Source organism: Sphingopyxis panaciterrulae, from assembly GCF_014199295.1.
GTDB classification, from domain to species: domain Bacteria; phylum Pseudomonadota; class Alphaproteobacteria; order Sphingomonadales; family Sphingomonadaceae; genus Sphingopyxis; species Sphingopyxis panaciterrulae.
On record NZ_JACIJH010000002.1, the window covers coordinates 113,397 to 200,000 of the forward strand.

The 86,604-nt window shown below is 67.6% G+C and carries 80 protein-coding genes, 1 tRNA gene and 1 pseudogene (1 of these 82 cut by a window edge); 39 read left to right on the plus strand and 43 right to left on the minus strand.

The genetic code is table 11. The features are described 5' to 3' along the window. Positions 1-72 precede the first annotated feature (72 nt). From FHR21_RS04565 to FHR21_RS04575, 3 genes are all read right to left on the minus strand, one after another. Positions 73-489, minus strand: coding sequence for a DUF2497 domain-containing protein (locus FHR21_RS04565; RefSeq protein ID WP_184095802.1), 417 nt, complete (start codon positions 487-489; stop codon positions 73-75). Positions 490-580: 91 nt separating this feature from the next. Then, positions 581-2,095 (minus strand): TolC family outer membrane protein, encoded by a 1,515-nt coding sequence (locus FHR21_RS04570; protein WP_184095803.1) that lies wholly within the window; start codon positions 2,093-2,095, stop codon positions 581-583. Positions 2,096-2,131: 36 nt separating this feature from the next. Further along, positions 2,132-2,782, minus strand: a complete 651-nt coding sequence (locus FHR21_RS04575) for a protein-L-isoaspartate O-methyltransferase family protein (protein ID WP_246427061.1) — start codon at positions 2,780-2,782, stop codon at positions 2,132-2,134. A 268-nt stretch (positions 2,783-3,050) separates the two neighbouring features. Here FHR21_RS04575 and FHR21_RS04580 point away from each other — a divergent pair. Beyond that, a tRNA-Cys gene (locus tag FHR21_RS04580) sits at positions 3,051-3,124 on the plus strand. A gap of 715 nt (positions 3,125-3,839) precedes the next feature. Then, positions 3,840-4,142, plus strand: a complete 303-nt coding sequence (locus FHR21_RS04585; RefSeq protein ID WP_184095807.1) for a hypothetical protein — start codon at positions 3,840-3,842, stop codon at positions 4,140-4,142. 398 nt (positions 4,143-4,540) lie between these two features. Here FHR21_RS04585 and FHR21_RS21035 read toward each other — a convergent pair whose 3' ends face one another. Then, complete coding sequence (locus tag FHR21_RS21035) at positions 4,541-4,663, minus strand: hypothetical protein (protein WP_276569249.1); 123 nt, start codon at positions 4,661-4,663, stop codon at positions 4,541-4,543. Between the two features lie 359 nt (positions 4,664-5,022). Between FHR21_RS21035 and FHR21_RS04600 the strand changes: the two genes are divergently transcribed. Continuing rightward, positions 5,023-5,985: a patatin-like phospholipase family protein gene (locus FHR21_RS04600; protein ID WP_184095809.1), complete on the plus strand. Its 963-nt coding sequence runs from the start codon at positions 5,023-5,025 to the stop codon at positions 5,983-5,985. A gap of 95 nt (positions 5,986-6,080) precedes the next feature. Here the strand turns inward: FHR21_RS04600 and FHR21_RS04605 are convergent, their stop codons facing one another. From FHR21_RS04605 to alr, 3 genes are read right to left on the minus strand one after another with little or no spacing between them, the layout of a single operon-like run. Further along, positions 6,081-6,428 (minus strand): RidA family protein, encoded by a 348-nt coding sequence (locus tag FHR21_RS04605; RefSeq protein WP_184095811.1) that lies wholly within the window; start codon positions 6,426-6,428, stop codon positions 6,081-6,083. 20 nt (positions 6,429-6,448) lie between these two features. Then, positions 6,449-7,708: a D-amino acid dehydrogenase gene (locus FHR21_RS04610; RefSeq protein WP_184095813.1), complete on the minus strand. Its 1,260-nt coding sequence runs from the start codon at positions 7,706-7,708 to the stop codon at positions 6,449-6,451. Beyond that, positions 7,705-8,850: an alanine racemase gene (gene alr / locus FHR21_RS04615; protein ID WP_184095815.1), complete on the minus strand. Its 1,146-nt coding sequence runs from the start codon at positions 8,848-8,850 to the stop codon at positions 7,705-7,707. The genes FHR21_RS04610 and alr overlap by 4 nt, the downstream gene beginning before the upstream one ends. 120 nt (positions 8,851-8,970) lie before the next feature. Between alr and FHR21_RS04620 the strand changes: the two genes are divergently transcribed. Beyond that, a complete protein-coding gene (locus tag FHR21_RS04620) occupies positions 8,971-9,417 on the plus strand; it encodes an Lrp/AsnC family transcriptional regulator (RefSeq protein WP_184095817.1) in 447 nt (148 codons plus the stop codon). 23 nt (positions 9,418-9,440) lie between these two features. On the opposite strand, the gene mnhG is transcribed toward FHR21_RS04620, so the two are convergent. The 12 genes from mnhG to FHR21_RS04680 form a co-directional block, all read right to left on the minus strand. Beyond that, on the minus strand, positions 9,441-9,803 hold the full coding sequence (gene mnhG, locus FHR21_RS04625) for a monovalent cation/H(+) antiporter subunit G (protein WP_184095819.1): 363 nt from the start codon (positions 9,801-9,803) through the stop codon (positions 9,441-9,443). Continuing rightward, positions 9,800-10,081, minus strand: a complete 282-nt coding sequence (locus FHR21_RS04630) for a K+/H+ antiporter subunit F (protein WP_184095821.1) — start codon at positions 10,079-10,081, stop codon at positions 9,800-9,802. Before FHR21_RS04630 ends, mnhG begins: the two co-directional genes overlap by 4 nt. After that, positions 10,078-10,560, minus strand: a complete 483-nt coding sequence (locus tag FHR21_RS04635) for a Na+/H+ antiporter subunit E (protein WP_184095823.1) — start codon at positions 10,558-10,560, stop codon at positions 10,078-10,080. Before FHR21_RS04635 ends, FHR21_RS04630 begins: the two co-directional genes overlap by 4 nt. Continuing rightward, on the minus strand, positions 10,557-12,170 hold the full coding sequence (locus FHR21_RS04640) for a monovalent cation/H+ antiporter subunit D (protein ID WP_184095825.1): 1,614 nt from the start codon (positions 12,168-12,170) through the stop codon (positions 10,557-10,559). The genes FHR21_RS04635 and FHR21_RS04640 overlap by 4 nt, the downstream gene beginning before the upstream one ends. A 265-nt stretch (positions 12,171-12,435) precedes the next feature. Further along, complete coding sequence (locus FHR21_RS04645; protein ID WP_184095827.1) at positions 12,436-12,783, minus strand: Na+/H+ antiporter subunit C; 348 nt, start codon at positions 12,781-12,783, stop codon at positions 12,436-12,438. Next, the gene (locus tag FHR21_RS04650; protein WP_184095829.1) at positions 12,783-15,707 is read right to left on the minus strand and encodes a monovalent cation/H+ antiporter subunit A; all 2,925 of its coding nucleotides are present in this window, start codon (positions 15,705-15,707) and stop codon (positions 12,783-12,785) included. Before FHR21_RS04650 ends, FHR21_RS04645 begins: the two co-directional genes overlap by 1 nt. 113 nt (positions 15,708-15,820) lie before the next feature. After that, a complete protein-coding gene (locus FHR21_RS04655) occupies positions 15,821-18,847 on the minus strand; it encodes a DUF2339 domain-containing protein (RefSeq protein WP_184095831.1) in 3,027 nt (1,008 codons plus the stop codon). Positions 18,848-18,963: 116 nt separating this feature from the next. Continuing rightward, entirely contained in the window at positions 18,964-20,367 is a 1,404-nt protein-coding gene (locus tag FHR21_RS04660) for an efflux transporter outer membrane subunit (protein ID WP_184095833.1), read from the minus strand. A gap of 12 nt (positions 20,368-20,379) precedes the next feature. After that, positions 20,380-23,559: an efflux RND transporter permease subunit gene (locus FHR21_RS04665; RefSeq protein ID WP_184095835.1), complete on the minus strand. Its 3,180-nt coding sequence runs from the start codon at positions 23,557-23,559 to the stop codon at positions 20,380-20,382. A 92-nt stretch (positions 23,560-23,651) separates the two neighbouring features. Further along, positions 23,652-24,932, minus strand: coding sequence for an efflux RND transporter periplasmic adaptor subunit (locus FHR21_RS04670; protein WP_184095837.1), 1,281 nt, complete (start codon positions 24,930-24,932; stop codon positions 23,652-23,654). 7 nt (positions 24,933-24,939) lie between these two features. Beyond that, the gene (locus FHR21_RS04675) at positions 24,940-25,341 is read right to left on the minus strand and encodes a hypothetical protein (RefSeq protein ID WP_184095839.1); all 402 of its coding nucleotides are present in this window, start codon (positions 25,339-25,341) and stop codon (positions 24,940-24,942) included. Positions 25,342-25,645: 304 nt separating this feature from the next. After that, positions 25,646-26,257, minus strand: a complete 612-nt coding sequence (locus FHR21_RS04680; protein WP_184095841.1) for a TetR/AcrR family transcriptional regulator — start codon at positions 26,255-26,257, stop codon at positions 25,646-25,648. Between the two features lie 386 nt (positions 26,258-26,643). Here FHR21_RS04680 and FHR21_RS04685 point away from each other — a divergent pair, with 386 nt between their 5' ends. The 4 genes from FHR21_RS04685 (at position 26,644) to FHR21_RS04700 (ending at position 27,974) form a co-directional block, all read left to right on the plus strand. Next, complete coding sequence (locus FHR21_RS04685; protein WP_184095843.1) at positions 26,644-27,219, plus strand: hypothetical protein; 576 nt, start codon at positions 26,644-26,646, stop codon at positions 27,217-27,219. Further along, entirely contained in the window at positions 27,216-27,356 is a 141-nt protein-coding gene (locus tag FHR21_RS04690; protein ID WP_184095845.1) for a hypothetical protein, read from the plus strand. Before FHR21_RS04685 ends, FHR21_RS04690 begins: the two co-directional genes overlap by 4 nt. Before the next feature lie 64 nt (positions 27,357-27,420). Further along, positions 27,421-27,591 carry a hypothetical protein gene (locus FHR21_RS04695; RefSeq protein WP_184095847.1) on the plus strand — a complete coding sequence of 57 codons (171 nt, stop codon included), beginning with the start codon at positions 27,421-27,423 and terminating at the stop codon, positions 27,589-27,591. An 80-nt stretch (positions 27,592-27,671) separates the two neighbouring features. Beyond that, complete coding sequence (locus tag FHR21_RS04700) at positions 27,672-27,974, plus strand: hypothetical protein (protein ID WP_184095849.1); 303 nt, start codon at positions 27,672-27,674, stop codon at positions 27,972-27,974. A gap of 63 nt (positions 27,975-28,037) precedes the next feature. On the opposite strand, the gene FHR21_RS04705 is transcribed toward FHR21_RS04700, so the two are convergent. Genes FHR21_RS04705 through FHR21_RS04715 form a run of 3 tightly spaced genes read right to left on the minus strand, consistent with a single transcriptional unit; the run spans position 28,038 to position 31,842 of the window. Then, complete coding sequence (locus FHR21_RS04705) at positions 28,038-28,658, minus strand: TetR/AcrR family transcriptional regulator (protein WP_184095851.1); 621 nt, start codon at positions 28,656-28,658, stop codon at positions 28,038-28,040. 47 nt (positions 28,659-28,705) lie between these two features. Further along, positions 28,706-30,934 (minus strand): TonB-dependent receptor, encoded by a 2,229-nt coding sequence (locus FHR21_RS04710; protein ID WP_184095853.1) that lies wholly within the window; start codon positions 30,932-30,934, stop codon positions 28,706-28,708. Between the two features lie 35 nt (positions 30,935-30,969). After that, complete coding sequence (locus tag FHR21_RS04715) at positions 30,970-31,842, minus strand: alpha/beta hydrolase (RefSeq protein ID WP_184095855.1); 873 nt, start codon at positions 31,840-31,842, stop codon at positions 30,970-30,972. Between the two features lie 222 nt (positions 31,843-32,064). Between FHR21_RS04715 and FHR21_RS04720 the strand changes: the two genes are divergently transcribed. Beyond that, positions 32,065-33,405: an MFS transporter gene (locus FHR21_RS04720; protein ID WP_184095857.1), complete on the plus strand. Its 1,341-nt coding sequence runs from the start codon at positions 32,065-32,067 to the stop codon at positions 33,403-33,405. Next, positions 33,402-34,826, plus strand: a complete 1,425-nt coding sequence (locus tag FHR21_RS04725; RefSeq protein ID WP_184095859.1) for an amidase family protein — start codon at positions 33,402-33,404, stop codon at positions 34,824-34,826. Before FHR21_RS04720 ends, FHR21_RS04725 begins: the two co-directional genes overlap by 4 nt. A gap of 9 nt (positions 34,827-34,835) precedes the next feature. On the opposite strand, the gene FHR21_RS04730 is transcribed toward FHR21_RS04725, so the two are convergent. Beyond that, on the minus strand, positions 34,836-35,093 hold the full coding sequence (locus tag FHR21_RS04730) for a hypothetical protein (RefSeq protein ID WP_184095861.1): 258 nt from the start codon (positions 35,091-35,093) through the stop codon (positions 34,836-34,838). Positions 35,094-35,233: 140 nt separating this feature from the next. On the opposite strand from FHR21_RS04730, the gene FHR21_RS04735 reads away from it, so the two are divergent. The 4 genes from FHR21_RS04735 (at position 35,234) to FHR21_RS04750 (ending at position 37,412) form a co-directional block, all read left to right on the plus strand. Further along, positions 35,234-35,779 (plus strand): pseudouridine synthase, encoded by a 546-nt coding sequence (locus FHR21_RS04735; RefSeq protein WP_184095863.1) that lies wholly within the window; start codon positions 35,234-35,236, stop codon positions 35,777-35,779. A gap of 205 nt (positions 35,780-35,984) precedes the next feature. Then, positions 35,985-36,572, plus strand: a complete 588-nt coding sequence (locus FHR21_RS04740; RefSeq protein ID WP_184095865.1) for a hypothetical protein — start codon at positions 35,985-35,987, stop codon at positions 36,570-36,572. Beyond that, entirely contained in the window at positions 36,508-37,092 is a 585-nt protein-coding gene (locus FHR21_RS04745; RefSeq protein ID WP_276569245.1) for an RNA polymerase sigma factor, read from the plus strand. Before FHR21_RS04740 ends, FHR21_RS04745 begins: the two co-directional genes overlap by 65 nt. Beyond that, positions 37,089-37,412: a hypothetical protein gene (locus FHR21_RS04750; protein WP_184095869.1), complete on the plus strand. Its 324-nt coding sequence runs from the start codon at positions 37,089-37,091 to the stop codon at positions 37,410-37,412. The genes FHR21_RS04745 and FHR21_RS04750 overlap by 4 nt, the downstream gene beginning before the upstream one ends. Here the strand turns inward: FHR21_RS04750 and FHR21_RS04755 are convergent, their stop codons facing one another. Both FHR21_RS04755 and FHR21_RS04760 read right to left on the minus strand, forming a co-directional pair. Continuing rightward, entirely contained in the window at positions 37,413-38,147 is a 735-nt protein-coding gene (locus FHR21_RS04755; RefSeq protein ID WP_246427062.1) for a hypothetical protein, read from the minus strand. Positions 38,148-38,160: 13 nt separating this feature from the next. Then, positions 38,161-39,372 (minus strand): toxic anion resistance protein, encoded by a 1,212-nt coding sequence (locus tag FHR21_RS04760; RefSeq protein ID WP_184095874.1) that lies wholly within the window; start codon positions 39,370-39,372, stop codon positions 38,161-38,163. A 186-nt stretch (positions 39,373-39,558) separates the two neighbouring features. Here FHR21_RS04760 and FHR21_RS04765 point away from each other — a divergent pair, with 186 nt between their 5' ends. Both FHR21_RS04765 and typA read left to right on the plus strand, forming a co-directional pair. Then, complete coding sequence (locus FHR21_RS04765) at positions 39,559-40,254, plus strand: 5'-methylthioadenosine/S-adenosylhomocysteine nucleosidase family protein (RefSeq protein WP_184095876.1); 696 nt, start codon at positions 39,559-39,561, stop codon at positions 40,252-40,254. 54 nt (positions 40,255-40,308) lie between these two features. After that, on the plus strand, positions 40,309-42,141 hold the full coding sequence (gene typA / locus FHR21_RS04770; protein WP_184095878.1) for a translational GTPase TypA: 1,833 nt from the start codon (positions 40,309-40,311) through the stop codon (positions 42,139-42,141). A gap of 21 nt (positions 42,142-42,162) precedes the next feature. Here typA and FHR21_RS04775 read toward each other — a convergent pair whose 3' ends face one another. Then, the gene (locus FHR21_RS04775; RefSeq protein WP_221235007.1) at positions 42,163-43,176 is read right to left on the minus strand and encodes a pyridoxamine 5'-phosphate oxidase family protein; all 1,014 of its coding nucleotides are present in this window, start codon (positions 43,174-43,176) and stop codon (positions 42,163-42,165) included. 113 nt (positions 43,177-43,289) lie between these two features. Between FHR21_RS04775 and FHR21_RS04780 the strand changes: the two genes are divergently transcribed. Then, complete coding sequence (locus FHR21_RS04780; RefSeq protein WP_184095880.1) at positions 43,290-43,778, plus strand: hypothetical protein; 489 nt, start codon at positions 43,290-43,292, stop codon at positions 43,776-43,778. Continuing rightward, complete coding sequence (locus FHR21_RS04785) at positions 43,775-44,590, plus strand: ferredoxin--NADP reductase (protein ID WP_184095883.1); 816 nt, start codon at positions 43,775-43,777, stop codon at positions 44,588-44,590. The genes FHR21_RS04780 and FHR21_RS04785 overlap by 4 nt, the downstream gene beginning before the upstream one ends. A gap of 51 nt (positions 44,591-44,641) precedes the next feature. On the opposite strand, the gene FHR21_RS04790 is transcribed toward FHR21_RS04785, so the two are convergent. From FHR21_RS04790 to ku, 3 genes are all read right to left on the minus strand, one after another. After that, positions 44,642-47,296, minus strand: a complete 2,655-nt coding sequence (locus FHR21_RS04790; protein ID WP_184095884.1) for a TonB-dependent receptor — start codon at positions 47,294-47,296, stop codon at positions 44,642-44,644. A gap of 202 nt (positions 47,297-47,498) precedes the next feature. Continuing rightward, positions 47,499-50,018: a DNA ligase D gene (gene ligD, locus FHR21_RS04795; RefSeq protein ID WP_184095886.1), complete on the minus strand. Its 2,520-nt coding sequence runs from the start codon at positions 50,016-50,018 to the stop codon at positions 47,499-47,501. 1 nt (position 50,019) lies between these two features. Beyond that, complete coding sequence (gene ku / locus FHR21_RS04800; protein WP_184095888.1) at positions 50,020-50,892, minus strand: non-homologous end joining protein Ku; 873 nt, start codon at positions 50,890-50,892, stop codon at positions 50,020-50,022. Positions 50,893-51,060: 168 nt separating this feature from the next. Here ku and FHR21_RS04805 point away from each other — a divergent pair, with 168 nt between their 5' ends. Both FHR21_RS04805 and FHR21_RS04810 read left to right on the plus strand, forming a co-directional pair. Then, positions 51,061-51,531 (plus strand): hemerythrin domain-containing protein, encoded by a 471-nt coding sequence (locus tag FHR21_RS04805; protein ID WP_184095890.1) that lies wholly within the window; start codon positions 51,061-51,063, stop codon positions 51,529-51,531. A gap of 51 nt (positions 51,532-51,582) precedes the next feature. After that, entirely contained in the window at positions 51,583-51,855 is a 273-nt protein-coding gene (locus tag FHR21_RS04810; protein ID WP_184095892.1) for a DUF3297 family protein, read from the plus strand. A 10-nt stretch (positions 51,856-51,865) separates the two neighbouring features. On the opposite strand, the gene FHR21_RS04815 is transcribed toward FHR21_RS04810, so the two are convergent. The 3 genes from FHR21_RS04815 to FHR21_RS04825 all read right to left on the minus strand — a co-directional run bounded on the left by FHR21_RS04815 (position 51,866) and on the right by FHR21_RS04825 (position 56,936). Beyond that, positions 51,866-52,435, minus strand: coding sequence for a CHAP domain-containing protein (locus tag FHR21_RS04815; protein ID WP_184095894.1), 570 nt, complete (start codon positions 52,433-52,435; stop codon positions 51,866-51,868). Between the two features lie 169 nt (positions 52,436-52,604). Beyond that, positions 52,605-54,917 carry a putative bifunctional diguanylate cyclase/phosphodiesterase gene (locus FHR21_RS04820; protein WP_338113065.1) on the minus strand — a complete coding sequence of 771 codons (2,313 nt, stop codon included), beginning with the start codon at positions 54,915-54,917 and terminating at the stop codon, positions 52,605-52,607. A 267-nt stretch (positions 54,918-55,184) separates the two neighbouring features. Further along, positions 55,185-56,936: a fatty acyl-AMP ligase gene (locus FHR21_RS04825; RefSeq protein WP_184095899.1), complete on the minus strand. Its 1,752-nt coding sequence runs from the start codon at positions 56,934-56,936 to the stop codon at positions 55,185-55,187. 181 nt (positions 56,937-57,117) lie between these two features. Here FHR21_RS04825 and FHR21_RS04830 point away from each other — a divergent pair, with 181 nt between their 5' ends. The 4 genes and pseudogenes from FHR21_RS04830 to FHR21_RS20810 form a co-directional block, all read left to right on the plus strand. Beyond that, positions 57,118-57,681 carry a regulatory protein RecX gene (locus FHR21_RS04830; RefSeq protein WP_184095901.1) on the plus strand — a complete coding sequence of 188 codons (564 nt, stop codon included), beginning with the start codon at positions 57,118-57,120 and terminating at the stop codon, positions 57,679-57,681. 203 nt (positions 57,682-57,884) lie between these two features. Then, positions 57,885-58,325, plus strand: coding sequence for a DUF192 domain-containing protein (locus FHR21_RS04835; protein WP_246427063.1), 441 nt, complete (start codon positions 57,885-57,887; stop codon positions 58,323-58,325). A gap of 158 nt (positions 58,326-58,483) precedes the next feature. Beyond that, the gene (locus FHR21_RS04840) at positions 58,484-58,870 is read left to right on the plus strand and encodes an NADH:ubiquinone oxidoreductase subunit NDUFA12 (protein ID WP_184095904.1); all 387 of its coding nucleotides are present in this window, start codon (positions 58,484-58,486) and stop codon (positions 58,868-58,870) included. Between the two features lie 236 nt (positions 58,871-59,106). Continuing rightward, positions 59,107-59,277: pseudogene (locus tag FHR21_RS20810) on the plus strand (DUF2155 domain-containing protein); the annotation flags it as partial. A 35-nt stretch (positions 59,278-59,312) separates the two neighbouring features. Here the strand turns inward: FHR21_RS20810 and aat are convergent. Both aat and FHR21_RS04855 read right to left on the minus strand, forming a co-directional pair. After that, the gene (aat, locus tag FHR21_RS04850; RefSeq protein ID WP_338113084.1) at positions 59,313-60,101 is read right to left on the minus strand and encodes a leucyl/phenylalanyl-tRNA--protein transferase; all 789 of its coding nucleotides are present in this window, start codon (positions 60,099-60,101) and stop codon (positions 59,313-59,315) included. A 5-nt stretch (positions 60,102-60,106) separates the two neighbouring features. Beyond that, positions 60,107-60,934: a class I SAM-dependent methyltransferase gene (locus FHR21_RS04855; RefSeq protein WP_184095906.1), complete on the minus strand. Its 828-nt coding sequence runs from the start codon at positions 60,932-60,934 to the stop codon at positions 60,107-60,109. Between the two features lie 70 nt (positions 60,935-61,004). Here FHR21_RS04855 and FHR21_RS04860 point away from each other — a divergent pair, with 70 nt between their 5' ends. Further along, entirely contained in the window at positions 61,005-61,193 is a 189-nt protein-coding gene (locus FHR21_RS04860) for a hypothetical protein (protein ID WP_184095908.1), read from the plus strand. Between the two features lie 67 nt (positions 61,194-61,260). On the opposite strand, the gene FHR21_RS04865 is transcribed toward FHR21_RS04860, so the two are convergent. Continuing rightward, entirely contained in the window at positions 61,261-63,954 is a 2,694-nt protein-coding gene (locus tag FHR21_RS04865; RefSeq protein ID WP_184095910.1) for a M1 family metallopeptidase, read from the minus strand. Between the two features lie 137 nt (positions 63,955-64,091). Here FHR21_RS04865 and FHR21_RS04870 point away from each other — a divergent pair, with 137 nt between their 5' ends. Beyond that, entirely contained in the window at positions 64,092-65,378 is a 1,287-nt protein-coding gene (locus tag FHR21_RS04870) for a cytochrome P450 (RefSeq protein ID WP_184095912.1), read from the plus strand. A 17-nt stretch (positions 65,379-65,395) separates the two neighbouring features. Then, positions 65,396-65,848, plus strand: a complete 453-nt coding sequence (locus FHR21_RS04875) for a GFA family protein (protein WP_184095914.1) — start codon at positions 65,396-65,398, stop codon at positions 65,846-65,848. A 327-nt stretch (positions 65,849-66,175) separates the two neighbouring features. On the opposite strand, the gene FHR21_RS04880 is transcribed toward FHR21_RS04875, so the two are convergent. After that, positions 66,176-66,586: an acyl-CoA thioesterase gene (locus FHR21_RS04880; protein WP_184095916.1), complete on the minus strand. Its 411-nt coding sequence runs from the start codon at positions 66,584-66,586 to the stop codon at positions 66,176-66,178. A gap of 159 nt (positions 66,587-66,745) precedes the next feature. Next, positions 66,746-67,216 (minus strand): preQ(1) synthase, encoded by a 471-nt coding sequence (gene queF / locus FHR21_RS04885; protein WP_184095918.1) that lies wholly within the window; start codon positions 67,214-67,216, stop codon positions 66,746-66,748. 88 nt (positions 67,217-67,304) lie between these two features. Between queF and FHR21_RS04890 the strand changes: the two genes are divergently transcribed. The 4 genes from FHR21_RS04890 to FHR21_RS04905 all read left to right on the plus strand — a co-directional run bounded on the left by FHR21_RS04890 (position 67,305) and on the right by FHR21_RS04905 (position 71,882). After that, positions 67,305-68,642: a hypothetical protein gene (locus FHR21_RS04890; RefSeq protein WP_184095920.1), complete on the plus strand. Its 1,338-nt coding sequence runs from the start codon at positions 67,305-67,307 to the stop codon at positions 68,640-68,642. Positions 68,643-68,826: 184 nt separating this feature from the next. Then, positions 68,827-69,669, plus strand: a complete 843-nt coding sequence (gene sseA, locus FHR21_RS04895; protein WP_184095922.1) for a 3-mercaptopyruvate sulfurtransferase — start codon at positions 68,827-68,829, stop codon at positions 69,667-69,669. A gap of 48 nt (positions 69,670-69,717) precedes the next feature. After that, a complete protein-coding gene (gene metC / locus FHR21_RS04900) occupies positions 69,718-70,923 on the plus strand; it encodes a cystathionine beta-lyase (RefSeq protein WP_184095924.1) in 1,206 nt (401 codons plus the stop codon). Then, on the plus strand, positions 70,920-71,882 hold the full coding sequence (locus FHR21_RS04905; RefSeq protein ID WP_184095926.1) for a mechanosensitive ion channel family protein: 963 nt from the start codon (positions 70,920-70,922) through the stop codon (positions 71,880-71,882). The genes metC and FHR21_RS04905 overlap by 4 nt, the downstream gene beginning before the upstream one ends. A gap of 440 nt (positions 71,883-72,322) precedes the next feature. On the opposite strand, the gene ppa is transcribed toward FHR21_RS04905, so the two are convergent. Beyond that, complete coding sequence (ppa, locus tag FHR21_RS04910; RefSeq protein WP_184095928.1) at positions 72,323-72,859, minus strand: inorganic diphosphatase; 537 nt, start codon at positions 72,857-72,859, stop codon at positions 72,323-72,325. A gap of 223 nt (positions 72,860-73,082) precedes the next feature. Continuing rightward, complete coding sequence (locus tag FHR21_RS04915; protein WP_184095930.1) at positions 73,083-75,023, minus strand: M61 family metallopeptidase; 1,941 nt, start codon at positions 75,021-75,023, stop codon at positions 73,083-73,085. Between the two features lie 94 nt (positions 75,024-75,117). Here FHR21_RS04915 and hisS point away from each other — a divergent pair, with 94 nt between their 5' ends. The 6 genes from hisS (at position 75,118) to FHR21_RS04945 (ending at position 82,834) form a co-directional block, all read left to right on the plus strand. After that, positions 75,118-76,449, plus strand: a complete 1,332-nt coding sequence (gene hisS / locus FHR21_RS04920; protein WP_184095932.1) for a histidine--tRNA ligase — start codon at positions 75,118-75,120, stop codon at positions 76,447-76,449. Positions 76,450-76,582: 133 nt separating this feature from the next. Continuing rightward, a complete protein-coding gene (gene prfA / locus FHR21_RS04925) occupies positions 76,583-77,650 on the plus strand; it encodes a peptide chain release factor 1 (RefSeq protein ID WP_184096471.1) in 1,068 nt (355 codons plus the stop codon). Between the two features lie 47 nt (positions 77,651-77,697). After that, positions 77,698-78,519, plus strand: a complete 822-nt coding sequence (prmC, locus tag FHR21_RS04930; RefSeq protein ID WP_184095934.1) for a peptide chain release factor N(5)-glutamine methyltransferase — start codon at positions 77,698-77,700, stop codon at positions 78,517-78,519. Between the two features lie 265 nt (positions 78,520-78,784). Further along, positions 78,785-79,579: a DUF4167 domain-containing protein gene (locus FHR21_RS04935; RefSeq protein ID WP_246427064.1), complete on the plus strand. Its 795-nt coding sequence runs from the start codon at positions 78,785-78,787 to the stop codon at positions 79,577-79,579. A 341-nt stretch (positions 79,580-79,920) separates the two neighbouring features. Further along, positions 79,921-81,258, plus strand: coding sequence for a DUF4139 domain-containing protein (locus tag FHR21_RS04940; protein WP_184096473.1), 1,338 nt, complete (start codon positions 79,921-79,923; stop codon positions 81,256-81,258). 37 nt (positions 81,259-81,295) lie between these two features. Further along, positions 81,296-82,834 carry a DUF4139 domain-containing protein gene (locus FHR21_RS04945; RefSeq protein ID WP_184096475.1) on the plus strand — a complete coding sequence of 513 codons (1,539 nt, stop codon included), beginning with the start codon at positions 81,296-81,298 and terminating at the stop codon, positions 82,832-82,834. 151 nt (positions 82,835-82,985) lie between these two features. On the opposite strand, the gene FHR21_RS04950 is transcribed toward FHR21_RS04945, so the two are convergent. Together FHR21_RS04950 and FHR21_RS04955 are read right to left on the minus strand one after the other, a co-directional pair. Beyond that, the gene (locus FHR21_RS04950; RefSeq protein WP_338113067.1) at positions 82,986-83,381 is read right to left on the minus strand and encodes an acyl-CoA thioesterase; all 396 of its coding nucleotides are present in this window, start codon (positions 83,379-83,381) and stop codon (positions 82,986-82,988) included. Further along, positions 83,378-83,680: a hypothetical protein gene (locus FHR21_RS04955; RefSeq protein ID WP_184095938.1), complete on the minus strand. Its 303-nt coding sequence runs from the start codon at positions 83,678-83,680 to the stop codon at positions 83,378-83,380. The genes FHR21_RS04950 and FHR21_RS04955 overlap by 4 nt, the downstream gene beginning before the upstream one ends. Positions 83,681-83,751: 71 nt before the next feature. Between FHR21_RS04955 and FHR21_RS04960 the strand changes: the two genes are divergently transcribed. Beyond that, positions 83,752-84,081 carry a hypothetical protein gene (locus tag FHR21_RS04960; protein ID WP_184095940.1) on the plus strand — a complete coding sequence of 110 codons (330 nt, stop codon included), beginning with the start codon at positions 83,752-83,754 and terminating at the stop codon, positions 84,079-84,081. Continuing rightward, positions 84,078-84,503, plus strand: a complete 426-nt coding sequence (locus FHR21_RS04965; RefSeq protein WP_184095942.1) for a CBS domain-containing protein — start codon at positions 84,078-84,080, stop codon at positions 84,501-84,503. The genes FHR21_RS04960 and FHR21_RS04965 overlap by 4 nt, the downstream gene beginning before the upstream one ends. Positions 84,504-84,590: 87 nt before the next feature. On the opposite strand, the gene FHR21_RS04970 is transcribed toward FHR21_RS04965, so the two are convergent. Both FHR21_RS04970 and FHR21_RS04975 read right to left on the minus strand, forming a co-directional pair. Next, the gene (locus FHR21_RS04970) at positions 84,591-85,214 is read right to left on the minus strand and encodes a nucleoside deaminase (RefSeq protein WP_338113070.1); all 624 of its coding nucleotides are present in this window, start codon (positions 85,212-85,214) and stop codon (positions 84,591-84,593) included. Beyond that, positions 85,211-86,604: the 3' portion of a lipopolysaccharide biosynthesis protein gene (locus tag FHR21_RS04975; RefSeq protein WP_184095944.1), read on the minus strand. 118 nt of this gene lie beyond the right edge of the window; the window shows 1,394 of its 1,512 coding nt (coding positions 119-1,512); its start codon lies off the right edge, out of view; it ends in the stop codon at positions 85,211-85,213. The genes FHR21_RS04970 and FHR21_RS04975 overlap by 4 nt, the downstream gene beginning before the upstream one ends.

The window sequence follows — 86,604 nt, forward strand, 5'->3', positions numbered from 1 at the left end:
TGAAACGCTCGCGGCTCCCACCGCAGCTTCGCGGCGATCCCTCTCCCTATCGCTGCGCGACAGGGCGAATCGCTACAGCCGCCGTCCCGTAATCCGGCTGATTTCCTTCGCGACCATCGCCTCGACCATGTCGGGCAAATGCGTGTCGAGCCAGTCCTTCAGCATCGGGCGCAAGGCTTCCATCACTACCTCTTCCATCGTGCGGCCGCCCGCGGCGGGCGGTGCAGAGGCGGTGGATGCGGGGGTGATGGCGGCGCTCAGCGCTTCGAGGGATTGGCGCGCGGCGTCGGCGCTGCGGGTCGACACCAGTTCCTCGCCTTCGGCGGGTTCGGCAGCGTCGGCTTCCGGTGCCTGTTCGGCCTGCAGGTCGAGAATATCATCGCCGTCGGGCAGCTCGCGGGCGCTGCCCGGCGCTTCGTCGCGCGCTATCACGCGCCGGATCGACGACAAGATATCTTCCATCGACGGCTCTCGCGACAAGTCGCCCATGCAGGCCCCCTTCGGTGCGCCCGGGGGTGGGCGCGGTTAACCATCTTCTACCGGCGGGAGGCGGCGCTTGCCAAGTCCTATTGTCCGCGCCCTATTGTGCGGGTTCCGGATCGACCGGGCCGATCAGGGGATTGTCGCCCGTCACGCTCGCGTCGGCGGCGGCGACGTTTCGGGTCGAGGTCGTCTGCTGCTGCGGCGCCGGATCGTCGGCCCAATCCCAGATCTGGCCCTTCACCCGCTCGTAATTGGCGGCGGGATCATAGAGCGGCCCGCCTTCGATGCCGAGATCGCGCGCCTCGGCCTTGCCCATCGCGGCGAGCACCGAGAAGGCGGCGACATAGGAGTTGCGCTTCGCCGAAACGAGCTGGACCTGCGCGTTCAGATATTCCTGCTCGGCGTTCAATATGTCGAGGATCGAGCGGGTGCCGACGCTGTTCTCGGCGCGCACGCCTTCGAGCGACAGCGCATTGGCGCCGACCGCCTGCTGGGTCGCGGCGATGATCTGTTCGTTTGCGCGCCACGCGGCATAGGCGCCGCGCGTCTGGGCGATGACGTCGCGTTCGACCGCGACATAATTTTCGATTGCCTGGCTGGTCAGCGCCTGCGCTTGGCGCACCTGCGCCGAGGGGCGGCCGCCCTGGAAGAGCGGCAAGGTCAGGGTGAGGCCGGCGGCGGCGCTCTTCGTCGTCTGCGACACGCCGACGCCGGGAACCTCGCTCGACAGCGAGCCGAGGAAATTGGTGTAGCTGCCGCTGACCGTACCGTCGAGCTTGGGCATACGTGCGGAGCGGGCGGTGCCGATGTCGGCGCGCGCGGCGCCGAGCCGCTGGTCGGCGGCCTCGATATCGGGATTGTCGGTCAGCGCGATCGCGACCGCATCCTCGGTGCTCGCCGGCAGATTGGGGAGTTGCGGCGGCGGCTGCAGATCGACCGGCGCCTCGCCGACGAGGCGGATATAGGATTCGCGGCTGGCGATCAGGCCGGCTTCGGCGGTGCGCAGGTCACCCTCGGCCAGCGCGAGCCGCGCCTCCGACTGGGCGACGTCGGTGCGGGTCAGGTCGCCGATCTCGAACCGGTCGCTGGTCGCCTGCAGATTGGTCCGCAGTACCGAGACATTCTTCTGGTTCAATTGGACGATCGCCTGATCGCGGATCACGTCCATATAGGCGCCGACGACCTGCGCGAAGATGCTCGCCTCGGTCGCGCGCAGATCGGCCTGTCCCGCCTCGACGCGGAATTTCGCGGCCTTTACCGCGTTGCGCACCGCGCCGCCCTGATAGATGGGGACCGAAAATTGCCCGCCGGCGCTGATCAGCCGCGTCGGCGAGGAAAAGCTGTTGCCCGGCTTGACCAGATTTTCCGTATAGTCGCCCTGCGCGCCGAGCGACGGCAGGCCATAGCTTTTCTGGATCGGGACATTCTCGTCGTTCGCGCGCTGTCCGGCGCGCGCCGCGGTCAGCGTCGGGTTGTTCTCATAGGCCTTGGCGAGCGCTCCCTGCAGCGTTTCGGCCAGCCCGGCGGACGGCAGTGCCAACGCGCCCAGCGCCAGCCCGGCGAGCCAGCGATGGCGGCGAAGAAGGAGCGGGGTCTTCCGGGAAGTCGTCATGTGCGGGTCAGCCTGAAACGGAGGGGAGAGGCGCCGTCAGAAGCGAAAGCCCGGCGGCGCGGCGAAGCCGGGGAGCGGCGGGACGTCCATGTCGGCGAAGGGGCGTAGCGCGACGGTGCCGCCGGCCTTCACCCCCTGGACGAGGCGCGAGACCGCGCCGTCGCGGCGCGCGGCGACGAGCCGGCCGCCCTCGACGAGCTGGTCGACGATCGCCTGTGGAAGCTGCTCGATCGCGCCCTCGATCAGGATGCGGTCGAAGGGCGCGGCCTGCGGCGCGCCTTCGGCGAACGAACCCTCGACCCAAGTGACGGCGCCGTCGGGGCCGGCCTGCCGCGCTGCCGCGATCAGGTCGCTGCGTTCCTCGAGAGCGACCACCGCGGCGCCGAGGCGCGCGAGCAGCGCGGCGGTATAGCCGGTGGCGGCGCCGATCAGCAGCACGCGCGCGCCGGGGCGGACCGCCGCGGCGACGAGCAGGCGGCCGGTGACGAGCGGCGGGCTGAGCCAGCGGCCGCCGCCGAGGTCGATCGCGCGGTCCATATAGGCGACGCTCGCGAGCGCCGCGGGCACATGCGCCTCGCGCGGCTCGGCGCCCATTGCGGCCACCACCGCGGGGTCGATCACGTCATTGGTGCGAAGCTGGCTGTCGATCATCGCCGCGCGCATTTCGGCCGCGCTGATTTCATTCATTCGGGTTGCCATGGATGCCATCCGGTTCCTGGAGTTTCGTGCCTCGCGGGGGCTGTCTAGCCGAAGCGATGCTGTATTGCAATAATAATACAGCATCGCTTTCCCGCCGCCGCAGCGCATAGCGGCGCGACCGCGCGCCGCCAACCCCGCATCGCGCGATAGTCGGCAGCGTTCCGGCGAATCCTTGACAAGGCCGCCAAAGCCCTTCACTAGCCGCGCCTCGCACCGACCCGCCCGCCGCCTTCGCTCGGCCGGAGCGGGGACCTGAGGCCCGATGGCGGAGTGGTGACGCAGCGGACTGCAAATCCGTATACGCCGGTTCGATTCCGGCTCGGGCCTCCAACCATATTCATCGAACCCCGAATAGATGGATTCGCTTGCGAAACGCGCAATTAAGCGCGATCGCGAATTAGATGGAAAAGCGCCTATAACCGGCTTGCGGGCGTTGCGCGAAGGGCTTGATTAAAAAGCCATCTGTGCCACATTGATCATGGCGGGCAAGGCGACGGTCGCAATACCCTCTATCGACGAGCCAGCACGACGCAGAGCGCGTGCTCCGTGAGGATACCCCGCCACCATATCCCAGCCTGGGCGACGTTACCCGGACAGTTATGATCCTGGCACTCTTTCGGCGGGGACGGGGCGCGGCGGCGAACGCTGAGCGGACGAACCGGAGCAATCCGACTCCGCGTCGAAAGCCGGTATTTGCGAACCGACCCGCGCAACGAGTGTTCGCTTTGCTTCCTCGAAGATCTAGCGGCCTAAGTAGCTGTCCGCATCGCACAATGTCTATCCAAGGACTTGAAAATAATTCCTGCGTTGCCATCTATAGTGCGTCATGTCTGATTATGCCCATTTCTGGAACGGTGGACGACTGCTGATCGGCGTCTAGCCGGACGCGCGCCTGCCAGGCTGCGTCCGGAGCAAGGCATCCTGGAATGAATCGCCGCTCACGATGGCCGCGTTCGGTCGATCCCCGATGCAAGGCAAATCCCTACCCTACCCGGACCGGTCCGTATTCGTGCGGTCCCGGTTGCTGGACAATGGAGTTTTAGCAATGGCAACCCAAACCTATTCCCGTATCCGCGGCGCGTCGCAACAGACACAGGAAGCGGAACGTCTGCTCGCTCGCTATCCCCGGCTTGCCCCATCGGAATTGGCGCGGCTTATCGAGATTTTCCCGACCGTTCCACTGATCGACAAGGCCATAATAATAGCCGACGACCAATTGTCGAAACATCTGGCAGCTTTCCATCACGACCACGGTGACAAGCCCAACGTGTCGAGCGCGGCGCTGTCGCTTTTCCCGATTCTTCCGATCGTCACAGCGAGTGCCGCGCTCTTGTGGTTTTTCGGCTGACTTCCCCCGCATGTCCTTATTGTCATCAAAATGCGTGGCGCCGCCGCGCCCTACTTGCATGCCGATATACCTGTCGTCTTGAAAGAAAGAGAATATGTCTATCTCTGTTGCGTCCCTCGATCGTGACCTTGCCGTTGACGAAAGCCCGTTCGCCAGGGCGCCCACCGCTGATACATTCCCAACCGCGGTGGCGAGGTCGGCCACCATTCTCCTGCAGGAGGAAAGCATTGCAAGGGCCGGCGAAGACATTTCCTCGCTCCTGGTTCTCATCCCCGTCGGTCTGCTAGCGCTGATGACATTCGGAACTATGCTTACGCCGTTCTGATCTCGTCCTCGCGAACTCAGTAGGGCTGCTTTGGCTCAGCCTTGCGGTGAGCCATTTGCGCAGGCTGTCCGCATCATAGGCTTTGTCGGCGAGCAGGCGCTTTGGCGGCGCCACCGAGCCGAGCAGCGGGATAGCGCGGGATAGCGATGCGGATGTCGGCGATATTACCCGGCGTGAACGGTTCGATCATCATCATCATCATCGAAAATTGTCTCACGCGATTGGCCGAACGACAGCATCATGAAGGCCGATTGCTCCTCTTGGACGAGCGGTCGCACGAGGTATTCGGAGCCTCGCGCGAGATGATCAGGCCGACTATCCACGGACAGGCGATCGTCTTCCTCGTGTTCGTACCGCTGCTCATTTTCACCGGGTCGAGGGGAGAAGCTTCTCCGCGATGGCAATCACGGTGCTGCTGGCCTTGGTAGGCGCGTTCGTTGCCTCGCTCACGTTCGCCCCGGCGATGGTCGCGCTGCCCCTTCGCGGCAGACCGAACGAACCAGACTCGGCGACCGATCTCCTGTAGACTGTCCTTTGTTCCGAAGGAGAGCCGACATGGCAGGTGGTCTCGCGATCGTGTTGAGCGGTGGCGGCGCAAAGGGCGCCTTCCAGGTCGGTGCCGTCCATGAACTGATCGTCAACCGCGGGGTTTCCGTCGATATCGTCGCGGGCGTCTCGACCGGCGCGATCCAGGCGCTGGGCGTGGCGCAAGACGATGTGCCCGGCCTGCTCGACGCGTGGCTCGGGATCAAGGGCAATGGCTCGATCTACAAGGAGCGGCCGCTGGGCGTCATCGGTGGCCTCCTCGGCGAGGATGCGATCTATGACGCCGCGCCGCTGAAGCGCTTGCTCAAAGGCTTCGCCGATGCGGAGAAGCTGGCGGCGAGCGGCCGCAAGCTGTTGCTTGGCGTCGTCAACCTCGGCACCGGTACCTATCGCAGCATCGACGAAAGCGTGCCCGGCATCCACAATTGGGTCTATGCAAGCTGCGCGATGCCGCTCTTCTTCGATCCCCTGAAGACCCGCGCGCGCGATGGGACTGAGGAGCAATGGGTGGACGGCGGGGTGCGCGACGTGACGCCGCTCAGCGCTGCGCTCGAGATGAACCCGCGCGGCGTGATCGCGGTGCGCGCTTCGCCGGCGCCGAGACCCGGACGGGTCCGAACCTATGGCAATCTCATCGAGATCGGGCTGCGCGCGGTCGATATCCTGCAATCCGAGGTGTCGGCAAACGATCTGGCCGGCGCAGCGCTGATCAACGACCTGATCGCAGCGCGAGAGGCGCAGCTTCGCACGCTGCAGGCCGAAGGCATCGGCGCGGCGCAGGCCGCGCGCATCCTCCGTCCGCTCGATATCCAGATCGCACGCTATCGCTTCGCGCCGATCCGGATCATCGAGCCCGAGGAGGAATATAGCGAGACGCTCGAATTCGATCCCGCGAAGATTCGCGCGGCGATCGACGCGGGTCGCCGCGCGGTCGAGCGCGAATGGGAGGCTCTCGAACCGTTGCTGAGTTGAAGCGCTGTTCCGGCTGGGCAGGCAGGGCGATGACCCCGGCCGACACCGAAGCGGGAAGCCCCTTTCCTAGCTCGACAGCGGTTGCGGGGTGCGCGTCAGGTCAGGGCCGCGGTGACGATCACCTCGACCTTGTAATCCGGGGTCGCGAGGCGGACTTCGCCGGTCGCGCGGGTCGGGGCGTTGGCGCCGCCGATCCACTCTTCCCACACCGCGTTCATCGCTCCGAAATCGGCCATGTCGGCGAGCCAGATCGTCGCGGTCAGCAGGCGCGACTTGTCGGTCCCGGCCTCGGCGAGCAGGCTGTCGACCTGTGCCAGCACTGAGCGCGTCTGCGCGGTCGCGTCCTCGCCCGGCGCCCCGACCTGGCCGGCGAGGTGGACGATGCCGTTGTGGATCACGGCCTGGCTCATGCGCGGGCCCGAATGAAGGCGCTCGATACTCATGTCAGTCTCTCCTTGGTGGTTCAGTGCGAATAGCGGTCCGGGCCCAGACCCTCGGGGTCGATCGGCGGCGCCTCCCCGCCGATGAGGCTGGCGATCAGGCGGCCGGAGCCGCATGCCATCGTCCAGCCCAAAGTGCCATGCCCCGCGTTGAGGAACAGGTTGGAAATCGGCGTCGCCCCGACGATCGGCGTGCTGTCTGGCGTCATTGGACGCAATCCGCTCCAGAAATTCGAGGGCGCCTCATTGTCGGCGGCGCCGGGAAACAGGTCGTTCAGCGAATGGCGCAACGTGCCCTCGCGCCGTGTCGGGAGCGCGCGGTTGAATCCCGACAATTCCGCCATGCCGCCGACGCGGATGCGGTCGCCGAGCCGGGTGATCGCGATCTTGTAGCTTTCGTCGAGCAGCGTCGAAACCGGCGCCCGGCCCGCGTCGGCGACAGGCAGCGTGATCGAATAGCCCTTCACCGGATAGATGGGGAGGCGCAGCCCCAACGGCCGCAGCAGCGCGGGCGAATAGCTGCCGAGCGCGACCAGATAGGCATCGCCGCGCAGCGCGCCCGCGTCGGTTTGGACCGCGGCGATGCGGTCGCCCTCCATCTCGAACCCGTCGACCCGCGTATCGTAGCGCAGCTTAACCCCCTTTGGGGGCAACAGCGCGGCGAGCTTGTTGGTGAAGATATGGCAGTCGCCGGTCTCGTCGTGCGGCAGGCGCAGCCCGCCGAGGAAGCGGTCGCGCGTGGCGGCGAGGCCGGGCTCGGCGCCGACGCAGCCGTCGCGGTCGAGCAGTTCATAGGGCACGCCATAATCGCGCAGCACCGCGATGTCGCTCGCGCTCGCATCGAGCTGTTTCTGGGTACGGAAGAGCTGCAGCGTGCCCTGCGAGCGTTGGTCATAGTCGAGACCGAGCTGGCCGCGCAGCGCGATCAGCTCGTCGCGGCTATATTCGGCGAGCCGCACCATGCGGCTCTTGTTGAGCGCATAGCGCGCCGCGGTACAGTTGCGCAGCATCGCGAGCGTCCAGCGCAGCATCGCCATGTCGGGCCGCGGTTCGATGATCAGCGGCGCATGCTTCATGAACAGCCAGCGCAGCGCCTTCGTCGGGATGCCGGGCGCCGCCCAGGGCGAGGCATAGCCCGGCGAGATCTCGCCCGCATTGGCGAAGCTGGTTTCGAGCGCCGGCCCCGGCTGGCGATCGACCAGCACGACTTCGTGCCCCGCCTCGGCGAGATACCAGGCCGAGGTGACGCCGACGACGCCGGCGCCCAGAACGATGACCTTCATGGATTTTCCCCCGGCAGGACGGCGTCGGCGATGCCGTTCTCGACATGGATGCGCGCATGTCGCGCGCCGAGCCGCGTCAATATTTCATAGGCGATGGTGCCGGCATCGCGCGCGACGCCGGCGAGCGATTGCGACGGACCGAGCAGTTCGACGAAATCGCCCTCGGCGAGATCATTTTCGGCCAGCGCACCGATGTCGACGGTCAGGCTGTCCATCGATACGCGCCCGACGATCGGCAACCGTGCGCCGCGATGCCAGGCGGCCCCGCCGCCGCCCAGGCAGCGTGGCCAGCCGTCGGCATAGCCGAGCGCGATCGTCGCAAGCCGTTGCGGCGCAGGCGCGATATGATCGAGGCCATAACCGACCCCCGTCCCCGCCTCGATGGTGCGGATCTGGAGCACGCGGGCGTCGAGCCGGACAACGGGGCATAATCCTTGCGCATTGGGTCCCGGATCGACCCCGAACAACGCGACGCCGGGACGAGCGAGATCGGCGTGGAAATCGGCCGGCAGGAAGACGCCGCCGCTGTTGGCGATCGAGGCGGGCACGTCCGGAAAATGCGCGGCGACCGCACGAAACGCCGCAAGCTGATCGCCGTTTGCGGCGCGCCCGGGTTCGTCGGCGCAGGCGAGATGGGTCATCAGCAGCCGAAGGTCGAGCTCGCGGGGCAATACGGGGTCGGCGGCGAGCGCGACGGCATCGCCCGGCGGCAGACCGAGGCGCGACATGCCGCTGTCGACCTGCAGGGCAGCGGGAAGCGGACGACCGAGCGCGCGCGCATGGGCGCGCCAGCGCGCGACCTGCAATAGCGAATTCAGTACCGGGATGGCGCCGACAGCGGCGCACACCGCCTCGCTTTCGGGATCGAGGCCGTTGAGAATGACGATCGCGGCATCGGAACCGACGACCCGCGCCAGTGGCCCCACCTCGCAGAGCTGGGCGACGAAGAAATCGCGGCAGCCTTCGCGATAGAGTGCGGCGCCGACCCGCGCCACGCCGAGGCCATAAGCATTGGCCTTGACGACCGCGCCGCAACGCGCCGGTGCGACGCGCTCGGCGATCGCCCGGTAGTTGGCACGCAGGGCATCGAGGTCGATGCCGAGTCGGCTCGAACAGGCTGCGACGCGAAGTGACGGCTCCATATCTCTCTCCGAGGCGAGAGATAGCGAATATTATCCTCAATATTTCGCCATTTTGATATATGGACCGTGCTATTATCGCGCAATTTTAGATATAATCTGCGAAAGATTGGAATTTTGTGCATGCAAGCGCTCGACGATGCCGACCGGCGAATCCTGACTCGCCTTCGCCTCCACGCGCGGATCACCAACAGCGCGCTCGCCGCCGAGGTCGGCCTGTCGCCGTCGGCCTGCCTGCGGCGCGTGCGCCTTCTCGAACAATCGGGCGTGATTCGCGGTTATACCGCGATCGTCTCGGGCGCCGCACCCGACGAGGGGACGATCGCGATCGTCCAGATCGAACTGGAGCGGCAGACCGAGGAATATCTCGTCCGTTTCGAGGCCGCGCTGCGCCGCCATCCCGAAATCCAGGAATGGTATCTGATGACCGGCGACGGCGACTATATCCTGCGCGTCCAGATCGCCGGGATCGACGACTACGGCGCGTTCCACCGCGACATCCTCTCGCGCCTGCCCGGCGTCTCGCGCATCACCTCCAGCTTCGCGATGCGCAGTCACCGGCGGATGTAGGCGATCCATGAACTGACTGGATCCTAACCCTCCGCCTTTGCGCCCTGCGCGTCCGGAACCTGCGCCGCATTTTCGCTCCGGTCGCGATAAATGGCGGCGCGGGCGAGCAGGATGAGCGTGACCGGCGTCGTCAGCGTAACGAACAGCGCGATCAGGATTTCATGGACCACGGGCCGGGTCTGGAGGACCGAGAAGCACAGCATGGAGGCGAGGAGGATCGCCGCCATGCCGGCGGTCGCGCCGAGCGTCGTGGCGTGGACGCGGGCATAGAAGGTCGGCAGACGGATCAGACCGAGCGCGCCCACCAGCGTCAGGATGCTGCCGCCCAGCACCAGAAGGGCGATGATGATCGCGGCCCAGGTCGGCAGGTCGGGGGCCTGGATCATTCGATGACCTCCCCCCGCATCAGGAATTTGCCGAGCGCGACGGTGCCGACGAAGCCCAGCAGCGCGATGACCAGCGCCGCCTCGAAATAGAGGGTGCGCCCGGTCTGGATGCCATAGGTCAGGAGCAGTAGCATGGCCGTCAGATAGAGGGTGTCGAGCCCCAGCACCCGGTCCTGCGCACGCGGGCCGCGGAGCATCCGGAAGGCGGCGCATGCCATCGCCAGGCCGAGCAATATCTGCGAGGCGGTGATCGCCAGCGCCAGCATCAGCGACGTCATTCGAATATCTCCATCAGCAGCCGTTCATAGCGGTCCCGGATCAGTTCGGTCCATTCCGCTTCGTCGACGAGATCGAGGACATGGATCAGGATGACGTGGCGGTTCGCGTCATGCTGAACCCACAGCGACCCCGGCGTCGCGGTGATGATGAGGGCGAGCACGGCGAGCGCATAGGGGCTGCGCAATTGTGTCGGCAACTCGATGAAATCCGAATGGCGGTCGGGCGGATTGACGAGGATGATCTTGGCCACCGCGATGTTCGAGCGGACGATGTCGGCCAGAACGATACCGGAAAGTCGGACCACGGCCCAGCCGATCCGGACGCGCGGCGGCTCCACTTGCAGCGACAGCATCGACCGCGACACGATGAGGGCGACGAGCGCGCCGAGCAGGACGTGTCCGGGCGAAAAGCCGGTCAGCAATATCCACATCGCGAACAGCGCCAGCGCGAGCAGCGGGAAAGGAACGAAGCGCTTCACGGCTGCGCCCCCGCGGCCGCATTGCCCACAGCGGCGACATAACCGGCCGGATCGTGCAGCGCCGCCGATGCCGCCTCGAGATAGGCCATCACCGGCCCCGCCCCCAGCATCAGCGCTAGGCAGACCGCCAGCAGCAGCCCGATCGGCGCGACCTCGACGAGGCTGAGGCGCGCCGGCGCGTCCTCCGCCGGCGTCCACAACAGGTCGATGCCGGCGCGCGTCATCACGATCATCGTCGCGAGGCCGGAGACGATGATCAGCCCGATCAGCGTCCAGTTCATCGGCCCGACGCCGCCCGCGCGCAGCAGCGCGTCGATGATCGCGAATTTGGCGATGAAGCCCGACAGCGGCGGCAGTCCTGCGAGCAGCAGCGCGCAGAAGATGAAGCCGCCGCCGAGGATCGCGATCGTGCCCGGAATGACGACGCCCGTTTCATCCTCCTCTTCCTCGATCGCGCCGACATATTCGTCGTCGAACACGGGTTCGGCGATACCGGCGATCATATCCTCCTCGTCGGCGTTGCGCTCGACCGGCTCGATGATCAGGTAGAGCGCGCCGATCGCGAGGGTCGAGCTGACCAGATAGAAAAGCAGCGCAGCGACGAGCGGCTGGCCGCCGATGCCGAGCCCGGCGAGCAGTGTCCCCGACGAGACCAGCACATAATGGCCTGCCACGCGTGTGAGCTGGCGCGCGGACAGGATGCCGATGATGCCGAACGCCATGGTGGCGAGGCCGGCATAGAGCAGCCCGTCGTTGGCGAAGCCCGCAGCGTCGCCCGACGCCTCGCCGAACAGCAGGAAGGAGAGGCGGAGGATGACGTAGATGCCGACTTTGGTCATGATCGCGAACAGGGCGGCGACCGGCGGGGCCGCTGCGGCATAGGTGCGCGGGAGCCAGAAGCTGAGCGGCCAGACCCCTGCCTTGACCAGAAAGGCGACCCCCAGGATCGCCGCGCCCGCCTCCAGCAGCGCGAGGTCGCCCGACGGAGTGTCCGCGATGCGGGTCGCGAGGTCGGCCATGTTGAGCGTGCCGGTGACCGAATAGATCAGCGCCACGCCGATCAGGAACAGCAGCGAGGCGGCAATGTTGATCGTGATGTAATGCAGGCTGGCGCTGGTTCGCTCGGTCCCCGATCCGTGCAGGATCAGGCCGTAGGATGCCGCGAGCAGCACCTCGAAAAAGACGAAGAGGTTGAAGATGTCGCCGGTCAGGAAAGCGCCGTTCACCCCCATCAGCAACAGCAGGAACAGCGCGTGAAAGCGCGGCCCCGACCGGTCCCAGCGCGCCAGCGCATAAAAGAGCCCGGTGAAACCGAGCACGTTGGTGAGCAGCAGCATCGTGGCCGACAGGCGGTCGACCACCAGTACGATCCCGAACGGCGCCGGCCAGTTGCCGAGCAGATAGACATGGGGGCCCGTCGCGCCCGCGCTGCCCGCGTCGCTGGTGAACCACAGCAGCGCCGCAGCGTTGAGGATGAGCAGCGCCGACGCCCCCAGGCTGAGCCAGCGTTTCAGCACGCGCCGCCGCTCGTCGAAGGCGAGCATCAGCGCGCTGGCCAGCAGCGGCAGCAGGATCGGCGCGATGATCAGGTGATGGAGCCAACCGGTCATGAGCGTTTTTCGACCATTTTGGGTTGCCTTGACGGAGCCGATTTTGGCCCAGTGCGAGGCGCGAGGAGGGAGCGATGCCGAGGCATCGTGACCGACGAGCAACGCGGCAATGGGCCAAAATCGGCCCGCCGCGGAGCGGTTGGGCCAGGAAGCCCGCTGGCCGCGTTGCGTTGCTTGCAGGGGCTCACTAGCCCCTGCCACGCGCCGCGTCTCGCCAGCGGGCTTCCTGGCCCAATCAAGGCGACCCAAAATGGTCGAAAAACGCTCATGCTTCGCCGTCCTCGCCGTCGACATGGTCGGTGCCGGTCAGTCCGCGCGAGGCGAGCAGCACGACCAGCAGCAGCGCGGTGGTCGCGAAGGAGATGACGATCGCCGTCAGCACCAGCGCCTGCGGCAGCGGGTCGGCATAGAGCGCCGGGTCGGCGGACGCCGTATCCTTGCCGATGATCGGCGGGGCGTCGCTGCGCAGACGTCCTGCCGCCACGATGAACAGATTGACCGCATAGGACAGGAGCGACAGGCCGAGGATGACCTGGAAGGTGCGCGGCCGGAACAGCAGCCACAGCCCCGACGCCGTGAGCACCCCGATCGCGAGCGAAAGCAGCAATTCCATCAGTAACCTCCCTCGCCGCCGGGTTCGGGCGGCGCGGCGGGCTTGCGCGCGCGCGGTGAACGGATCGACTGGTGCGCGATGGCGATCAACATCAGCAGCGTCGTTCCGACGACCACCGCAAAGACGCCGATATCGAACAGCAGTGCGCTCGCCAGCGGGATATCGCCGATCAGGGGCAGGGTGAGATAGCGCGAATGGCTGGTCAGGAAGGGATAACCGAATAGCCAGGCGGCAAGGCCGGTCGCCACCGCGCAGACCAGCCCGACGGCGATCCAGCGCACCGGCTGGACGCTCAGGCTCGCCTCGACCAGCCGCGTGCCGTTCGCCATGTAAAGGAGCAGGAAGGCGATCGACGTCGCGATCCCTGCCGTGAAGCCGCCGCCGGGCAGGTCATGGCCGCGCATCAGCAGATAGAGGGCGAAGGTCAGAACCACCGGGAACAGCCATTGCATGATGATGCGCGGGACGAAGAGATAGTGGACGAGCGTGTCGCCCATCGCATGGTCCTCGCTCGCCTCGTCGAACGCATTCTGCCGCCGCTGCTGGTCGGGCAGCTCGATGCTTTCGGGCGCTGGGCGGAAACGGCGCAACAGGGTGAAGACGGTCAGCGCGACGATCGACAGCACGGTGATCTCCCCCAGCGTGTCGAAGCCGCGGAAATCGACGAGGATGACGTTGACGACATTGGTGCCCCCGCCGCCCGAATAGGCGTTCTCGACAAAATAGCGCGAGATGCTGTCGGGCAGCGGCCGCGTCATCATCGCATAGGCAAGCGCAGCCATTCCCGCCCCGCCGGCGACCGCGACGACCAGATCCCAGCCGCGCCGGACCCGGACCGTCAGCGGCTTTCGCCCTTCGGGCCAGATATCGGGCTGGCGCTGCGGCAGCCAGCGCAGGCACAGCAGCAGCAGGACGAGGGTGACGATCTCGACCAGGAGCTGCGTCAGCCCGAGGTCGGGCGCCGACAGCCAGACGAAGCTGATGCAGGTCGCGAGCCCGGCGGCGCCGACCAGGACGAGTGCGACCAGCCGGTGGAATTTCGCCTGCCATGCCGCGGCGATCGCGCACGCGCCGCCGATCAGCCACAGGATGGCGAAGACCGGCTCGATCAGCGTCTCGACGAGCGGACCCCGGCTGTAGCCGAGGCGGAGGAATGGCAGGGTGCCGACGAGCAGCGCGGTCGCGATCAGCAGCCGCAACTGCACCTGGAGGCGCCGGGTTCCGAGCAGGCCGTGAAGACCGCGCGCCGCGTCGACGATCGCCCCCAGTACCGCCTCGAACGTCCGGCGCCCCTTGAGCCGGCCGATCAGCGGCGATCGCTCGGCGGCGTTCAGCCGGTCGCGGAAGATCATGTAGAGCGCGGTGCCGCCGACCAGCGCGATCAGGCTCATCAGCAGCGGCAGGGTGAAGCCGTGCCAGACGACCAGGCTGTAGGTCGGCGTGCGGTCGCCCAGCACCGACTGGACCGCGCTGGCGAGCAGCGGCCCGATGGTGAGCGCCGGCACGATGCCGACGAGCAGGCAGGCCAGCACCAATATCTCGATCGGCAGGCGCATCCAGGGCGGGGCCTCGGCCGGCTGGTGCGGCAAGTCCTCCGGCGGCGGGCCGAAGAAGGTCTGGTGGATGAAGCGCACCGAATAGAAGACGCTGAACGCGCTGGCGAGCGTCGCGAGATAGGGCAGAGCCACGTCGATGACCGTTCCGCTGTGCGCTTCGAGCGCTTCGGCGAGGAACATCTCCTTCGACAGAAAGCCGTTGAGCAGCGGCACTCCCGCCATCGCGGCGGCGGCGACCATGGCGAGCGTTGCGGTGATCGGCATGTAGCGGGCCAGCCCGCTCAGCCGGCGCAGGTCGCGCGTCCCCGTTTCATGGTCGATGATCCCGGTCGCCATGAACAGCGACGCCTTGAAGGTCGCATGATTGACCGTGTGAAAGATCGCCGCGACCGCCGCAAGCGGACTGCCGAGGCCGAGCAGCAGAGTGATGAGGCCCAGATGGCTGATCGTCGAATAGGCGAGCAGTCCCTTCAGGTCCTGCTGAAAGATCGCCACCCACGCGCCGACCAGCAGGGTCGCAAGGCCGGTGGTGGTCACGATCAGATACCAGCTATCGGTACCGGCCAGGACCGGCCAGAGCAGGGTCAGCAGAAAGATGCCCGCCTTCACCATCGTCGCCGAATGCAGATAGGCCGACACCGGCGTCGGCGCCGCCATCGCGTGCGGCAGCCAGAAATGGAACGGCACCTGCGCGCTCTTGGTGAAGGCGCCGATCAGGATCAGGATCAGCGCGGGCAGATAGGCCGGATCGGCCTGAATGGCGTCGCGTGCCGCCAGCACCGCATCGACGTCGTAGCTCCCCGCCATCCGTCCTAGCAGTAGCAATCCGACGAGTAGGCACACGCCGCCCGCACCGGTGACGATCAGCGCCATGCGCGCGCCGTCGCGCGCGCTCTGATTATGATGCCAGTACCCGATCAGCAGGAAGGAAAAGAGGCTGGTCAATTCCCAGAAGAAGGCGATCTGGATCAGGTTGCCCGACACGACGATGCCGAGCATCGCCCCCATGAAGGCCTGAAGGAAGGCGAAGAAGCGCGGGACCGGGTCCTCCGCCGACATGTAATAGCGCGCATAGAGGATGACGAGCGCCCCGATGCCGAGGACGAGCGTGGCGAAGAGCCAGGTGAAGCCGTCGAGCCGAAGCGTGAGGTTGAGCCCGAGCGTCGGCAACCAAGGCAACTCGTATCGCAGGACCGCGCCGTCGGCGACATGCGGATAATAAGCGATCAGGATCGCGCAGCCGGCGAGCGCGACCACCCCCGCCAGCGTCGACGCGAGGTCGCGGCTCCGCGTCGGCAGAAACGCCGCGATCAGGCTTCCGGCAAAGGGAAGGAGCAGGATGGCGAGAAGGCAGCGGGGATCGGCCATGGGATTAGGGGGTCGTCTCCATCGTCTGATATGGCCCGAAGGCTCCACCCCTTATGGTGGCCCTCCGCATGGTCGAGCAAGCGCCGAGTCGTTTCTTTTTTCGATCGCTGCGGTCAGCCGGCCCTGCGCGGGTCCGGCCGTTCCGTCCCGTTCGGGTTTTCTTCCATGGCGGGAACCTGATCGCTGACGGCCGCCGGGGAAGCGAGCTGCCGGCTATAGAGCCAGCCGATCCCGATCAGGCTGAACCCCAGCGCGACGAACGAGCCGATGCGGAGCAGGCCCTCGAGGCCCGATGCGTCGAACAGGAACACCTTGCCGACCGCCGCGAGCATCAGGACGAGCGACGCGATGCGCCAGTCCTGCCGGCCCACACGAATGCCCCAGAGCAGGAAGCCGATCGCGAGCAGCAACAGGAGGAGCGAGCGCAGGATATTCTCGGCCGGCGCCACTCCCGGCTCGACGAGCAGGCTGCCGTGAAAAGCCTGACGCAGCGTCGCCCAGACGAAGAGCGTGACCAGCGCCATGGCGACGAGCTGGGCGGTGCGATCGAGGCTCTTCGGCACCGGGGTGAAAAGCGTCGCGATCAGCCGCACGCCGACCCATGGTATCAGGACCAGCGGCAGCAGCAGGTTGACGAGCGGCCAGGCGCCGACCGCCTGTTCGGCCCACAGCGGGTTGTGGAGGATGAGGCCATAATAGAGCGCGTGGGCCGTCCCCGCGATCGCGAATGCCCGTGCCCCGCCGCGAAGGCCGCGGCGCCAGAGCAGCCAACCGAAGCCGATGAGCAGCCCTTCCCAAACCAGGCGCTGTGTCATTCCGGTCGCGACGAAATCGCCGCCGACAACCGCCGCGAAGCCATGGCGATAGAGGATGTGGAGCGCGACCATTCCGATCGCCCCTGCAACGCCGAGCCCGCCGACCCACGGCCAGTGGGGAAGCCGGCCGCGAAGACGCCAAAGCGGTACGCCGAAAAGCAGCGCCGGCACGATCATGCGGCGGATCGCATCGGCCGCGGCCAGCGCCGGGCCCTCGATCCGCATCGGCGCGCCGCTGAGCGAGAGTAGCGCTTCCGCCGTCCAGATCGTGGCGGGCATCGCGGCCCAGTCAAGGCTGATCGTGGCGAGCACCGCGGCGCCGGCATCGATCCGCGCTGGGTCGATGCGCCGTGCGGCGTACAGCAGGGCTGCGCCGCCGACCGCCGGAACGAATAACAGCAACACGGGGGGAAGCAGTTGCGCGGCGGCGCCATAGGCGAGCGCGGCCGCAAAGCCCTGACCCAATCGGCGGACGAGCGGCCGATCCGCCCGCAGCGCAAAGCAGAGCGCGGTGAGCGCCAGTGCTGCCCAGCGCAGACCGGCCTGACCGGCGGCGGCGGTCGCCCCGTCGGCAAGGCGCGGTATCTCGCCGAGCGCGCCGGGCGTGGCGACCAGCGCGGCGAGCGCGGCGCCGAAGACGCCCGTCGCCAACCATTCGACTCGGCGATCTGCGGCCGCCTTGCCGAACGGCAGCAGCGCCGCGGCAACGCCCGCCGTCGCAACCGGGACGAGCCAGACGGGCACGAGCAGGCCCAGCGCGAGCGCCGCGAGCGCCGCGGCGGTTCCGGTGAGCCAGGCGAAACGGGTATCCGCCGTGCGGCCTTCGGCGTTCCAGCCGCGGGCGATACCGATCGCCGGAACCAGCGCGGCCGCGGCGACGACAAGCGCGAGCGCGCCATCGGACAGCGCCACCATCTGCCACTTGGTCAGCGCGGGGATCGCGAGCGCTAGCAGACAAAGCTCGAGCGTCCGGCGCGGATGGGGCGGCGTCCACAGGCGGGCGAGCAGCGGCAGCGCGTGGATCGCCGCCAGCGCGATGCCGACCACGGCGAACCAGGACGCCAGGGCGTCGGGCCACAGGGCAAGAAGCAGAATCGACAGCGCGAGGCTTGTCGTCGGAACGACGGCAAGGCTGCGCTCGCGCCAGGCGAGCCATTGTCCGGCGGCCGCGAGCAGCGCGAAAAGACCCCAATGGAGCGGCGTGAAGCCCGCATAGGCAAGAAGGAGAGCGAGTTGGAGAGCGCCGACGACGGCCGCCGCCGCCCGAAGCAGCGCGGCGCGGGGCCCTTGATAGGCGAGCAGGGGAACGGCGACGCCAAGCAGAAGGATATAGCCGCCGATCGACAGCGAGCCGAGCGTATCGAGCGCGCCGCCGATGGCGATCATCCACAGGCTCCAGCCCGCCCCGCCCGCAAGCGCGGCGATCGCAAGCCACGGCCATCGGCGCATCCGTGCGACGCCGGTCATCGCCGCGATCGTCAGCGCCAGATAGAGGGCGAGCAGTGGCACGTTCGGCGCGAGCGTTCCGACCAGCGCCGGCGCGGCCAGACCGCCCGCCAGCCCCAGCAGCGCGCTCGGCGGCCCGAACCGGAGCGACAGGCCGAGCGCGGTCGCGGTCACCAGCGCCAGCAGGGCGAAGGCGAACAGCGGTCCGATCAGCCCGTAGACATTTGCCGCGATCATGATCGCGGCATAGAGCGTTGCGACCCCCGCGCCGGACAGGGCTTGCGGTACGCGCACGTCGCGCAGCCTGTCCTCGTTGCGCCACGCATATTCGGCGCCGCCGATCAGTCCGAGACCAAAGAGGATGCCCGCGATCACCTGGACGCCGGGCGTGAAGACCCGTGCAAAGAAGCCGAGGTCGATCGCGTAGCGGACGATTAGGACGCCGGCGATCGCGAGCGTGATCCCGCCTGCCCAGATCGGCAGCGTCTTGCCGAACAGAGTCTCGAAGCGCGCGGTGAAATTGATCGGTGCCGCGGGCGTTTTCGGCTGGGGTGCCGGTTTCGACGCGGGCGTTTTTTGCTCCGTGCGCCTGGCGGGCCGCTCGATCTTTTTCAGCGCCGCGGGCGTGGGGGCGCCGGCCAGCGCAGTGGCGCGAACGGGCGGTTCCGGCTTTGCGGAAGGTGCCGTGTCCGGCAGCGCGTCCGGCGAGATGCTGCCGGTGGACTCTTCGCCCGTCCGAACGCCCGTGTGTCGCTGGAGCGCGCCGATCCGCTTCGCGGCCTCGGCCAGGGTCGCTTCGGCGCGCTTCAGCCGGCTCCGCGTGTCTGCGAGCATGACGCCCAGGATGAGGATCGCCAGAAAAGCGAGGGATTCGAACACGGTAATCCTTTCCCTCGCACCCCTATCAGCCGCATACCGAAAAATCGACGCTGTTTGACCTCGGGCGGCGCGCTGGCCGCGCAAGGCATGGCGGATCGAAATCGGCGATAGGATATCTATCCGGCGCCCCACCGCCCGCCCAGAGCACGGAACAGGTCGACCTGCGCGTCGGCGATGCGGGCGTCGGCGAGGGCGAGCGATGCCTCCGCCTCGGCGAAGGTACGTTCGGCGTCGAGGGCCTCCAGTCCGTCGATCGCGCCCTCGCGCTGTTGCGCGCGGGTGATTTTCACCGCGGTCTCGGCCTGGTCGCGTGCCGATTGCAGCGCCGTGCGCCGGTCGAGCAGATGGGCATAGGCGGACAGCGCGGTTTCGGTTTCTTCGAGGGCACGCAGCACCGTGCCGTCGAATTCGGCGAGCGCCGCCTGGCTGTCAGCCTCGGCGCCGTCGATCCGCGCGCGCACCGCCTCCTGATTGGGGAAGGACCAGCTTATCAGCGGGCCGAGCAGCCAGCGCAGCGGGCCGCCGCCGAACAGGTCGCCCAGCCCGCTGCTCGTCTGCCCGATCGAACCGCCGAGGCTGATGCGCGGATAAAGATCGGCGGTCGCGACGCCGATGCGTGCGGTTGCGGCGGCGAGCCTGCGCTCGGCGGCGGCGACGTCGGGGCGGCGCGCGAGCAGCGCGGCGCCGTCGCCGACCGGGATCGGCCGGTCGAGCCGCAGGCTCGTCTGCCGTTCTCCCGCGATCGGCGGCAGATCGGCGGGCGCGCGGCCGGTCAGGGTCGCGAGGCGAAAGAGCGCGGCGTCGCGTTCCGCGGCGATCGCCGGGATGTCGGCGCGGCGCTGGTCGCGCAGCGCCGCGATGCGTGCGGTGTCGAGTTTGGTCGTCAGCCCCACTTCGGCGCGGCGCGCGGTGAGCGCGACCGATTTGTCGAGCAGGTCGACGATATGTTGCGCAACACCGAGCCGTTCGGCCGCCGAAGCGGCGTCGGCATAAGCGCGCGTGATCTCTGCCGCGACGGTCACGCGCACCGCGTCGGCGTCGGCCTGGGCGGCGGCGAGGTCGCCGCTCGCTGCATCGACCCCGCGCGCGACGCGGCCGAACAGGTCGACCTCGTAACCCACGGTCAGGCCGCCATCGACCTGCCACCCCTCGCGGTCGGCACCGGGCAGCGTCTGGCCTTCGCTGGCACGGCCATAGGTGGCGCCGGCGCCCAGGCTCGTCGACGGCAGGCGGTCGCCGCGTACCTCGCGCAGCGCGGCGCGGGCCTTGGCGATGCGGGCGACCGCGACGCGGACGTCGGTGTTCGCCGCCAGCGCGTCGGCGACGAGGCGGTCGAGCACCGGGTCCTTGTAGAGCCGCCACCATTGGGCGTCGGCGGGCGCGTTCGTCGTCACGCCGTCCCGGAGCGAAAGAAGCGGGCCGGACGCCGCGGGGGGAGGCGCGGGGGCAGCGAAGTCCGGCCCGACCGCGCAGGCCGACAGCATCAGCGCGGAAACGGTGGTGGCAAGCAGGATGCGCATGGCGCTTTCTCCTTATTCGGCGGGCTGCGGCGCGGGGTCGGGCGACCCGCCGTCGCGGCCGCGCAGCGTCGCGATGCGGTCGCCGATCGTGCGGCAGACGACATAGAAGGTGGGGGTGTAGATCAGCCCGAACAGGGTGACGCCGATCATCCCGTAGAAGACGGCGGTGCCGAGCGCCTGGCGCAATTCATAGCCGGGGCCCGACGCCCAGACGAGCGGCGCCACGCCGAGGATGAAGGCGAAGCTGGTCATCAGGATCGGGCGCAGGCGTGCGCGGGCGGCCTCGACCGCCGCCTCGACCACGGTCGCGCCGCGCTCTTCGGCTTGCTTGGCGAACTCGACGATCAGGATCGCATTTTTCGCCGCGAGCGCGATCAGGACGATCAGGCCGATCTGGGTCAGGATATTATTGTCCAGACCCCGCAGGTTGACGCCGGCCATCGCGGCGAGCAGCGTCATCGGTACGATCAGGATGATCGCGAGCGGCAGCATCAGGCTTTCGAACTGCGCGGCCAGCACCAGAAAGACGAACACCACAGACAGCGCAAAGATCAGCGCGGCGATGTTGCCGGCCGCCTTTTGCTGAAAGGCGATGTCGGTCCATTCGGCCGAGAAGCCAGCAGGCAGGCTCTCCGCGACCTTTTCCATCACCTCGATCGCCTGGCCGGTCGAGGCGCCGGGCGCGGTTTCGCCGTCCACCTCGACGGCGGGGAAGAGGTTGTAGCGGGTGACGCGATAGGGACCGGTCTTGTCGGTGAAGGTCGCGACCGCGCCGATCGGCACCATCTCGCCGGTGTTCGAGCGGGTCTTGAGCCGCGCGATGTCCGACGGATCGTCGCGCGCCGCCGCTTCGGCCTGCGCGGTGACGCGGAAGGTGCGGCCCAGCAGGTTGAAGTCGTTGACATAGGCGGAGCCGAGATAGACCTGCAGCGCCTCGAACACCCGCGACGGCGGGACGCCGAGCATGTCGGACTTGGCACGGTCGATGTCGGCATACACGCGCGGCGTGGCGGTATTGTAGAGCGTGAACACGTTCGCGAGTTCGCGCTGCTGGTGCGCCTGACCGATCAACTGGCCGGCCGCCTGCTCGAGCGCCTGATAGCCGGCGTCGCCGCGGTCCTGCACGATCATGCGGTATCCGCCGCCGTTGCCGATGCCCTGGATGACGGGCGGCGGGATCACGAACGCCAAGGCGTCGTTCACGCCGGCGAGCGCCGCGCGCATATCGTCCTCGATATTGCGCTCGGTCCGGTCGGTGCCGGCGCGCTCGGCGAAAGGCTTGAAGGTGACATAGGCCGCGCCCGCGTTCGACGCCTGCGTGCCCGAGGCGCCGTCGAAGCCGGCGAACATCACCGCCGCCTCGGTGCCGGGGACGTCGAGCAGCTTCTTCACCACCTTTTTGAGCACCGCGTCGGTCTGCTGGATCGAACTGCCCGGAGGAAGCTGGATCGCGGCGAGGGCATAGCCTTGATCCTGCGCCGGAACGAAGCCGGCCGGCGTCGCCCAGAAGATCGCGCCGGTGGCGAGGATCAGTCCGCCATAGGTTGCAAAGGCCCGGCGCGGAGCGCCAATGGTACGGCGCGCGGTCTGCGCATACCAGTTGCTCAGCCGGTCGAAGGCGCGATTGAAGCGGTCGCCTGCCAGCCAGGCATGGCGGCGCCATCCCGCCGCCGGCGCCTGCTCCGTGCGCGGGCGCAGCAACAGCGCCGCGAGCGCGGGCGACAGGGTGAGCGAGAGGATCAGCGAGATCACGGTGGCGGTGGCGATCGTCACCGCGAATTGGCGATAGAATTCGCCGGTGATGCCGGTGAGGAAGGTCGTCGGCACGAACACCGCGCACAGCACGAGCACGATGGCGACCAGCGCCGCCGACACCTCGTCCATCGAGGTATGCGCCGCCTCGCGCGGGGCGAGGCCATGCTCCATATTGCGCTCGACATTCTCGACGACGACGATTGCGTCATCGACGACGATCCCGATCGCGAGCACCAGCCCGAACATCGACAGCGTATTGAGCGAATAGCCGAGGCCGGCGAGCACCGCGAAGGTGCCGATCAGCGACACGGGGATGGCGACGATCGGGATGATCGCTGCGCGCCAGCTTTGCAGGAAGACGATGATGACGATGACGACGAGCAGCATCGCCTCGAGCAGCGTCTTCTGCACCGCGTGCATCGATTCGCTGATGAACTCGGTCGGGTTCCAGATGATCCGGTATTCGAGCCCCTTGGGGAAAGTCTTCGCCGCATCGGCAAGCTGGGCCTTGACCCCTTCGGCGGCGGCGAGCGCGTTGCTGCCGGGGCGCTGGGTGACGCCCATGATGATCGAATCCTGGCCCGAGAGATAGGCGTTCACGCCATAATCCTCGGCCCCCAGCTCGACGCGCGCGACGTCGTGCAGACGCGTGATCGCGTCGGTCGGGTCGGTGCGTACGATGATGTTTGCGAACTCATCGGCGGTCTTGAAGCGGCCCTGGGTCTCGACGTTGAGCTGATGCGCGGCGCCGGTGTCGAACGGCGGCTGCCCGACGACTCCGGCGGCGACCTGTACATTCTGTGCCCGCAGCGCCGCGACGATGTCGCCGGCAGTCAGGCCCAACTCGGCGGCGCGGCCGGGGTCGATCCACACGCGCATCGCATAGTCGCGCGCGCCGAACACCTGCACGTCGCCGATGCCGTCGACGCGGGTCAGCCGGTCCTTGAGCTGGGTCAGCGCATAGTTGGAGACATAGCTGCGGTCGAGCGACCCGTCGGGCGACAGGATATTGACCGCCATCAGCCACGACGGCGACGTCTTGCGGACCACGACGCCCTGCCGCCGCACCTCTTCGGGCAGGCTCGGCTCGGCGAGCGCGACGCGGTTTTGGACCAGCACCTGCGCGGTGTCGAGATCTGTGCCGAGCTTGAAGGTGACGGTGATCGTCAGCCGCCCGTCGCCGGTCGATTGCGACGACTGATAAAGCATATTGTCGACGCCGTTGATCTGTTGCTCGATCGGCGCGGCGACGGTGTCGGCGACCGTTTCGGCCGATGCGCCGGGATAGCTGGCGCTGACCGTGACCGTTGGCGGAACGACGGCGGGGAATTGCGACACCGGCAGCCCGAAATAGGCGAAGGCGCCGATGATCGTGATGATGATCGCAATCACGCCCGCGAAGATCGGGCGGCGGATAAAGAAATGACTGAGACGCATGTCGAGTCTCCTCGGCCCACCGGGGCCGGCAAAATATCGGGATCTGAGCGGGAGGAGGCATCGTGCCGGTTGGAGCCGGCGCGATGGCGGTCCTATCCCGCGAGGGTGGCCTGCGACGCGGCGCGCGACTGTCTTTCGCCGACCTGGGTGGTGGCGGGGGCGGTTTTCGGCCGGATCGTCGTCGGCTTTGCCGTCACCTTCGTACCCGGCTGAGCAAATTGGATGCCCTGCACGACGACGCGGTCCTGCGCCGTCAGGCCCGACCGGATCACGCGCAGTCCGGCGACCAGCGGGCCGGTCTCGACCGGCCGCGCGGCGACCGTGCCGTCCTTGGCGACGACGAACAGCTGCTTGCGCGCCTGGTCGGTGCGGACCGCGGCGTCGGGAACCAGCAGCGCCGACACCTTCCCACCCTGCGCCAGTCGCATGTTGCCGAACATGCCGGGCGTAAGGAAATAGTCGGGATTGTCGATCACCGCGCGCACGCGCATCGTGCCCGAATGGGCATTGATCGCATTATCGGTGAAGTCGACGCGGCCTTTCCAGCGATAATTGCTTTCATCCTGCAACCGGACCTCGACCTGTTGCCCGGTCGTGCCGCCAGCCTCTCGGTCGCGCTGCGCCTTGAGGAACAGCGCCTCCGAACTGTCGAAGGCGAAATAGATCGGGTCGAGCGCGTTGATCGTGGTGAGCAGGGTGCTGCCCGCTCCCTCGCCCGCCGCGACCAGATTGCCGGCGTCGACGCGGCGGTCCGAAATGCGGCCGCCGATCGGCGCCCGCACGCGGGTGAATTCGACGTCGAGCGCGCGCGAGCGCACGCGGGCCTCCGCCGCCGCAAGCGCGGCGGTCGCCGCGCGCACTTCTGCGCCTAGCTGATCGACGTCGCTTTGCGAAATCGCGTCGTCGACGATCAGTCGCTCGGCGCGCGCGAGATTGGTCCGCGCGAGCGCCAGCTTGCTGCGCGCGCTCGCCGCGTCGGCCCGCGCTTCGGCGAGCGCGGCGTTGAACGGGCGCGGGTCGATGGTGAAGAGCAATTGCCCCTTGCGGACGACTTGGCCGTCGGTGAAGTGAATGCCGGTGAGTTCGCCTGAGACGCGCGGGCGCACATCGACCGACCGGCTCGCTTCGAAGCGGCCGACATAATCGTCCCACTCGGTGATCTCGCGCACCAGCGGCGCGGCGACGGTGACGACAGGCATCGGAGGCGCGGCGTTCGCCGGGCCTTCGCGATGGGTCAGGGCATAGCCCGCCGCGACGAGAATCGCGAGCGGCAGGCCGATCTGAAGGGTACGGCGCCAGCGGCGCGGCGACGGCGCAGGGGCAGGCGCGGTCTTTGCCGCCTCCTCGCGCCGGATCGGGGAGAGCATGTTCATGGGACGGTTACTTTCGGAACAGGCGGGCGACGTGCGCTTCCGCGACGCGCTTGCCGAGCAGTTCATAGTGGTCGGGCGAATAGCCCGCGTCGAAAAAGGCCGTGAGTTCGCCCTTGGGCACCGCATAGCTTTGATGCCAGGTCAGCACCGCCATGCGGCGCAACGCCTCGAGCTTCGGGTCCGCGAGTTGCCGGTTGATGGCATTGCCTACCAGCGCGGAAAGCAGCTTCATGATGCGGCCGGGTTCGCGCAGGCTCGACGGTCGGTCGTGACGCGCCAGCATCACGACCGACCATTCCAGCGTCGAAAAGCCAGTGGGATTCTGGGCTTTCGACGCTGTGGAGGTCAGGGAGAGGGGAGTGGGCTCGATGGCGCGCGGCGCGCGCTCGGCAAGGGCAAGGCTAGCCATGGGTCGGTCCTCCTTAGATCGGGGGGCCGGGCGCAAGGGGGCTTGCGCCCCGGGACATACTCGCGCCCGGCGAGGGGAGATTTCGGAATGGGGAAGCCGTCCGCCGCCCCAGGGGCGCCGACACGGATTCTCGCGATGTTATATGGCTGGCCTAGCGGGCTAGACCGGGTTGGACGGACAGTGGCTCATGGGCGCTTCCCTTCGCTCGTCGCGGCGAAGTGAGGACGCCTCGACCATCTGTACTAAGCGGTATATAAATCCGCTGTTCATCTTGTCAAGGAATTTTGTACCGACCGTTATAAAATTATTTGCCGGGCCATAGCGCGAGGCTGGTATCGACCAGCCGTTCGAGTTCGGCGCGCGAGGCGCCGGCGCTCGCTTGCACGGTGATTCCCTGCAGGATCGCTAGCATGTGGCTGGTCAGCCCTTCGGGGTCGATCTGCGCGGGAAGGTCGCCCTCCGCCTTCGCGCGTTCGAAGCGTTCGACGAGCGCGCGGTGCGACGAGGCGCGACGGCGCACGACATCGGCTTTGATCGAATCCGCCTCGGGGCTGCAGGCGAGTGTACCGAGCAGGCCCATGCAGCCCTTGGGGTCGGTCGCGCCGCAATGGGTGTCGAGCGCGCCGCGCAGATAATATTCGGCGACCTTGCGCGCGGTCGGCTGATCGAGGGCGGCGCGCGTATATTCCAGCTTCTCGGCCTCGTAGAGGTCAAGCGCCTTGTGGAATAGCGCCTCCTTGTTGCCGAAGGCGGCATAGAGGCTGGGTTTGGTGATGCCCATCGCCTCGGTCAGGTCGGTCATCGAGGCGCCGTCATAGCCCTTGGCCCAGAAGATGTGGAGGGCATCGACCAGCGCCTTGTCGACGCAGAATTCGCGCGGGCGTCCTTTCGTCGTCGGTGCGGTCTCAACTTCCATAACGGACGGTATATAATATATCGCGCGGAAAAATCCAGCGCCTCGACTACAAAGCGAAACCGGGCATCGTTGTTCGGGATTCCGCGCTTTACGCGTGAGAGCCGTCAATAACGACGGCAACGGGGATCCTGGTCGCAGCCTGTTGATTTTTCCGAAGAAAGAGCCATCTTGGCTGTCATGCATGTCTCTCTTTCTCTGAGGCGCCTGGCGCATCACGCCGGCCGGCTGCTCCAAGGCTAGCTGCCCCGGACTCGCACGCGGCGGGCCCGGGGCGTTTCTCGGCCATGCAGCAACACCGATATCGGAAGGGCCGGACGCGTATGGCGTATCGGCGATGATCGTGATCGATCCCACCCCACTGAACGGCGCTTCGCTGCTTACTCGCTTTGGAGATCGATGTGTACGAACCTGCGGAACAGCATGCGCTGCTCGCGCGCCTGCTTCGCGAAGCCGCGGGGCGGGCGGAAGAGATATTGGCATCCCCCGCCCAGGCCGCCCGCATGCGGGCGATCGCGGATGACGGATATAGCGCGGTCGAGCGCCTCGAGCATTCACCGCTCGCCGATGACCAGATGCTGGCCGTGGCCCTGCGCCTGTCCGGCCGACTGCCCATGGGAGAGCGGGTCGCGGTGGCGCTCGACCGGCATTTCCGCATCCCGGCCCCGGCGATTACGCAGGAGGCGCAGCGTCGCGCGATCTGGCACGATGTCGATGCGAACGGCCTGCCGATCGAGCGGGCCTCGCGGGCGGTGACCGACCTCGAACGGCGCCTTGTGGGCCGGGAAAGCGATCTCGATCGCGCGCTGCGTGTTCATGCCGCACTCTATTCCGACCTCTGGTGCGACCCGCGCATCGGCGCGAGCGTGTCGGCTCGCCGCGTTATGCTGGCGATGGTCAGCCTGCTCCACGAGCGCGAGGAGACACCGCGGTTCGTCGCTCGCAGCAGGGAACGAACCGCATGACGGGCCGCGCAATCGAAACCGACGAGGGCGGCCGGCGAGTGGGATGCTGGAGTCAGTTCCTCCTGCTCCTGGCGTTCGTCATTCCTTTCACGCTCACATGTGTCCTGATCGGGCTCCTGCTGCGGCAGGCGCCCTGACCCGGGAGAGTCCATCATGACGTTCCTATCGCGACTCTGTTCGTATCATGGGCTTGAAGAGATGATGAGCTTCATCCTCATCCTGGGCGTGGTCGGCGCCTACAGCCTCCTGTTCGCGCTCACCCGGACGTCGCGCATCGGCTGGGCGCTGACCGGCCTGCTGTCGCTCGCTGGCATGGCAGGCCTGATCTGGCTTTCGGCGCGCCCCTGTCTTCCCGAGGCGTTTGGCCTCTAGCCGGACGGGGCACCTCGCTGAGACGCGTCCGGTCCGTACCTCCCGGCGCTGACGGCGCTTTTCATATCCAGGAGATACTCATGTCCGCTTTCTTTGCCGCGCGTGCGCGCTGCCCTTCGTCGATGACCCATGAGGCCGAAGCCCTCTTGTCTCGCTATCCCAAGCTCGATGCGGAGGAACTCGAAAGGCTCGCGACGATCCTTCCTGCCCTGTCACTGGTCGATCAGGCAGCCCTCGCCGCCGATGAGCATTTGTCGGGGCGCCTGGCGGCCTATTATCGCGACAGGAGGGAATGCGCCGATGCGCCGTCCGGGGCGCTCTTTCTCTTCCTTGTCTGTCCGACGCTGCTGGCTGCCGGCGCGCTGTGGTGGTTCCTCGGCTGATTGGTTGTGGAACTCTGCCTTCGGGCAGTTGCCGCCGCGGCCCTCTGGCACAAGCGACGGCTTTCAGGAGCCGAAGACCATGGCCAGCATCTGCGCCTTCCAGGTCGCTATCGACCGATCGATCAGATTCATGTCCGGGTTGCGGATATATTCGACCGTCAGGCCGCGCGTCACCGCATTGTTTAGCAGTTGCAGGCTTTGATAGGCCTTGTCGTTGTCGATCCCGGCCGCGCGGAGGATGAAATGTCCCCATAGGCGGACGCGCCGGTCGAAACGGCGCGTGCTGGGCCCGACCTCGCGGTCGAGATCGGGATCGTTGCGGCGCGCGAGATGGATCTCGAGCACCGCGGCCATTTCGGGCCGGCTGACCATCGCGAAATTCGCGTCGATCAGATTCTCCATCGACGCCCGGGGTGTCGTCCCGCGCCGGATAGCGTCGGTATAGACGCGGGTGCGATAGGCGGCGAACTCGGCGGCGACCTCCGCCATCAGCTTCGCCTTGGTCGGGAACTGGTGCTGGATCGCGCCGAGGCTCATTTCCGCGGCGTCGCGGATCGCGTGCATCGTCGCGCCCGAATAGCCCTGGGCGCAGAGGACGTCGCGCGCCGCCGCGAGCACCTTGGCGCGGGTGGCGGCGCTGCGGTCGGCCTGGCTGCGTCGGGGTTTTGTGATGGTCTTCGTCATAGTCTGTCGTCTGCGATAGCGCGGGGCCGGGCGGGAAGCGAGATGGGTCAGAAACTCGCCGTGGCATTGACGCCGATCGTCCGCGGGCGCACCACGCCGGTGCCGAGCGCACCGCCCACGTTCCGCGGCAATCCCGCGACGCCGAGCAGCGCCTGCGTCGAGGTGATGCCCCCGGCATTCGTCAGATTGTTGACATAGGCGTTCAGCGCATAACGCCCGAAGTCGAGGCCGGCACGCAGGTCGATGACCTCATAGGCCTTCACGCGCGGAAAATGGCCATAGGCGGCGCGATAGGCGGGATCGAAATTTCCGGTCTGGCGCGACAGCGAGCGGATCGATCCGCCGATCGACGCGGCGACGCCGGGGCCGAGGTCCCAGCGATAGTCGGCGTTGGCGCTGACCGCATATTTCGGGGTGAAGGGCAGGCGGTCGCCCTTGACCGCACCGACTGCGAGCGGATCGGTATCGCCGCTGAGCTTCGCATCGTTGATCGCGACGCTGACCGAAGCGACGAGGCCCGCGGTCGGTCGCAGCGTCGCCGCGACTTCGGCGCCATCGACCTTCGCTCCGGCGCCGTTCACATTGACGCCGAAGCCGTTGACGACGGCGGCGAGTTGAATGTCGTTCCAGTCGATATGATAGAGAGCCGCTTCGATCGAGGCGCTTCGATCGGCGGTGTCGCTCTTGAACCCGATTTCATAGCTGGTGACGGTGTCGGGCTGAAAGGTCAGCGGGGTTCCCGGCGGCGAGCCGATCGGGATGACGTTGGGGCCGCCTGGCCGGTAGCCCTTGGCGACGCGGGCATAGAGCGACGCCTGCTCGCCGAACCTGACCTTGGGTGCGAGGGACCAGGTGAAGACATTGTCGGACGAGCGAAGCCCTTCGATGGTCGCGGCGCCCAACAGGACGCCATCGGTGACCTGTTCGGCGCGCTGGCTGTTGTGGCTGTATCGCCCGCCGACGTCGATGTCGAACCAGGGCGCGAGGTGGAGCGTCGCATTGGCGAAGCCGGCGACCTCCTCATAGCGCGAGTCGAGGTTGAACACCGCATATTCGAAGGGCAGGTCGATCGGGGTCAGCATGCCGGGCGTGCCGGGCGCTGCGCTTTTCAGATTCTGGAAGATCCGCGCCTTTTCGTGCGTGTAATAGCCGCCGATCATCCATTCGAGGAAGCCGCCGCCGTTCGACGCGAGGCGCAGTTCCTGCGTCCATTTGTGGCTCTGCGTCAACTGGTCGAAATAGACATAGGACCCACCGAGCGCCGCGCCGAGGTTGGCGGTATAGTCGGCGCGGAACGACTGGAGCTGCTCGCCATAGCTGGTCGCCGAAGTCAGCGTCGCGGGGCCGAGATCATAGTCGATAGTGGCGTTGTAGAGCCGGTATTTCACGTTGCTGAAGGTCGGCAGATATTCCGATTGGGTCAGACCGCCATGGAACGGTTCCAGCGTCGCGGGGTCGGCCTCGACGATGCTCGGCGCGTCGACGTAGAGATTCTGGGCGAGGGCGCTCAGCCTGACGCGAAGGTTCGCGTCTGGCGTCCAGAGCAGCGAAGCGCGGCCGCCGTAATTTTCGAAATCGTTGATGTTGCTGCGGACGTTCGAACCGGCGGTGCCCACCGAATCGATATAGCCGCCCTGCCTGCGGTAGGAGCCCGAGGCGCGGAAGGCGAGCGTGTCGCCGAGCGGCATGTTGACCATAGCCGCGCCGCGCCACGAAGGGTCGCCGCCGTCGGTGAATTCGGCGCCGCCGAGCAGCTTCACCTCGAAGCCCGCCGTGGACGGCTCGTTGGTGACGAATTTCAGAAGGCCGCCCAGCGAGCTGGCCCCATAGAGCGTGCCCTGCGGGCCGCGCAGCACTTCGATCCGCGCCACGTCGAACGAATCGAAATCGCCAGCGAGCTCGGCGGCATTGGCGAGCGCCGTGCTCGACCCGAAGGGCGTCTCGTCGACATAGACGGCGACGGTCGAGGCGACCCCCCCGGTGTTGACGCCACGCAGCACCAGCCGGCCCTGGCCGGGCGTGCCCTGAACGAGCTGGAGGCTCGGCACATTCTTCAGATAGTCGCTGAAATTGGTCGCGCCCTGCTGCTCGAGCGTCGCGGCCGACACGACCGACACCGATTGCGGCACGTCGATCAGGGTCTGCGCGCGTTTCTGCGCGGTGACGACGATCTCGCCGCCTGCGGACTGCTCGGCGTCCTGCGCCCGGAGGGCGGCCGGTGCGGCCAGCGCGAGCGCGAGGGCGGTCCCTGTCAGGGCTTTGGTCGGATATCGCATGGTCGGTCCCCTCTCCAGAATGTCGTTATCGGGTCTCAGCGCTCGTGCCCCAGCGCGAAGCGCATGCCGTGCAGCATGCCGGTCGGCGCGGCCGAAACATGGTCGTCCTCGGCAAAGGCGACGTGGCGCAGCGCTTCGACCCCCGCGTCGCGCAGCGCGTCGGCGAATTCCCGCGCGGCGTCGACCATGCGCGAGGCGCGGATCTGTGCTTGCGCTTCCGCCAGCGTCACGCCGATGCCCTCGGGCACGCTGGTGGGCAGTTCCTGCTCCCTTGCGCCGACGTCGACGAACACCCGCGGCTGGCGTGACAGCGCGGCGAGCCTGTCCCGGAAGGCGGGCAGTTCTTCGAGGATCGCGAAGCCGTTCCACCACAGCGACGGGCTGCCGACGATGAAGGCCGAGAAGCTGTCGGGCCGCGTCAGCAGCGCGTGGGCGGCGAACAGGCCGCCGAGCGAATGACCGAACAGGATGCGGTCACCGCCCGCGGTCTGCGGATAGCGCGCCGCGATCTCGGGCTGCAGCGTTTCGGCGAGGAAGGCCAGGAAGGCGTCGGCGCCGCCGCTCTGCTCGCCGCCGATCGCCGCGGCGAGGCCGCCGAGGCTCGCGAGCGCTTCCGCCCCGATCGGCGGCGTCAGGTCCGCGGTGCGCCGCTTCAGGAAATCGGCATAGGCGGCGTCATAGCCGATACCGACGACATAATGGGCGGGAAAGCCCGCTACGCTCGACACCGCGCGCGCGATCTCCGCCGCGAGGCCGAACAGCATGTCGCCGTCGACGACATAGAGGACGGGCACGCCGGCGGCGGGCGCCTCGACCGCCGGGGCCGCGACGCTGATCCGGACCTGCCCCTCGCCCGAGGGATGGGCGAGGGTGAATTGCTCGAGCGACGCGCGAACCGAAAATTGCATCGACCTGCTCCCATGGTGCGGAACGGGGCACGCTCGTCCGGCGCCGACTCCCGATCATCCTTTGTCGCAGCCGATGATCTGCTCACTTTACAATAAAGTCAACTTGTTTATTATTGATCAATGAGACGACGCCGGCACGTCCGTGCGATCGAGGTCGGGAGAGAGGGAATGCAGAGCGAGGCCGGCGCCGTTGGAGGAAAACCGCCCTCCCGTCCCGCCGCCATGGCGGATACGGCAGACGAATCGCGCGGGGCGGCCATCTGGGCCTGGTACGGCCTCGGCGTTCTGTTGATGACGACGCTCTTCGCTTTCGTCGTCCGCCAGATGCTCAGCCTCGTGGCGCCGGCGCTCCAGACCTCGCTCGGCTTCACCGACCTGCAGCTCGGCATGTTGCAGGGACTCGGCATGGCGGTGTTCGCGAGCGTCGCGAGCTATCCGATGGGCTGGCTCGCCGACCGGTATGGACGCCGCCTGATCCTTGCCCTTGGCGTCGCCTGCTGGTCGCTGGCGACCGGGCTCTTCGCCTTTCAGCAGAGTTTCGGCGGCCTGTTCGCGGCGACGATCGGCATCGCGATCGGCGAGGCGGGGCTGGCGCCGATCGTCTTCGCGCTGATCCCCGACCTGTTTTCCGAACGGCAGCGGAACAGCGCGAATTTCATCTTCTATGGCGGGTCGCTGCTCGGCGCGGGGCTCGGCATGGCGCTCGGTGGCGCGATGCTGCAAGGACTGGCGGAGGCGCATCACGCCTTTCCGTCGTGGCTCGCCGGCTTCGATCCGTGGCAGCTCGCGATGCTGGCGATCGCCGTTCCGGGCCCGCTCTTCTTCCTGCTCGTCCTGACCATGCCGCTGACGAAAAGCGGCGGCGGCGCGGTGCGGACGGCGGCGGTCGACGAGCACGCGCCGCGCGATTTCCTGCCCTATGCCCGCGCGAATCGGGCCACCCTGCTATGCGTCTTCGGTTCGATCTTCGCTATGGCGGTGGCAATGAATTCGGGAATGATGTGGTTTCCGCTCGCCTTGCCGCGGGCCTTCGGAATCGATCCGACGACGGTGGGCGTCGGGCTGGGCACCGCGATCACCGTCGCGACGCTGATCGGGGTCGTGATGGCGCCCGCGCTGCTGAAGCTCCGCGGCCGCGGCGACGCGCTCGAACCGGTGCGGGCGGCGCGGATCTTCGTCGCGCTGACGCCGCTGCCGGCGGCGCTGCTGCCGCTCACGACATCGCCGTTCCAGGCCTATTGCATCGCGGCGTTCCAGGGCGCACTCGGCGTCGCTGCCTCTTCGCTGATGCCCGGCGTGCTGCAAAGCCTGGCGCCGCCCGCGTTGCGCTCGCGCGTTCTGGCGCTGCTCGGCATCGTCAACGCGCTGGCGCTGGCGGCGTCGCCACTGGCGATCGGCGCGATCTCGGGCCTGATCGCGGGGCCGCGCGGCATGTTGCTGGCGATCACCATCGTCAGCCTGCCCTCGCTGATCGCGTCGGCGGTGCTGATCGGACTCGCGCCGAAACCCTATGCCGCTACCCTTCGGGCCATCCGCCCGCATTATTCCGAGGAGACACCATGACGATGACGGTATCGGCCGGCGCGACCGCGATGGACATGACCGCGATGCGCGAGGTGCTCGCGGCGGGGCGGGTGACGCCCGCGGCGCTGATCGACCAGGCGATTGCGCGCGCCGAGGCGGTGAATCCCGAGCTGAACTTCATCGCGTGGCCGACGTTCGAGCGCGCCCGTGCGCAGGCGACGGCGCCGCGTTCAGGCCCGCTCGCCGGAATCCCGACGCTGATCAAGGACATGCTGCCCGAAAAGGGCATTCCGGCCAGCTTCGGGTCGGCGGCGCTCAAGGGTTTCATCCCGCCCGACGACGCGCCCTATGCCCGTGCCATCGCCAACGCCGGGCCGATCTCGATCGCGCGGTCGTCAATGCCCGAACTGGGCCTGAACGCCGTCACCGAATCGCCGCTGCTCGGCCCGACCCGCAATCCGTGGAACCTCGCCTATACGCCTGGTGGCTCGTCGGGTGGCGGGTCGGCCGCGGTTGCAGCGGGCGTCGTCCCGGTCGCGCACGCCAGCGACGGCCTGGGCTCGATCCGCCACGGTGCCGCGCCCTGCGGCCTGGTCGGCCTGAAGCCGTCGCGTCGTCGCAATGCGGGTGAAGAGGCTTTCCGGACGATCGCCGACCTGACCGTGAACGGCTGCGTCAGCCGGACGGTCCGCGACACTGCCGCCTGGCTGGCGGCGACGCAGACGCGCGATCCCGACTGCCTGCCGCCGATCCCGCTGGTGACCGATCCGGTCGACCGCCGCCTGCGCATCCATGCCTATAGCCGGATCATGCGGACGGGCGACGGGCCCGACGCGAGCGTCCAGCGCGTCTTCGCGGACAGCGTCGCGCTGCTCGACCGGCTGGGGCACGACGTGTCCGACGCGGCGCTGCCGTTCGACGGTCCCGCGGCGGTCGCCCGGCTCAGCGACATCACCGAAGGCGTCTTCACCCGCCGCCTGGGCCTGCTGTCGCAGCAGATCGGCATCAGCGTCCGGGCGGAGGATCTCGAGCACCGCTCGGTGACCCTGATCGCGGCGGGAGAGGCGATCAGCGACGACCGCTTCGCCGCGGCCTGGTCGACGATGGAGGCGGTGGTGGCCGCCTATCTTGACCGGCTGGACCGGATCGACATCTGGATGACGCCGACGCTCGGCGCAGAAATCCCGCGCATCGGCGTCTTCGGCCCTGACGTCGCCTGGTCCGACCAGCGCGACCCGCTCATAGACTATGCCGGCTATTGCTGGATCGACAATTTCGCTGGGACCCCGTCGATCAGCCTGCCGATGGGCTTCAGCGACAACGGCCTTCCGGTAGGCATTCAGTTCGCGACCCGCCCTGGCGGCGAGGCGCTGCTGCTCGCGCTCGCCTATCAGCTCGAAGCCGCGGTCGAATGGCACCGGCGCACCCCGCCCGTCTGGGTCGGGGGCGATATCGGGTGACGGCCCAGCCTAGCGCGCATCCTTGATCGGGACGACGTCGCCGCTCTCGGGCGCGGCTTCGGCGGCGGCGACCATCTTGTCGTGTTCGGCGAAGACGCGCTCGATCTCCTCGCGCTTGTCGAGCAGCAGCTTTGCCACGCCGGCGGTCATGCCGCCTTCCTCGCCCACGCGACCGAGGACGGTGGCGAGATCGGCCAACGTCGCCTTTTCCGGGGTGGAATGCAGCCCTCCCTTGTCGTCGCGATAGGCAGTGCATTCGATGGCCATGCGATCCTCCCGAATCCGTGATCTGACGATACTACGCACGAGAACCCCGAACGCTCCCGCCCGGCAAATCGGCGCTAGGCGATGGGGACGGCGCGGCGCTATGGCGGCGGGATCGGATCGGTGGGAAAAGCAGAGCGTCGGTGAGCCGCGTCATTCTCTTCAACAAGCCCTATGGCGTGCTGTCGCAGTTCACCGACCGCGGCACCGATGCGGCGCGCGCGACGCTGTCGGACTATGTGCCGGTGCCCCATGTCTATCCGGCGGGCCGGCTAGACCGCGACAGCGAGGGGCTGCTGATCCTGACCGACGACGGGCGGCTGCAAGCGCGCATCGCCGCGCCGCGCCACAAGATGCCCAAGACCTATCTGGTGCAGGTGGAGGGCGAGCCCGACGCCGCGAGCCTCGATGCCCTGCGCGCGGGCGTGCTGCTCCGCGACGGCCCGACGCGCCCGGCCGAGGTCCGACGGATCGACCCGCCGCCGCTCTGGCCGCGCGACCCGCCGGTGCGTTTCCGCAAGAGCGTTCCGGTTTACTGGCTGCGCCTGACGATCCGTGAGGGGCGCAATCGGCAGGTGCGGCGGATGACCGCGGCAGTCGGGTATCCGACGCTACGCCTGGTGCGCTGGCGGATCGGCGTCTGGACGCTGGAGGGGCTGGCGCCGGGCGCGTGGCGCGAATTGCCCTGAAGGGGGCGATTCGAAAAATTTTTCGCGCCGTGCATCCAACCGCGCCGCTCGCGCCGTCCAGATCATGACCGGCGGCTGTGCCGGTCCTGGCGGCGGCTTCCGCATGGCCATCGCCCTGCTCCCCGATGCAGGCGTGCCATACCCTTGCCGGAAGCCGCCGCCTGTGATTTCACCCATGCCGCGCGCGGTGTGAAGGAGAATGCGCATGATGAGCCTGTTTGCCGCAACGGCCGCCGCCACGGCCGTGCCCGCCCCCGAAGCCGCCGCAGCGGCGCCACCGGTCAGCGCCGCCGACGTGGCCGCCTACATCGACCCGCGCGACATCGCCGCCTATGTCCCCGCGCCGCCGCCGACCACTGAGCTGGTTGCGGTCAGCGACGGCTTTTTCCGACTGCTCGAGAATATCACGATGGTGGCGCTGTTCGTCGTCGGATTCTTCCTGTTCGCGCGGCTGCTCCACGCCTGGATGCTGCATCGCTCGATCCGCCGCGCGATCGAGGCGAAGTCGGACATGGTCGGCGCGATGATCGACAAGCTCAACAAGCCCTATGAACATCTCGGCTGGCCCGGCGGCGACCGGATGGGGGCCGACGGGCCGGGCGACGACCGGGGCGGCCTGGTGCTGCTCGCCATCGGCCTCGCGATGGCGGGGTTCGGTGTGATCCAGGGGCATGAGCAGATGATCCGCCTGTCCGCCGGCGCCGCGCTCTTTCCCGCCTTCGTCGGCCTTGCGCTGCTGCTGCGCCGACGCTGGGCGCGCGCCGAGGCAGCGGGGGAGCGCCCCGCTGCGTGACGAGGAGGACAGCGCCCTCAACGCGCGGGTCGCGGCGGGCGACCGCGGCGCCTTCCAGCTCCTCGTGCTGCGGCACGAGGGGCGGCTGCGCGCCTTTCTGGCGCGGGTCGCGGGCAGCGATGCCGACGATCTGGCGCAGGAGGCCTTCGTCCGCGCCTGGCAGCGCGCCGGCGACTACCGGGGACAGGGCAGCTATGCCGCCTGGGTCATGGGGATCGGCTGGCGGATCTTCCTCGACCAGCGGCGCACCACGCGGCGGCGCGAAGGGCTGGCGGAGCGGGACGAGGCGCCTGCGTCCGACGCGCCGCATAGTCGCAGCGACGCCGCGATCGACGCGAATCGGCTGCTCGCCGGCCTGTCTCCGCAGGAGCGTGCCGCGCTCACCCTGTGCTTCGGTCACGGCTGGTCGCACGGCGAGGCGGCCGAGATCATGGGTCTCCCGCTCGGCACGCTCAAGTCGCTGGTCTTGCGCGGGCGGGCGAAAGCGCGGACACTGATCACCGAAGGAGCGGAGCCATGACCGAAGCCGATCACTCGGACATCGACGCCGCGCTGGCGGCGCTGCTGGCGCCGCCGACTCGGGCGGGCGACCGGGGCTTTCTGGCCGCGGTCGAGCGAACGATTGACGCCGAGGCCGCCTATGCGCGCGCGCGCCGGCGCTTCTGGCGGAGCTTCGCGTTCGAGGCGCTGGCGATCGCCGCGCTGCTGGCGGCGCTGTGGCTTCTGTCGGCGACGCCGCTGCTCGCGCCGCTCGCCGGTCCGGCGCGGTGGGGCCTCGCGCCGCCGATGCTGCTCGTCCTGCTGCTCTGGTTCGGAACGCAGCGCTGGCGTCAGGCCTGATCAGGCGAGCGGGGGTTTGCCGCCCCCGTCGTCGCTTTCCAAGCCCTCATATTTGAGCTGGAGATAGCGTTCGCGCACAGCGAGCTTGTCGATCTCGCCCGACGCGAGATTGCGGGCGGCATCGCCGATCTCCCGCTCAAGCATCCTGAGGCCGCCGACCAGCGTCTCGTCGGGGGTGCGGCCGGCGTGCGCCTCGCCGCGCAGTCCGGCGGGGATGCGCTGATAGCCGGCGACGAGTTCGGGCAGGTCCTCGCCGACCAGCTTGCGGATGTTCGCCGCAGCAGGCGTCGCGGAGTCGAGCGTCTGCAATTGCGGTGCGAGCAGGTCGAGCTGGACGCCGATGCCGTCGACGAGCTGGCGCGCGGGGGCGGGAAGTGCCGGGCGCTGCGCCTCGAGCCAGATTTCGGTGCGGCCCGCGAGCTGCTTGAGGTCGGCTTTGGGCAAATCCTGCTGGTGCGGCTCGGGGAAGGGCGGCCATTTGCCGAACAGGATGGCGACGCCGATCAGCAGCAGCGTGACCGCCATCACCCCCGCGAAACCGAGCGGCTGGATCAGCATGCCGAACAGCGCCGCGGCGATCAGCACCGCGCCGCCAGCCATGAACATGCGGCCGATCTTGCGAAACAGGTGCTGGCGGCGCAGCGCTAGGCTCTTTGTCCCGATCGGCCGGCGACGCTCGCGCGACCGTTCGATCGCGGCGTTGCCCGCCAGGACGGTGCGATCGACCTCGCTCATCGTCATCGCGCCCTCACGCCTCCAGCGCGGCGAGCGGGCTGTCGGCGCCGCCGACGCTCGCCTGCGCCTGGCTCGCGCCCTCGGCGCGCGCGATATAGCCCTTCGACTTGGCGACCTCGCCCTCCAGCGCGGTGACGGTGGTCTTCATCGTATCGAGCGCCTTCAGCTTGAAGGTGTCGATCGCGTCCATCGTGTCGTAGATGTTCTGGAACGCGCGGGAGAGCGTTTCCATCGGGATCGTGCTCGACGCCGCCTGCTCGTGGATGCGCGCGGTATTGTCCTTCAGCATCTTCGACGTGCCGTCGATGATGTTCGCGGTCGTGGTGTTGAGCGCGGTGATCTGTTCGAGGACCAGTTTCTGGTTGGTCATCGCCTGCGCGACGGTGATCGCGGTCTTGAGCGCTCCGACGGTGGTCGTGGACGCGCGGTCGACGCCCTTCACCAGCTCGACATTGTTCTTCTTGACCAGGTCGAGCGCGAGATAGCCCTGCACCGTCACCGCCATCTGCGTCAGCAGGTCCTGCGTGCGCTGGCGGGCATAGAAAAGCGCATTCTCGCGGATGATCTTCGCCTTGGCGGGGTCGGTGCCGTCGAGTTCGGTCGCCTTCGCCTCGAGCCGTTGGTCGAGCGTATTCGCGATGTGGACCATCTGCTCGAGCTTGCCCATCGATTCCCACATCCGGCGGCGCTCGACGTCGATCGCGGCATTGTCCATCAAGAGCTCGTCCTTGCCATTGGCGAGCGCGGTCAGAATGCCCGAGATATGCGTCTGGGCGCTACGGTATTGCGCGAAATAATTGGTGATCTTGCTGCCGAAAATCTTGTCGAGGAAACCGCGCTTCGACAGCAATTTGCCGTTCGCCGACGGATCGAGCCGTTCGACGGTGCCGCGCAGCTCGATCAGATTCTGGCCGATGTCGGTGTCGCGATCCATCGCCTTGATCGGACGGTCGAGAAAGCGGTTCGAATGGCTCGCCGCCTCCAGCATCTCCTTGCGGCCCATGTTGGTGATCTGGTCGATGCGCTTGCCGAATTCGGGCGAATTCTCGTCCTGCGCGACGAGATCGTCGATGAAGCTGTCGACGCGCTCCTCCAGCTTCGATTTCTGCTCGGTGGACAGCGGCACCAGCCCGGCGGCCTTTTCGGGCGCGACGGGGGGCAGCGGTTCGGGAGGGGTCAGCTTCAGCTCGTCGGTCGCGGTCGCCGTCGCACTTTCTTCGCTCATTCCGGTTCCTTCCAACCCCGTGCCGCCCGCCTATATGGCATGCGGGCCTGTGTTGTTCAAGCACCACACCCGCTGCGGGCCCGATAGGTCGCGATCCATGATAGACGAGGATAGCCGGCAGCACCATGGCGGCGATGCATCCGCTAATCCGCTGGTGATCGGCGCTCGTGCCGCTAGAGAGGCGCGATGGCGCATATCCTCATCCTTGCCGCGTTGCCCGAAGAGGCCGACGCGCTGTTTCCCGATGCCGGCACGCGCGAAGACGGAATTTTCGCCGTTCGCCGCCTTGCCGCGCACGGTCATGCGCTCACCGTCGCGACCTGCGGGCTGGGCAAGGTTCATGCGGCGCTCGCGGCCGGGATGCTCGGGACCGATGCCGACCTGTTGCTGATGAGCGGGACGTGCGGCGCGCTCGATGCGGAGGCCGGACGCGCCTATTGGCTCGCAGAGGCGGTGCAGCATGATTACGGAACGGTCCGGCCCGACCGATTCGACCGCTATCGCGCCGGCGATTGGCCGGTCGGCGAGGTGGGCGAAGCGCATTTCTGCGCCATGGCCGATCCCGGAACCGGCCTGCCGCACGCGCGGATCGCGAGCGGCGACAGCTTCATCGCCTGCCCCGATGTGGCGGCGGGGCTGGTGCGCGGTCTGGGCGCGACGCTCGTCGACATGGAGGTCGCGGCGGTGGCGCAGGCCGCGATGCGGCTCGGCAAGCCATGGGCGGCGATCAAGGCCGTCACGGACACGGCGGACGAAGGCAGCAGCCGCGATTTCCACGCGAATCTCGTCCGCGCGGCCCGGTCGGCGGCGCAGGCGGTGGAACGGCTGGTCGCGATGCCGGGCTTTGGCAATTTTGTTGCGCCGCAGCAGCAAATTCGCTAGGCGCGCCGCCGAAGTGCGGCGCAGCGCCGCCATACCCCCGTTAAGGTATTCCAGATGTCATTGCGTAATATCGCCATTATCGCGCACGTCGATCATGGCAAGACAACCCTTGTCGACCAGCTTTTTCGCCAGTCGGGAACCTTCCGTGACAATCAGCGCGTCGAGGAACGCGCGATGGATTCGGGCGATCTCGAAAAGGAACGCGGGATCACCATCCTCGCCAAATGCACCTCGGTCGAATGGGGCGAGGGTGCGGACACGACGCGGATCAACATCGTCGACACGCCGGGTCACGCCGACTTCGGCGGCGAGGTCGAGCGCATCCTGTCGATGGTCGACGGCGTCATCCTGCTCGTCGATGCCGCCGAGGGCCCGATGCCGCAGACCAAGTTCGTCACCGGCAAGGCGCTGGCGCTCGGCCTGCGTCCGATCGTCGTTGTCAACAAGATCGACCGCAGCGACGCGCGCCCGGCCGAAGTGCTCGACGAGGTGTTCGAATTGTTCCTGACGCTCGATGCGAGCGACGAGCAACTCGATTTCCCGATCCTCTATGCCTCGGGCCGCTCAGGTTTCGCCTCGCCGGACCCCGACGCACGTGACGGCGACTTCAAGCCGCTGTTCGAAACGATCGTGGGGCATGTTCCCGCGCCGGGGCTCGACCCCGATGGCCCGTTCAGTTTCCTCGCGACGCTGCTCGACCGCGACAATTTCATCGGCCGCGTGCTCACCGGCCGCGTCCAGTCGGGAACCGTCAAGGTCAACCAGCCGATCCATGCGCTTGACGCGGATGGCAAGGTGATCGAGACCGGTCGCGCCTCGAAGCTGCTCGCGTTTCGCGGGCTCGACCGGGTGCCGGTCGACGAAGCGCGCGCGGGCGACATCGTCGCGATCGCGGGGCTGACCAACGCGACCGTCGCCAACACCATCGCCGACCCGAGCGTGAGCGAGCCGATCGCCGCGCAGCCGATCGATCCGCCAACGCTGTCGATGCGCTTCGCGGTCAATGATTCGCCGATGGCGGGCCGCGAGGGCAGCAAGGTCACGAGCCGCATGATCCGCGACCGGCTGCTGCGTGAGGCGGAGACCAACGTTGCGATCCGCATCACCGAAAGCGCCGACAAGGACAGTTTCGAGGTCGCGGGGCGCGGCGAGCTTCAGCTCGGCGTGCTGATCGAGACGATGCGCCGCGAGGGTTTCGAACTCGGCATCAGCCGCCCCCGTGTCCTCTATCGCGAGGACGAGAGCGGCGCGCGCACCGAACCCTATGAAACCGTCGTCATCGACGTCGACGACGAGCATTCGGGCACGGTCGTCGAGAAAATGCAGATCCGCAAGGCCGAGCTGACCGACATGCGCCCGTCGGGCGGCGGCAAGACGCGCATCACCTTCAGCGGCCCGTCGCGCGGCCTGATCGGCTATCACGGCGAATTCCTGTCCGACACCCGCGGCACCGGCATCATGAACCGCTTGTTCGAGAAATACGGCCCTTACAAGGGCAGCATCGAGGGCCGCAAGAATGGCGTCCTGATCTCGAACGGCGCGGGCGAGGCTGTTGCTTATGCGCTCGGCCCACTCGAAGAACGCGGCATTCTCTTCGTCTCGCCCGGCGAGGCGCTCTATGAGGGGATGATCATCGGCGAGAATGCGAAGCCCGACGACCTCGAGGTCAACCCGATGAAGTCGAAGCAGCTCACCAACTTCCGCTCGACAGGCAAGGACGATGCGATCCGCCTGACCCCGCCGCGGCGCATGACGCTGGAACAGGCGATCGCCTATATCGACGACGACGAGATGGTCGAGGTCACGCCGGCGAACATCCGTCTGAGGAAGGCGATCCTCGACCCGCATGAGCGTAAGAAGGCGGCACGAAAGAAGGACGCGGCATAGGGCGGCCGGCGGAGCGCGCCGTTAGTAGAGATTGTCGTTGTAATCCTTGTCGAGCCCCTTCTGCATCAGGCCGGGGACCGACACGAGCGCGTCGGCGACGCGGGCGGCGAGCCCCTTGTTCTTGTTGAGGCGGACATGGTCGGCGAAGATCTTCGCCGGGCGGATGTCCGCCGGCGCGGGGGCGGCGGGCCAGAGTCGCGCGCGGGCGAGGGCGGGGCTGGCGCGGCGCTCGACCGCGAGATCGGTGACATGGGTCGCGAGCAGCGGCGTCTTGTCCTGCACGGCGAAGGCGGCGCGCGCCGCCGCATCGGTCGTGGCGCGTGCGCGGCCGCGAATCAGCAAAATCTCGTCGGTGCCGGGGACGAGCAGGGCCGCCGCGATACGCGGCTGGGCGACGATGTTGCGCAGGCCGTCGGCGCGGCGGTTGCCCGGCCGCTCGGCGAACCAGAGGTCGCCCGCCGCGTCGAGCCGCACCATCGACCCCGCGGGATCGCCTTTGGGACTGATGTCGGCGGCCCCGTGCGGATCGACGGTCGCGAGTGCCATGAAGCGGGTCGCGGCGGCGAAGGCGGCGGCATCGCCGGCGGGCGCGGCGCCTGGCTCCGCCTGCCAGAAGGCGGAACGGATCAGCGCCTTCGCGCAATGAGCATAGCAGTCGGCGATGGCGATATGGGCCTCGCCGCCTGTCATTGCCTCGACACGGCCGTTGATGCGCAATGTCTCGCCGATGCCCGGGATCAGGAGGAGCGAGGCGAAGGGGCGCCCCGGCTCCAGCAGATCGGGATCGTCGAATGCCGCGCACGGGATCGACAGCGTGGCGGGATCGGCGCGCGCGAAACCCGGCGCGCCGCCCGCCAGCGTCACCGTCAGCGCGTCCGCATCGCCGACCCCGGCGAACAGCAGCGGCGCGGCGGCCAGCCAGCGGCGGGCGCCGGTGTCGGCATGGTCGATGACCTTCAGGTTCACGGCGGGCGGCGTCTTGCCGATCGCCGCCTCAAGCGCCGCGATGCTGTCGATATCGGCCGCGTCCACCATGTCCTGCTCCCTCGCTTCTTCGTCTTTCGGTGAAGCGTCCTTTTCCTCTTAGCAAGTCAATCTATAATTGCAAATGAATCGCAATAGAATGTAAGGGGCTGACGCGCGGCGTCTTGACCGCACCCCGCCCGCAGGAGAAGATCATGTATGCTTTCGTCGATCGCCCGGTGGAAAGCCTGTGCGACGGCGGACGCTTCCTGCTCTGGGCGATGCGCGGCTGGACGCTGACGGCCGCGCGCGGCCGCTGTCCGCCGCAGGCGCTGCATCGCGGCTTCGCGGGGCTCGGCGCGGTGTCCGCACTGCCCGATTTCCACGTCGCGCTGGCGCTGCTCGCGAGCGACGCGCGGACGCCGCTGGTGCTGAAGTCCATGGCCTGCCCACGCGTCGGTGAGGACGAGGCAGTGCTGCTCGGCCTGTGGCGCGCGGTGGGTGGCGGCGATGCGGCGGGCGCCCGCGCGACGCTCGCGCTGGTGGTCGCGGACGGCGCCGCCGGTCCCATCCTCGCCGCGCTCACCGCCGCCGCCGCGCACCTCGACGTCGCCGGATATGATTTGTCCGGCCTTGCTCCTCTCTCCTCCAGATTGTCAGGAAATACCCTATGAGCGATCGCATCGCCGCCGCCTCGAAACTTGCCCCGTCCGCCTCGCTGACTGTCGAGACGGTGCTGCGGGTGCGGCACTGGAACGACCATCTGTTCAGCTTCGCGATCACCCGTCCGCCGAGCTTCCGTTTCCGGTCGGGCGAGTTCGTGATGATCGGCCTGCCCGGCGAGGGGCGGCCGCTGCTGCGCGCCTATTCGATCGCCAGCCCCGCCTATGCTGACGAGTTGGAATTCCTCTCGATCAAGGTGCCCGACGGCCCGCTGACCTCACGGCTGCAGGGAATCGCTCCCGGCGACCCCCTCTATCTCGGGCGCAAGCCGACGGGGACGCTGGTCGCTGACGCGCTGCTGCCCGGCCGGCGCTTGTTCCTGCTCTCGACGGGCACGGGGCTCGCGCCCTTCCTGAGCCTCGCTCGCGATCCCGACATCTATGAGCGCTTCAACGAGATCGTGCTCGTCCATTGCGTGCGGCAGGTCGGCGATCTCGCCTGGCGCGAGGAACTGGAAAGCCAGCTTGCCGGCGATCCGCTGGTCCAGGACCAGGCGCTGCTGCAGTTCCACTATCTGCCGACGGTGACGCGCGAGGCGTTCCGCACCGAGGGGCGGATCGACGCGCTGATCGACGACGGGCGTCTCTTTGCCCGCCCGCTGACCGGCCCTGCGTATTTCGACCCGGCGAGCGACCGCATCATGCTGTGCGGCAGCATGGCGATGATCCGCGATCTGCAGGCGCGCCTTCAGGCGCTAGGTTTTCGCGAAGGATCGAACGCGGCGCCGGGCGACTTCGTCATCGAGCGTGCGTTCGTCGGATAGGAAAGGCGGTCGCTCCGGATCGCCCACGGGGCGACTCGGAACGACGGTGCATCAGAAGCGGAGGCGGGCTCCGACGTAGAATTGGCGGCCATTGTCGTAGATCGCGCGCGGGCGGGTCGTCGTGCCCGAATATTGTACGATCTTTTCGTTGGTCAGATTGATGGCATCCGCGGTCAGCGCGATATTGTCGGTGAGCTGGACGCTGAACGACGCGTCGAGCGATTCGGTCGCGGCCTGGTTGAGCGATGCCGCGCGGTCGATGTTGATGAAGAATTTCGACCGGTAATTATAGGACAGTCGCGCGCTGAGCAGATCGTCCTCATAGAAGCCGGTCAGGTTGAGCGCATGCTTCGAATTGCCGGGGATGGGGTCGCCATTGTCGGCCTTGGCATTCGAATAGGTGTAGTTGGCGAGGATGCCGAACCCGCCCCAGATCGGCCGCGAGACCTGCAATTCGATGCCCTTGTTGGTACCGCCGGGGCCGTTGACCGGCCGGTTGACGACATAGGGGCAGTCGTAAAGGCCGGTTTCGCCCGTCGGAGTGCAGCTTGCGGGCTGCGTGCCGGGCAGGAACTGGCCGGGGAAGACCTCGGTCGTGCTGCCGTTGACGACGTAGGAGATGATGTCCTTGTAATAGAGCGCGAGCGCGACGATCGTCTCGCGGTCGGGATACCATTCGATCGACATATCATATTGATTGGCGCGAAAGGGCTGCAGATCGGGGTTGCCGCCGGTCGCGGTCAGCGTGGTGCCGTTGAGGTTGATGCCCGGGGCGATCTGCGCGAAATTGGCGCGCGCGACCGTCCGTCCGGCGGCGAAGCGGGCGACCAGATCATCGGTCACGTTGACGCGCAGGTTCACGCTGGGCAGCACGTCGGTATAGGCCGACTTGACCGTCAGCGGCGTATAGTCGCCGAAGGGGCTTTCGTTGGTCGGGGCCGGACCGCCGAGAATATTGCCCGAGGCGGTCTGTTCGGTGCGGATCACGCGGACGCCGACATTGGCGTCCCAGCCCTGGCCGCCCAGCTTGGCCATCGCATAGCCGCCATAGGTCTTTTCGTTGACCTGGAAGGTCGAGCCCGGAACTACATAGCGGGTGCGGTTTGCGGCCGGCTGGGCGCGGAAGATCGATTCGAGCGCGGCGCGATCGACCGTCCAATAATCGGTCAGCGTGTCCGGCTGGGCGATATTGTCGAGGAAATCATCAGGCGTCGTCCCGCCCACGAAATCAGCGGCGGTGCAGGGCGCCGCGCCGCAGGCGAGCGGCAGAAAGGCGCCCCCGTCGGTGCTCATCCACAGCGACCCGCGGTCGTGATCGGTATATTTGACACCGAACTTCAGCGCCTGCACCGGGCCCCATTCGACGCCGTGCTGATAATCGAGATAGGCATATTTCTCTTCGTCATCGCTCTGCACCGTCGGCAGGCGCGCGAAGTCGATGAGCATGCCGGCGGGCGAGGTCGGGTCGGGGCTGGTGAAGGAAACCTGCGGCGCGCGGCCGCGCAAGTCATAGCTGAACGAGCCCGGCGCCGCGGTTTCGAGGAAATATTCGTTGACGGTGTCGCCGTTGGCGCGCGTCCAGCCCGCCTTGACGTGCAGGAAGCTGTTGTCGCCGCTGTGCCAGGTCAGGTCGAAATCGCCGGCCATCGTCTCGGCATAGGCCTCGCGCGCGATCGCGTCATAGACCACCGCCCGGCTGCCCGGCAGCGAGGTGACGGTCCCCGCGACGACTGTGTCGTCGACCACCGTCGCATCGGTCAGCGCGCCGCCATCGCCAAGCGCGCGATCGGGCCAGGCGAGATAGTTCTGGTTGAAATTGTCGGCGTTGAACCGGGAATAGAGGCCGGTGACGTTGATCTCGATCGCGTCGCTCGGCCGGAACTGGAGGCCGATATTGGCGCCGTAGCGCTCGCGTTCCTGGGTGAAGAGCGGCGAGCCGATCAGCGTCGGCACCCCATTGGTGCCCGCCGCGCCGCCGGGGGTCGAATAACCGAGCACCTCGATGCCGTCGCGGCGCGTCTGGCGCTTCTGATAAATGCCGCCGATCAGGATACCGAAGGTCTCGGCCGCATTCTTCCAGCTCACCATGCCCGAAAGCTGGGGATCGACGGCGTCGGCGCGGTCGGCGTAGACGAGCTGGGCTGACGCGGAGAGGGAGAAGGGATCGAGGTCGAGCGGGTTGCGCGTATGGACGTTGATCGTCCCGCCGACGCCGCCTTCCTCGACATCCGCCTGCGGGCTCTTGTACACCTCGATCCGGCCGACGATCTCGGCGGGCAGGGTCAGATAGTTGAAGCTGCGGGTCGAATCGAGCTGGTCGAGGATGAACCAGTCGGCGGTCGCGATTGCGTGGCCGTTGACCAGCGTCTTGGTCAGGTTGGGCGCGGTGCCGCGCAGCGACACGCGCTCGCCCTCGCCGAACTCGCGATTGACGACGATGCCGGGTACGCGCTGAAGCGCCTCGGCGACATTCTTGTCGGGAAATTTGCCGATATCTTCCGCGCTGATGACGTCGGCGATCACATCCGAATCGCGCTTGGCCTCGATCGACTGACGGAGCGCACCGCGAATGCCGGTGACGACGATTTCGGAATCGGCGCTGTCGGCCTCTGGCGCTGTCGGCCCATCCTGGGCCTGCGCGGGGACCGCCGCCAGGAGCATGGTGAAGGCGCTCGCCGACGCCATCATACGTATTGTATTGGTCATGTCGCTCTCCCTTTTTGTCGCACTATTTATATTTGGCTGATTTACGTGAGAAAAATATAATTTCTGCGGCGCGCGTCAAGAGATTTTCCGCGCCCTCTTCGGCGAGGGTGCGAAGCTTCGGTTTTTATTGGTTCTTTATTGGTATTGATAGAGGGGATAATGGATGAGGTTCGCCACGCGGCGATGAGGCGTGCCTTCGACTCTAGAAATCGGGCAGCGTCTGGTTCGCGAAACCCCAACCCCTGAGTTCGGCGCTCGCGGCGCGGTCCAGGAGGTCATCGGCGTCGGCGATCGTCCAGTGACCGGGGCTGTCGATGTCGGCGAGCGCATCCCAGCCGGTCGGCGTGGCAACGGGCGCGCCTTTCCGGGCGCGCGCGGAGTAGGGCATGATCGCGGTGCTGCCGCGCTGGTTGCGTAGCCAGTCGATGAAGATCTTGCCCTTGCGCTTCGCCTTGCTCATCGTCGCGGTGAAGCGGTCGGGTTCGGCGATGCTCAGCGCCTCGGCGAAGCGTTTGGAGAAATCCTTGTGCGCGTCCCAGTCGTGACCGGGATCGAGCGGCACGACGATGTGCACGCCCTTGCCGCCCGAGAGCATCGCGAAGCTGACGAGCCCGATATCGGCGAGTTGGCGCCTCAGGTCGGCGGCCGCCTTCTTGACGTCGGCGAAATTCAGCCCTTCGTCGGGGTCGAGGTCGAAAACCATGCGATCGGGCTTTTCGACCGCGTCGACGTGGCTGCCCCAGCCGTGGAATTCGATCGTGCCCATCTGGACGCAGGCGAGGATGCCGTTCGCATCCTCGACATAGAGATAATCCTCGACCCCGCCGTCCTTCTCGCGGATCGGAACATGGTGGACATGATCGCCGAAGCTGCCCGAATCATGCTTCTGGAAGAAGCATTGCTTGGCGCGCCCCTGCGGGCAGCGGACGAGGCTGACCGGGCGTCGCGCCATGTACGGAAGCATGATCGGCGCGACCGCGGCATAATAGTCGGTGAGGTCGCCCTTGGTCGCTTTGGTTTCGGGAAAGATCACGCGGCTGCGATTGCTGATCACCACGTCGGTAGTGGGTGCGGGAGCCGCCTCGCGGATTTCGGGAGTCACGTTCCTGGCCTCCTTGTCGGCGCGCAGGCCGACGAAGCTTGCATGGCGGACCGAGCCGCTGGCGGTATATTCCGCAAAGGCGATTTCGGCGACGAGGTCGGGCTTCAGCCAGCGGACATGGCGCGCCGCGGCCGGCTCGACCGCGAGCGGGGCCGTCTTGCGCGCACGGCTCTCGAACTTGCTTGCGAGCATCGCCATCGTGTCGGCGTCGAAGCCGGTGCCGACATTGCCCTTGTAGACAAGCGCGCCGTCCTCGTGCTGGGCGAGGAGTAGCGAGGCGAAGGGGCGCGCCTTCGCCGACGAAGGCTTCCAGCCGACCAGGACGAACTCCTGGCGGCGGGTGCATTTGACCTTCACCCAGCTACGCGTGCGGCGACCCACATAGGCGGCGTCGGCGCGTTTCGAGATGATGCCCTCCTGCGCCGCGCCGCATAACGCGTCATAGAGGCGCTCGCCGGCGCCGATGACATGGTCGGCGACGGCGATTGGCGGCGCGGCGTCGCGCAGCAGCGCTTCCAGCCGCTCCTTGCGTTCGAGATTGCCGAGTTTGACGAGCGATTTCCTGTCCCGTTCGAGCAGGTCGAAGGCGAAGAAATGAAGCTCGGTCTTCGCATCCTGCGCGCCGTGACCGCGCTTGAGCACGGCCTGGAGCGCGGAGAAATCGGGATTGCCCCGCGCGTCATAGGCCACGATCTCGCCGTCGATCAGGCAGGGAGGCAGGCCGAGCGCTGCGATGCGTTCGGCGAGCGGCGCGAATTTGTCGGTCCAGTCGAGGCCGCTGCGGGTGTAGACGACGACCGCGCGCCCCGCCGCGGCGACGAGCGCGCGGTAGCCGTCATATTTGATCTCGTGGAACCAGTCGTTGCCGCTGGGTACCGCATCGACGAGGGTCGCGAGCTGGAGCGGGCGGAATTTGGGCGGCTTGCCCTTCGGCGCGGCGGTCCGGGCGATCTTTTCATTATGCGTCGCGGCCGCCTTCATCTTCTTTGCAAAGGCGGCGCCCTTCGCGCCCTTCAGCGACTGTTCGCCGCCCGCGTCGCCGGCGATCTCGGCCATGGTGCGGCCCGTGAGGACGCTGGTGAGGTGGCGGCCGGTCAGTTCGTCGCTGCCGCCGGCATAGGCGTCGTCGATCTTTCGCAGCAGCCAGTTCTCGCGCTTTTCGCCGGGGCGCGGCTTCATGCGGACGAGCAGCCATTCGCCTTTCATCCGCTCGCCGTCGAGGGTGAAATGCAGGTGGCCCTTCTCGATGTCCTTCGCGCTTTTGTCTTCGACCGGCGCCCAGGTGCCGCGGTCCCACAGCATCACCGTGCCGCCGCCATATTCGCCTTTGGGGATCGCGCCCTCGAAATCGGCATAGGCCATCGGATGATCCTCGGTCCGCACCGCGAGGCGCTTGTCGGCGGGGTCGGCGCTCGGCCCCTTGGTCACCGCCCAGCTCTTGAGCACGCCGTCCGCTTCGAGCCGGAAATCGTAATGGAGCCGTGTTGCGTCATGCTTCTGGACGATGAAGCGATGCCGTGTCTGACGTTTCTCGCCTTTCGCGACCTCGCCCGCGGGTTCGGGGGTCAGCTTGAAATCGCGCTTCTTCCTATATTGGGCGAGGGGGTCGGCGCTGGCCACGTCACGCGCGCTTCCTGGCCGGCGTCTTCCTTGCGGGCGTCTTCTTCGCTGGGGGCTTCTTCTTCGCGGTGGCGGGCTTCTTCTTGCCCTCGACCGACGCGCGGAGCGCCGCCATCAGGTCGATGACGTTCGATCCGGTGCCGATGTCGGCGGGTTCCTCGACATCCTCCAGCACGCGCTTGCCCTTGGCCTTCGCCTTCTTGGCGATCACGCGCTTCAGCGCGTCGACATAATGATTGTGATAGTCCGCGGCGTCGAACGTGCCGGTCTTCTTGTCGATCAGAGTCTCGGCGAGGTCGAGCAGGTCGACGTCGGGCTTCGTGGTGCCAATGTCGCGGAAATAGCCCGCCGCCCTGTTCACTTCGTCGGCGTAGCGCAGCACTTCGAGGACGAGGCCCTTGCCGCAGGGGCGCAAAGCCACGAGTTGTTCCTGCCCGCGCAGCGCGAGCTGACCGAGTCCGACCTTGTGCGTGCGCTTCAGCGCCTCGCGCAGGACGATATAGGCCTCCTCGGCCAGTTCGTCGGCGGGGACGACGTAATAGGGCTTCTCATAATAGAGGATGTCGATCTCTCCCTTGTCGACGAACTGGACGAGTTCGAGCGTATGCTTGCTCTTCAGCTTGACCGCCTCGATCTCCTCTTCGTCGAGCAGGACGTAATTGCCCTTCGACAGCTCGTAACCCTTGACGATGTCATCGCGGTCGATCGGGCCGATGCCGGGAACGACCTTTTCATATTTGATCGGCTTGCCGCTCGGCTCGTGAATCTGGCGGAAGCTGATGCTCGCGCCCGACCGGGTCGCGGGATAGATTTCAACGGGGATCGACACCAGCGCGAGCCGGATCTGCCCCTTCCAATAGGCGCGCGCGGCCATCCTATGTCCTTTCGCTGTCGTCCGGAGTCCAAATGATCGGATGCGCCGCCGGGTTCCCGGCCGGATGGAATCAGGCGGCTTCGTTTACGGTAGTTTCATGGCCGCGCCGCTATAGGCGGCGGCGAGGGGCCGCTCGCATCGGGAACGCCATTGCAGATGGGACCGGAAATGCGCCGGCTGCGTGCCGAGCATAGCGACCTGGCGATGCTGGGGAAGGCGATGTGCGCTCTGGTTGCGGCGCCCGAGCCACCGCCCAATGATGAGATCGAGGCGCTGCGCGCACGCCTGCGCGACACGCTGGTCCGTCATCTGAAATGCGAGGATTGGGCGCTCTATCCGCGTCTCGCCGCAAGCGGCGACCCGGCGCTGGCCGAGCTAGCGAGCCGGTTCGCGGCAGAGGTCGGCGGAATCGGCCTGCGTTTCGCCGAATATGACGCTGATTGGTCCTCCGAGCGGGTCGCTGCCGACTGGCCCCGCTTTTGCGATGCCAGCCGCGGGATGATCGAGGAACTGGCCGGGCGGATCGTACGCGAGGAACGCGACCTCTATCCGGCTGCGGAGGCGCTGGGCGACATCGGGCCGCCCGCGGCTCGCCGGATGCTTCTCCGCGCCGGAGCCGACGACACGACCGACGCTTGATTTGCGATCTCCGCTCGCCTAGCCGCGCAGCAGAGATTTGGAGATCAACCCATGACCGATACGCCGCCCGACCATCTGTCGACCAACCCGCGCTCGCCCCATTTCGACATGGAGGTGCTGCAGCGCGGCATCGGCATTCGTTTCAAGGGCAAGGAACGCACCGACGTCGAGGAATATTCGATCTCGGAAGGCTGGATTCGTGTCGCCGCAGGCAAGTCGAAGGACCGTTTCGGTCAGCCGATGACGATCAAGCTGTCGGGCGAGGTCGAGGCCTGGTTCGAGGATGCCGCAGGCGAGGATTCCGAAGGCGGCGAGGAAGCCTGATCCGTAAGCCCTAATTGCCCAGCGACGCCGCGACCAGTTCGAGGCCGTTGCCGGGCTTCCAGTCGTTCTTCGCCCACACCGGTTCGTCATAGCCGGGCCGCGGATTGTCACCGCCGGCGTTGGGGTAGATGAAGCCCTGCACCGGATTGGTGCGGGTGCCGAGGTCGCCGATCGGGGCGTACCAGACGCGCACGAGGCTCCAGTCGCCGGCGTCGCTGACATCGACAACGCGGACGTTGCGTTCGATCTGGCCGCGACGGCCGTGGATCGGCGACCAGTTGGAATGGCTGATCAGGATTTCGCGATCGCCGACGATCTTTTCGACCACCGCGACATGGCCCAGCGGCATACCGCGCGTTCCGGCGAAGGCCATCACCGCGCCTTCGCGGGGTTCCTGGCCGCGGTCGTAGTCGCCCGCTGCCTGCGCCCACCAGGTCTTGGCATTGCCGTATATTTCGATGCCCGTTTCGGCGCGGGCGAAGGGAACGCACTGAAGCGCCGCGGCCGGCGTGCTGGTCATCAGGCCCGCGAGCATCAGCAAGGATGCGGCGGCGGCACCGAAAAAGCGACGAACGGGCATGAAAGGCGACCCCCCATTGGCTTGTCTTCAAGCGTTGGAGGCTGTTTGCGCGTGGTCGCTGGAAGCCGCCAGCCACCGCGCGACGAACCGCTGGATCGCTGCGGTGGGCTGTGGAACCTTTTGTTAAGCGTCTCTTTTCGTCGTGCGGGTGGGGCAGGTCGTCGTTGATTCACGCCGCAGCGCAGGGAAGTGAGTCGGGAGGACGGAAGAGAGCGAGGACGTCGCTCGCGGGCATCGGCCGGCCGTAATAATAGCCCTGGATATTGCTGCAGCCCAAGGTACGGATCGTTTCGACCTCGAGTTCGGTCTCGGCGCCCTCGGCAGTCGTCGACATGCCCAGGCTGTCGGCGAGCGCGACGACGGCGCGGATGATCGCGATCGATTCGGTTGCGCCTTTCGCTGCCCCGACGACGAAGGTGCGGTCGACCTTGATCGTCGAGAACTGTGTCTTCCTGAGATAGCCGAGCGACGAATAGCCGGTGCCGAAATCGTCGAGGCTGAGCCGGATTCCGAGCGCGATGAGCTGGTCGAGCAGTTGTGCTGCGCCGCCGCCGTCGCGCAGAAAAACGCTTTCGGTCACCTCGATTTCGAGCCTTTGCGGCGGGAGTCCGCTCTGCGCGAGTGCCGAGACGACGACGGCGGCGAAATTGGGGTCGGTAAGCTGTTCGGCCGAGACGTTGATCGCGACCTTCAGGTTCGAGGGCCAGCGCATCGCTTCGGCGCAGGCGGTGCGTAGCACCCATTCGCCGATCGGCGCGATCAGGCGGCTGTCCTCGGCGAGCGGGATGAAGCGGCCGGGCGAGACATTGCCGAGCGTCTGGTTGGTCCAGCGGATCAGCGCCTCGAAGCCGTTCAAGGTGCCGTCCTCGGCGGTGACGACGGGCTGATAGTAAAGCTCGAACTCGCCGCGGTCGAGCGCGCCGCGCAGTTCCTGTTCCATCACGCGCCGTTCCTCGGCCTGGGCGTGGAGCGAGGGGACATAGGGGGCGACGACGTTGCCGCCCTTGTCCTTCGACTTGTAGAGCGCGAGATCGGCGTTGCGGGTCAGCGTCTCGACCGTCGCGCCGTCCTGCGGCCCCATCGCATAGCCGACGCTGGCGCCGACGAAGAGCTGGTGGTTGTCGACGACATAGGGGCGGCTGAGGGTCGCGATGATGCGGTGGGCGAGGTCCTCGGCCTCCTTGGCGTCCTGCACATTGGGCAGCACGACGGCGAATTCGTCGCCGCCGAGACGGCCGCAGGTCATGCCCGGTTCCATCATGCTCTTGAGCCGCGCCGCGACCTGCGCGAGCAGCTTGTCGCCGACCGGATGGCCGAGCGTATCGTTGACCGCCTTGAAGCGGTCGAGGTCGAGGATCATCAGTGCGCAGCGCGTCTTTGCCTCGGTCGCGTGGCCGAGCGCACGGCCGAGATTTTCGGTGAGGTGGAGCCGGTTCGGCAGGCCGGTCAGATTGTCGAAGCGCGCCATGCGGGCAATCTGCTCGGCCGAGGCGCGCTGTTCGGTGACGTCGGAGCCGACGCCGCGGAAACCCAGATATTTGCCCTGGTCGTCGAGCCGCGGCGAAGCCGACAGCTCCCACCAGCGCGGCTTGCCGCCGATCGTCACCGGCACGATCAGGTTCGAAAAGCTCTCGCGCCGCTTCATCCGCTCGGCCATGTCGTGCAGCGTCTTGGGAAACTGCCCCGTCTCCCACGCATCGCCAGCCAGCGCCTGGAGCAGCGGCAGGCCTTCCAGCGCCTCGGCGGACGAGCCGAGCGCATAGGCGAGGCGCGGCGAGACATGGATCAGGCGGCGGGCATTGTCGGTCTGCCACAGCCAGTCGGCCGAGGTTTCCTCGAACTCGCGGAGCAGCAGGCTGACCGTCTCGCTCTTTTCGTGCAGCACCTCTTCGGCGCGGCGGAAGCGGATATAGCTTTGCGCAAAGCGCAGCGAAAAGGCACAGAGCAGCAGCCCCGCGACAAGCGCCACCCCCGCGAGCTGCGGTGCGCCGCCCCGAATCAGCGCGATTGCCGCCGACAGGCTGACCGGCACGATGAAGAGGAGGCAGGTGGAGGGAACGCTGTGTGCGATCATCGCGAGGGTGAGCATCATCAGCAGGGCGATCGCCCACATGGCGAGGCTGTGATCGAGCCCCGGCGCACCGCCCTGGAGCCAGAAAGGCAGGATCCACAGCACCGCGGAGGCGAAGGCGTGGCGATTGCACATGTGGAATTCGGCGCCGCCCTGCAGCTTCGGATCGCCGAGCGGCAGTTTCGCGAAGGCGCGATAGGAAAGGAGGCCGAACAGCAGCATCACGGCCAGCCAGCCGGACGCGACCGGCAGCGCGACGCGCGTCGTGATCATGGTGAAGGCGGCGACGAACGCCATGCCGATCCCCATCGACAGGCGCAGTGATCCCTTGCCGCGAAGCGGTGCGAGCTGGAGCTGGCGGAGATCGCCGATGTCTTCCTGATGTGCCCCCAGCCCCAACAGGGTCCGCACGGAAACGTCATCGGCCGGTCGAGGATCGATCAGCAGGCTTTTCACGACAGCCTGTCTAGCGGCGCGGGGTTACCCGAAGGTAACTACGCTGCCGGTTTGCGCGGTGGCTCTTGTGCCGGAGCGGGACGGATTCGGGGCATTCGGTCGGGACGGACCTCGCTGTCCCCGTCACCTTGAACTTGATGGGATGCACACCGGGCCGAGGGAGCCCGCCGGTCCCCGGCGAAAGCCGGGGTCCCTATGGCGCATCCGAGAGGAAGGGCGTACCTATGCCGCGATGGCGAAGGGCTGGATCTCGCCCGCCAGATATTGGGCGCGCGCCTTCGAACGGCTGAGCTTGCCCGAGCTGGTGCGCGGCAGGGTGCGCGGCGGGATCAGCTCGACGAGGCAGTTCATGCCGGTGATCGCGCGGACGCGGTCGCGGATCGCCTCGCGCAGCGCGGCGCGCTCGGCGTCGTCGCTGGTGCGGCACTGGACGAGCACAGCCGGCGTTTCCTCGCCGCCCGGCGCGGTGATCGCGAAGGCGGCGATGTCGCCCGATTTGAAACCGGGGAGCTGCTCGACCGCCCATTCGATATCCTGCGGCCAGTGGTTCTTGCCGTTGATGATGATCATGTCCTTGGCGCGGCCAACGATATAGAGATAGCCGCCCGACATATAGCCCATGTCGCCGGTATCGAGCCAACCGTCCGCCATGCAGGCGGCGGTCGCGTCGGGGTCGCGGTAATAGCCGGTCATCAGTGACGGGCCGGTGCACCAGACCTTGCCGACCGTCTGATCGGACAGGACGTTGCCGCTCTCGTCGCGGACCTCGACCGTCATGTCGCGGACCGGGCGGCCGCAATTGACGATCGCGCGGTATCGGGTCGGCCGGTCGGCGTCGCCGGCGGCGCCCGACAGCTCGGTTTCCTCGACCAGCTCGACGACGATGCCTTCGCCCGGCGGCATGATGCTGACCGCGAGGGTCGCTTCGGCCAGGCCGTAGCTCGGCAGGAAGGCGCTGGCCTGGAAGCCGGCTTCGGCGAAGGCGTCGACGAAGCTTTGCATCACGTCGGGGCGGATCATGTCGGCGCCGTTGCCGGCGACGCGCCAGCGCGACAGGTCGAAGCGCTCGGCGACATTGGTCTGGCTGGAGATACGGCGCGCGCAGATGTCGTAGCCGAAGGTCGGCGAATAGCTCAATGTCGTGCCCTGGTTGCGGCTGATGAGGTCGAGCCAGGCGAGCGGGCGGCGGGCGAAATCCTCGGTCTTGAGATAGTCGACCGACACCTGGTTGGCGACCGGAGACAGGAAGCAGCCGACCAGCCCCATGTCATGATACCAGGGCAGCCACGAGACGCAGCGGTCGCTGTCGCGCAGGTGCATGCCGTGCGCGTGGGCGGCGAGATTGTTGAGCAGCGCGGCGTGGGTGACCGCGACGCCGTGCGGGAAACGGGTCGATCCGCTGCTGTACTGAAGATAGCAGGTCGCGTCGGACTCTTGCTTCGGCAGCGCCGCGACGGGGGCGGCGCGCGTTTCGAACGTGCTCCAGTCGACGGGGGTGACGCCCTTCGCCTCGGCCGCCTCGGTCGCCATGGCGGCGATCTCGGGCGGGAAGAAGAGCATGACCGGATCGCAGCTCGAAAGCTGGACGGTGAGCTGGCCGACATAGGATTCGCGGCCGCCGAAGCTGGTCGGCAACGGCAGCGGCACCGGCCAGGCGCCGGCGTGGATGGTGCCGAAGAACAGCGCGGCGAATTCGGGGCCGGTCTCGGCGATCAGCGCGATGCGGTCGCCGGGCTGCACGCCGGCGGCGATCAGGCGATAGGCGGCAAGCAGCGCATCGTCGCGCAGTTCGCGATAGCTGTAGGCGCGTACGAGGCGTCCGCGCGGATCGTGAAAATTGAGCCCGCGGCTGCCCTGCGCGGCATAGTCGAGCGCTTCGCCGACGGTAGCGAAGTCGGAGAAGCGGCGCGGCTGCGCGCATTCGGTGGGCGTGGGGACGAGTCCGTCCGGTGCGACGTTGTTTTTTTCGGTCATAGGGGGGGCAAAGTCCCGGGAAGCGGGGTGCGCGGCAACAAGCATGTCATCTTTCGGGTCCATGGTTGCGCTCGGCGATCCCTTGCAAGTGGAACAAATCGGCCCTTTTCGGACCTCGATGGCCCGATATGGCGGCGCTGGTCGTTCTCAATCGGGCCCGACTGTGGCATAAACATGGCATATGAGGTCTCGCCACGCTCTGTCCGACCGCCGGAAAAAGCCGTTGGACGCGGCGCGGCTCGATGAGCTGGCGCTCGCCTATGTGGCGCGCTTCGCGACGAGCCGCGCCAAATTGGCGCGCTACCTGTCTCGAAAGATAGGCGAATCCGACTGGATCGACGAGGCGGACGCCATGACGTCGTGCGAGGCGGTGGTCGCGAAGATGGACCGGCTGGGTTTCGTCGACGATCGCCAATATGCGACGATGCGCGGGGCGTCGATGACGCGGCGCGGGCTCGGCGCGCGGCGGGTTCGGGCGCAGCTTCGCGTCGACGGGATCGACGAGGGCGATGCCGGGGAAGCGGTCGAGAGCGCCGAGGCATCGGCGACGGCGTCGGCGCTCGGCTTTGCGCGGCGGCGGCGGTTCGGGCCGTTCGCCAAGGCGCCGGCCCTGGACCCCGCGCAGCGCGAACGGCAGATCGCAGCCTTCGTGCGCGCCGGCCATGCGCCCGCCCTCGCGCGGCGCGTGCTGGCGCTGACCGCCGACGAGGCGGCGGCGCTGGACGGCGAACCGGGTGTGGATTAGGCCGAATTGGCTCGGCTATTTCCTGTCTCGTCACCCCGGATCAAGTCCGGGGTGACGAGACAAGAAAAATCACGCTTCTGCTTTCAAGCTGCGCCATCACCCCGGGCTGTTGGCGCATTTGCAAGCCCCGTGATCCCCTTCTATTCATCCCTCCGGGATCGAGTCCGGTTTTTCGGGAAGGGGAGATGGGGATGCGCGCGTTGATGACCGGTTTCGCTCTGGTGCTGGCTGTCCCGCTCGTCGGCTGCGCGGGCGGTTCGGAGGCGCAGGCGCCGGCGCGCACGGTGGTCAGCATCGCCGCCGACGGCCAGACCCACCGCTTCGACGTCGAAGTCGCGCGCAGCGAGGAGGCGCAGCAGAAGGGGCTGATGTTCCGCACCGAGCTGCCGAAGGATGGCGGCATGCTCTTTCCCTTCGCCAAGCCCAAGATCGCGAGCTTCTGGATGAAGAACACGCTGATCCCGCTCGACATGATCTTCATCCGCAGCGACGGCAGCATCGACCGCATCGCGGAGAACACCATCCCCGAATCGCTGGAACCGGTGGTCAGCGGCGGCGAGGTGGCGGCGGTGCTTGAGCTTGCCGGCGGCACCGCGGCGCGGCTCGACCTCGACGAGGATGCGACGGTGACGTGGAAGGATTGAGGGGTGGAAACACGCCGGATCGACCCAAACCGTAGCCCTGAGCCTGTCGAAGGGCGCTTATCCGAGAAGCGCCCTTCGACAGGCTCAGGGCTACGGGGTCGGCTGCAAGCTGTTTCGCGCTTGCGAAGCGCGGGGGCTTGCCTGTAAACGCGGCGGCCATGAGCATCCTCGGCAAGATCTTCACCTGGTGGGACGGCGCGACCGTCGGCACGCTGCTGAACAGTTGGCGCCACGGCCGGCAAGTGGGCGAGGACGCCCTCGGCAACCGTTATTTCATGTCGCGCGACGGCAAGCGGCGCTGGGTGCTCTACAAGGGATCGAACGACGCGAGCCGCGTGCCGCCCGAATGGCATGGCTGGCTGCACCGCACGCTCGACGCGCTGCCGACCGACGCGCTGCCCGCGCCGCGCGCGTGGGAGCGGGAGCCGACGCCGAACCTGACCGGCAGCCTCGGCGCCTATCGTCCCGCGGGCGCTCTCGAACGCGGCGGCCGCCGCGCCGCCGCGACCGGCGATTACGAGGCCTGGCGGCCCGGCGCCGAGTGAGCTGCCGGGTGCCGCGCCCGCTGCCCCTGATCCTGACCGCGCTGCTGGCGGCCACCGCGCTCGCCGGCTGCGATCGCGCCGGAAGCGGCGGCAAGAAGGCGGACGCCCCCGACGCCGCGCGCGCCGCGGACGTGCCGCAGGAAGTCGGCGGCATCGAGGGCGCAACCCCGATGGCCGAGCGCGTCGCGGTGCTGGGCCTGCTTAACAAGCGCAACGGGCTGGTGCGCGAGCTGGAGATGAAGCCCGGCGAATCGGCGCGCGTCGGCCGTGCGATCGTGCGGCTGCGCGCCTGCGAGCAGACCGCGCCGTGGGAGGACCCGCCCGAGACCGGCGCCTTCGTGCAATTGACGGTGCAGGATCAGCGCGACGACAAATGGTATCGTGTTTTTTCGGGCTGGATCTTCAAGGAACGGCCCGAGCGCAATGTCATCGAACACCCGATCTATGACGTCTTCGTCAAGAGCTGCGCGATGACATATCCGGGCGGCGAGCCCGTCGCGCTGCCCTCGGCGGCGCCCAAGGCGTCGAGCGCCCCCCAGTCGCCGGCGGCGAACGGCGGCGCCGGCAATGAAGAGGAGTCGGCGGCTCCGCCCACGACGGCACCTGCACCTGCACCTGCGCCCGCCCCGGCGACGCCCGCGCCCGCGCCGTCCGAACCCGACAGCACCGAATAGAGCCGCGCCAGATAGTCGGCCTGGGGCATTTCGATCGCCCCCAGGCTTTCGAGATGCGGGGTGATGAACTGGCAGTCGAGCAGCCGCCAGCCGCCCGCGATCAGGCGCGCGACGAGGTGCGCGAGCGCGACCTTCGACGCGTCGCGCACCCGGCTGACCATCGATTCGCCGAAGAAGGCGCGTCCGAGCGACACGCCGTAGAGCCCCCCGACGAGCCGGTCGTCCTGCCAGCATTCGACGCTGTGCGCGTGGCCGAGGCGAAAGAGCCGTTCATAGCTGGCGGCGATGATCGGGTTGATCCACGTCGTCGGCCGGTCGGGCGCCGGTTCGGCGCACAGCGCGACCATGTCGGAAAAGGCGGTGTCGGTCGTGACGCGGACGCGATCCGACAGCAGGACCTTCCTCAGGCTGCGCGACAGGCGGAATCCGTCCAGCGGCAGGATCGCGCGCTGCCGCGGCTCGACCCAGTGGACCGACGGGTCGTCGGCCCCGTCGGCCATCGGGAAGAGCCCCTGCGCATAGGCGCTCAGCAGCAGCGCGGGGTCGATGGTCTCGATGTGTCTCAGCTTGCCGGCTTCACGAATTTCAGCGTCATGCGGTCCGATTCGCCGATCGCCAGATATTTCTCGCGGTCGACATCCTTCTTCGCCAGCGATGGCGGCAGCGTCCAGACGCCGCCCGGATAGTCGTGCGTGTCCTTCGGGTTCGCGTTGATGTCGCTTTCGCCCGCCAGCTTGAAGCCCGCGGCCTCGGCGAAGCCGACGACCGACGAGCGCTTCATATAGCCGCTCTTTTCCTCAAGTGCCGAATCCATCGCCTCGGGCAGGTGATGGTCGACGACGCCGAGGGTGCCGCCGGGTTTCAGCATCGCATAGATCTGCTGGAACGCCTCGACGGTGTTGTCGCTGCCGCCAAAGCGCCAGTTGTGGACGTTGCGGAATGTCAGCACGACGTCGGCGCTGCCGTCAGACACCTTCGCGCCGCCCTTGTGCGGGAATTCGGCGAGCCGGACCGCGCCATAGTCGTCGGGCTTCCCCGTCCGCCATGCCTCGATCGTCTTGAGCCGGCCCGCGGGCGCCGCGGCATAGAGGGTGCCGCCGCCGGCCCTGGTCAGCGGGGCGAGGATTTCGGTGTACCAGCCGCCGCCGGGCCACAACTCGACGATCGTGTCGCCGGGCTTCACGCCGAAGAAGGCGAGCGTTTCGGCGGGGTGGCGATAGCGGTCGCGCGCGGTGTTCGCGGGGGTACGGCCGGGCGCGGCGACGGCGGCGGCGATGGCGTCCTCGCCCTTGCCGGCGCTTTCCTGCGCGGTGGCCCGGCTCGACGGCGCGTTGCACGCGGCGGTGAGCGCGATCAGCGCGGCACTTGCAACGAAAAGGAAAGGACGCATATCGGGCACCTCGCGTTGGGGATGGGGCGGTTGAGGATCGGCCCCGCATAGTGCGAAGGAAAGAAACCGGATGCAACCATCCATGCTGTCGGTGAGCATCGCTGCGGCGGTACTCTTCGCATTGGCCGAAATCGCCGACTGGCGCCGCCGCAACCGCCATGATGTCGACAATGTCGGCTTCATGCCGTGGCGCGGGATCGCTCTTGTCTCGGTCGCGGTCGCGCTGCTCAGCGCGGTGGTATGGCTGCACCAGCAATGACAGGCGGCCTCTGCGGGCGCCCTGAGGCTGCGCATCCTTCCCCATCAAGGGGAAGAATGCGCAGGGCTTATTTCCCCGCGAGCCAAGCCCTGGTTTCGGCGCGGATACGCGGCGTGCTTTCGGTCTGCACCTTGAGAACGGCGATCGTGCGCTCATAGGGCTTGCGGACGTCGGCGGGCAGCGCGGCCGCCTTCTTTTCGAGGCGCGCGATCATCGCCGGATCGTCCGAGTTCATCGCCAGGCCGGCGAGGAAGCGGACGCGCGCCGAGGCGTCGATCAGCTTGTCGACCCGGGCCTGATTCGCGTCGACGAAATCGACCGCCGCGTCGGCATGATGACCGGCAACGCGGCCGATGATCGCGGCGCTCGTCGTCTGCCCGGGTTCGTTGGTCAGCGACAGGGCGAGCGCGCGCTGCGCGAGCGCATCGTCCTTCGCGGAGCCGAGCAACGTATAGAGCGTGCTGCGCTCGACCGTCGACTTGCTCGCGTGCGCGAGGCGGTGGAGCTTGTCCCAGTCGGCGGCGCTCGCGTTGGTCGCGACGATCCCCAGCCACAGCGCTTTCGCCGGGCCATCGAGCGCCTTCGGATCGCTGTCGAGCGAAGCGAAGCGGCGCCGCGCCTCGGCGAGGACTGCGGCGTCGCCCATCGCGCCGAGCGTGCGGATCACATCGGCGCGCAGCACGGCGTCGAGCGCGGGTTCATCGGCCTTGGGATCGAAGCCGAGCCGGCTCAGTGCCGGACGCAGCGCCGCGGCGCCGCGCGCCGCGATCGCCGCCTGCGTCGCGGCGTCGCCGTCGAAGATCGTGTGGAGCTGCGCATAGCGGTCGGCGGCCTCGCTGAGCACATAGGGGTTAGCGTCGGTCGGCGTCGCGGCGAGCAGGCCGAGGGCCGCGCCCATCGGCTGATAGCCGGCGACGGCGAGTGCGAAATTGTCGCTGAGCAGGCCGAGCTGGTCGATGGGCTGGATGTTGGCGAAAGTGCCGCGCAGCGCGTCGAGGGCCTGGGGGGTATAGAGGGTGCGGAAATAGCCGAGCTGGCCGCCGTTGAGGATAGTGGCGCCGCAATTATCACTGCGGATCAATGCCTTGCCGTCACGGACGACGACGCGCTGCTCCTTGCCGTCGATCGTGCGGACGAGCATCGGAACCTGCCAGCGGCGCCCTTCGGCGTCGATCGTGTCGCGCCGATCGCGCGAAAATTCGCCCTGCGTTACGGTGATGACGCTGGCGCCGCCCTCGCACCGGCTGCCCGTCATGCGGATCAGCGGGATTCCCGGCTGGCCGGTGAAGTCGTGCGCGATCGCGGTCAGCCCCTGGGCGCCCGCGGCCTCGACCGCGTTCCACAGATCGTCGGTGCGGCTGTTGCCATATTTGTGCGCGGCCATGTAGCGGCGCAGCCCGCCCTTCCACACATCCTCGCCGGCATAGGCCTCGAGCATCGAAATGACCGCCTCGCCCTTTTGATAGGTGATCGCGTCGAACGCCTGGTTGGTGTCCTCGACGGTGCGGATCGTCTGCAGGATCGGGTGGGTGGTCTTGTAGGCATCGAGCCCCATCGCGCGCTCGCGCCCGCCAACGCGGGTCAGCAGCGGCTGCCATTCGGGATGATAATGGTCGGTAACCTTGGTCGCCATCCAGCTAGCGAACCCCTCGTTGAGCCAGAGGTCGTCCCACCATGCCATGGTGACGAGATCGCCGAACCACTGGTGCGCGGTCTCGTGCGCCTGGACGCCGTAGATCGCCTGGCGCGTCGCCTCGCTGGTGATCGCGGGGTCGTCGAGCAGGATGCGCTCGAAGGTGAAGATCGCGCCCCAATTCTCCATCGCGCCGAAGAATTGCGACTGGCCGGGGCCGGCGATGTTGTCGAGCTTGGGCAGCGGATAGGGCTGGCCGAAATAATCGCCATAATAGGTGAGCAGAGGGCCGAGGCTGTCGAGCGCGAAGCGCGCCTGTTCGCCCGAGCCTTTGGGCGCGACGATGCCGACCTCGGCGCCGCTCTCGCTCTTTTTCGCCATCCGCTCGAAATCGCCGACGCCGAAGAAGAGGAGGTAGGAGGACATTTTGGGTGAGGTGCCGAAATGCACCATCTTCATGCCGTTCGCGGCCGGCATCTCGTGCGCGATGGGCATGTTGCTGACCGCAAGCTGGTCCGCCGGGACGGTGGCGGTCAGGGTGAAGGTCGCCTTGTAGCTCGGCTCGTCGAAGCTGGGCACGAAGCGCCGCGCGTCGGGCGCCTCGAACTGGGTGAACAGGCCGCGGCGCGGCTCGCCGGTCGCCTTGTCGGGATAGTCGAGCGCGAACAGGCCGTTCGCCTGAGTGTTGATGACGCCCTTGTAATCGGTCGTCAGCTTATATTGTCCGGGCGCGAGCGTGTTCGGGGCGGTGAAGGTCACCGTCTGCGCCCCGGCGTCGACCGTCGCGGTCAGCGGTGTGGCGTCCGAACCGTCGGCTTTCGCGATGCTCGCGCCGGTAAAGCTCAGGTCGAGCGCGTTCATCGTGATGACGGTCGACGATTCGAACAGGTCGAGGTCGATCGCGACGCGTCCGGTGAAGGTCAGCGCCTTGGCATCGGGGGCGACGGCGATATCATAGTGCGACGGGCGCGCGATGCGCGGAAGCTGGCTCGGCACGCTGTCGGCGAGCGGCGCGGGCGCGGCAGCGGCGGTTGCGGCCGGAGCGGCGTCCTGCGCGAACGCCGGGCTGGCGGCGAGGCTCAGCGACGACAGCGTCGCGAGCAGGAGGTGGCGCGTGTTGCGTTTCATGGCATCTTCCCCGTTATGTCCAATATGAGCAAAAATGTTGCAGGGCCTAGGCCCTGCGGGCCGGCGCGTCACGGCCTCTATTCGACGGGCGTTCGATCCGGGTCGACAGACGGACTTTCTTGCGGCAGTTTCGTTGCATGACAAAACCTATCTTGCCGGAAGAGGTTGCCGCCGCGGTCATCGACCCCACCGCCTATGCCGCGTGGGAGCCGCTTCACGAGCGGCTCGCCTGGGCGCGCGCCAACATGCCGCTGGGCGTGGCCGAAAATCCGACCCACGACCCCTTCTGGCTCGTCACGCGCCACGCCGACATCATGGCGGTGGGCCGCGATCCGCAGCGCTTCGCCAACGGCGTCCGCCCGACGGTGCTGACCGACCGCGACGGCGAGGCGCTGGCGCGCGCCGCGACGCCGGGGGGCGACGGGCACCTGATCCGCTCGCTGGTCCAGATGGACGCGCCCGACCACATGAAATACCGGCTGCTGACGCAGGGCTGGTTCTTGCCGAAGAATCTGCGGATCGTCGAGAATCGCATCCGCGAGATCGCGCGCGAGACGGTCGAGCATATGCTGTCGCTGGGCCGCGAGTGCGATTTCGCGCGCGACGTCGCGGCGCATTATCCGCTGCGCGTCATCATGGACATTTTGGGGGTGCCGGCCCAGGACGAACCGCGGATGCTGATGCTGACGCAGCAGCTTTTCGGATCGACCGACCCCGAACTCAACCGCGGGCGCGAGGCGATCAAGAGCACCGAGCAGGCGATCGCCATGCTCCATTATGTGATCGCCGATTTCGAAAGCTATTTCCGCGAACTGACCGCCGACCGGCGGGCCAATCCGCGCGAGGACATCGCGACGGTGATCGCCAATGCGACGATCGACGACGGGCCGATCCCCGACCGCGAGCTCGCCGGCTATTATATGATCGTCGCCACGGCGGGGCACGACACGACGAGCGCATCGACCGCCGGGGCGATGATGGAGCTGGCGAAGACTCCGGAGCTGTTCGCGCGGTTTCGCGATGCCGAGGCCGACAAGGCGGGGCTGATCGAGGAGGCGATCCGCTGGTCGACCCCGGTGCAGCATTTCATGCGCAGCGCGCGCGAGGATGTCGAACTGGGCGGGCAGACGATCCGCGCGGGCGACTGGCTGATGCTGAACTATGTCTCCGCGAACCGCGACGAGGCGGTGTTCGCCGATCCCTTCGCCTTCGACCCCGACCGCGCGAAGAACCAGCAGATCGCATTCGGCTTCGGCGCGCATGTCTGTCTGGGCCAGCATCTGGCGCGGATGGAGATGCGAATCCTGATGGAGGAATTGCTGCCGCGGCTGAAGCGCGTCGAACTGGCGGGCGAGCCGGCGCGGGTCGAATCGGTGTTCGTCGGCGGGCTGAAGCGGCTGCCGATCCGGTTCGAGGCGGCTTGAGGGGGGAGAGGAAGCCGATGAAAGGCGAGCTGACGGGCGGGTGCGTTTGCGGAGCGGTGCGTTATGTCCTGGAGGAGGGGTTTCGTTTTCGACCCTACGCTTGTCATTGCACCGACTGCCAATCTCGCACGGGCAGCGCGTTCAGCGAGCACATGTTTTTCGCGCGGGCGGACCTGAGCATCGAAGGCGAACTGGACGCGGGCGTGATGACGCAGCCTAGCGGTGCCGTTTCGTCGATCTGGGGATGCGCGGAGTGCAAGGCGCGCATCTTTGCGGAAAACAGCACCCGGCCGGGCTTTGGCTCGCTGCGTTGCGGGACGCTGGACCGGAGTTCCGAAGTCGTGCCTGCGGCGCATCTGTGGGTGCGCAGCAAGCAAAGCTGGATCGTCATTCCAGAGGGCGTCAAAAGCATGGACGAGCAGCCGGGCTCGGCGGAGGAATGGGTGCGGCTTGTCGGGACGACTGAGTAACAGCCGGGGCCCTTCTTCATCGTCACCCTGAACGTGTTTGGCAATTACACCCTTGGCATCCGTAAGCCTCCTTACTTCGTCATTGCGAGCGGAGCGAAGCAATCCAGAGTGCGTGCAAACCGCTCTGGATTGCTTCCCCCGGCTTTCGCCGGGGTCGCAATGACGGGATTGCGGATGCGAAAGCGATAAGCGCCAACGTGTTTCAGAGCCTGCCCCGGACTTGATCCGGGGGTCCATGGCCGGATATTTCCTCTGACGCCGCGCCGGGCGAGAGATCAGGCCATGGATGCTGAAACACGTTCAGCATGACGGTGTTTGGAGGAAGGTTCAGACCTTCTCGACCGGGAAGAATCGCGCCACGACCTCGCTCGCCAGCCGCGCCGGGCGCAGGGTTTCGGCGTCGATGCAGCACCAGCTCGACTTGACCTCTGCCAGCACATCCTCGCCGCGCTTGATGACGGTTTCATAGAAGGCGCGCGCGCCCTGGACCTTTTCGAGGATCACCGTCGCGATGACCTGGTCGTCGAGGAAGGCGGGGCGGCGATAGGTGATCTCGTGCTTCAGCGCGACCCACAGATGCTGCGCCACCGCCTCGGGCGGCGCGATCTTGCGCCAGTGGGCGAGCACCGCCTCCTGCACCCAGCTCAGATAATGGGCGTTGTTGACATGGCCCATGAAATCGATCGCGTCGGGGCCGACGGTGATGTCATGGTCGTGCGGGCGGGCGGCGGCGGTCATGGCGTTGACATTATTGTCAACAGAGTGTGGCGGAAAGATGAAAGTTGAAAAAATCGGCCATTTTTCGCGTCGCCCCGGCGAAAGCGGGGGTCGCTATCGGTTTATGCCCCCATCGCGGCTTCATGCTGCCTGCGGACCCGGCTTTCGCTGGGGCGACGCTCAGCCTCTTCCGCGATAGGAGGCGACGCCCTGGTCGGGGAGCCACAGGCCCTCGGGCGGCGGGCCGGATTGCCAGAAGACGTCGATCGGGATGCCGCCGCGCGGATACCAATAGCCGCCGATGCGCAGCCATTTCGGCTGCATTTCGTCGGCGAGGCGGCGGCCGATGCCGACGGTGCAATCCTCGTGGAACCCCGCGTGATTGCGGAAGCTGGACAGGAAGAGCTTGAGGCTCTTCGATTCGACGATCGTCTCACCGGGGGCATAGTCGATGACGAGATGCGCGAAATCGGGCTGGCCGGTCACCGGGCAGAGCGAGGTGAATTCGGGCGCGGCGAAGCGGACGAGATAAAGCTCGCCCGCGCGCGGATTGGGCACATAGTCGAGGACGGCGACCTCGGGCGAGGCAGGAAGGTCGCTTGTCTGGCCGAGATGTTTGGGCGCGAGGCGCGGATGGCTGGAATCACTCATGGCTTTGGTCTAGTGCGGCGCGCGGCCGCTGTCATCCGGCGATGACCGGCGATGGCCGGGCCGGATTCGAGCGAAGCGCGGACAGGATATGACGAAGAGGCTATTCGGACGGACAGGCACGGCGGCGCGGCTGCCGCTGGCGGCGCTTGCGCTGTCGCTTGCGGGCACGGGGCTGCCCGGCCATGCGCAGCAGACGGGCACGCCGACGCCGGCTCCTTCGCCGACGCCAGCCCCTTCGCCGACCCCTTCGATCGATTTTCGTCTGCCGGATACGCGGGACGGCCGCGAGTCGGGGGTTCAGGGTCCGGCCGACAACGGCATTCCGCCGCTCGCGCCGGGCGAGGAGCGCGGGCAGCCGACGCCGGCCCCGACCGCGCCGCGCATCGTGCCCACGCGGCCCCAGACCACGCCGACGCCGGCCCCGGCCCCGACGCCCGCGCCGACCCGGCGCGAGACGCCCGCTCCCGCTCCGGCGCGTGCCGCGCCCGGCGAGCCGGCGGCGCCGCCGGCGCCTGAGGATAGGACGCCGGTTGCGCCGACGGCGGAGAGCGGACCCGCCCCGGCCCCGGCGCCCGAGTCGGCGCCGCCGACTGCCGATGACGAGGCGACGGCGACTCCCGCGCCCGCGCCCGCGGGCGGCGGCACGCCGCTCTGGGCCTGGCTGCTGGCCGGGCTGGCGGCGGCGGGTGCCGGGGTCTGGTATTGGCGCCGCCGTCCGGTGCCGGCCGGCGACGTGCCCGCCGACTCGGTCGAGACGCCGGCGGAAACTCCCGCGCCTGCCGCGGAGCGCATCGCGACTCCGGCACCCGCTTCGCGTCCCGTGGCCGCATCGCCGCAGCCCGTCACCGTGCCGCAGCCGGCGTCCGATCCGCGCGCCGCCTCGCCGCTCGTCACCCGGCCCGCCGCCGAGCAGCGGGCGCAGGTGTCGATGGCGCTGGCGGTGCAGTCGATCCGCATGACCGCCGAGCATATGACGGTCGGCTTCTCGCTCGACCTGACGAACAACGGGCCGGTCGCCGCGACCGGGCTGATGGTGCGGATCGCGCTCGGCCAGGGTTCGGCGATGCAGGAGGCGGTGCTGGCGCGCTTTTTCGACGGTGCCGGGGGCAGCGTGCTGCGCGACGATATCGAGCTGGCGCCCGGCGCGGGCGAGCGGCTCGACACCGAGGCGACGCTGCCGCGCGCGGCGATCGAGCCGCTGGCGATCGCGGGCAAACCGATGCTGGTGCCGGTGCTGGTCTTCGACGTCACCTATCATTGGGAGGGCGACGCCGACGCCTTCGGCCAGACCGCGGGCAGCTATGTCCTCGGCCGCGCCCCGGCGCCCGGCACCGGCGACCGCCTCGCGCCGCTGCCGCTCGACAGGCCCTCCTATGCGGTCGACCGTCCGGGGGCGCGGGCGACGGCGATGCGGCGGACGCTTTAGGGGCGTTCGCCGCGACATCCGCCTTTTCTGTTGCAGCGCAGCATCGGCTGGGGCAGAGCCTTGTCCTGCGCTTGAAAAAGCGCGGACGGGGGCATAGGCTGACGATCCCCTGGAAAGAGCCGCAGCAGGATGGCCGGCGGAGGGACGCAAAAAAGGTCCACCCCGGCCGGGACAGGAGCAAGACATGGACGCCTTGGTGTCGACCGAATGGCTGGAACGCGAACTGGGGGCATCGGATCTGCGGATCGTCGATGCGACGAAATTCATGGCCGGAACCGGGCGCGACGCGCGCGCCGAATATGAGGCGGGCCACATTCCCGGCGCGGTGTTCATGGATCTCGCCGAGCTGGCCGACGCCAACAATGCGGTCGAGAATATGGCGCCGCCGCCCGAGAAATTCGCGAGCCGGATGCAGTCGCTCGGCCTCGGCGACGGCAGCCGCATCGTGATCTATGACGACAGCCCGCTGAAGAGCGCGGCGCGCGCCTGGTGGCTGCTCAAACTGTTCGGCGCGCACGATGTCGCGCTGCTCGACGGCGGGCTCGCCAAGTGGAAGGCCGAGGGGCGCCCGCTCGAAATGGGCAAGCAGACGCTGCGCCACCGCCATTTCACCGTGTGGCGCGACGCCAAGGCGGTTCGGACCAGGGAGCAGATGCTCGAAAATCTGGCGAGCGAGGCCGAACAGACCGTCGACGCGCGCCCCGCGGCGCGCTTCACCGGCGAGGACCGCGACCCGCGCCCCGGCGTCGCGCCCGGCCATATCCCCGGCTCGCGCAGCCTGCCGCACGGCGCACTGTTCAACGCCGACGGCACCTGGAAGCAGGGCGACGCGCTGAAGGCGGCGTTCGACGCGGCGGGGGTCGATTTGGGCAAGCCGCTCGTCGCGACCTGCGGCAGCGGCATGACCGCGACGGTGCTCGCCTTCGGCGCCCACCTGCTCGGCAAGGAGGATGTCGCGGTCTATGACGGAAGCTGGAGCGAATGGGGCTCCGACCCCGCGACGCCCAAGGCGACCGGCGCGGCGTGATTCGGGGCGCCACTGGATTTTGCGCCGCGCTCCGCTAACAAGGCGGGCATGAGCAAGAGCGACGATCAAAGCCTCCGCCCCGCCACGAAACTGGTGCAGGGCGGGCGGCGTCCCGAGTGGACGGGCGATCCGCGGCTGGGCGGCGGGGTGGTCAATCCGCCGGTGTGGCGCGCCTCGACCGTGCTGTACGATTCGATCGCCGATCTGAAGGCGCGCGGGGCCGCGACGCACGACAGGCTCTATTACGGACGGCGCGGGACACCGACGGTGTGGGCGCTCGCCGACGCGCTGACCGGAATGGAGCCGGGGGCCGAGGGGACATTGCTCTATCCGTCGGGAGTCGCGGCGATCACCGCGGGGCTGCTCGCGCTGCTCGCGCCGGGCGATCATCTGCTGATGGTCGACAGCGCCTATGAACCGACGCGGCTGTTCTGCGACGGGATGCTGCGGCGTTTCGGGGTGGAGACCAGCTATTACGACCCGCTGGTCGGCGCCGGGATCGCGGCGCTGATCCGGCCGGAGACGAAACTGATCTTCCTCGAATCGCCGGGCAGCCTGACCTTCGAGGTGCAGGACGTGCCCGCGATCGCCGCCGTCGCGCGCGAGAAGGGCGTGACGACGATGCTCGACAACACCTGGGCGACGCCGCTGCTGTTCCCGGCGCTGGCGCACGGCGTCGACGTGACGATGATGAGCCTGACCAAATATGTCGGCGGCCATTCCGACGCGATGATGGGGTCGCTGACCGCGACCCCCGCGCTCTGGCCGCGGCTGCGCAAGGCGACCTATCAGCTTGGCCATGCGGTCTCGCCCGACGATTGCGCGCTGATGCTACGCGGTCTGAGGACGCTCGATGTGCGGCTGACGCGGCACGGCGCGAACGGGCTGGCGGTCGCCGGGTGGCTCGCGGCGCGGCCCGAGGTCGGGCGGGTGCTGCATCCGGGGCTGGCGGACGATCCGGGCCACGCGCTCTGGTCGCGCGATTTCGCGGGCGCCAGCGGATTGTTCGGCTTCACGCTGAAAGGCGCGGACGATGGAGCGCGGGCGCGCTTCATCGACGCGCTCGCCCATTTCGGGCTCGGATTTAGCTGGGGCGGCTATGAAAGCCTGGTGGTGCCGAGCGACCCGGCGACGATCCGCACCGCGACCCGGTGGGACGATCCCGACGCGCTGGTCCGCCTGTCGATCGGGCTCGAGGACCCCGCCGACCTGATCGCCGACCTGGAGCGCGCCTTCGGCGCGATGGCGGGATGAGCATCGCCGCGGAAGTGCGCCACGGCGCCGGGGAAGTGGTCGCGACGATGAAGGCGATCGGGCTCGACGTCGGCGATTACCGCCTGTCGATCTATTCGCTGTTCGCCTCGCTGGTCGTGGCGGTGCTGCTCTATGCCGGCGTCCAGATCGTCCTGCGCGCGGTCAAATGGCTGCTGCGGCGCAACGGAAAGATCGACGACACGCAGCGCATCCTGACCGAAAAGCTGGTCGCGATCGGCCTGTTCACGCTGGCGATGCTGTTCGGCGTCGACCTGCTCGGCATCGACCTGACCGCGCTCACCGTCTTTTCGGGCGCCGCGGGCCTCGCCATCGGTTTCGGGCTGCAAAAGACGGTCGGCAATCTGATCGCGGGGATCATCCTGCTGATGGACCGCTCGATCAAGCCGGGCGACGTGCTCGTCGTCGGCGACGCCGCCTCGATGGGCGTTGCGACGCTGGGCGGCGTGCCCAATGTCGGGCGGGTCGCCAAGATCGGGGTACGCGCGGTCAGCGTCGTCACTCGCGACGGCAAGAAGCATCTGATCCCCAACGAACTGCTGATGACGCAGGCGGTCGAGAACTGGAGCTATTCGAGCCGCGAGGTGCGGGTGCGGATGCGCGTGCCCGTCGCCTATGACAGCGACGTCAGGCTGGCCCAGCGCATCATGCTCGACACCGCGAAGGCGAATCCGCGCATCCTGGGTCATCCCGAGCCCGCGGTGTGGATCACCGCCTTCAGCGAGCGCGCGGTCGAGCACGAACTGCGCTACTGGATCGTCGACCCCGAGGCGGGGCTGGGCAATATCCAGGGCGAGGTGTTCCTGGGCATCTGGGATGCGTTCAAGGCCGCGGGCATCCGCGTGCCCTATCCGCGGCAGGATGTGCGGCTGACGGGGGCGGGGGAGCAGGACGAGTCGCCGACGAGTGGAGAGACTGGCACCGGGGCTCCTCCCCCTTGATGGGGGAGGCAGCGAGACTTGGCGGTTTGCCGCCTAGGGTCAGGACCCCTTAATTCCGCGCTCGAGGTTTGAAGCGATTTTGCACAGGGCGAGGAGGAAAGGCGTAGGAATATGAATATATTTCAAGGCTTTTCGACGAAGCCATGGGCAAAATCGGTCAAATCGCGAAGCGACGCCGAAATGGCTTCGACCTCGGGCCTGCGCGGCCTTGCGGGTAGCGATGCTACCCGCTGCCCCCGCCCAAGCCCGATATCTTCGCCATTTCGACGCCTCGAACGTGGAATTAATGGGTCCTGACCCTAGTCGCAGCGGTGGGGGTGCGGTCTCTGCCTGAGACGGCGGTCGAAGGACGCGCCATCGCCCCCATCCAACTTCGCCTAATCGCATTGCGATAAGGCTTCGTATCCTTCCCCCATCGAGGGGGAAGGGCGGCGAGTATCCTAAACCTCCATCGCCCTGGCGCGTTCGACGCCTTCGAGGATGATTTTCTTCGCTTCGTCGACGTCGCCCCAGCCGCCGAGCTTGACCCATTTGCCGGGTTCGAGATCCTTGTAGTGGGTGAAGAAATGCTCGATCTGCTGCAGCACGATCTCGGGCATGTCCTTGTAGGTCTTGACCTTGTCGTAATAGGGAAAGGTCGTGTTGACCGGGACGCACAGCAGCTTTTCATCGCCGCCGGCATTGTCCTCCATCCGCAGCACGCCGATCGGGCGGCACTTGACCACGGCGCCGGCGACCACCGACGAGCGCGCGACGACGAGGGCGTCCAGCGGATCGCCATCGTCGCCGAGCGTGTGGGGGATGAAACCGTAATTGGCGGGATAGCGCATCGGCGTGTGCAGGAAACGGTCGACGAACAGCGCCCCCGACGCCTTGTCGAATTCATATTTCACCGGCTCGCCGCCGATCGGCACCTCGATCAGCACGTTCAGGCTGTCGGGCGGGTTGTCGCCGGCGGGAATCAGGTCGATGCGCATGGGGGAGAATCCTTTGGTGTGTTTTGAAAATCGCGCGCGCCTTTAGCGCCTGATGACGCGCAAAGTCGAGGGGGGGGACGGCAATAAAGCCCCTCCCCTTCAGGGGAGGGGTTGGGGTGGGGCCTGTCGGCTTCGCGCAAGGCCGTCGGCCCCCACCCGCTGCAACTAGGCAGCAAGCTGCCAAGTTTCGCTGCCCTCCCCTGAAGGGGAGGGTATATTGGCGTCAGAGCGCCCGTTTCGCGGCGAACAGGCGGTCGAACCAGTCAGGGCCGGTGGCGGTCTTTTCGAGCCACGGCCAGCGCAGGCCGCCGTGATAGGCGATCGCAACGTCGCGGTAGCGGCCGCCGCGCTCGACGAGCAGGCGCACCGGGGTCTTGCCGTCGGTCGCCGCCTTGATCGCGGCCTCGAGGCGGTCTTTGCTGTAGGCGACGCCGTCGACGGCGACGATCTTCGTCCCGTTGACGATGTCGGCGCGGAAGGCGGGGCCGTTCCACAATATGCTGCCGGCGACGCCGTCCTTGTCGATGCTGAGGCCGAGCGAGTGGGTGAGGTCATAGCCCTTCGACGACGCCATGCGCGCCTTGTCATAGGCGTTGGGCGTGTCGCGCCAGACGAGCTTGTAGCCCGCGCGCTCGATGCCCTGGACCGGTGCCGGCTGTCCCGGCGCGCGCATCCGCTGGTCGAGGAAGCTCGCCCAGTCGTAGGGATAGATGGCGTTCAACGCCTGCGCGACATCGTCGAACTCATAGGTCACCTCGCCCCAGTCGCCCTCGCGGCCGCCGAAGAAGCTGCGCGCGAAATCGTCGAGGCTCTTCCTGTTGCCCGTCGCGGTGCGGATCAGCATGTCGGCGTCGAGCCAGACGAGCGAGCCTTCGCTATAATAATCCTCGCTGCGCGACCAGCTCGGGAAGGGCTTGGGTCGGCGCGCGGCGATGATCGGGTCGAGCGTCGTGTCGTCGACCGAACGCCAGCTCCGCCCCGGCATCGCGCTGTAATGGGCCGCGCTGCTCGCCCATTGCGCGAGCGCCATGTCCTTCGACTGCATCCCCGAGCGCGCGGCGAGGACGATGTCCCAGAAGCTGGTCTGCCCTTCATAGACCCACAGAAGATTGTCCTGCATCGGAAGGCGGAAGTCGGGCGTCCACAGCCTGGCCGGGCGGCGATATTTGCCGTTCCAGCTATGGGTAAACTCGTGCGGCAGCAGGCCGCGCAGCACTTCGCCCTCGTCCCATTTGGTGAAATATTCGGGCTTGCTGCTGTTCTCGCTGCTGCGATGATGTTCGAGCCCGATGCCACCGAGCTCGTCGGTCAGCGCGAGCAGGAATTCATAGCGGTCGAAGTGGCGGGTGCCGAACAGCGCCACCGCTTCCGACACCAGCGCCGCGTGGCGCGCGATCTGGTCGGGCTTGGCGTCGAGATATTGCGCTTCGTCAGCGACAACGTTCAGCGTGACGTCGTGGCCGAGATCCCATTTGCGGAAATATTTGCCCGCGAACATCGGGCTGTCGACCAGCGTTTCGTAGCTGGTGGCCGCATAGCTGTAGCGATTGCCGCTGATTTTCAGCCCGTCGAGCGCCGCGGCGCCGGTCCAGCCCTGCGGCAGCGTCACGTCGAGTTGCACCGGGATCTGGCGGGTGAAATGGCCGGCGGGATAGAGGCTGACCTGTTCCCATTGCAGGTTCATCATCGCCGGAGTGACGACGATGCGGCCTTCGCTGGTCCGCGTCGGCGACAGGAAGTCGAAGGCGACGTCGATGCTGTCCGTTCCCTCGGGCACGTCGATGTCGAAGGCAAAGACGTCGGTGGGCTGGCGGGTCCAGCGCAGCGTCTTGCCGCCGGCGCTCGCCTGAAAACCGGTCAGGCCGGAAATGGCGCCGCGCGGCGCGTGCTTGCCGGGCAGCCATTCGGGATAGAGCAGGGTCAGCGTGCCGGCCTTCTCGACCGGGATCGTCTGGCGGACGTGAAAGATGCCGCGCGCGACGTCGGTGGCGTCGACCTTCAGCGCCATCGTGCCCGGATAGGGCGTGTCGGCGGGCAGCAGCACGACATGCGGCCCGACGCTGAGGCCCGGCGCGCTGTTGCCGGGCTGGGCGTCGGCGGGGTTGGGAGTCAGGGCGAGGGGCGCGGTCGCGAGGGCCGCTGCGACGAACGGTGCTTTTTTCATGGCGGCCTTCCTGCCGGGAAAAGGCGCGAAGGTCCAGCATCGCTTCCGCGAGAGCCCTTTGCGTTTCGACGAAAAGCCATTAGACGCCGCCGCCATGAGCAAGGACAAATCCGCGAAAATCCCGACGCCGCAGCCGGTGCGCGGCACCCAGGACATGCTCGGCGATTTCGCCGACCGCTTCGCGCACGTCGTCGAGACGTTCGAGCGGGTGCGGCGGCTGTACGGCTTCAAGCGGATCGAGGTGCCGGTGATCGAGCCGACCGCGGTGTTCGCCCGTTCGCTGGGCGAGACGACCGACGTGGTGTCGAAGGAAATGTATTCGTTCGAGGACCGCGGCGGCGAATCGATCACGCTGCGCCCCGAGTTCACCGCGGGGATCGCGCGCGCCTATGTCACCAACGGCTGGCAGCAGTTCGCGCCGCTGAAGGTCGCGACACACGGGCCGCTGTTCCGCTACGAACGGCCGCAGAAGGGGCGCTATCGCCAGTTCCATCAGCTCGATGCGGAAGTGATCGGGAGCGACAGCCCGCTCGCCGACGCCGAACTGCTGGTGTTCGCCGACCAGCTTCTGAAGGAGCTGGGGATCGCCGAGGGGGTGACGCTGACGCTCAACACGCTGGGCGATGCGGACAGCCGCGAGGCATGGCGCGCGGCGCTGGTCGCGCATTTCGAGGCGCATCGCGGGGACCTGTCCGAGGACAGCCTCGCGCGGCTCGACAAGAATCCGCTGCGCATATTGGACAGCAAGGACCCGCGCGACCGGCCGATCGCCGACAGCGCGCCCGACATCGATTCCTATCTGACCGGCGAGGCGCAGGATTTCTTTGGCGCGGTCACGGCCGCGCTCGACGCCGCGGGGGTCGCGTGGCAGCGCAACGCGCGGCTGGTGCGCGGGCTCGACTATTATCGCCACACCGCGTTCGAATTCGTCACCGACCGGCTGGGCGCGCAGGGCACGGTGCTGGGCGGCGGGCGCTACGATGGCCTGATCGAGGCGCTCGGCGGGCCGCCGACGGCGGCGGTCGGCTGGGCGGCGGGGATCGAGCGGCTGGCGATGCTGGTTCCAGATGCAAAAGAATCGCCTCTGCCCGAGATAGTCATACTGCCCCAGGACGAGGCTATGGAACGCCTATCGTCTCGCATCGCCAATATCTTACGCACTGCCGATAACGAAATCTCTACCGAGATTGCTTTGGCTGGAGCTTATCGGAAGCGATACGACAAAGTCAAAAATGCGGGTTATGCGCGAGCGATTAGTTTGGAACCCCATGAAGGGGCTGTGTGCATCGCGCGCATTCGAGATTTGAATGTCGAAGGTGTGAAGGATGTTCGGGATCGCGTTGAAGCTGCGTTGGGAAAGTTCTTCCTACTCGAAGAAATGGACCAAGGCTTCTCGCGCCCGTGGATTTTGCAAGAAAAGGTCTAATCCAAAACTCGTCACCCTGAACTTGTTTCAGGGTCCATGGCCGGACCTCGAAACAGGCGCTGCGTTGATCGACAGGGCTGGCCATGGATGCTGAAACAAGTTCAGCATGACGAATTGGAGCGGTAGTGGATTGATGGTCACCATCCCCGAAAAGCAGATCGACGCGATCATCGAGCGCCACGCCGCCTTGCAGGCGCGGATGGCGACGGGGGATATGGCGCCCGCCGATTTCGTCGCCGCGTCGAAGGAGTTCGCCGAGCTGGAGCCCGTCGCGGCGGCGGCGCGCGAGGTGGTGCGGCTGCGCGGCGAACGGACGGCGCTGACCGAGATGCTGGCCGATCCCGAGATGAAGGCGATGGCCGAGGAGGAGCTGGAGGCGGTCGCGGCGGCGCTGCCCGCGGCCGAACATGCGCTCGCGGTCGGGCTGCTGCCCAAGGACGTCGCCGACGAGCGCGCGGCGATGCTGGAAATCCGTGCCGGGACCGGCGGCGACGAAGCGGCGCTGTTCGCGGGCGACCTGCTGCGCATGTACAGCCGCTATGCCGACACGCAGGGGTGGAAGATCGAACTGATCTCGGCCAACGAGGCCGAGGTCGGCGGCTATAAGGAAGTCGTCGCGAGCGTGAAGGGGCAGGGCGTCTTCGCGAAGCTGAAGTTCGAGAGCGGCGTGCATCGGGTGCAGCGCGTCCCGGTCACCGAAAGCGGCGGGCGCATCCACACCAGCGCCGCGACCGTCGCGGTGCTGCCCGAGGCCGAGGAGGTCGACGTCGCGATCAACGACAATGAGCTGAAGATCGACATCTATCGCGCGAGCGGCGCGGGCGGGCAGCATGTCAACACGACCGACAGCGCGATCCGCATCACCCATATCCCCACCGGGCTGGTCGTCATCCAGCAGGACGAGCGCAGCCAGCACAAGAATCGCGCCAAGGCGATGCAGGTGCTGCGCTCGCGCCTGTTCGACCTCGAGCGCTCGAAGCGCCACGACGCCGAGGCGTCGGCGCGCAAGGCGATGGTCGGGTCGGGCGACCGGTCGGAACGCATCCGCACCTATAATTTCCCGCAGGGGCGCGTGACCGACCACCGCATCAACCTGACCCTCCACCGCCTGCCCGAAATTTTGGAGGGCGAGATGGGCGAACTGATCGACGCGCTGATCGCCGAGGACGAGGCGCAGCGACTGGCGGGGCTGGGTGAGTAATCGGTGAATAGAAAGCTGGAACCCGCTCGACACGAACGGAATTCGGCGTGGATGATGTAAAAACGGCAGTACGCGCCGCCGCCTCGCAGCTCGCCGGGGTGTCCGACACCCCGCGGCTCGATGCCGAATTGCTGATGGCCCACGCCTTGGGGGTCGAGCGCGACCGGTTGCTGCTCGATCCGTCGCGATTCGCGGTGCCGATGGAGTTCGACGCATTGGTCGCGCGACGCCTCGCCCACGAACCCGTCGCCTATATCGTCGGTTATCGCGATTTCTGGACGGTCCGGCTGCGCGTCGGACCCGGCGTGCTGATCCCGCGCCCCGACAGCGAGACGCTGATCGAGGCGGCGGTCGAACATTTCGCGGCGCGGGCGCCGCGCACTATCCTCGATCTCGGCACCGGGCCGGGGACGCTGCTGCTCGCCGCGCTCGCCGAATGGCCGGGGGCGAGCGGAATCGGCGTCGATGCGAGCGAGGACGCGCTCGGCTATGCGCGCGGCAATGCCGAGGCGCTGGGGATGGCCGGTCGCGCCCGCTTTCGCGCCGGGGATTGGGGCGCGGGGATCGACGGGCGGTTCGACCTGATCCTGTGCAACCCGCCCTATATCGGCGATACGGAAGAGCTGATGCCCGACGTCGCCGGGCACGAGCCGGCGGCGGCGCTGTTCGCGGGCCCCGACGGGCTGGACGCCTATCGCAGGATCGTCCCCGATCTGCCGCGCCTGCTGGCGCCCGGCGGGGCGGCGATCCTTGAAATCGGGGCGACACAGCCCATATCGGTGACGGCCCTGGCCCGCGCGGCGGGCTTTTCGGTCGATAGCCGCCGCGATCTCGGCGGGCACGACCGGGCGCTGATCCTCACCCGCTGAAACAAGAATTTTCTTGGTTTCGACGGGAAAGCGCGTTAGGGGGCGGCTACAGGCCCGATCGGGGTCCCTTGCGATGATGCGGCGCGACGTGGCGCATCGATTGGGTCCGGTGGTCCTGCTTCCCACTTACGGCGTTTGTGCGGATGGCCCGCATGGGCGGTGAAGGGCAAGAGCCTGCGGGGTACGCGGGATGCGACCGGCACAAGCTGCGCGGTCGGCCAAAAGGGGTTTGGCATAGCTTTTCGACAGGATGCTTCAGTTGAACATGAACAACCGGCAGAGCGGTCGCCGTCGCGGCCGCAACAACAACAGCAACAATAACCGGTCGCAGTCGGGCGGGCGCGGTGGCGTCGACCAGGCGAACCGGATCGACAGCCGGGCGCGCGGCAACGCGGTGCAGATGATCGAGAAATACAAGAATCTCGCGCGCGATGCCCAGCTTGCCGGCGACCGGGTCCAGACCGAATATTATCTGCAGTTCGCCGACCATTATTTCCGCGTCCACAGCGATTTCCGCGCCCGCCAGGAAGAGAAGGCGGCGCAGAGCGGTCAGGACCGCGGTCCCGACCGCCACCGCGAAGTGCGCGGGGTCGAGGATTTCGACGGTCAGGACGACAATGATTTCGAAAGCGAGCGCGGCGGCGGCGATCAGGATCGCGACGGCGAGCCGCAGCGTCCGGCGCGCGACGACCGCCGCGAGGATCGCGACGACGAGGATCGCGGCACCCGCCAGCGGCCCGAGCGCGCGCGCCGCAGCCGCGATACCGAGCGTGCCGACGCACCGCGCGCCGATGCGGCTCCGGCCGACGAAGCCGACGCCGCGCCGGCACCGCGCGCCGCGCGCCGCGGCCCGCGCCGTACGCGCCAGCAGGACGAGGCGGCGGATCAGGGCGGTATCGACAGCGCCGCGCTGCCCCCCGCGATCGGCCGCGCCGCTGCCGAGCCGGATGCCGAACCCAAGGCGGAGGCCTCGGCCGACGAGGCGGCGCCGGCCCCCAAGCCGCGCCGCACCCGCCGCACCCTCGCCCCGCGCGACACCGGGGTCGAAGCGGCCGAATAGGGTTTCGGTTCGGGCGACGGGGAACGAACACGCGACCCCTTTCGCACAAAATATGGGCTTTCTTCGCTTGTCACCCTGAACTTGTTTCAGGGTCCATGGCCCGCCCTCGAAGGAGGCACGGTGCCGGCCGCGAGAACCGGCCATGGATGCTGAAACAAGTTCAGCATGACGAAGAAAAGAGAGGGGTGGTCGCAGGCATCCTGACCCCGTTGATTTTGCACTCTGGTTTTCCGGCCGGACATGACATAGCCTCCCCCTCGGCTTCGACTTTTGGGGAGGCGTTCATGCGCAACATTGCCAGTATTTGCGGATCGGTCGCGCTGATCGTCGCGTTCGGGGCGATGCCCGCCGCGGCGCAGGAAGGCGTGCAGCCCAATGCGCAGGGCGATGTCGCGGTCACCATCTATAACAATGGCCAGTCGCTGGTGCAGGACGAGCGGCAGCTCGCGGTCAAGGCCGGGCGCAACCGCATCGAATTCCCCGACGTGTCGGCGCGCATCCGGCCCGAGACGGTGACGCTGTCGGGCGCGGGGCTTTCGATCGTCGAGCAGAATTTCGATTTCGACCTGCTGACCCCCGACAAGCTGATGGACAAGGCGGTCGGCCAGACCATCACCCTCGTCCGTACCAACCCCGCGACCGGTGCCGAAAAGATCGAGCGCGCGAAGGTGCTGGCCGCGAACGGCGGCATCGTCCTCCAGATCGGCGACCGCATCGAGGTGCTGCGCGACGACGGCCTGCCGGTGCGCGCGGTGTTCGACCGGCTGCCGCCCAACCTGCGTGCGCGCCCGACGCTGTCGGTCACGGTCGACGCGGCGCAGGCGGGGACGGTGCCGGCGCGCCTGTCCTATCTGACCCCCAATCTCGGCTGGACCGCCGACTATGTCGCGCTGTTCGACGCCGCCAAAGGGGCGATGGACATGCAGGGCTGGGTGACGCTGACCAACAATAGCGGTACGACTTTCGCCAATGCCCGCACGCTGCTGGTCGCGGGCGATCCGAACGGCGGGGGCGGCGGCTTCGGGCGGCTGGATGGCGCGATGGACAGCGCCGGGACCGAAAGCAATGACCGCGAGCGGCTCGGCGACTATTATCTCTATCCGCTGCCGCAGCGCACGACGATCGCCAATGCACAGCAGAAGCAGGTGAGCTTCCTCGACGTGAAGGGCGCGCCGGCAAAGTCGACCTATGAATATGTCAACCGCTGGCTGGGCAGCAGCACCGAACCGGTCAGCGCGGCGAGCGTGCTGCGCTTCACCACCTCGCGCGCGGGCGGGCTGGGCGACCAGCTCCCCGCCGGGACGATCCGCGTCTATATGCGCGACGCGCGCGGCGACCCGCAGTTCATCGGAGAGAATGCGATCGGCCACACGCCGATGGGCTCCGCCATGTCGCTGCGCACCGGCGACGCCTTCGACGTCAAGGTGCAGCCGACGGTCGTGTCGCGCACACGCAAGGGCCATTCGCGCTGGGTGACGAAGATGCGCTATACCGTCAGCAACGCGAAGCCCGAGCCGGTGACGGTCAGCCTCGCGCAGGACGGGCTGTGGGGCGATGTCCGCATCGAGGACGAGAGCCTGAAGGGCGAGCGCGTCTCCGCCGACCGCGTCGAGTGGCAGGTGCCGGTGCCCGCGAACGGCAAGGTCGATGTCACCGCCACCTTCGACACGCGTTACTGAGTCGCCCGGCGTGCGGGCGGTTCCGCTGCTGCTGGCGATGGCGGCGCTGCTGGCGCCGCTGACCGCGCCGGCGCAGGAGGCGCCGGCGGTCGTCGTCTCGTCCCGAATCGACGATGTCGCGGTCACCGTCTATCGCGCGCCGTCGCGCAGCAGCGGCGGGATCGACGCGAAATGGCCGCGCGGCTTCGCCTTCATCACCGAGACGCGCACGGTCACGCTGCCCGCGGGCGTGTCGGCGCTGCGCTTCGAGGGGGTGGCCGAAGGGCTGCTTCCCGAGACCGCCGTCGTCGGCGGCCTGCCCGACGGGGTGGTCGAGAAGAATCGCGACGCGCGCCTGCTCTCGCCCGCGGGGCTGGTCGACGCCTATCTGAAGCGCCGCGTGACGCTGCGCCGCACCGACCGCGCGACCGGCAAGGTGCGCGAGCAGGAGGCGGTGATCCAGGCCGGGCCGACCGGCGGGGTGATCGTCGAGACCGACGCGGGGTTCGAGGCGCTCGGCTGTTCCGGCCTGCCCGAGCGGATGCTCTATCCCGACGTGCCCAAGGATCTGTCGGCGAAGCCGACGCTGTCGGTGCTGGTCGAAAGTGCGGCGGCACGCACGGTCACGGTGCAGCTTCTCTATCTGGCCGAGGGGTTCGACTGGGCCGCGAACTATGTCGCCGATCGCGCCGCCGACGGGCGGACGATCGGGCTGACCGGCTGGATCACCGTCGCCAACGGCGGGGTGACCAGCTTCGCCGACGCGCAGCTCAACGTGATCGCCGGGCGGCTGAACAAGCTCTACAGCCCGCCGCTGCCGCGCGCGACGCCGGGGCCGCTGCATCTTCGTTGCTGGCCGATGGACACGACCAGCACCCATCCGCGCTGGGGCCTGCCGCCGGTCGAGCAGGGTTATGGCGGCATGGTGGCCGATGCCGCGGCCGAGAATATTGTCGTGACGGCGCAGCGGATGGCCGCCCCCATGGCGCCGCCGCCCCCCCCGCCCCCGCCGCCTCCGCCCGAGGATCTGGGCGACCTGAAATATTATCGCATCCCCTTTCGCGTCGACGTGGCGGCGAAGGGGCAGAAGCAGGTGGCCCTGCTCGCGAAGGACGCGGTCCCGGTCGAACAGCTCTATGCGGCGACGCTCAGCTATCCGGGCAATATGCGGCCGCGGCCGCTGACCTTGCGGCTGCGCGCGCAGAACGACGAATCGGGCGGGCTGGGAATCGCGCTGCCCGCCGGCATGGCGAGCGTGTTCGAAACCGTCGCGGGGCAGCGCCTGCTGGTCGGGGAAGCGAAGATCGGCGACAAGGCGAAAGGCGAGCGCGTCGATTATGACATCGGGTCGAGCCCCGCGGTGCAGGTTCGCGTCCGCATCCTTCCCGATTCGGATGCCAAGAACTATCGCCGGTGGGAGGTGATGCTGACCAACGCGCGGCCCTTCGACGCGGCGGTCGAGATGCTGATTCCCTTCGCGATCGACCCGGCGCCGCAGGACTGGGAGCGGCGCGGCGACGCCTGGGTGTGGCGCGTGACGGTGCCGGCGAACGACCGGATCGTGCAGGGGTTTCGCGAGAGGTTGAAGGGCGATTAGAGTTGCAGCGGAGGGGGTGCGGTCCCGGCCTGAAACGGGCGCCGCCATGACGCACCGCCACCCCCATCCAACTCCGCCTAGCCCGCGCGGCCAAGGCTCCGTATCCTTCCCCCATCGAGGGGGAAGGGGAATGATTCGACGCGAACGCGAATCACCCCGGCGGCAGCGGGCGGGGGCGGTGGTTTTCGTCGAGCGCGACGAAGGTGAACAGGCCCTCGGTCACCTTGACCTCGGTCTCGCCGCGGTCGCGGGTCGCGATCACCTCGACGCGGATGCCCATCGAGGTGCGGCCGCGCTTTTCGAGATGGGCGTAGACCGAGATGATGTCGCGCAGCAGAATCGGAGCGATGAACTCCATCGCCTCGATCGCGACGGTCGCGGTCGGCCCCTGCGCGACGCGCGCGGCGACGATGCCGCCGGCGATGTCCATCTGGCTGAGCACCCAGCCGCCGAAGATATGGCCGTTGCTGTTGATGTCGGCGGGCGCCGGGACGACGCGCAGGATCGGGTCGGGTCGCTGCGGCAGGTTGTGGACGCCCTCGGTCACGGGTTCAGGTCCGGGTCGTCCTTGAGCGGATCGTCGATCGCCTCGTCGTGGCCGCTGCCGCTCGACAGGAAGACGAGACCCATCAATGCCGCGCCGAGCAGCACCGACAGGCCGACCCCCGCCGCGGTCGCGATGATCATGTGGATGGTGAGCGCGTCGCCCATCGACCAGCGCAGATAGAGGAGCGCGACCGCCACCGCGACCAGCGAGACGATGGCCATCCCCCACATCAGTCGCCGGTACCGCGCCCAGGCGGTTCGCGCGGTGTCGTTGTCGTCGAGGGGGGAGCGCATGACCATGGACGCCTCCATGGACCAATCAAGGGGCAAGGCCAAGGGGAAAGGCCGGCGGGTGGTGACGCAGTTTGGATATGGAAGGGGCCATTCCCTGTCCCGTCACCCCGGATCAAGTTGGCGCTTATCGGTTTCGCATCCGCAATCCCGTCATTGCGAGCGAAGCGAAGCAATCCAGAGCGGTTTGCGCGCACTCTGGATTGCTTCGCTCCGCTCGCAATGACGAAGTAAGGAGGCTTGCGGATGCCAAGGGTAAAATTGCCGATCAAGTTCGGGGTGACGAAGAAGGCAAAAGCACACGCCTGCTTTCAAACCGCGTCATCACCCGCCGGCGGCGTTTCGGCCTGATCGCGAATCATGATAGGGTGGTGTGCAAAGGGAAAAGAGGAAGGGAGCGGCTTCTATGACGATCGCGGCGATATTGCATGGACGGACAGGCCCGGTGGTCTCGGCGCGGCCGACCGATACGGTCCGCGCGGTGATCGACCTTCTGGCGCAGCATCGCATCGGCGCGGTTCCGGTGGTCGAGGGCGATTCGGTCGTCGGCATATTCTCCGAGCGCGATTTCGTCCGGCTGATGTCCTCCTATGGTCCCGACGCGCTCGACCGGCAACTCGACGATGTGATGACGAAGACCCCCGTCGCCTGCGATTCGACCATGGCGGCCATCGGGGCGCTGTCGCTGATGACGCAAAAGCGAATTCGCCACCTGCCGGTGGTCGACGACGGGCGGATGGTCGGCTTCGTGTCGATCGGCGACCTCGTCAAATATCGCATCGACAAGATCGAGGCCGAAGCCGCCGCGATGCGCGATTATATTGCGTCGTGACGATTCGGGCCGCCCGGCGGTCCCCGTCGACTCACGGGGATTGCCGCGGGACGCGAATCGAAAGGATTTGGGACTTGCCGGCGGCCTTCACCGCTCCTTCGCCTGCTGTTTTCGCGCCCAGTCGGCGTAAAGCTCCGGCTCGCCCTGCGGGACGTGGCGGATATGCATCGCCTGTTCGGCGAAGGGTTTCGCGAGGTCCGCATAGATGGCGGCGGTCGACAGGCCGTAGGGCGCGCCGTCCTCGTTCGAATAGGCATAGGTGACCGCGCCGATCCCCGACAGCCGCATCGCCGCCATGCACATCGGGCAGGGATGGCCGCTCGCGAACACCGCGCAGCCGCTGAGGTCGGGCGAGCCGAGCGCACGGCTTGCGGCGCGTAGCGCGCCGAGTTCGGCGTGCGCGGTCGGGTCGCCGGTCGCGAGCATCTCGTTGACCCCGCTCGCGATCACCGCGCCGTCCTTGACGACGACGGCGCCGAAGGGGCGGCCGCCATGGTCGGCGTTGGCGCGTGCGAGGGCAATCGCTTCGGTGAGGAAATATTCGCTATCGTCCATCGTCGGGCCTTTCCATCTGTTTTGTCGCCGCAGCACCGCGGCGCGGGTCGCGCGCGTCGCGGCGATGTCTTTGAGCGGGTTGCGATCGAGCAGCACGAGGTCGGCGGCCTTGCCCGCCTCGACCGCGCCATAATGGTCGAGCGCCTGCCCCGTCACGTAGAGGATGCTTCGCGCCTCAGGACGAGTCGCATGACCTCCGAAATCGCTTCGCGCTCGAGCAGCCAGAGCAGCGCGCCATAGAGAAGGGCGCCGAGCGCGACGAGCAGCGCCAGGCGAATCGGCGCGGCGAGGCCGAGCGGCGCGAGCAATTCCTGGTCGGCGAGGCCGACGCCGACCGCCATGACCAGCGCCGGCGCGAGCCCGGGCAGCATCGCGCGCGCGATCTGCCACAGTGACAGGCCGAGTCGCGGTGCGGTCAGCCGGGCGGAGAGCAGAAGGAGGAGAGGGGCCGTGACCAGCCACGCCCAGGCGATGCCGATCAGCCCCCATTCGGCGCCGATCAGGAAGCCGGCCGGGAAGAGAATCGCGCCGCCCAGCGACGAGACCATGGTGATGAGCGGCCTGCCGAGCGCATTGTTCACCGGCGCGAAGAGAATCTGCACCGTCATGAAGATCAGCGCGAGCGACAGGATCTGGATATAGGGCACCATCCCCAGCCATTTGGCGCCGAACAGCGTCTCGACCATCGGCGCCGCGGTGACCGCGAGCCCGCAATAGAAGGGCGCCGCGACCAGCATCAGCAGCCGGACCGTCTTCAGGAAGCTCCAGCGCATCGCGGCGGGATCGTCCTTGATTCGCGAATAGGCGGGAAAGGCGACCTCGTTCAGCGGCGGCACGAACTTCGCCATGAAGATCTGCGCGAGGAACAGCGCCTCGGCGTAGAGGCCGAGCGCGTGCGGCTCGAATCGGCGGCCGGCGATGAAGACGTCGGATTGGGTCTGCACCAGCCAGAAGAGCTGGCTGAACAGCACCGCCGAGCCGAATCCGACGATCTGGCCGCAACCCTTGAAGTTGAAGCTCGGCCAGACGAGCAGGCGCGCGACGATCGTCAGGCCGATCGCGCGCGTCCAGAAGAGCGCGATCGGCGCATAGACGAGCGTCCATACGCCCAGCCCCGCGAGCGCGCATCCGAGCGCGGTGCCCGCGCCCGCCAGGGCCGCGACCAGATTGACGAGCGCCTGCCGCCGGAAATCGAGCGTCCGGCTCATCATCACCTCGGGGAGCGCGATGAAGGGCGTCGCGAGATAGATCAGCGCCTGCACGCGCAAGAGGTCGGCGACCATCGGCTGGCCGTAATAGGCGGCGGCGAGCGGGGCCCCGGCGAGTTGCAGCCCGGCGAGCAGGCCGTTGAGCAGCAGCAGCAGCCCGAACGCCTGCCGAATCCGGAATGGGTCGACCGAATCGGACTGGACGAGCGCACTCGCGAATCCCCAGCCGTTGAGGAAGGCGAGGAAGGACATGATGACCTGGGTCATCGCGAACAGGCCGTAATCGGCGGGATCGAGCAGGCGAATCACGACCAAGGTGACCGACCAGGTGACGAGCT

Excerpts from the sequence above, each read along its gene's own strand:
- FHR21_RS04565 (WP_184095802.1), bottom strand. The coding sequence starts at position 489 with ATGGGCGACTTGTCGCGAGAGCCGTCGATGGAAGATATCTTGTCGTCG.
- FHR21_RS04570 (WP_184095803.1), bottom strand. The coding sequence starts at position 2,095 with ATGACGACTTCCCGGAAGACCCCGCTCCTTCTTCGCCGCCATCGCTGG.
- FHR21_RS04575 (WP_246427061.1), bottom strand. The coding sequence starts at position 2,782 with ATGAATGAAATCAGCGCGGCCGAAATGCGCGCGGCGATGATCGACAGC.
- FHR21_RS04585 (WP_184095807.1), top strand. The coding sequence starts at position 3,840 with ATGGCAACCCAAACCTATTCCCGTATCCGCGGCGCGTCGCAACAGACA.
- FHR21_RS21035 (WP_276569249.1), bottom strand. The coding sequence starts at position 4,663 with ATGATGATGATCGAACCGTTCACGCCGGGTAATATCGCCGACATCCGC.
- FHR21_RS04600 (WP_184095809.1), top strand. The coding sequence starts at position 5,023 with ATGGCAGGTGGTCTCGCGATCGTGTTGAGCGGTGGCGGCGCAAAGGGC.
- FHR21_RS04605 (WP_184095811.1), bottom strand. The coding sequence starts at position 6,428 with ATGAGTATCGAGCGCCTTCATTCGGGCCCGCGCATGAGCCAGGCCGTG.
- FHR21_RS04610 (WP_184095813.1), bottom strand. The coding sequence starts at position 7,708 with ATGAAGGTCATCGTTCTGGGCGCCGGCGTCGTCGGCGTCACCTCGGCC.
- alr (WP_184095815.1), bottom strand. The coding sequence starts at position 8,850 with ATGGAGCCGTCACTTCGCGTCGCAGCCTGTTCGAGCCGACTCGGCATC.
- FHR21_RS04620 (WP_184095817.1), top strand. The coding sequence starts at position 8,971 with ATGCAAGCGCTCGACGATGCCGACCGGCGAATCCTGACTCGCCTTCGC.
- mnhG (WP_184095819.1), bottom strand. The coding sequence starts at position 9,803 with ATGATCCAGGCCCCCGACCTGCCGACCTGGGCCGCGATCATCATCGCC.
- FHR21_RS04630 (WP_184095821.1), bottom strand. The coding sequence starts at position 10,081 with ATGACGTCGCTGATGCTGGCGCTGGCGATCACCGCCTCGCAGATATTG.
- FHR21_RS04640 (WP_184095825.1), bottom strand. The coding sequence starts at position 12,170 with ATGACCGGTTGGCTCCATCACCTGATCATCGCGCCGATCCTGCTGCCG.
- FHR21_RS04645 (WP_184095827.1), bottom strand. The coding sequence starts at position 12,783 with ATGGAATTGCTGCTTTCGCTCGCGATCGGGGTGCTCACGGCGTCGGGG.
- FHR21_RS04650 (WP_184095829.1), bottom strand. The coding sequence starts at position 15,707 with ATGGCCGATCCCCGCTGCCTTCTCGCCATCCTGCTCCTTCCCTTTGCC.
- FHR21_RS04660 (WP_184095833.1), bottom strand. The coding sequence starts at position 20,367 with ATGCGCATCCTGCTTGCCACCACCGTTTCCGCGCTGATGCTGTCGGCC.
- FHR21_RS04665 (WP_184095835.1), bottom strand. The coding sequence starts at position 23,559 with ATGCGTCTCAGTCATTTCTTTATCCGCCGCCCGATCTTCGCGGGCGTG.
- FHR21_RS04670 (WP_184095837.1), bottom strand. The coding sequence starts at position 24,932 with ATGAACATGCTCTCCCCGATCCGGCGCGAGGAGGCGGCAAAGACCGCG.
- FHR21_RS04675 (WP_184095839.1), bottom strand. The coding sequence starts at position 25,341 with ATGGCTAGCCTTGCCCTTGCCGAGCGCGCGCCGCGCGCCATCGAGCCC.
- FHR21_RS04680 (WP_184095841.1), bottom strand. The coding sequence starts at position 26,257 with ATGGAAGTTGAGACCGCACCGACGACGAAAGGACGCCCGCGCGAATTC.
- FHR21_RS04690 (WP_184095845.1), top strand. The coding sequence starts at position 27,216 with ATGACGGGCCGCGCAATCGAAACCGACGAGGGCGGCCGGCGAGTGGGA.
- FHR21_RS04695 (WP_184095847.1), top strand. The coding sequence starts at position 27,421 with ATGAGCTTCATCCTCATCCTGGGCGTGGTCGGCGCCTACAGCCTCCTG.
- FHR21_RS04700 (WP_184095849.1), top strand. The coding sequence starts at position 27,672 with ATGTCCGCTTTCTTTGCCGCGCGTGCGCGCTGCCCTTCGTCGATGACC.
- FHR21_RS04705 (WP_184095851.1), bottom strand. The coding sequence starts at position 28,658 with ATGACGAAGACCATCACAAAACCCCGACGCAGCCAGGCCGACCGCAGC.
- FHR21_RS04710 (WP_184095853.1), bottom strand. The coding sequence starts at position 30,934 with ATGCGATATCCGACCAAAGCCCTGACAGGGACCGCCCTCGCGCTCGCG.
- FHR21_RS04715 (WP_184095855.1), bottom strand. The coding sequence starts at position 31,842 with ATGCAATTTTCGGTTCGCGCGTCGCTCGAGCAATTCACCCTCGCCCAT.
- FHR21_RS04720 (WP_184095857.1), top strand. The coding sequence starts at position 32,065 with ATGGCGGATACGGCAGACGAATCGCGCGGGGCGGCCATCTGGGCCTGG.
- FHR21_RS04725 (WP_184095859.1), top strand. The coding sequence starts at position 33,402 with ATGACGATGACGGTATCGGCCGGCGCGACCGCGATGGACATGACCGCG.
- FHR21_RS04730 (WP_184095861.1), bottom strand. The coding sequence starts at position 35,093 with ATGGCCATCGAATGCACTGCCTATCGCGACGACAAGGGAGGGCTGCAT.
- FHR21_RS04740 (WP_184095865.1), top strand. The coding sequence starts at position 35,985 with ATGATGAGCCTGTTTGCCGCAACGGCCGCCGCCACGGCCGTGCCCGCC.
- FHR21_RS04750 (WP_184095869.1), top strand. The coding sequence starts at position 37,089 with ATGACCGAAGCCGATCACTCGGACATCGACGCCGCGCTGGCGGCGCTG.
- FHR21_RS04755 (WP_246427062.1), bottom strand. The coding sequence starts at position 38,147 with ATGAGCGAGGTCGATCGCACCGTCCTGGCGGGCAACGCCGCGATCGAA.
- FHR21_RS04760 (WP_184095874.1), bottom strand. The coding sequence starts at position 39,372 with ATGAGCGAAGAAAGTGCGACGGCGACCGCGACCGACGAGCTGAAGCTG.
- FHR21_RS04765 (WP_184095876.1), top strand. The coding sequence starts at position 39,559 with ATGGCGCATATCCTCATCCTTGCCGCGTTGCCCGAAGAGGCCGACGCG.
- typA (WP_184095878.1), top strand. The coding sequence starts at position 40,309 with ATGTCATTGCGTAATATCGCCATTATCGCGCACGTCGATCATGGCAAG.
- FHR21_RS04775 (WP_221235007.1), bottom strand. The coding sequence starts at position 43,176 with ATGGTGGACGCGGCCGATATCGACAGCATCGCGGCGCTTGAGGCGGCG.
- FHR21_RS04785 (WP_184095883.1), top strand. The coding sequence starts at position 43,775 with ATGAGCGATCGCATCGCCGCCGCCTCGAAACTTGCCCCGTCCGCCTCG.
- FHR21_RS04790 (WP_184095884.1), bottom strand. The coding sequence starts at position 47,296 with ATGACCAATACAATACGTATGATGGCGTCGGCGAGCGCCTTCACCATG.
- ku (WP_184095888.1), bottom strand. The coding sequence starts at position 50,892 with ATGGCCGCGCGCGCCTATTGGAAGGGGCAGATCCGGCTCGCGCTGGTG.
- FHR21_RS04805 (WP_184095890.1), top strand. The coding sequence starts at position 51,061 with ATGCGCCGGCTGCGTGCCGAGCATAGCGACCTGGCGATGCTGGGGAAG.
- FHR21_RS04810 (WP_184095892.1), top strand. The coding sequence starts at position 51,583 with ATGACCGATACGCCGCCCGACCATCTGTCGACCAACCCGCGCTCGCCC.
- FHR21_RS04815 (WP_184095894.1), bottom strand. The coding sequence starts at position 52,435 with ATGCCCGTTCGTCGCTTTTTCGGTGCCGCCGCCGCATCCTTGCTGATG.
- FHR21_RS04825 (WP_184095899.1), bottom strand. The coding sequence starts at position 56,936 with ATGACCGAAAAAAACAACGTCGCACCGGACGGACTCGTCCCCACGCCC.
- FHR21_RS04830 (WP_184095901.1), top strand. The coding sequence starts at position 57,118 with ATGAGGTCTCGCCACGCTCTGTCCGACCGCCGGAAAAAGCCGTTGGAC.
- FHR21_RS04835 (WP_246427063.1), top strand. The coding sequence starts at position 57,885 with ATGACCGGTTTCGCTCTGGTGCTGGCTGTCCCGCTCGTCGGCTGCGCG.
- FHR21_RS04840 (WP_184095904.1), top strand. The coding sequence starts at position 58,484 with ATGAGCATCCTCGGCAAGATCTTCACCTGGTGGGACGGCGCGACCGTC.
- FHR21_RS04855 (WP_184095906.1), bottom strand. The coding sequence starts at position 60,934 with ATGCGTCCTTTCCTTTTCGTTGCAAGTGCCGCGCTGATCGCGCTCACC.
- FHR21_RS04860 (WP_184095908.1), top strand. The coding sequence starts at position 61,005 with ATGCAACCATCCATGCTGTCGGTGAGCATCGCTGCGGCGGTACTCTTC.
- FHR21_RS04865 (WP_184095910.1), bottom strand. The coding sequence starts at position 63,954 with ATGAAACGCAACACGCGCCACCTCCTGCTCGCGACGCTGTCGTCGCTG.
- FHR21_RS04870 (WP_184095912.1), top strand. The coding sequence starts at position 64,092 with ATGACAAAACCTATCTTGCCGGAAGAGGTTGCCGCCGCGGTCATCGAC.
- FHR21_RS04875 (WP_184095914.1), top strand. The coding sequence starts at position 65,396 with ATGAAAGGCGAGCTGACGGGCGGGTGCGTTTGCGGAGCGGTGCGTTAT.
- FHR21_RS04880 (WP_184095916.1), bottom strand. The coding sequence starts at position 66,586 with ATGACCGCCGCCGCCCGCCCGCACGACCATGACATCACCGTCGGCCCC.
- queF (WP_184095918.1), bottom strand. The coding sequence starts at position 67,216 with ATGAGTGATTCCAGCCATCCGCGCCTCGCGCCCAAACATCTCGGCCAG.
- FHR21_RS04890 (WP_184095920.1), top strand. The coding sequence starts at position 67,305 with ATGACGAAGAGGCTATTCGGACGGACAGGCACGGCGGCGCGGCTGCCG.
- sseA (WP_184095922.1), top strand. The coding sequence starts at position 68,827 with ATGGACGCCTTGGTGTCGACCGAATGGCTGGAACGCGAACTGGGGGCA.
- metC (WP_184095924.1), top strand. The coding sequence starts at position 69,718 with ATGAGCAAGAGCGACGATCAAAGCCTCCGCCCCGCCACGAAACTGGTG.
- FHR21_RS04905 (WP_184095926.1), top strand. The coding sequence starts at position 70,920 with ATGAGCATCGCCGCGGAAGTGCGCCACGGCGCCGGGGAAGTGGTCGCG.
- ppa (WP_184095928.1), bottom strand. The coding sequence starts at position 72,859 with ATGCGCATCGACCTGATTCCCGCCGGCGACAACCCGCCCGACAGCCTG.
- FHR21_RS04915 (WP_184095930.1), bottom strand. The coding sequence starts at position 75,023 with ATGAAAAAAGCACCGTTCGTCGCAGCGGCCCTCGCGACCGCGCCCCTC.
- hisS (WP_184095932.1), top strand. The coding sequence starts at position 75,118 with ATGAGCAAGGACAAATCCGCGAAAATCCCGACGCCGCAGCCGGTGCGC.
- prfA (WP_184096471.1), top strand. The coding sequence starts at position 76,583 with ATGGTCACCATCCCCGAAAAGCAGATCGACGCGATCATCGAGCGCCAC.
- FHR21_RS04935 (WP_246427064.1), top strand. The coding sequence starts at position 78,785 with ATGAACAACCGGCAGAGCGGTCGCCGTCGCGGCCGCAACAACAACAGC.
- FHR21_RS04940 (WP_184096473.1), top strand. The coding sequence starts at position 79,921 with ATGCCCGCCGCGGCGCAGGAAGGCGTGCAGCCCAATGCGCAGGGCGAT.
- FHR21_RS04945 (WP_184096475.1), top strand. The coding sequence starts at position 81,296 with ATGGCGGCGCTGCTGGCGCCGCTGACCGCGCCGGCGCAGGAGGCGCCG.
- FHR21_RS04955 (WP_184095938.1), bottom strand. The coding sequence starts at position 83,680 with ATGGTCATGCGCTCCCCCCTCGACGACAACGACACCGCGCGAACCGCC.
- FHR21_RS04960 (WP_184095940.1), top strand. The coding sequence starts at position 83,752 with ATGGAAGGGGCCATTCCCTGTCCCGTCACCCCGGATCAAGTTGGCGCT.
- FHR21_RS04965 (WP_184095942.1), top strand. The coding sequence starts at position 84,078 with ATGACGATCGCGGCGATATTGCATGGACGGACAGGCCCGGTGGTCTCG.